At 65.0% G+C, this 109,214-nt stretch carries 119 protein-coding genes, 1 tRNA gene, 2 pseudogenes and 1 riboswitch (2 of these 123 only partly in view); of the genes and pseudogenes, 56 read left to right on the top strand and 66 right to left on the bottom strand.

The features are described from left to right. The 4 genes from dxs to GGD67_RS20485 all read left to right on the top strand — a co-directional run. Positions 1-544 carry the final stretch of a 1-deoxy-D-xylulose-5-phosphate synthase gene (dxs, locus tag GGD67_RS20500; RefSeq protein WP_026202775.1) on the top strand. The gene continues 1,385 nt to the left of window position 1, outside the view, so only the last 544 of its 1,929 coding nucleotides appear in the window; its start codon lies off the left edge, out of view; it ends in the stop codon at positions 542-544. Positions 545-729: 185 nt separating this feature from the next. Then, entirely contained in the window at positions 730-1,284 is a 555-nt protein-coding gene (locus GGD67_RS20495) for a nucleoside 2-deoxyribosyltransferase (protein WP_179735362.1), read from the top strand. Between the two features lie 63 nt (positions 1,285-1,347). Next, positions 1,348-2,082, top strand: coding sequence for a TlyA family RNA methyltransferase (locus GGD67_RS20490; RefSeq protein ID WP_179735360.1), 735 nt, complete (start codon positions 1,348-1,350; stop codon positions 2,080-2,082). Beyond that, the gene (locus GGD67_RS20485) at positions 2,075-3,322 is read left to right on the top strand and encodes a methyltransferase (RefSeq protein WP_179735358.1); all 1,248 of its coding nucleotides are present in this window, start codon (positions 2,075-2,077) and stop codon (positions 3,320-3,322) included. The genes GGD67_RS20490 and GGD67_RS20485 overlap by 8 nt, the downstream gene beginning before the upstream one ends. 10 nt (positions 3,323-3,332) lie before the next feature. On the opposite strand, the gene GGD67_RS20480 is transcribed toward GGD67_RS20485, so the two are convergent. From GGD67_RS20480 to GGD67_RS20460, 5 genes are read right to left on the bottom strand one after another with little or no spacing between them, the layout of a single operon-like run. Continuing rightward, the gene (locus tag GGD67_RS20480) at positions 3,333-4,184 is read right to left on the bottom strand and encodes an ABC transporter permease (RefSeq protein WP_179735357.1); all 852 of its coding nucleotides are present in this window, start codon (positions 4,182-4,184) and stop codon (positions 3,333-3,335) included. Positions 4,185-4,186: 2 nt separating this feature from the next. Beyond that, positions 4,187-5,035, bottom strand: coding sequence for an ABC transporter ATP-binding protein (locus GGD67_RS20475; RefSeq protein ID WP_179735355.1), 849 nt, complete (start codon positions 5,033-5,035; stop codon positions 4,187-4,189). Then, positions 5,032-6,078 (bottom strand): ABC transporter substrate-binding protein, encoded by a 1,047-nt coding sequence (locus tag GGD67_RS20470; protein ID WP_179735353.1) that lies wholly within the window; start codon positions 6,076-6,078, stop codon positions 5,032-5,034. Before GGD67_RS20470 ends, GGD67_RS20475 begins: the two co-directional genes overlap by 4 nt. 42 nt (positions 6,079-6,120) lie before the next feature. Further along, positions 6,121-7,335: a CaiB/BaiF CoA-transferase family protein gene (locus GGD67_RS20465; RefSeq protein WP_179735351.1), complete on the bottom strand. Its 1,215-nt coding sequence runs from the start codon at positions 7,333-7,335 to the stop codon at positions 6,121-6,123. Beyond that, complete coding sequence (locus GGD67_RS20460; RefSeq protein ID WP_179735349.1) at positions 7,332-8,267, bottom strand: hydroxymethylglutaryl-CoA lyase; 936 nt, start codon at positions 8,265-8,267, stop codon at positions 7,332-7,334. Before GGD67_RS20460 ends, GGD67_RS20465 begins: the two co-directional genes overlap by 4 nt. On the opposite strand from GGD67_RS20460, the gene GGD67_RS20455 reads away from it, so the two are divergent. Then, on the top strand, positions 8,261-9,265 hold the full coding sequence (locus tag GGD67_RS20455; RefSeq protein WP_244550723.1) for a GntR family transcriptional regulator: 1,005 nt from the start codon (positions 8,261-8,263) through the stop codon (positions 9,263-9,265). The two genes, GGD67_RS20460 and GGD67_RS20455, sit on opposite strands and share 7 nt — an antisense overlap. A gap of 80 nt (positions 9,266-9,345) precedes the next feature. Next, positions 9,346-10,455 carry an Acg family FMN-binding oxidoreductase gene (locus GGD67_RS20450; RefSeq protein ID WP_246784401.1) on the top strand — a complete coding sequence of 370 codons (1,110 nt, stop codon included), beginning with the start codon at positions 9,346-9,348 and terminating at the stop codon, positions 10,453-10,455. Here GGD67_RS20450 and GGD67_RS20445 read toward each other — a convergent pair. Both GGD67_RS20445 and GGD67_RS20440 read right to left on the bottom strand, forming a co-directional pair. Next, positions 10,452-11,084 (bottom strand): hypothetical protein, encoded by a 633-nt coding sequence (locus GGD67_RS20445; protein ID WP_179735347.1) that lies wholly within the window; start codon positions 11,082-11,084, stop codon positions 10,452-10,454. The two genes, GGD67_RS20450 and GGD67_RS20445, sit on opposite strands and share 4 nt — an antisense overlap. A 77-nt stretch (positions 11,085-11,161) precedes the next feature. After that, positions 11,162-11,545: a VOC family protein gene (locus GGD67_RS20440; protein ID WP_179735345.1), complete on the bottom strand. Its 384-nt coding sequence runs from the start codon at positions 11,543-11,545 to the stop codon at positions 11,162-11,164. Positions 11,546-11,649: 104 nt separating this feature from the next. On the opposite strand from GGD67_RS20440, the gene GGD67_RS20435 reads away from it, so the two are divergent. Further along, entirely contained in the window at positions 11,650-11,802 is a 153-nt protein-coding gene (locus GGD67_RS20435) for a hypothetical protein (protein WP_179735343.1), read from the top strand. Beyond that, positions 11,799-12,572, top strand: coding sequence for an enoyl-CoA hydratase/isomerase family protein (locus GGD67_RS20430; protein ID WP_312009965.1), 774 nt, complete (start codon positions 11,799-11,801; stop codon positions 12,570-12,572). The genes GGD67_RS20435 and GGD67_RS20430 overlap by 4 nt, the downstream gene beginning before the upstream one ends. A gap of 38 nt (positions 12,573-12,610) precedes the next feature. On the opposite strand, the gene GGD67_RS20425 is transcribed toward GGD67_RS20430, so the two are convergent. Together GGD67_RS20425 and GGD67_RS20420 are read right to left on the bottom strand one after the other, a co-directional pair. Next, positions 12,611-13,246, bottom strand: a complete 636-nt coding sequence (locus GGD67_RS20425; protein WP_018322583.1) for a hypothetical protein — start codon at positions 13,244-13,246, stop codon at positions 12,611-12,613. Positions 13,247-13,413: 167 nt separating this feature from the next. Further along, a complete protein-coding gene (locus GGD67_RS20420) occupies positions 13,414-14,277 on the bottom strand; it encodes a DUF1194 domain-containing protein (protein WP_091964726.1) in 864 nt (287 codons plus the stop codon). Between the two features lie 272 nt (positions 14,278-14,549). Next, positions 14,550-14,640, top strand: a riboswitch (Fluoride riboswitch). Positions 14,641-14,752: 112 nt separating this feature from the next. Here GGD67_RS20420 and GGD67_RS20415 point away from each other — a divergent pair. The 6 genes from GGD67_RS20415 to GGD67_RS20390 all read left to right on the top strand — a co-directional run bounded on the left by GGD67_RS20415 (position 14,753) and on the right by GGD67_RS20390 (position 18,333). Further along, positions 14,753-15,961 (top strand): MFS transporter, encoded by a 1,209-nt coding sequence (locus tag GGD67_RS20415; protein WP_179735339.1) that lies wholly within the window; start codon positions 14,753-14,755, stop codon positions 15,959-15,961. 19 nt (positions 15,962-15,980) lie between these two features. Beyond that, positions 15,981-16,370: a fluoride efflux transporter CrcB gene (crcB, locus tag GGD67_RS20410; protein ID WP_026202771.1), complete on the top strand. Its 390-nt coding sequence runs from the start codon at positions 15,981-15,983 to the stop codon at positions 16,368-16,370. A 6-nt stretch (positions 16,371-16,376) separates the two neighbouring features. Further along, positions 16,377-16,799, top strand: coding sequence for a fluoride efflux transporter CrcB (gene crcB, locus GGD67_RS20405; protein ID WP_179735337.1), 423 nt, complete (start codon positions 16,377-16,379; stop codon positions 16,797-16,799). A 2-nt stretch (positions 16,800-16,801) separates the two neighbouring features. Then, positions 16,802-17,143 (top strand): DUF190 domain-containing protein, encoded by a 342-nt coding sequence (locus GGD67_RS20400; RefSeq protein WP_179735335.1) that lies wholly within the window; start codon positions 16,802-16,804, stop codon positions 17,141-17,143. A gap of 44 nt (positions 17,144-17,187) precedes the next feature. Then, a complete protein-coding gene (gene clpS / locus GGD67_RS20395) occupies positions 17,188-17,493 on the top strand; it encodes an ATP-dependent Clp protease adapter ClpS (protein ID WP_018322577.1) in 306 nt (101 codons plus the stop codon). A gap of 78 nt (positions 17,494-17,571) precedes the next feature. Then, the gene (locus tag GGD67_RS20390; RefSeq protein WP_179735333.1) at positions 17,572-18,333 is read left to right on the top strand and encodes a hypothetical protein; all 762 of its coding nucleotides are present in this window, start codon (positions 17,572-17,574) and stop codon (positions 18,331-18,333) included. Between the two features lie 21 nt (positions 18,334-18,354). Here GGD67_RS20390 and GGD67_RS20385 read toward each other — a convergent pair whose 3' ends face one another. The 4 genes from GGD67_RS20385 to fabI all read right to left on the bottom strand — a co-directional run bounded on the left by GGD67_RS20385 (position 18,355) and on the right by fabI (position 22,325). Beyond that, positions 18,355-19,545, bottom strand: a complete 1,191-nt coding sequence (locus GGD67_RS20385) for an adenylate/guanylate cyclase domain-containing protein (protein WP_018322575.1) — start codon at positions 19,543-19,545, stop codon at positions 18,355-18,357. Positions 19,546-19,625: 80 nt separating this feature from the next. After that, positions 19,626-20,714: a chorismate synthase gene (aroC, locus tag GGD67_RS20380; protein WP_018322574.1), complete on the bottom strand. Its 1,089-nt coding sequence runs from the start codon at positions 20,712-20,714 to the stop codon at positions 19,626-19,628. Positions 20,715-20,897: 183 nt separating this feature from the next. After that, positions 20,898-21,497, bottom strand: a complete 600-nt coding sequence (locus GGD67_RS20375; protein ID WP_179735557.1) for a histidine phosphatase family protein — start codon at positions 21,495-21,497, stop codon at positions 20,898-20,900. Between the two features lie 12 nt (positions 21,498-21,509). Then, a complete protein-coding gene (gene fabI, locus GGD67_RS20370) occupies positions 21,510-22,325 on the bottom strand; it encodes an enoyl-ACP reductase FabI (protein WP_092259949.1) in 816 nt (271 codons plus the stop codon). A gap of 173 nt (positions 22,326-22,498) precedes the next feature. Between fabI and GGD67_RS20365 the strand changes: the two genes are divergently transcribed. Both GGD67_RS20365 and GGD67_RS20360 read left to right on the top strand, forming a co-directional pair. After that, complete coding sequence (locus GGD67_RS20365) at positions 22,499-22,987, top strand: RNA polymerase sigma factor (protein WP_018322571.1); 489 nt, start codon at positions 22,499-22,501, stop codon at positions 22,985-22,987. Positions 22,988-23,093: 106 nt separating this feature from the next. Continuing rightward, positions 23,094-23,864, top strand: coding sequence for an anti-sigma factor (locus GGD67_RS20360; RefSeq protein WP_179735331.1), 771 nt, complete (start codon positions 23,094-23,096; stop codon positions 23,862-23,864). A gap of 321 nt (positions 23,865-24,185) precedes the next feature. Here GGD67_RS20360 and GGD67_RS20355 read toward each other — a convergent pair whose 3' ends face one another. Both GGD67_RS20355 and GGD67_RS20350 read right to left on the bottom strand, forming a co-directional pair. Then, complete coding sequence (locus GGD67_RS20355) at positions 24,186-25,148, bottom strand: DnaJ C-terminal domain-containing protein (protein WP_018322569.1); 963 nt, start codon at positions 25,146-25,148, stop codon at positions 24,186-24,188. 109 nt (positions 25,149-25,257) lie between these two features. Beyond that, positions 25,258-25,665: an RT0821/Lpp0805 family surface protein gene (locus tag GGD67_RS20350; protein WP_018322568.1), complete on the bottom strand. Its 408-nt coding sequence runs from the start codon at positions 25,663-25,665 to the stop codon at positions 25,258-25,260. Between the two features lie 113 nt (positions 25,666-25,778). Between GGD67_RS20350 and pdxH the strand changes: the two genes are divergently transcribed. Together pdxH and GGD67_RS20340 are read left to right on the top strand one after the other, a co-directional pair. Beyond that, entirely contained in the window at positions 25,779-26,420 is a 642-nt protein-coding gene (gene pdxH, locus GGD67_RS20345; protein WP_018322567.1) for a pyridoxamine 5'-phosphate oxidase, read from the top strand. A 26-nt stretch (positions 26,421-26,446) separates the two neighbouring features. Further along, entirely contained in the window at positions 26,447-27,199 is a 753-nt protein-coding gene (locus GGD67_RS20340) for an SDR family NAD(P)-dependent oxidoreductase (RefSeq protein ID WP_026202769.1), read from the top strand. A gap of 1,095 nt (positions 27,200-28,294) precedes the next feature. Here GGD67_RS20340 and GGD67_RS20335 read toward each other — a convergent pair. Both GGD67_RS20335 and GGD67_RS20330 read right to left on the bottom strand, forming a co-directional pair. After that, complete coding sequence (locus tag GGD67_RS20335; protein ID WP_038972668.1) at positions 28,295-28,513, bottom strand: hypothetical protein; 219 nt, start codon at positions 28,511-28,513, stop codon at positions 28,295-28,297. Positions 28,514-28,717: 204 nt separating this feature from the next. After that, a complete protein-coding gene (locus GGD67_RS20330; RefSeq protein WP_018321705.1) occupies positions 28,718-29,695 on the bottom strand; it encodes a magnesium transporter CorA family protein in 978 nt (325 codons plus the stop codon). A gap of 337 nt (positions 29,696-30,032) precedes the next feature. On the opposite strand from GGD67_RS20330, the gene GGD67_RS20325 reads away from it, so the two are divergent. Further along, entirely contained in the window at positions 30,033-30,719 is a 687-nt protein-coding gene (locus tag GGD67_RS20325; RefSeq protein ID WP_018321707.1) for a L,D-transpeptidase, read from the top strand. 36 nt (positions 30,720-30,755) lie between these two features. Here the strand turns inward: GGD67_RS20325 and GGD67_RS20320 are convergent, their stop codons facing one another. Continuing rightward, a complete protein-coding gene (locus GGD67_RS20320; RefSeq protein ID WP_179735329.1) occupies positions 30,756-31,877 on the bottom strand; it encodes an extensin family protein in 1,122 nt (373 codons plus the stop codon). 65 nt (positions 31,878-31,942) lie between these two features. Between GGD67_RS20320 and GGD67_RS20315 the strand changes: the two genes are divergently transcribed. Further along, positions 31,943-33,571: a fatty-acid--CoA ligase gene (locus GGD67_RS20315; RefSeq protein WP_179735327.1), complete on the top strand. Its 1,629-nt coding sequence runs from the start codon at positions 31,943-31,945 to the stop codon at positions 33,569-33,571. A gap of 287 nt (positions 33,572-33,858) precedes the next feature. Then, positions 33,859-34,713 carry a DUF1499 domain-containing protein gene (locus GGD67_RS20310; RefSeq protein WP_018321710.1) on the top strand — a complete coding sequence of 285 codons (855 nt, stop codon included), beginning with the start codon at positions 33,859-33,861 and terminating at the stop codon, positions 34,711-34,713. Between the two features lie 62 nt (positions 34,714-34,775). Here GGD67_RS20310 and GGD67_RS20305 read toward each other — a convergent pair whose 3' ends face one another. From GGD67_RS20305 to GGD67_RS20290, 4 genes are all read right to left on the bottom strand, one after another. Then, positions 34,776-35,693 (bottom strand): MBL fold metallo-hydrolase, encoded by a 918-nt coding sequence (locus tag GGD67_RS20305; protein WP_092263357.1) that lies wholly within the window; start codon positions 35,691-35,693, stop codon positions 34,776-34,778. Between the two features lie 151 nt (positions 35,694-35,844). Next, positions 35,845-37,059 carry an acyl-CoA dehydrogenase gene (locus tag GGD67_RS20300; protein WP_018321712.1) on the bottom strand — a complete coding sequence of 405 codons (1,215 nt, stop codon included), beginning with the start codon at positions 37,057-37,059 and terminating at the stop codon, positions 35,845-35,847. A 127-nt stretch (positions 37,060-37,186) separates the two neighbouring features. Beyond that, complete coding sequence (gene ribB / locus GGD67_RS20295; protein WP_179735325.1) at positions 37,187-38,263, bottom strand: 3,4-dihydroxy-2-butanone-4-phosphate synthase; 1,077 nt, start codon at positions 38,261-38,263, stop codon at positions 37,187-37,189. A gap of 174 nt (positions 38,264-38,437) precedes the next feature. Beyond that, complete coding sequence (locus GGD67_RS20290; protein ID WP_179735323.1) at positions 38,438-40,168, bottom strand: cation:proton antiporter; 1,731 nt, start codon at positions 40,166-40,168, stop codon at positions 38,438-38,440. Between the two features lie 67 nt (positions 40,169-40,235). Between GGD67_RS20290 and GGD67_RS20285 the strand changes: the two genes are divergently transcribed. Next, positions 40,236-40,763 carry a DUF3124 domain-containing protein gene (locus GGD67_RS20285; protein WP_026202604.1) on the top strand — a complete coding sequence of 176 codons (528 nt, stop codon included), beginning with the start codon at positions 40,236-40,238 and terminating at the stop codon, positions 40,761-40,763. Between the two features lie 88 nt (positions 40,764-40,851). Beyond that, complete coding sequence (locus tag GGD67_RS20280) at positions 40,852-42,087, top strand: PLP-dependent aminotransferase family protein (RefSeq protein WP_179735321.1); 1,236 nt, start codon at positions 40,852-40,854, stop codon at positions 42,085-42,087. Between the two features lie 352 nt (positions 42,088-42,439). Here GGD67_RS20280 and hpaD read toward each other — a convergent pair whose 3' ends face one another. Both hpaD and GGD67_RS20270 read right to left on the bottom strand, forming a co-directional pair. After that, a complete protein-coding gene (gene hpaD / locus GGD67_RS20275; RefSeq protein ID WP_179735319.1) occupies positions 42,440-43,294 on the bottom strand; it encodes a 3,4-dihydroxyphenylacetate 2,3-dioxygenase in 855 nt (284 codons plus the stop codon). 18 nt (positions 43,295-43,312) lie between these two features. Continuing rightward, on the bottom strand, positions 43,313-43,585 hold the full coding sequence (locus GGD67_RS20270; RefSeq protein WP_026202606.1) for a helix-turn-helix domain-containing protein: 273 nt from the start codon (positions 43,583-43,585) through the stop codon (positions 43,313-43,315). A 158-nt stretch (positions 43,586-43,743) separates the two neighbouring features. Between GGD67_RS20270 and GGD67_RS20265 the strand changes: the two genes are divergently transcribed. Both GGD67_RS20265 and GGD67_RS20260 read left to right on the top strand, forming a co-directional pair. After that, the gene (locus tag GGD67_RS20265; protein WP_179735317.1) at positions 43,744-44,196 is read left to right on the top strand and encodes a hypothetical protein; all 453 of its coding nucleotides are present in this window, start codon (positions 43,744-43,746) and stop codon (positions 44,194-44,196) included. Between the two features lie 95 nt (positions 44,197-44,291). Beyond that, entirely contained in the window at positions 44,292-44,528 is a 237-nt protein-coding gene (locus GGD67_RS20260) for a hypothetical protein (protein ID WP_026202608.1), read from the top strand. A gap of 167 nt (positions 44,529-44,695) precedes the next feature. Here the strand turns inward: GGD67_RS20260 and GGD67_RS20255 are convergent, their stop codons facing one another. The 8 genes and pseudogenes from GGD67_RS20255 to GGD67_RS20220 form a co-directional block, all read right to left on the bottom strand. Beyond that, positions 44,696-45,514 carry an aldo/keto reductase gene (locus GGD67_RS20255; protein WP_179735314.1) on the bottom strand — a complete coding sequence of 273 codons (819 nt, stop codon included), beginning with the start codon at positions 45,512-45,514 and terminating at the stop codon, positions 44,696-44,698. Positions 45,515-45,711: 197 nt separating this feature from the next. After that, positions 45,712-47,286 carry an alkaline phosphatase gene (locus GGD67_RS20250; protein ID WP_179735313.1) on the bottom strand — a complete coding sequence of 525 codons (1,575 nt, stop codon included), beginning with the start codon at positions 47,284-47,286 and terminating at the stop codon, positions 45,712-45,714. Between the two features lie 154 nt (positions 47,287-47,440). After that, positions 47,441-47,860, bottom strand: a complete 420-nt coding sequence (locus GGD67_RS20245; protein ID WP_179735311.1) for a hypothetical protein — start codon at positions 47,858-47,860, stop codon at positions 47,441-47,443. 105 nt (positions 47,861-47,965) lie between these two features. Beyond that, a pseudogene (locus GGD67_RS20240) lies at positions 47,966-48,968 on the bottom strand (NAD(P)H-dependent flavin oxidoreductase). Positions 48,969-49,283: 315 nt separating this feature from the next. After that, positions 49,284-50,903: a DHA2 family efflux MFS transporter permease subunit gene (locus GGD67_RS20235; RefSeq protein WP_018321725.1), complete on the bottom strand. Its 1,620-nt coding sequence runs from the start codon at positions 50,901-50,903 to the stop codon at positions 49,284-49,286. Continuing rightward, positions 50,900-52,048: an HlyD family secretion protein gene (locus GGD67_RS20230; RefSeq protein ID WP_179735309.1), complete on the bottom strand. Its 1,149-nt coding sequence runs from the start codon at positions 52,046-52,048 to the stop codon at positions 50,900-50,902. The genes GGD67_RS20235 and GGD67_RS20230 overlap by 4 nt, the downstream gene beginning before the upstream one ends. Before the next feature lie 200 nt (positions 52,049-52,248). Next, positions 52,249-52,407, bottom strand: a complete 159-nt coding sequence (locus GGD67_RS20225) for a hypothetical protein (RefSeq protein ID WP_179735307.1) — start codon at positions 52,405-52,407, stop codon at positions 52,249-52,251. A 21-nt stretch (positions 52,408-52,428) separates the two neighbouring features. Beyond that, the gene (locus GGD67_RS20220; RefSeq protein WP_028144036.1) at positions 52,429-52,803 is read right to left on the bottom strand and encodes a PRC-barrel domain-containing protein; all 375 of its coding nucleotides are present in this window, start codon (positions 52,801-52,803) and stop codon (positions 52,429-52,431) included. A gap of 141 nt (positions 52,804-52,944) precedes the next feature. Here GGD67_RS20220 and GGD67_RS20215 point away from each other — a divergent pair, with 141 nt between their 5' ends. The 7 genes from GGD67_RS20215 to GGD67_RS20185 all read left to right on the top strand — a co-directional run bounded on the left by GGD67_RS20215 (position 52,945) and on the right by GGD67_RS20185 (position 58,214). Further along, positions 52,945-54,741, top strand: a complete 1,797-nt coding sequence (locus GGD67_RS20215) for a thiamine pyrophosphate-requiring protein (RefSeq protein WP_018321729.1) — start codon at positions 52,945-52,947, stop codon at positions 54,739-54,741. 8 nt (positions 54,742-54,749) lie between these two features. Next, complete coding sequence (locus GGD67_RS20210) at positions 54,750-54,977, top strand: hypothetical protein (RefSeq protein ID WP_018321730.1); 228 nt, start codon at positions 54,750-54,752, stop codon at positions 54,975-54,977. A gap of 88 nt (positions 54,978-55,065) precedes the next feature. Continuing rightward, positions 55,066-55,617 (top strand): DUF4142 domain-containing protein, encoded by a 552-nt coding sequence (locus GGD67_RS20205; protein ID WP_179735305.1) that lies wholly within the window; start codon positions 55,066-55,068, stop codon positions 55,615-55,617. Between the two features lie 208 nt (positions 55,618-55,825). Continuing rightward, entirely contained in the window at positions 55,826-56,716 is an 891-nt protein-coding gene (locus tag GGD67_RS20200) for an SDR family oxidoreductase (protein WP_018321732.1), read from the top strand. Between the two features lie 90 nt (positions 56,717-56,806). Continuing rightward, on the top strand, positions 56,807-57,385 hold the full coding sequence (locus tag GGD67_RS20195; RefSeq protein WP_179735303.1) for a phosphatase PAP2 family protein: 579 nt from the start codon (positions 56,807-56,809) through the stop codon (positions 57,383-57,385). Further along, entirely contained in the window at positions 57,382-57,729 is a 348-nt protein-coding gene (locus GGD67_RS20190) for a DUF3147 family protein (RefSeq protein WP_179735301.1), read from the top strand. Before GGD67_RS20195 ends, GGD67_RS20190 begins: the two co-directional genes overlap by 4 nt. Further along, positions 57,729-58,214, top strand: coding sequence for a hypothetical protein (locus GGD67_RS20185; RefSeq protein WP_179735299.1), 486 nt, complete (start codon positions 57,729-57,731; stop codon positions 58,212-58,214). Before GGD67_RS20190 ends, GGD67_RS20185 begins: the two co-directional genes overlap by 1 nt. Here GGD67_RS20185 and GGD67_RS20180 read toward each other — a convergent pair. Both GGD67_RS20180 and GGD67_RS20175 read right to left on the bottom strand, forming a co-directional pair. Next, entirely contained in the window at positions 58,185-58,379 is a 195-nt protein-coding gene (locus GGD67_RS20180; protein ID WP_179735296.1) for a hypothetical protein, read from the bottom strand. The genes GGD67_RS20185 and GGD67_RS20180 overlap by 30 nt on opposite strands. Continuing rightward, on the bottom strand, positions 58,363-58,521 hold the full coding sequence (locus GGD67_RS20175; RefSeq protein ID WP_018321736.1) for a hypothetical protein: 159 nt from the start codon (positions 58,519-58,521) through the stop codon (positions 58,363-58,365). The genes GGD67_RS20180 and GGD67_RS20175 overlap by 17 nt, the downstream gene beginning before the upstream one ends. 172 nt (positions 58,522-58,693) lie before the next feature. On the opposite strand from GGD67_RS20175, the gene GGD67_RS20170 reads away from it, so the two are divergent. Next, on the top strand, positions 58,694-58,942 hold the full coding sequence (locus tag GGD67_RS20170) for a hypothetical protein (protein ID WP_179735294.1): 249 nt from the start codon (positions 58,694-58,696) through the stop codon (positions 58,940-58,942). Between the two features lie 255 nt (positions 58,943-59,197). Here GGD67_RS20170 and GGD67_RS20165 read toward each other — a convergent pair whose 3' ends face one another. Beyond that, positions 59,198-59,419 (bottom strand): hypothetical protein, encoded by a 222-nt coding sequence (locus GGD67_RS20165; RefSeq protein ID WP_179735292.1) that lies wholly within the window; start codon positions 59,417-59,419, stop codon positions 59,198-59,200. Positions 59,420-59,737: 318 nt separating this feature from the next. After that, entirely contained in the window at positions 59,738-59,932 is a 195-nt protein-coding gene (locus GGD67_RS20160) for a hypothetical protein (protein WP_092262557.1), read from the bottom strand. A gap of 94 nt (positions 59,933-60,026) precedes the next feature. Here GGD67_RS20160 and GGD67_RS20155 point away from each other — a divergent pair, with 94 nt between their 5' ends. Then, positions 60,027-60,539, top strand: coding sequence for a DUF4142 domain-containing protein (locus GGD67_RS20155; RefSeq protein ID WP_018321740.1), 513 nt, complete (start codon positions 60,027-60,029; stop codon positions 60,537-60,539). A gap of 18 nt (positions 60,540-60,557) precedes the next feature. Here GGD67_RS20155 and GGD67_RS20150 read toward each other — a convergent pair whose 3' ends face one another. Beyond that, positions 60,558-60,851 carry a hypothetical protein gene (locus GGD67_RS20150; protein ID WP_018321741.1) on the bottom strand — a complete coding sequence of 98 codons (294 nt, stop codon included), beginning with the start codon at positions 60,849-60,851 and terminating at the stop codon, positions 60,558-60,560. Positions 60,852-61,126: 275 nt separating this feature from the next. Here GGD67_RS20150 and GGD67_RS20145 point away from each other — a divergent pair, with 275 nt between their 5' ends. Together GGD67_RS20145 and GGD67_RS20140 are read left to right on the top strand one after the other, a co-directional pair. Continuing rightward, a complete protein-coding gene (locus GGD67_RS20145) occupies positions 61,127-67,423 on the top strand; it encodes a HAMP domain-containing protein (protein ID WP_018321742.1) in 6,297 nt (2,098 codons plus the stop codon). Between the two features lie 13 nt (positions 67,424-67,436). Further along, positions 67,437-68,924 carry an HWE histidine kinase domain-containing protein gene (locus GGD67_RS20140; RefSeq protein ID WP_179735290.1) on the top strand — a complete coding sequence of 496 codons (1,488 nt, stop codon included), beginning with the start codon at positions 67,437-67,439 and terminating at the stop codon, positions 68,922-68,924. A 97-nt stretch (positions 68,925-69,021) separates the two neighbouring features. Here the strand turns inward: GGD67_RS20140 and GGD67_RS20135 are convergent, their stop codons facing one another. Next, a complete protein-coding gene (locus GGD67_RS20135) occupies positions 69,022-69,243 on the bottom strand; it encodes a hypothetical protein (protein WP_179735288.1) in 222 nt (73 codons plus the stop codon). 142 nt (positions 69,244-69,385) lie between these two features. Between GGD67_RS20135 and GGD67_RS20130 the strand changes: the two genes are divergently transcribed. Together GGD67_RS20130 and GGD67_RS20125 are read left to right on the top strand one after the other, a co-directional pair. After that, positions 69,386-69,643, top strand: a complete 258-nt coding sequence (locus tag GGD67_RS20130; protein WP_092262548.1) for a hypothetical protein — start codon at positions 69,386-69,388, stop codon at positions 69,641-69,643. A gap of 94 nt (positions 69,644-69,737) precedes the next feature. After that, positions 69,738-69,986, top strand: coding sequence for a hypothetical protein (locus GGD67_RS20125; protein ID WP_018321746.1), 249 nt, complete (start codon positions 69,738-69,740; stop codon positions 69,984-69,986). Between the two features lie 93 nt (positions 69,987-70,079). Here GGD67_RS20125 and GGD67_RS20120 read toward each other — a convergent pair whose 3' ends face one another. Then, positions 70,080-70,286 (bottom strand): hypothetical protein, encoded by a 207-nt coding sequence (locus GGD67_RS20120; RefSeq protein WP_179735286.1) that lies wholly within the window; start codon positions 70,284-70,286, stop codon positions 70,080-70,082. A 17-nt stretch (positions 70,287-70,303) separates the two neighbouring features. Beyond that, a complete protein-coding gene (locus GGD67_RS20115) occupies positions 70,304-70,525 on the bottom strand; it encodes a hypothetical protein (RefSeq protein WP_179735284.1) in 222 nt (73 codons plus the stop codon). A gap of 115 nt (positions 70,526-70,640) precedes the next feature. On the opposite strand from GGD67_RS20115, the gene GGD67_RS20110 reads away from it, so the two are divergent. Together GGD67_RS20110 and GGD67_RS20105 are read left to right on the top strand one after the other, a co-directional pair. Beyond that, positions 70,641-70,835, top strand: coding sequence for a DUF3072 domain-containing protein (locus tag GGD67_RS20110; protein WP_018321749.1), 195 nt, complete (start codon positions 70,641-70,643; stop codon positions 70,833-70,835). A gap of 80 nt (positions 70,836-70,915) precedes the next feature. Then, entirely contained in the window at positions 70,916-71,203 is a 288-nt protein-coding gene (locus GGD67_RS20105) for a DUF6496 domain-containing protein (protein WP_018321750.1), read from the top strand. 12 nt (positions 71,204-71,215) lie between these two features. Here the strand turns inward: GGD67_RS20105 and GGD67_RS20100 are convergent, their stop codons facing one another. Both GGD67_RS20100 and GGD67_RS20095 read right to left on the bottom strand, forming a co-directional pair. Beyond that, entirely contained in the window at positions 71,216-71,578 is a 363-nt protein-coding gene (locus GGD67_RS20100; protein WP_026202613.1) for a hypothetical protein, read from the bottom strand. A 271-nt stretch (positions 71,579-71,849) separates the two neighbouring features. Then, positions 71,850-73,385: a Do family serine endopeptidase gene (locus tag GGD67_RS20095; protein ID WP_026202614.1), complete on the bottom strand. Its 1,536-nt coding sequence runs from the start codon at positions 73,383-73,385 to the stop codon at positions 71,850-71,852. Between the two features lie 208 nt (positions 73,386-73,593). Here GGD67_RS20095 and GGD67_RS20090 point away from each other — a divergent pair, with 208 nt between their 5' ends. Further along, on the top strand, positions 73,594-74,430 hold the full coding sequence (locus GGD67_RS20090; protein ID WP_179735281.1) for a universal stress protein: 837 nt from the start codon (positions 73,594-73,596) through the stop codon (positions 74,428-74,430). A 20-nt stretch (positions 74,431-74,450) separates the two neighbouring features. On the opposite strand, the gene GGD67_RS20085 is transcribed toward GGD67_RS20090, so the two are convergent. From GGD67_RS20085 to GGD67_RS20040, 10 genes are all read right to left on the bottom strand, one after another. Beyond that, complete coding sequence (locus GGD67_RS20085) at positions 74,451-74,663, bottom strand: hypothetical protein (RefSeq protein ID WP_018321755.1); 213 nt, start codon at positions 74,661-74,663, stop codon at positions 74,451-74,453. 282 nt (positions 74,664-74,945) lie between these two features. Then, complete coding sequence (locus tag GGD67_RS20080) at positions 74,946-76,796, bottom strand: bifunctional diguanylate cyclase/phosphodiesterase (protein ID WP_210286576.1); 1,851 nt, start codon at positions 76,794-76,796, stop codon at positions 74,946-74,948. Positions 76,797-77,066: 270 nt separating this feature from the next. Continuing rightward, a complete protein-coding gene (rpe, locus tag GGD67_RS20075; protein ID WP_179735277.1) occupies positions 77,067-77,804 on the bottom strand; it encodes a ribulose-phosphate 3-epimerase in 738 nt (245 codons plus the stop codon). Then, positions 77,801-78,733 carry a CbbX protein gene (gene cbbX / locus GGD67_RS20070; protein WP_018321759.1) on the bottom strand — a complete coding sequence of 311 codons (933 nt, stop codon included), beginning with the start codon at positions 78,731-78,733 and terminating at the stop codon, positions 77,801-77,803. The genes rpe and cbbX overlap by 4 nt, the downstream gene beginning before the upstream one ends. Positions 78,734-78,832: 99 nt before the next feature. Further along, positions 78,833-79,237, bottom strand: coding sequence for a ribulose bisphosphate carboxylase small subunit (locus GGD67_RS20065; protein WP_018321761.1), 405 nt, complete (start codon positions 79,235-79,237; stop codon positions 78,833-78,835). Positions 79,238-79,248: 11 nt separating this feature from the next. Next, the gene (locus tag GGD67_RS20060; protein WP_018321762.1) at positions 79,249-80,709 is read right to left on the bottom strand and encodes a form I ribulose bisphosphate carboxylase large subunit; all 1,461 of its coding nucleotides are present in this window, start codon (positions 80,707-80,709) and stop codon (positions 79,249-79,251) included. A 38-nt stretch (positions 80,710-80,747) separates the two neighbouring features. After that, the gene (gene fba, locus GGD67_RS20055; protein ID WP_018321763.1) at positions 80,748-81,833 is read right to left on the bottom strand and encodes a class II fructose-bisphosphate aldolase; all 1,086 of its coding nucleotides are present in this window, start codon (positions 81,831-81,833) and stop codon (positions 80,748-80,750) included. A gap of 12 nt (positions 81,834-81,845) precedes the next feature. After that, positions 81,846-83,864, bottom strand: a complete 2,019-nt coding sequence (gene tkt / locus GGD67_RS20050) for a transketolase (RefSeq protein WP_179735275.1) — start codon at positions 83,862-83,864, stop codon at positions 81,846-81,848. 16 nt (positions 83,865-83,880) lie between these two features. After that, complete coding sequence (locus tag GGD67_RS20045; protein ID WP_018321765.1) at positions 83,881-84,756, bottom strand: phosphoribulokinase; 876 nt, start codon at positions 84,754-84,756, stop codon at positions 83,881-83,883. Positions 84,757-84,768: 12 nt separating this feature from the next. After that, the gene (locus tag GGD67_RS20040) at positions 84,769-85,806 is read right to left on the bottom strand and encodes a class 1 fructose-bisphosphatase (RefSeq protein WP_018321766.1); all 1,038 of its coding nucleotides are present in this window, start codon (positions 85,804-85,806) and stop codon (positions 84,769-84,771) included. A 118-nt stretch (positions 85,807-85,924) separates the two neighbouring features. Between GGD67_RS20040 and GGD67_RS20035 the strand changes: the two genes are divergently transcribed. Further along, entirely contained in the window at positions 85,925-86,902 is a 978-nt protein-coding gene (locus GGD67_RS20035; protein ID WP_179735273.1) for a LysR family transcriptional regulator, read from the top strand. Between the two features lie 229 nt (positions 86,903-87,131). Here the strand turns inward: GGD67_RS20035 and GGD67_RS20030 are convergent, their stop codons facing one another. Continuing rightward, complete coding sequence (locus GGD67_RS20030; protein WP_179735271.1) at positions 87,132-88,028, bottom strand: NAD(P)-dependent oxidoreductase; 897 nt, start codon at positions 88,026-88,028, stop codon at positions 87,132-87,134. After that, entirely contained in the window at positions 88,025-88,549 is a 525-nt protein-coding gene (gene rfbC, locus GGD67_RS20025) for a dTDP-4-dehydrorhamnose 3,5-epimerase (protein WP_179735270.1), read from the bottom strand. The genes GGD67_RS20030 and rfbC overlap by 4 nt, the downstream gene beginning before the upstream one ends. A 152-nt stretch (positions 88,550-88,701) precedes the next feature. On the opposite strand from rfbC, the gene GGD67_RS20020 reads away from it, so the two are divergent. Then, positions 88,702-89,934 carry a class I SAM-dependent methyltransferase gene (locus GGD67_RS20020; RefSeq protein WP_179735268.1) on the top strand — a complete coding sequence of 411 codons (1,233 nt, stop codon included), beginning with the start codon at positions 88,702-88,704 and terminating at the stop codon, positions 89,932-89,934. A 14-nt stretch (positions 89,935-89,948) separates the two neighbouring features. On the opposite strand, the gene GGD67_RS20015 is transcribed toward GGD67_RS20020, so the two are convergent. The 5 genes and pseudogenes from GGD67_RS20015 to GGD67_RS39425 all read right to left on the bottom strand — a co-directional run. Then, the gene (locus GGD67_RS20015; RefSeq protein WP_026202615.1) at positions 89,949-90,146 is read right to left on the bottom strand and encodes a hypothetical protein; all 198 of its coding nucleotides are present in this window, start codon (positions 90,144-90,146) and stop codon (positions 89,949-89,951) included. Between the two features lie 138 nt (positions 90,147-90,284). Beyond that, positions 90,285-90,704, bottom strand: a complete 420-nt coding sequence (locus tag GGD67_RS20010) for a hypothetical protein (protein ID WP_018321773.1) — start codon at positions 90,702-90,704, stop codon at positions 90,285-90,287. Positions 90,705-90,853: 149 nt separating this feature from the next. Further along, complete coding sequence (locus GGD67_RS20005; RefSeq protein WP_179735266.1) at positions 90,854-92,047, bottom strand: MFS transporter; 1,194 nt, start codon at positions 92,045-92,047, stop codon at positions 90,854-90,856. A gap of 51 nt (positions 92,048-92,098) precedes the next feature. Further along, complete coding sequence (locus GGD67_RS20000; RefSeq protein ID WP_018321775.1) at positions 92,099-92,719, bottom strand: TetR/AcrR family transcriptional regulator; 621 nt, start codon at positions 92,717-92,719, stop codon at positions 92,099-92,101. 1,253 nt (positions 92,720-93,972) lie between these two features. After that, positions 93,973-94,195, bottom strand: a pseudogene (locus GGD67_RS39425) (N-carbamoyl-D-amino-acid hydrolase); the annotation flags it as partial. On the opposite strand from GGD67_RS39425, the gene GGD67_RS39420 reads away from it, so the two are divergent. Beyond that, on the top strand, positions 94,167-94,595 hold the full coding sequence (locus tag GGD67_RS39420) for a hypothetical protein (RefSeq protein ID WP_246784400.1): 429 nt from the start codon (positions 94,167-94,169) through the stop codon (positions 94,593-94,595). The pseudogene GGD67_RS39425 and the gene GGD67_RS39420 sit on opposite strands and share 29 nt — an antisense overlap. Before the next feature lie 200 nt (positions 94,596-94,795). After that, positions 94,796-95,122: a hypothetical protein gene (locus tag GGD67_RS19990; protein ID WP_179735264.1), complete on the top strand. Its 327-nt coding sequence runs from the start codon at positions 94,796-94,798 to the stop codon at positions 95,120-95,122. A 179-nt stretch (positions 95,123-95,301) separates the two neighbouring features. Here the strand turns inward: GGD67_RS19990 and GGD67_RS19985 are convergent. Then, positions 95,302-95,378 (bottom strand) — tRNA-Pro (locus tag GGD67_RS19985). Between the two features lie 50 nt (positions 95,379-95,428). Between GGD67_RS19985 and GGD67_RS19980 the strand changes: the two genes are divergently transcribed. The 6 genes from GGD67_RS19980 to GGD67_RS19955 all read left to right on the top strand — a co-directional run bounded on the left by GGD67_RS19980 (position 95,429) and on the right by GGD67_RS19955 (position 101,478). After that, positions 95,429-96,436 carry an L-threonylcarbamoyladenylate synthase gene (locus GGD67_RS19980; RefSeq protein WP_179735262.1) on the top strand — a complete coding sequence of 336 codons (1,008 nt, stop codon included), beginning with the start codon at positions 95,429-95,431 and terminating at the stop codon, positions 96,434-96,436. Positions 96,437-96,515: 79 nt separating this feature from the next. Beyond that, positions 96,516-97,943, top strand: coding sequence for an FAD-binding oxidoreductase (locus GGD67_RS19975; protein WP_179735260.1), 1,428 nt, complete (start codon positions 96,516-96,518; stop codon positions 97,941-97,943). Then, positions 97,940-98,383 carry a GNAT family acetyltransferase gene (locus tag GGD67_RS19970; protein ID WP_179735259.1) on the top strand — a complete coding sequence of 148 codons (444 nt, stop codon included), beginning with the start codon at positions 97,940-97,942 and terminating at the stop codon, positions 98,381-98,383. Before GGD67_RS19975 ends, GGD67_RS19970 begins: the two co-directional genes overlap by 4 nt. A gap of 71 nt (positions 98,384-98,454) precedes the next feature. Further along, a complete protein-coding gene (locus tag GGD67_RS19965; protein WP_179735257.1) occupies positions 98,455-99,036 on the top strand; it encodes an NUDIX domain-containing protein in 582 nt (193 codons plus the stop codon). A gap of 283 nt (positions 99,037-99,319) precedes the next feature. Further along, positions 99,320-100,249 carry a glycine reductase gene (locus tag GGD67_RS19960; protein ID WP_092262485.1) on the top strand — a complete coding sequence of 310 codons (930 nt, stop codon included), beginning with the start codon at positions 99,320-99,322 and terminating at the stop codon, positions 100,247-100,249. A gap of 35 nt (positions 100,250-100,284) precedes the next feature. After that, positions 100,285-101,478 (top strand): CaiB/BaiF CoA-transferase family protein, encoded by a 1,194-nt coding sequence (locus GGD67_RS19955; RefSeq protein WP_018323387.1) that lies wholly within the window; start codon positions 100,285-100,287, stop codon positions 101,476-101,478. Positions 101,479-101,589: 111 nt separating this feature from the next. Here the strand turns inward: GGD67_RS19955 and GGD67_RS19950 are convergent, their stop codons facing one another. Further along, positions 101,590-102,354 (bottom strand): SOS response-associated peptidase, encoded by a 765-nt coding sequence (locus tag GGD67_RS19950; RefSeq protein ID WP_179735254.1) that lies wholly within the window; start codon positions 102,352-102,354, stop codon positions 101,590-101,592. Between the two features lie 63 nt (positions 102,355-102,417). On the opposite strand from GGD67_RS19950, the gene GGD67_RS19945 reads away from it, so the two are divergent. From GGD67_RS19945 to GGD67_RS19930, 4 genes are all read left to right on the top strand, one after another. Then, complete coding sequence (locus GGD67_RS19945) at positions 102,418-102,918, top strand: hypothetical protein (RefSeq protein ID WP_018323385.1); 501 nt, start codon at positions 102,418-102,420, stop codon at positions 102,916-102,918. 48 nt (positions 102,919-102,966) lie between these two features. Continuing rightward, entirely contained in the window at positions 102,967-103,401 is a 435-nt protein-coding gene (locus tag GGD67_RS19940; RefSeq protein WP_179735251.1) for an NUDIX hydrolase, read from the top strand. Positions 103,402-103,610: 209 nt separating this feature from the next. Beyond that, positions 103,611-103,988 carry a TIGR02301 family protein gene (locus tag GGD67_RS19935; protein ID WP_018323383.1) on the top strand — a complete coding sequence of 126 codons (378 nt, stop codon included), beginning with the start codon at positions 103,611-103,613 and terminating at the stop codon, positions 103,986-103,988. Positions 103,989-104,277: 289 nt separating this feature from the next. Continuing rightward, entirely contained in the window at positions 104,278-104,544 is a 267-nt protein-coding gene (locus GGD67_RS19930; RefSeq protein WP_018323382.1) for a hypothetical protein, read from the top strand. A 192-nt stretch (positions 104,545-104,736) separates the two neighbouring features. Here the strand turns inward: GGD67_RS19930 and GGD67_RS19925 are convergent, their stop codons facing one another. The 5 genes from GGD67_RS19925 to GGD67_RS19905 all read right to left on the bottom strand — a co-directional run bounded on the left by GGD67_RS19925 (position 104,737) and on the right by GGD67_RS19905 (position 108,993). Then, complete coding sequence (locus tag GGD67_RS19925) at positions 104,737-105,057, bottom strand: cupredoxin family copper-binding protein (RefSeq protein WP_179735249.1); 321 nt, start codon at positions 105,055-105,057, stop codon at positions 104,737-104,739. A gap of 10 nt (positions 105,058-105,067) precedes the next feature. Beyond that, positions 105,068-105,601, bottom strand: coding sequence for a DUF4142 domain-containing protein (locus GGD67_RS19920; RefSeq protein WP_179735247.1), 534 nt, complete (start codon positions 105,599-105,601; stop codon positions 105,068-105,070). An 88-nt stretch (positions 105,602-105,689) separates the two neighbouring features. Continuing rightward, positions 105,690-106,382: an RNA polymerase sigma factor gene (locus GGD67_RS19915; RefSeq protein WP_179735245.1), complete on the bottom strand. Its 693-nt coding sequence runs from the start codon at positions 106,380-106,382 to the stop codon at positions 105,690-105,692. A gap of 237 nt (positions 106,383-106,619) precedes the next feature. After that, positions 106,620-107,480 (bottom strand): sulfurtransferase, encoded by an 861-nt coding sequence (locus GGD67_RS19910; RefSeq protein ID WP_179735243.1) that lies wholly within the window; start codon positions 107,478-107,480, stop codon positions 106,620-106,622. 178 nt (positions 107,481-107,658) lie between these two features. Then, complete coding sequence (locus GGD67_RS19905; RefSeq protein ID WP_179735241.1) at positions 107,659-108,993, bottom strand: dihydroorotase; 1,335 nt, start codon at positions 108,991-108,993, stop codon at positions 107,659-107,661. A gap of 101 nt (positions 108,994-109,094) precedes the next feature. Between GGD67_RS19905 and GGD67_RS19900 the strand changes: the two genes are divergently transcribed. Next, positions 109,095-109,214 carry the beginning of a folate-binding protein YgfZ gene (locus tag GGD67_RS19900; RefSeq protein WP_179735239.1) on the top strand. The gene runs 756 nt beyond the window's last position, so only the first 120 of its 876 coding nucleotides appear in the window; its start codon is at positions 109,095-109,097; its stop codon lies off the right edge, out of view.

The following is a 109,214-nucleotide window of genomic DNA, read 5'->3' as shown; positions in this document are numbered from 1 at the left end:
GGTGGCGACGCAGGTCGCGATCGACGACCGTCCGAGCTCGCTGCGCTATCCGCGCGGCGAAGGCCGCGGCATCGAGATGCCCGAGGTCGGCATCCCGCTCGAGGTCGGCAAGGGCCGCGTGATTCGCCAGGGCAGCAAGATCGCCCTGCTCTCCTTCGGCACGCGCCTCGCCGAATGCGAGAAGGCGGCCGACGAGCTCGCAGCCCACGGCCTGTCGACCACGATCGCCGACGCGCGCTTCATGAAGCCGCTGGACACCGAGCTGGTGCTCAAGCTTGCCCGCGACCACGAGATCCTGATCACGATCGAGGAAGGCTCGGTCGGCGGCTTCGGCTCGCATGTCGCGCAGTACCTGACCGATCAGGGCGTGCTCGACACCGGCATGGTCAAGTTCCGCTCGATGGTGCTGCCCGACGTGTTCCAGGACCACGACACGCCGGCCGCGATGTACGGCCGCGCCGGTCTCGACGCCAAGGGCATCGTCGCAAAGGTGTTCGAGGCGCTCGGCAAGGACGTGAAGGCCGAGACGGTCAAGCTGGCCTGAGGTGGTACACCTCTCCCGCTTGCGGGAGAGGTCGGATCGCGAAGCGATCCGGGTGAGGGTTTTCGCCTCTTGGGGTTCTCGATTGCCGAGACACCCCCTCCCCAACCCTCCCCCGCAAGCGGGAGAGGGAGCGCAGTTTTCGTCGCGGTTCGCAGCTCGCCTGAATTTCTCCGAAGCAGTCAGCCATGAAAATCTATCTGGCAGGCCCCGACGTGTTCCTGCCGGATGCGATCGAGATCGGCCGGCGCAAGGTCGATATTTGCGCCGCGCACGGGCTCACCGGCCTCTATCCCCTCGACAACGCCATCGATCTCACCGCGCCCGATGCCGCGCGGCAGATCTTCTGCGGCAACGAGGCGATGATGGATGCGGCCGACGCCATCATTGCCAACCTCACCCCGTTCCGTGGCGCCGGCGCCGATCCCGGCACCGTCTACGAGCTCGGCTACATAGCCGGCCGCCGCAAATTCTGTCTGGCCTATTCCAACGACGGCGCCGCCTATGCTGACCGTGTCGGCCGCTTCATGGAGGTCACCTCCGAGGACGGGCGGCTGGTCGATGCGCAGGGGCTGACGGTTGAGGATTTCGGCCTCGTCGACAATCTCATGATGATCCATGCGCTGGAGCTGCACGGCTGCCCGCTGGTGACGCCGGCCGCGATGCCGATCGACGTCTGGCACGATCTGGCCGCGTTCGAGACTTGCGTCCGGATGGCAGCCGCGCGATTGATCGCTACATAAGCAGATCAATCGTCCCAAGAAGCGTCCCAAGACCCGTACCAAGAGCCGTACCGAGAGAGCGTGATGTCCCCTGCCCGCAAGCGCGCTGATGTATTGCTGGTCGAGCGCGGCCTGTTCGAGAGCCGGGCGCGGGCGCGCGCGGCGATCGAGGCCGGGCTCGTCACCGCCGACGACAAGCCGGTAGCCAAACCGTCGGAGACGATTGCCGAGGACGCCGTGATCCAGGCCGAGCCCGCGCACCCCTATGTCTCCCGCGGCGGCGTCAAGCTCGCCGGCGCGCTGGAACGGTATCCGATCGAGATCGAGGATCATGTCTGCCTCGATGTCGGCGCTTCAACGGGCGGCTTCACCGAGGTGCTGCTGGCGAACGGCGCGAGCCTGGTGTTCGCCATCGACGTCGGCACCAGCCAGCTGCATCCTTCGCTGCGCGACCATCCCAAGATCGTGTCGATGGAGGAGACCGACATCCGCAGCTATGAGGGCAAGCGGCTGCCGGCACGGCCCGATGTCGTCGTCATCGACGTCAGCTTCATCTCGCTGAAGACCGTGTTGCCGGTGGCGCTGTCGCTGGCGGCAGCGCCGATGAGCCTGCTGGCGCTGATCAAGCCGCAATTCGAGGCTGACAGGAAGCACAACAAGAAGGGCGTCGTCCGCGACGCCGCCGTGCACCGGGAAATCTGCGACGACATCGCCGCCTTTGCCGCTTCGCTCGGCTGCACCGACATCGAGATATTCCCCTCGCCGATCACCGGCGGCGACGGCAATATCGAATTCTTCCTGGGCGCGCGTCGTGGTTGAGCGCATCAGGATCGATCATGTCGGCCATCGCGGCGACGGCGTCTGCCTCGACGCCGGCGAAGCGATCTATGTGCCCTACACGCTTGGCGGCGAGACCGTCGAGGTCGATCACGTCGTGGGCCACCATCCCGATCGCCGCAAGCTGCTCGCAGTCGACGTCGCAAGCCCCGAGCGCATCGAGCCGTTCTGTCCGCATTTCGGCGTCTGTGGCGGCTGCGCCATCCAGCATTGGGCGGCCGAGACATATCACGCCTGGAAGCGCGGCATCGTGGTGGAGACGCTGGCCCAGGCCGGCATCGATTGCGAGGTGTCGCCGCTGGTCGATGCCCATGGCGCCGGCCGCCGCCGCGTCACGCTGCATGGCCGCTTCGGCACGCATGACATCCTCAAGGTTGGTTTCTCCGCGACGAGCTCACACGACGTCATCCCGATCCATCGCTGCCCGATCCTCGATCCCGCACTCGATGGCGCGCTCGATGCCGCCTGGGCGCTCGCCGAGCCTTTGACGTCCAGGATGCCGGTGACCAAGCCGCTGGACATCCAGGTCACCGCCACCGCCAACGGCCTCGATGTCGACGTGCGCGGCTCCGGCCCGCTGCCGACGGCGCTCGTCACCGCGCTCTCGCGCGTCGCCGAGCAGCACCGCCTGGCGCGGCTGACGCGGCATGGCGAACTGGTGCTGCAACGCCTGGCGCCGACAATAAAGATGGGCCGCGCCGAGGTGACGCTGCCGCCGGGCTCGTTTCTGCAGGCGACCGTGGCGGGCGAAGAGACGCTGGCAGCGCTCGTCGCCGAGCGCATCGGCAAGGCCAAGGAGGTTCTCGACCTCTTCTGCGGTGTCGGTCCGTTCGCTCTGCGGCTCGCAGAGAAGGCCCGCGTCACCGCCTATGACAACGACGCCGGCGCTGTCGCAGCGCTGGCGAAAGCCGCGCGCACGCCGGGCCTGAAGCCGATCAAGGCCGAGCCGCGCGATCTGTTCCGCCGCCCCCTGGTGCCGCCCGAGCTACGTGACTTCGACGCCGTCGTATTCGATCCGCCGCGCCAGGGCGCACAGGCGCAGGCGCTTAAGCTCGCCGCGAGCAAGGTGCCGGTCGTGATCGCGGTGTCCTGCAACGTCGCGACATTTGCCCGCGACGCGCGGCTGCTGATCGACGGCGGCTATCGGCTGGAGGCGGTGGTGCCGGTCGATCAGTTCCGGCACACGCCACATGTGGAGCTGGTGGCGCGGTTCAGCCGTTGAGGTCAGGCCGCTATGCCGATGGCTCGAATTGCGGCTGCCATCGGAGCAAATAGGACTGCAGCGAGCGCACCGCGATCGCCAGCAGGATGCCGACGAACATCATGACGAAGATGGCGACCATCATCTCGCTGGCATTGGCCCGCGCCTCCGCTTCGATGATGAGCTTGCCGAGGCCGCGCTCGGCGCCGATGAACTCGCCAACGATGACGCCGATCAGCGCAAAAGACACCGCCGGCAACAGCGAAGCGAACACCCAGGCGAGCGCGGACGGGATCACGACCGTCCGCAGCACGGTGAACTCGCTGGCGCCGAGCAGACGGGCGGCAGCGATCTGGTCGCGATCGACCGCCCGCGTTCCCTCGAAGGTGTTGAAGAACACCACGAAGAACACGACGAGCCAGGCGGTCGCGATCTTGGAGAGATCGCCAAGGCCGAAGATCAGGATGACGAGCGGTACCAGCGCAATGCGCGGTATCGAGTTGAGCGCCACGATGTAGGGTCCGAACACGCGGGCAAGGAAGTCCGAACGGCCGAGGACCAGGCCAGCCGCGATCCCGCTCGCAGAGCCGAACAGAAAGCCCCACCACGTATTCTTCAACGTGACGAGCGTGGCGAGCCAAAGATTGTTGTCGTTGCCCCTGATGCAGGCGGCAAAGCCGCCAGCGTCAGCGAAGCAGCCGAGCCGCAGAAAGCTCTGCCAGATCAGCGACGGCTTGGCGACAAAATAGGGATCGAGGATTTTGGGCACGTAAGCCCTCGGCAGCAACGCCTTGCTCCATTCAAAGCCCCACTGCCAGATGACGAGCACGGCTGCGAGAATGGCCAATTGCCAGAACAGAATCACGGCGCGGTTGTTGGACATGGTCAATCGACCCTGGTGCGGCGGAATTCTTCGCCGAGGGAGTGCCAGATGTGAGAATAGAGGCGGCCGAATTCGGCGCTCTCGCGCACGGCCACGGGGTCACGCGGCCGCGGGATAGCGACGTCGAAATCTTCCTTGAGACGCCCGGGCCGGGCCGAGAGCAGGATGATGCGGCTCGCGAGCGTCAGCGCCTCGCCGAGATCGTGCGTCACGAACAGCACCGTCTGCCGCTCGCGTTCCCAGATCTCCAGCAGCGTCTTGTGCATCTCCAGCTTGGTGTGGGTGTCGAGCGCACCGAACGGCTCGTCCATCAGCAGGATCTCGGGCTCCAGGATCAGCGTGCGCATCAAGGCGACGCGCTGGCGCATGCCGCCGGACAGCATGCGTGGAAAACTCTGACCAAAGCCCGAGAGCCCGGCCTTCTCGACCGCCGAAGCGACGCGGCTGGCGCGCTCGGTCTTCGGCAACCCGGCGATCTCCAGCCCATAGCCAATGTTCTGCTCCACGGTTCGCCAGGGAAATAGCGTATCGCGCTGGAAGACATAACCGACCCTGGGGTTGACCGTGCCGGTCTCGACCGCGTCCTCGTCGATCAGGATGCGTCCACCCGAGCGCGGCAACAACCCCGCGACCATGTTGAGAATGGTGCTCTTGCCGCAGCCGGATGGACCCAGCAGCGCAACGAACTCGCCCTGCTTGACCTCGAATGAGACGTCATCCACCGCCACGAACTCGCGGCCGGACGCGTTGAAGCGCTTGGCAAGCCCCTGCACGGCAATGCGGACGCGCGCTGCCGCTGTGTGATCGTAGTCGCGCGCGAGCGCAAGGCCCTGGCCCGTCGCGGCGATCATTTGTATTTCGCCCTGGCGGCCTGGAGGAAGCGCATGTCGACGACATCCTCGTATTTGGTCTCTGGAATATCCGTGCCCTTGCGGTACCAGGGCTTGGCGCCGCGTTCGAACGCAGTCTTGTCGATGACGCCGTCATAGGCCCAGGTCGACTTGTCGAAGCCGAGTTCGGCATTGACCGCGTCGGGATCGATGCCCGAGAAATATTTCGGCGTGACCAGCGCCTGCACCTCCGCGAGTGGCGCCGCCTTCACGAACGCCATCGCGCGGTAGATCGCATTGACGTAGGCCTGCACCAACGCCTTGTCCTGCTCCACCGTGTCCTGGAGCGTGTAGATCACGAGCACGGGCAGCGTGCCGCCGAAATCCTTCTCGAACACGCCCGGCTTGGACGTGTCGTAAATCGTCCTGCCAAACCCTTTCTTCTCGACCTCGACGATCCAGCTCGGCGGCGCCATGATCGCGTCGAACTGCTTGGTCTGGAGCGAGGGGAACATCGTGTTGGGCCCGCCGCCTGCGACCCAGTTCACCTTGTCGCCGAGCCCGCGCGCTTCGAACACATAGGTGCCGAACACCCAGGTGCCCGAGCCGATCGCGGTGGCGGCAACGATCGGCTTGGCGCCGTCGGCGCGCTTGTAGTCGGCGAGCTTCTCGACCGAATTGATCCCGCTGTCGTGGAGGTCCTGCCGGACCATGATGTTGGCGTAGGAGCACACCATCTCGGTGGCGAGCAGGATTTTGCAGGGCTTGCCGCGCGCGCCGAGCTGGAGCGGGTGACTGGCATCGCCGTGCGCGAACAGCGCCTGCCCTGCCGCCAGCGTCTGGCGTCCGAACGTGCCGGCATTGCCGGTGATGAGCTTTGAATCGAGCCCCTCGTCCTTGAAGTACCCTTTCAGCTCGGCGATCATGCCGATGGCGTAGACCGGTGACACCGGTCCGAACGCAAGGGAGACCTGCTTGCTTTGCGCAAGCAATCGCCCCGGCAACAGCGATGCTCCGGCCAATGCGGAGCCCGCGATCAGCGCCTGGCGCCTGGTAATGCTCATGTGCTCCTCCTCCCTCGTTTTTTGTTCGATTACGCCGATCGGTCAGGACGGTGCGAACTTGATCGTCCCTGCTTGTCGCAGCGCCTCGATGTCTTCCGGAGACATGCCGATCTCACGCAGGATCTCGCCACTGTGCTCACCGATCCCAGGTGGATCGTAGCGGTTGGGCAGCCGCCTTCCGTCCATGGAAATCGGCAACAGCGGTGTCTTGGCCTCACCGCCATCGGGCAGCCGAATATCGGTCAGGCCGCCCGACTGGTTGAGATGCGGATCATCGAAGAGATCGCCGGGCTTGTTGACCGGCGCGTAGGGCAGATCCAGCTGCTCGAGGCGCGCAGCGAGATCGGCCTTGTCCCATTGCCTGAAGATCTTCGCGATTTCCGGGATCAGCCAGCTGCGATGATCGACGCGGTCGTTGCTCGTGGCAAAGCGCGGATCAACGAGCCAGGCGTCACGATCGAAAGCGCGGCAGAACGCCGCCCATTGCTCTTCGCCGACGATGGTGACGAACAGCTTCGAGCCGTCCCTGGTGTCGAAGAGATCGTAGACCGGCCACGGACTGTCCTTGATGGAATACGGGATCGACGGCTGGCCGCTGACCACCTCGCACATCATGGCCTGCGCCATCAGGAACACGTTGTTTTCGTACAGCGCGCTCTGGATGTAACGGCCGCGGCCGGTCCGCTGCCGCTCGGCGAGCGCGGCCTGGATCGCGATCACGCCGAACATGCCGCCCATGACGTCGTTGACCGAGGCCCCGGCGCGCATGGGACGATCGGGCAAGCCGGTCATATAAGCGAGGCCACCCATCATCTGCACCACCTCGTCGAGCGCGAGGCGGTTCTCGTACGGGCCGGGCAGATAGCCCTTGAGCGAGCAATAGATCAGGCGGGGCGCAAACGCCGCGACGCTCTCGTAGTCGAGGCCGATCCGTTTCAAGAGGCCCGGCCGAAAATTCTCGATCAGGACATCGCTGTTCTCGATCAGCCTGCGTGCGACGTTCTGGCCGTCTGCGGTCGATGTATCCAGCGCGATGCTGCGCTTGTTGCGGCTGTAGGTGGCGAAGAAACCGGCGGCTGGGCCCTTGAAAGTGCGGGTGCGGTCGCCCTTGGGCGGCTCGACCTTGATCACGTCGGCACCGAGATCGGCGAGGATCAAGCCGCAGCTCGGCCCCATCACCATCTGACTGAACTCGATGACGCGAAGCCCGGCGAGCGGGCGAAGCTCCGATGCCGTCTCATGTGCAGCCGGGGTCATGCCGCGCTCCGCAGGACTTTGGGAATGCCCGCCTCGTGCAGATGCCCCGTCAAATGTTTTGCCGGGATATGGCGGGCGAGGATCTCGCGCGTCTGCATCAGACGGTCGAGGTCGATGCCGGTGGAGAGCCCCATGCGTTCCAGCATGAACACGAGGTCCTCGGTGACGATGTTGCCGCGCGCACCGGGAGCAAAGGGGCAGCCACCGAGGCCGGACACCGCAGCGTCGAAACGGCGGATGCCGGCTTCGAGACCGGCGACGGCATTGGCAAGGCCCGCACCGAGCGTGTCGTGCAGATGCAGCCGCAGCGTCATTTGCGACCCGTTCTCGCGCCGCACGGCTGCAACGATCTGGCCGATCAGCGTTGGGGTGGCGTAACCAACGGTGTCGGCAAGGCCGATCTCGTCGGCGCGGGCCTCGGCAAAAGCGCGCGCCACCCGGCACACGGCTGCCTCACTCACCTCGCCCTCCAGCGAGCAGCCGAAGGCGGTGGCAATCGCGCCCATCAATTGCGGCCGCTGGCCCACGGGCCGGGCGTCGATCGCGGCGCGGACCGCTCGAAATCCCTCGATCTGCTCATCGACCGTGCGGCGCACATTGGCGCGATTATGCGTCTCGCTGGCGGAGATCACGAAGTAGACGGCGTTGACACCGGCGGCGATGGCGCGCTCGGCGCCCTTCACGTTCGGCACCAGCGCACCGATGGTCGCCGATTTGTGCGTGAGCGCGTGTGTCATCACCGTATCGACGTCGGCGAATTGCGGCACGACCTTTGGCGGCACGAACGAGCCGGCATCGATCTCGCGCACGCCGGCAGCGGCGATCGTGTCGATCAACGCGCATTTGGCTTCGGTCGGAACGAAGATGTCGAGATTCTGCAGACCATCGCGGGGAGCGACCTCGCAAATATGGACATCCGGCGCGCGTGCCATCGGGCTCTCCCTGGGTCGATTGTATATTGTTGCATAAAAGAACAATCCGTGGGACAGTCTGTCAAGCCCTAAATCTCGCGTGCAGTGCAATGAGCTCATCAGACAGTTCCCGACAACGCACCGACAAGAACGGTTCCGAACGCGCCGAACACCTTGCCGGGCTCATCATGGCGCTGGCCCGGCGCGAAGGCATGAAGGCCGGCGACCGCCTGATCGAACAAAGGCTTGCCGACGCGCTGGACCTTTCGCGCGCGCCGATCCGGCTCGGCCTGAAGGCGCTGGAAGCAGCGGGGCTGGCGCGCGGCGAGCCGCATCGCGGTTTTGTGCTGGCCAAGAATCCCACCAGCGGCGCAGCCCAACCGGCGCTCGCGGCAGTGAGGCGCAACGAGCAGGTTTATGCGTCCGTCGCAGGCGACGTGCTCGCGAGCCGGCTGCCGACCGACGTTACCGAGGCGGAACTGATGCGCCGCTATGACGTCACGCGGGCCGAGCTGCAGCGGCTGCTGGACCGGATCGCTGCCGAGGGCTGGATCGCACGCCTGCCGGGCTATGGCTGGCGTTTCGCAGAGACGGTCTCAAGCCCCGAAGCTCAAGCACAGGCCAAGGCGTTTCGCGCGGTGATCGAGCCGGCGGCGATCGCGCAGCCGGGTTTTACGCTGCCGCAGGAGGTGATCACACGCCTGCGCGAGCGCCAACAGCGCGTGTTCGAAGGCGAGATCGAGAAGATGACGATCGGCGAGATATTTCACTCCGGCTGCGAATTCCACGAAGACATCATCCGCGGCGCCGGCAATCCCTTTTTTCTCGAAGCGCTCAAGCGCGTGAACTCGATCAGACGCCTGTTCGCCTATCGCAGCTTCGCCGACCGCGACGGCATGCGCCGGCACGTGCGCGAGCATTTGCGCCTGCTCGACGTCCTGGAAACGCGACGTTACACGGAGGCGGCGGAACTGATGGCCAGGCACCTGCAAAGGCCGCTGGTGGCGGGCTTGTCGTGATGCCCAAACCAGAATTGCGTGGACCGGTCATCTGATCTTGATTCCGGTCAATCGTTCTGGGGCCCGTTGCTGCTAGAGGCATGCTGCGCAAGGGCATGGAGCGGACGTTTGTGGTTGACCGGCGACAGTTCATCGCGGCCGCGCTCGGGTTTCCCGCGGCTGCGATCGGCGGCTTCCCTGCCCCGGGAGCAACGATGACCTATGACGCGACGGTGACGACGTCGCGGGCTCCGCTGCAGGCCGTGCCACGGGATCGCGAGCTCGTGCGCTTTGCCACCCTCGCCGCCAATAGCCATAACACCCAGCCGTGGGTCTTCTCCGCGCACGGCAACGAAATCACGATCGCGCCGGATTTTTCGCGCCGCTGTCCGGCTGTCGATCCGGACGATCATCACCTCTTCGTCAGCCTCGGCTGCGCCGCCGAAAACCTCATCCTCGCTGCATCCACGCTGGGCTGGCGCGCCGACCCGGTCATCGACGGCGACCGCATCGTGATCACGCTCGAGGAAACACCGCCCGCCGCATCGGCGTTGGCGGCCGCGATTCCGGTACGGCAATGCACGCGCGCGACGTTCGACGGCAGGCCGGCCCCGCCCGAGACCTTGCGCCGGCTCGAGAACGCCTGTCGCGAACCTGATGTCACGACCATTCTGCTGACCGAGCACGCCGCGATCGCGAAGGTCGCCGACTACGTGCTCGAAGGCAACGCCGCGCAGATGCGCGACGGGGCCTTCATGCGCGAGCTCGTGAACTGGATTCGCTTCAACGAGACGGAGGCGCTCGCGAGCATGGACGGGTTGTTCTCACCCGCCTCGGGAAACCCGTCCCTGCCGTCGTGGCTGGCGCGGCCGCTTATGAAACTCTTCTTCACGGAGAGCGGCGAAAACAAGAAGTACCGCGAACAGCTCGTCAGCTCTGCGGGCGTCGTCGTGCTCGCGGCCAATCGCAGCGACACACCGCACTGGATTGCAGTGGGGCGCGCCTGCCAGCGCTTCGGCTTGCAGGCGACCGCGCTGGGACTGAAGTATGCCTTCGTCAACCAGCCGGTCGAGGTGGCGGCGCTGAGGCCGCAATTCGCGGCCTCACTCGGACTCGGCGAGCGGCGCCCCGATATCGTGATGCGTTTCGGGTACGGCCCGGACCTGCCGAAATCGCTGCGGCGTCCGCCTGAACTGGTGATGCGATCCTAACGCCGAAGGCCACTCAGGGCCGGCGACTCGCCGGGCAGCATGTTCGATCTGATATCGCTGTCCATGCGACCCGAGTCCTGCTGGATGAAACCGGCGCCGAACGACAGACTGAGGTTGGAGGTCGGCTTGAACTCGACGCCCGCAAATGCGCTGGTGCCGGGCGTCGCACCGGACGTCAGCGGCGCAAGCGAGCTGCCGATGCCGTTGCCATATTTCAGCGTGTCGAAACCGGCAAAAAAGGTGACGGGCATGTCGCCCAAGGTTTTGGTGGTGTAGCCGAACTGGGTGCTGTCATACGAGAGCGCGCTGAAATTGTTGGCAAGTCCGCTCTGACTAAGTCCGGTCTGAGTAAGCCCGGTCTGACTGAGCCCGCTCCAATTGAGGTTGCCGCGCTGGCTGCCGACGAAGAAGCCGTTCGCAAAATTGGTGCGCCCGCCTGCGTCACCGGCATTGAAGCTCGGAAAATTGCCGTAAGGATCGGAGCCCTGGCCATCGCTGCCGCCAAAGCCAAACGGTCCGCCCGGTATGACATATCTCAGCGGTGCAACTTGTGCATCAACGGAGGTGCCGCTGAGGCAGAGTACGGCGCCGATAGCTGCAAGACCGCATGAAGTTGCAAGGCGGGACATTCAGGTAACCTTCGAAAACCTCGCAAATCATACCCTCCGGCGATGAGGAATGCCAGCGAGGCCGCGCCGGCATCGCCTCAGCCGGGTTCCGGGATACCCATGCCGAAAGTGAGCTGATTGCCGTCGGCATCAACGATGTCGAAATCGCGCATGCCGTAATCGCGATCCTCCGGCTGGTTGATGGGCCTGGCGCCACGGCCGGACAATTCGGCATAGAGCAGGTCGACGTCGCGGACGAAAATGCAGAGGCCGCCCTGCCCGGGCAAGCGTTTCGTCCTGGCCGCTGCCAGCAGATGCAGGGCGACCTCCTCGCGACAGAGGCAGGCGTAGGACAGCGGCTCACCATATTCGAAGGTGACCTCGAACCCGAGCACGTCGCGGTAATAGGCGAGGCTCGCGGCGATGTCGGAGACGACGAAAACGGTGGCCGAGCCGGCCAACATGGGATGTTCGTCGGTCATCTGTCCTCTCCGTCGCGAGCAATCTCCAGAGTGCAGCCTAGCATGCGCGCCCGAGGTCTTGCACGGGCCGCGCCGCAACGTAAGCTGGTCAGGAAGCCGCGCTCTTGCCGCTGACGATCCCGCATCTGGCGGAAGGGGCCGACGATGCCTGGCGGCTGATCGGCGATGGCGCCCTTGCGGCCGCCCGCGAAAGTCTTGCGCAAGGTCGAGCGGCAGTTGAAGGTGCTGTCCCGATCAAGGCATGGAGAACTCGGTGACCTCTGACAATCCCGTCGCGTACGAATGCGTTGGCAACATCGCCCGCATCACGCTGCGCCGCCCACCGGTCAATGCGCTGAGCCTCGAGATGATCCGCGCAGTTGTGGCCGCCTTCCGCCGCGCTGCGGATGACGACGGCGCACGCGTTGTCGTGCTGGCGAGCGCAATTGCAAAACGTTTTTCGGCGGGCCTCGACCTCGACATCCTGCTTGGCAGATCCGGCGCCGAGATCCGGGAATTCCTCCAGGCGCTCTATATCGACCTTTACGATGCCCAGTACGGGCTCGGAAAGCCCTCGATCGCCGCGGTCGGCGGTGCGGCGCGCGGCGGCGGCATGACCATGGCGGTGTCCTGCGACGTGGTGCTGGCAGCCGAGAGCGCGACGTTCGGCTATCCCGAGATCGACGTCGGCGTCATTCCCGCGATCCACTACGCGCATCTGCCGCGCATCGTGGGACGACACCGCGCCTTCGAGCTTCTGTTCACCGGCCGGATCTTCAGCGCCATGGAAGCACGCGAGCTCGGCGTGGTGAACCGCGTCGTCGCGGATGCGGAGCTCGAGGCCGAGGTGGCGAAGCTCGCTGCGCAGTTCACCGGCAAATCGGCCACGGTGCTGCGGATGGGCCGCGCCGCCTTCATGCGCCAGATCGATCTCGACTATCGCCGCAGCATTGCGAGCGCCGTGGACGATTTCTGCAACGTCGCGACGTCGGATGAGGCGCAGGAGGGCTTGAGGGCGTTCGTGGAGAAGCGGGCGCCGAAATGGTGAGGACAGCAGGCCCCCGCGCGTGTCGGAGCGCCGCGCGTTCAGGCGGTCCTGTCCACGGAGGACGATGAATCGGCCGGCGGATATTTCGTCACCGGCACCATGAAGGATTTGGTGCCGACCTGGTAGATGACCTTGCCGTTCTGCCCGTCATCGGTCGCGATCTGCGTCTGCCCGAACATGATGACGTTCTTGTAGACGTAGCCGGTGCCCTGGCGGGTGACGCCGTCGGTGGTGACGCTGACCTGGGCTTCCTTGCCATTGACCGCGAGCACCTTGAAGCTCGCGCTCTTGCCGTTGGCGCTGGAATAGCCACCCCAGCTTCCCATGAGACGGCTGTCGGAAGCCGGCGGGGCCTGCTTCTCGAGATTCGCGGTCTGCTTGCCAGCGCCCCCGAAGGAGAACAGCATCACCATGTTCTTGCCGTCCTTGGTGCCGACCGTCACCCCGCCAAAGGTAATGAGCGTGCCCTGGACCTCGGCAAAGCCGCGCTCGGTGTGCCCGTTATGGGTGTACTCGACCTGCGCGCGGGCCCCGCGGATGTTCACGACCTTGAAGCCGACGGGCTGGTTGTTGCCCACCCAATTGCCCTTCCAGTCACCGAGCAGCGCGCTCTGGTGATACAGCCGCTCATTGGCGGGAGAAATCTGGCTGGTGCTCGATGAGATGACGGCCATGTGATTGCTCGGAAGACGGGCCCGACCGACCCACTTCGTTTGGCTTCAGCGATATCGGGACGCCGACTGAAACGGACAGAAACCGACCGATTAGGGCCATGCACCGGTTAACGAGCCGTTAAGTTCAACTGCCGGTTGGATGGGCAAAAGGTCTCAGCCGGGGGGCTTCATCGTCCCCAACGGTCCGACCAGATCTTCTCGCCGATCAGGCAATTGACGCGCGGCTCCTTGTCGGCGACGCGCATCACGGGGCGCTCCGGCGTGCGGCCGGCGACCTCCATCAGCAGCTTGGTGCGGATCGCCTCCTTGAACTTGTCACGGTCCTTGATCGTGATGACGAAGGAGCCCGGACCGCCGATGACGCAGTCTTCGTAATAGAAATCGAGATTGTCGATATCCATGGTCGAATAAGACGGCTCCTTGACCATGATCGGCAGGCCGTTGATGACGACGCCCTTCTCCAGCGCGGCGTCGCGCGCCACCGTGACGGGGCCGCCATTGTTGTTGGGGCCGTCGCCGGAAATGTCGATCACACGGCGCAGGCCCCGATAGGGATCCTCGTCGAACAGCGGCATCGCAAACGTGATCGCGCCGGAGATCGAGGTGCGCGAGGCGCGCCGGATCGGCGTCTTCATGATCTCGGCGGCAACCGCATCGGCCGTCTCCGGTCCGTCGACCAACCGCCAGGGAATGATGATCTTCTGGTCGCTCGAGGCGGCCCACTCGAAATAGGTCACCGCGATCCGGCCGTTCGGACCGAGCTTCAGCGCCTGAAGAAATTCCTTCGACTGGATCGCCTGCGCATAGCCTTCGCGCTGGATCGCGAGCTCGTCCATGTCCATGGAGTAAGAGACATCGACGGCGAGGATCAGCTCGACGTCGACCGTCTGCGCGTCCCGGTCGGCCGCAAGCCGCTGCGGCTCGTTCTTTGGCGGTTCAAATTTTGGTCCTGGTGCCGCGATGCCCGCGACGTCCCCTCCGGCAAACATGCCGGCAACCAGCACAGCCCCGATCGAGAACAGCAAGCGCATCGCAGTCTCCCGTCGTATGACGCGATGGTGACATGCAATCGCCGAGCCGCAAAGGGCGAAGATCGCTTGCGCTTCACATTCAGGTTAGGAAGCTGCGGGTTGGGTATGTGCACGCCCTTGCGCAAAGCTGCCGCCGTGTTGCCGCGCTCGCGCCGCTGGAACGCGCCAGATTGCTGGCATCATCGGGCTCGCGATGCGCAAAGCCGGAACGACGAGCCGCGGGACAGAGCGTCCCGCCTACTTGTCCGGCACGATTTCCATGCTAGGTTGGCCAGACAGATGGGGATGGAGTCCCCCGATAACCGCCCGGCGGCCTTGAACCCGAATCCTGGACCGTAGTGGGCTGATGACTCCTGCTTGAGGAGGGGCAATCATTGAGCCTCTGCCTTCGGCGGGAGCATGGACAAACCCGCCGGTGGCGGGTTTTTTGTTGTCTGGCCTTTGGCCAGGAGAACGCGAAGGAGAAGGCGACGACGTGACGACGACGACACCGACTGCTGCACGTAGCGGGTTGCCCAGGGAGATCTGGGTGCTTGGCTTCGTCTCGATGCTGATGGACATCTCCTCCGAGATGATCCACGCGCTCCTGCCGGTCTATCTCGTCACCGTGCTCGGCGCTTCGACGCTCACCGTCGGCTTCATCGAGGGCATCGCGGAGGCGACGGCCTCGATCACGAAGATTTTCTCCGGCGCGTTGTCCGACTGGCTCGGCCGGCGCAAACTGCTCGCAGCGCTCGGCTACGGGCTCGCGGCCTTCACCAAACCGTTGTTCCCGCTTGCCCCCAGCGTCGGATGGCTGGTGGCCGCCCGCTTCATCGACCGTGTCGGCAAGGGCATACGCGGCGCCCCGCGCGATGCGCTGATCGCCGATATCGCACCTCGCGGCCTGCGCGGGGCGAGCTTTGGCCTGCGGCAGTCGCTCGACACCATCGGCGCCTTCCTCGGGCCGCTCGTGGCGATCGGCCTGATGTGGTGGACTGCTGACAATTTTGCCGCGGTGTTCTGGGTGGCGGTGCTGCCGGCCTTCCTGTCGTTCGGCTTGATCGCGTTCGCGGTGAGCGAGCCGGAGCCGGATCCGAGCCGGGAGCCTGCGGGGAATCCGCTCAATCTCGCCGCGATGCGGCAGCTCGGCACGGTCTATTGGCGCGTCGTGGCCGTCGGCGTCGTCTTCACCCTCGCCCGCTTCAGCGAGGCCTTCTTGATCCTGCGGGCTCAGAACATCGGGCTCAATGCGATGTGGGTGCCGGCGGTGCTGGTGCTGATGAACATCGCCTACGCGCTGTCGGCCTATCCGGCCGGCGTGCTCTCGGACCGGATCAACCGGACCGGCCTGCTCGCGCTCGGGCTCGTCTTCCTCGCCTGTGCCGATCTCGCGCTGGCGCTGCTGCCGAGCCTTGGCGGCCTCGCACTCGGCGTCGTGCTGTGGGGGCTGCATATGGGACTGACGCAAGGCCTGCTCTCGGCCCTCGTCGCCGACGCCGCGCCGCCCAGCCTGCGCGGCACCGCGTTCGGCTATTTCAACCTGTTCACCGGCCTTGCCTTGCTGGCCGCGAGCGTGATCGCCGGCGCGCTGTGGGACGCCTATGGTCCGGCAGGAACCTTCTTTGCGGGGCTCGGCTTCGCACTGGTCTCGCTCGTGGGACTCTTGGCCGTCGGCAACGGTCTGGCAGCGGAGGACAAATGAGGATGGGAGGTCGTTCATCGTGCTGAGCGGAGCAATCGCGATCATGGTCGGTAGCGTGCTCGGCGGCTGCGCGCGCTATTTTATTTCCGGCGTGATCGCGCGGCGGCTGGGCGAGACGTTTCCGTGGGGCACCATGACCATCAACGTCACCGGCGCCTTCCTGATCGGCATTCTCGGCGCGCTGGCGACCCATCCCGGCTCGGCCTTTGCCACGCCCAATCCGTGGCTGTTCGCGGTGACGGGATTTCTCGGCTGCTACACCACGGTGTCCTCGTTCAGCCTGCAGACGCTGACACTCGCGCGTAACGGCGAGGCGATGCATGCGCTCGGCAATGTCGTGTTCTCGGTCGGGCTCTGCCTTGCCGCCGTCAGTTGCGGTTTCCTCCTTGCGGACGGCCTGGGAGGCTAGAGGCCGATGAACGCTCCCGCCGAGCGCTGGCGCACTGCGATACTCTATGCCTGGGTTGCCGCCGGCAGCGTCGTCGGTGGCCTGACGCGCTATCTCGTCGGGCTCGCGCTCGACACCGGGCCGGGCTTTCCCTTCGCGACGCTGTTCATCAACGCGACGGGCTCGCTGATCATCGGCTTCTACGCGACGCTGACCGGCCCCGACGGCCGCATGCTGGCGCGGCCCGAGCACCGGCAATTCGTCATGACCGGGTTCTGCGGCGGCTACACCACCTTTTCGACCTTCAGCCTGGAGACCTTCCGCCTGTTCCACGGCGGCATGAAATACACCGCGCTGGCCTATATCGCGGCATCCGTCATCTGCTGGCTGGTGTCGGTATGGGCAGGGCATATGATGGCGAGCCGCTACAACCGCTTGACGAGGAGTTGACCATGCAAATCCCCAATCAGGCGGTTTCGCTCCGGATCTTCATCGGCGAGAGCGACCATTTCGACGGCAAACCGCTCTATGAAGCGATCGTGATGACCGCGCGCGAGCGGCACCTTGCCGGCGCCACCGTGCTGCGCGGCCCCATGGGCTTCGGCAAGTCGAGCCGGCTGCACACCTCGAAAATCCTGCGGCTGTCGGAAGATTTGCCGCTCTTGATCGAAATCGTCGACAGCGAGGACAACATCAACGCATTCCTGCCCATCCTGGATGGCATGATGTCGAGCGGCCTGATCACCTTGGAGAAGGTGCAGGTCCTGCAATATGGTGCGAAGGTCGCAAGCTGATCGCTGCGGCAGGGAACCCGAGCCCGCCGTATCCGGGAGGCGGAATGAACAACACTGTCACCAAGCCGAAGACGCGGACCAAGACCAAGGTCGAGCGGCCGAAGCTGCACAAGGTCATCCTGATCAACGACGACTACACGCCGCGCGAATTCGTCACCATGATCCTGAAGGCCGAATTCCGTATGACCGAGGATCAGGCCTACAAGGTGATGATCACCGCGCACAAGCTCGGCGCCTGCGTCGTCGCGGTGTTCACCAGGGACGTCGCCGAGACCAAGGCCACCCGCGCCACCGATGCCGGCCGCGCCAAGGGCTATCCACTGCTGTTCACGACCGAGCCGGAGGAATAGGGCGTCGTTTGCCCGCTTCCGGTCAATTTTACCGATCCCCGCTACCGCAGGTTCAATCTCCTGTGTCACCACGGTGAGATGACAGTTGCACTGCGCAAACAGCTCGCGCTCAAGCCGGCCCGCCCAGAAACCTCGTTCGGTCCGTTCAAGCTCCTGCACGCCCTGCCCTGGCTGATCCTGGCGGCTGCGATGCGGGTGATCGCGTTCGGCGGCGGCGCCGTGGCGCTGCCAGCCATCATCATTGCCGACATTTCGGTGCTCCTGGCCTTCTTCGCGACGGCGCAACAATCGATCGAGGCGGCCGGCGGCCAGTCCTCGCTCGGCGCGCTGACATTGGGCGAGCAGTTCAAGCTGTCCTTCTCGATCCTGTGGCGGATCGCACTCGTGATGATCGCGGCGGCGCTCAGCGCCAGATTAGCCGGCTTTGAGGCTTCGTATCATCTCTTGGCGGGGCTCGATGGCATGGCGTTCGACCAGTTCACCCATCCCGGGCGCTTCTGGAGTGCGGGGATCGCCACCATCGTGCTGCTCATGATCGTCCGTGCCGAGCGCGATGACGGCAGGGTCGCCCTGTTCGCCGCCATCGGCGAGTTCGCACGGCGCGGGCTGTGGCTCGGCGCCGCCGTGATCGCGCTCGGTGTCATCAACGTCGCCCTCGCCTACGGACAGGAAGCGGTGCGGAGCGCGATCTGGAATTTCTGGCAGACCTCGTCAGCGAGCCAGTTCAGCAAGAACCTGATCTATTTCGTCTTCATCTTCAGCTTTGCGATGCTGCGGCTGTGGATCACTCTGACGATCCTGACGCTTGGGCTGAGGCAGTCATATGTGCGCGCTGACTAGTTTCGCCGACGGTGCCGTCCGCTAGGCCATCACCACCGGCGTTTCCTCGCCAAGCCCATACACGCGCTGCGCCTTGGAAAATCCCGCGATCGGAAACTCGCCGAGCTCGCGCCAGTCGTGGCGGCAGACATTGGCAAAACCTTCCGAGGCCACGACGGTCCGCCCCAGGCGGCCCGTGATCTTCTCGAGCCTTGCGGCAAGGTTCACGGCGGGACCAATGCAGGTGAAGTCGAGGCGGTTGCCGCCGCCGATATTGCCGTAGAGGATGTTGCCGACGTGCAGCGCGACGCCGAAGCGGAAACGCTCGACGGCGTCGCCGACCGGAAAGGCCAGCGCCTCGACGCTGGCGCGGGATTCGCGCGCCGCTTCCAGCACGCGTGTGCAGACGTGGGCGGCATCGCCGACATATTCGTCGATCGGAAACACCGCGAGCAGACCGTCGCCCATGAATTTCAGCACCTCGCCGCCATGCCCGCGGATCGCGGTCACCTGACAGTCGAAATAGTGATTGAGGATCTCGACCACCGTCTCGGGTGGCAGCCGGTCCGACAGCGCGGTGAAGCCACGCAGGTCCGAGAGCCAGATCGCGGCCTGCATGGTGTCGTTGTGGCCGCGGCGGATCTGGCCGCCGAGGATGCGCGCGCCGGCACGGTTGCCGACATAGGTGTCGAGCAGCATCTCGGCGGTACGGCGCAGGGTGATGATCTCGCTGACGCGCGCCAGCGGCGTCACGATGGACCGGATCGCTGCGATATGGTCATCGCTGAAGCCGCCGGGATGCCGCGTCACCCAGCTCGTGGCGTGGACCGAGCCGTCGAGAAACGGCATCGGCACCGCGATGTAGTCGGTCGCTCCTTCGGCGTCCATGTCTTTGACGATCGGAAAGCGCGTATTGTCGGGATCGCCGACGCGCCCCCTGACCTCGATCCCCTGCTCGAACACGATGCGGAGCGGGCTCGCGGCGAATTCGGGCGTGTCCAGGATATCGAAATCGACGGTGCCGACCTCGACCTCCTCGCCCTGCCGCCAGATGAAGTTGCGGCCGAAGACTTCGGGATGCAACGTACGGATGAAGATGCCGAAACGCGTCAGCGGCAGGCCGGCCGCGACAAGACGTTCGCAGAAATCGGCAATCCCTACGGCCGACTCCTGAGCCGCCCAGGCGCCGTCGATCAGCCAGTCGCAGATGCGCTGAAGCTCGGAGCTGTTCATGGCCGCATTTGCGAACGAAGTTGCGGGATCGTCAAGCTGCGCGGTCGGCTGGTACCGCGGCATGAACGCCCGACTCGGCCCTAGCGCCCGACCTGTCCGCGGTCGCGCAAAAAGTGGTCGGCCAGCACGCAGGCCATCATGGCTTCGCCGACAGGGACGGCGCGGATGCCCACGCACGGGTCGTGGCGGCCCTTGGTGAAGATCTCGGTGTCGGCCCCCTTGCGGTCGACGGTGAGACGCGGCTGCAGGATCGAGGAGGTCGGCTTCACCGCGAAACGCACCACCACCGGCTGCCCCGTGGAGATGCCGCCCAGCACGCCGCCGGCATGGTTGGACAAAAAGCGCGTGCCGTCATTGCCGGTGCGCATCTCGTCGGCGTTTTCCTCGCCGGTGAGCTCCGCCGCGCCGAAACCGGCGCCGATCTCGACACCCTTCACTGCGTTGATGGTCATCATCGCGCCCGCCAGATCGGAATCGAGCTTGGCGTAGATCGGCGCGCCAAGGCCGGCCGGCACGCCTTCGGCGACCACCTCGATCACCGCGCCGATCGAGGAGCCGCTCTTGCGGATGCCGTCGAGATAGGTCTCGAAGAACGCGGCCTTGTCCTTGTCCGGGCAGAAGAACGGATTTTTGGCGATCTCGTCCCAGTCCCACTTCGCACGGTCGATCTTGTGCGGGCCGATCTGCACCAGCGCGCCGCGCACCTTCACGTTGGGCAGCACCTTGCGCGCGATGGCACCGGCGGCAACGCGCGTTGCGGTCTCGCGCGCCGAGGAGCGGCCGCCGCCGCGATAATCGCGCAGGCCGTATTTGGCCTCATAGGTGAAGTCGGCGTGACCGGGGCGAAACTTGTCCTTGATCTCGGAATAGTCCTTCGAGCGCTGGTCGGTGTTCTCGATCAGGAGCCCGATCGGTGTACCCGTCGTCACCTGCACGCCGGTCTCCGGATGCGCCATCACGCCGGAGAGGATCTTGACCTGGTCCGGCTCCTGGCGCTGGGTGGTGAAGCGCGACTGGCCCGGCCGGCGGCGATCGAGGTCCTGCTGGATGTCGGCCTCGGTCAGCGGGATCATGGGCGGACAACCGTCGACCACGCAGCCGATCGCCACCCCATGGCTCTCGCCGAAGGTCGTGACGCGGAACATGTGGCCGAAGGTGTTGAAGGACATCGCTTCTCGCTGGTGCGTAAGTCAGTTCTGACTTGTGGTGGTAACGCGGGGGAACACCGGGGTCAAACACACTCGGTCATTCGGGGCGCCCGAAGGGCGAACTCCGGTGCGCCCTTGCGCACCTGAGAATCTCGAGATTCCGGGTTCGTGCTTCGCACCGCTCCGGAATGACGGCGGATGGGACTAGCTAAACTTCTCCAGCCGCCCGTCGCGGAACACGTAGACGGCGCCCTGCTCGATATAGAGCTCGGCGGCAGTGAGGGGGGTCTCCAGGCCGAGTGAAACCATCAGGGCCCGGCAGGTCCCGCCATGGGCGACCGCAACGGTGTCGGTCCGCAGCTGGTCGTACCAGGCCCGTACGCGGACCTGGACATCGGCGTAGGTCTCCCCGCCGGCGGGGCCGACCGACCATTTGTCGGTGAGGCGCCGGGCATACACGTCAGGATCCCTCGCCTCGCTCTCGGCCAGGGTCAGACCTTCCCAGACTCCATAGCCGATCTCACGCAGGCGATCATCGAGCGCATATCCGGCAACTGGCAGCTCCAGCTTGCCGCGCGCAAGTTCCATGGTCTGGCGCGCGCGGCCGAGCGGGCTCGACACATAGGGTAACGACGCCTTGTCGCGACCCTCGCGCTTGAATAGGTCGGCGAGAATGCTGCCGGCCTGCACGGCCTGACCGCGTCCACGCGCGTTCAGCGGAACGTCCTTGGTGCCCTGAAGCCTCCCGAGCGCATTCCACTCGGTCTCACCATGGCGAAGATAATAGATCGTGGGCACGGGAATTCCGGATTTAAGCTAGTCCTTGCCGCCGAACGAGATGTCCGGCGCGTCCGGGCGCTTCATGCCGAGCACGTGATAGCCGGAATCGACGTGATGCACCTCGCCGGTGACACCGCGCGAGAGGTCGGAGAGGAAATACAGCGCACTGCCGCCGACGTCCTCGGTCGACACGTTGCGCCGCATCGGCGCGTTGGCCTCGTTCCACTTGAGGATATAGCGGAAGTCGCCGATGCCGGACGCCGCGAGCGTCTTGATCGGACCTGCCGAGATCGCGTTGACGCGGATGTTCTTCTCGCCGAGATCGGCGGCGAGATAGCGCACGCTGGCCTCCAGCGCCGCCTTGGCAACGCCCATCACGTTGTAATGCGGCATCCACTTCTCGGCGCCGTAATAGCTGAGCGTGATCAGCGAGCCGCCGTCGGTCATCAGCTTTTCGGCGCGCTGCGCCACCGCCGTGAACGAGTAGCAGGAGATCAGCATTGACTTGGAGAAATTCTCCTGCGTGGTGTCGACGTAGCGGCCGTCGAGCTGCTCGCCATAGGCGATCGCGTGCACCAGGAAGTCGATCTTGCCCCATTTCTCCTTGAGCACCGCGAACGCAGCATCGATGGTCGCGGCATCCGTGACATCGCAATGGCCGAGCACGAGACCACCGATCTCGGCAGCGAGCGGCTCGACGCGCTTCTTCAGCGCATCGCCCTGATAGGTGAAGGCGAGCTCGGCGCCGGCGGCGTGGCACGCCTTGGCGATGCCCCAGGCGATCGAGCGGTTGTTGGCAACGCCGAGGACCACTCCGCGCTTTCCTTGCATCAGACCCGAATTCTGCGCCATTTTTGAACGTCCCGTCGAACTCTTGGTGAGGTCTGGAGGTACACCAGCCCTCCCCTGCGGTACAGCCCTAATACGCCGCGTTAACGCTGTTTCGAGCGCCGGAATAGCCGTTCCGTTCGGGTGTTATGATCGCTATAGGCGCTCGCGCCTGATACCAGGACGTCAAGACCGCAATGAGTGCGTTTCGCCAGAGTGTGGAAGCCATGATCCCGGCGTTGCGCCGCTACGCCCGCGCGCTCACGCGCGACGCGGATGCGGCCGACGATCTGGTGCAGGACACGCTGGTGCGGGCGCTGCGTTCGGAGCGATTGTTTCTCGGAGGCGACGTCAGGAGCTGGCTCTACACGATCCTGACCAACCTCAACAAGAACCGGCGGCGCTCGCTGGCAAGGCGGCCGCAGTTCACGCAGCTGACGGAGAACAACCCGGATGCCAGCGGCACCGAAGCCGAAGGGCGCGACATCGAGAGGGCGCTGGCGACGCTCGTCGAGGAGCAACGCTCGGTGTTGCTCCTCGTGATGCTGGAAGGCATGAGCTACCGCGAGGTCGCCGACATCCAGGGCGTGCCGATCGGCACCGTGATGTCGCGCCTGGCCCGCGCCCGCGCCCACGTCAAGGCTTCGCTGGAGGGCGAGCGCCCGACGCTCAGGCGGGTGAAATGATGGCAGGGTTGATGCATCGCGTGTCGTCCGCCCGCAGCACGAAGATGAGCTACGCGACGTCGAGCTTTGAACGACATTTAAGGCCACAGAGCCAGAGACGATTGATATGAACGACCGCAATATCCCAGTGACCGAGGACGAACTGCACGCCTATGTCGATGGCGAGCTGCCGGCCGAGCGCCGCGCCGACGTCGAGGCCTGGCTCGCCGCCCATCCTGAAGAGGCCGAGCGCGTACAGTCCTGGCGCGCCATGGCTGAGATGCTGCACGCCCGCTACGATTCCGTCGCCCAGGAGCCGGTGCCGGCCCGGCTGGAGCTCGAGCGGCTGGAACGCCGCCCGCGGCAATGGCTCTACGGCGCCGCGGCGGCGGTGCTGGTCGCCTTCGTCGCCGGCGCCGCCGCCGGCTGGGTCGGGCATGGCGCCGCCAATGCCCCCTCCACCTTCCAGAGCTTTACGGCGGACGCGCTCGACGCCCACCGCCTCTATGTCGTGGAGGTCCGCCACCCCGTCGAGGTCGGCGGCAACGAGCGCGACCACCTCCAGGCCTGGCTGACCCGGCGTTGCGGCTGGACCGTGTTCGCGCCGAACCTGGAGGCGAGCGGGCTGAAGCTCGTTGGCGGCCGGCTGTTGCCGGGTCCGAACGGCCCGGCCTCGTTCCTGATGTATGAGGGCGCCTCTGGCGAGCGCTATACGATCTACACCGCCAAAACCGAGAATGGTGCGACGCAAATGCGCTACGCCAAAACGGACAAGGACGGCGCGTTGTTCTGGGCCGAGCGCGGCGTCGGCTACGTCGTCAGCGGCGGCGGTGATCGCGACCGGCTGACCCGGGTGGCGCAGGCGGTCTATGATCAGGCCGAGAAAAACGGCACCTAGACAGCTGCTTGAGGGCGGTGCCTAGATTCCGTCATTGAAAATTTGGAATGAAGACATCGGCGCGTCTCATTATCGCACCGGATGATCACGCGAAAATGAGCAGCGTTCGATCCGCCGATCGACGCGGGCGGCCTCGATTGGGGTTTTTGGTACCGCGCTGGTCCCCCTCTCGAGGCCGCACCTTTTTATCGGCTGCCCCGCCGGGCAACCGACACGTCTCGAACGTCAGCGTCGAAGCGCGAGCCGCGCTTCAGGCGTATGTTGAGCATCATCCTTTCGGGGAGAGAATGCTCCGATCGTCGGGATGCCTCGGCTAGCGCCCTAGCCGAGCCCGCTACGTGGATTGTAGGGGTGTTGGTCCCGCCACTTCTCCATCAATGCTTCAAGCTCGGCGTCGTTCCCGTCCGGTAGCATAATCCTGATCGTGACGAAGAGATCCCCGGTTCCGCCAGATTTCGGCAATCCCTTACCTTTGAGGCGGAAGGTCCGGCCGCTGGAGGTGTTCTTCGGAACCGAAAGCTCCACGGCATTGCCGAGGGTGGGCACGCGGACCTTGGCCCCGAGCACCGCCTCGTAGAGCGTCACCGGCAGATCGATCCGCAAGTCGGCGCCCTCGACCTTGAAGTGGGCGTGCGGCGCGATGCTAATGGTGATCAGGAGATCGCCGGGCGGATGGCCCTGCGCGGACTCGCCCTGCCCCCGGAGCCGGATCTGCTGGCCCTCGGTGACGCCGGCCGGAATCTTGACGTTGAGCTCCTTGCCGGTCGGCAGCCGGACGCGCTTCTCGCCGCCCTTGACCGCCTCTTCCAGCGACACGGACATGGCGACATTCACGTCGAGATCGAGCCCGACGCCGCCGGTATCGAATTCGAACTGCCCGGCGCCGCCGGCCCCAGGCCGGGCGCCACGCATCCCGCCACCGAACATGCTGTTGAGGATATCCTCGAACGCGCCGCCGCCCTGGCCGGGGCCGCCGCCGGAGCGGAACGTATAGCTTTCGAAGCCGCCGGGGCCGGCACGGCCGCGCGGCCCGCCACCGCCCGGAAAACCCTGGAAGCGCGGCTTGCCGTCGGCGTCGATCTCGCCGCGGTCGAACTGCTTGCGCTTGTCCTCGTCGCCGATGATCTCGTTCGCCGAGTTGATCTCGGAGAAGCGCTCGGCGGCTTTCGGGTCGTCCTTGTTGCTGTCGGGATGATGCTTCTTGGCAAGCTTGCGATAGGCGCTCTTGATCGCGGCAGCGCTGGCGCTCCGCGGCACCCCCAAGACCTCATAGGGGTCGCGCATCCGTCACGTCTCCTTCAAGAAATCGAATTGTTCAAAGGGCTCCCCGCCCCACCAGGGATTCATGTGGGAAGAGAGTGGCATTTTTGCAACTAGGGGCGCGCGCCGAATCCTAGCTCCGCCACGGCTTTAGCGTATGAATCTCCCAACGGCCACGGGTGCTTTGGCAGCCGGCGCCCTGGAGCCAGCTTTCGGTCGCCCCGTTGACGTAGCTCGCCAGGAAATCGCGGCATCTGCGGCCGTCCTCGGCGGCATAGGACTGCGCGATCGGCGTCACCGAACCGCGCGCGCCGGTCTCCGGATTCTCCCAATGCTGGCTGGAATCCCTGTCGCCCTTGCTGAGGACGTCGGAGGCGGCGTTGCGGGCGAAGGCGAGATCGGTCTCGGTGGGCGGCGCGTCCTTCGCCGGCCGCGCGATCGAACCGGTGAGGTCGCTGTCATCGGCCTTGGCGTAGGCGCTCTTGTCATTGCGGGAAAAGCTGCATCCTCCGGCACCGAGCCCGATGACAATGATCGTCATGACAAAGCCGGACGGCCGGATCGCCGATAGGCCAACGCGTCCCCATGCCCTATATAGGGCGGTAGCGGACGACAACGCGTTTTGGGCCGCGGGACGCAACTCGGACTCCAGACATGACCGACACGACCTCGATGAAACACCAGACACCCTTAACATCCGGTGATTTCACCGCCGCCGACGAGCCATTTGCGCTGTTCGAGGCCTGGCTGAACGAGGCGATCAAGAGCGAGCCGAACGATCCGAACGCCATGGCGCTCGCAACCGTCGACCCCGACGGGCTGCCTGACGTGCGCATGGTGCTGATGAAAGGCTTCGATACCGAGGGTTTTGTCTTCTACAGCCACATCGCCAGCCAGAAGGGCCGCGAACTCGCCGCAAATCCTAAGGCAGCGTTACTTTTTCACTGGAAGTCGCTGCGCCGTCAGGTCCGCATCCGCGGCAACGTGACGCCGGTGACCGAGGCCGAGGCCGACGCCTATTTCGCCACCCGACCCAAGCAGGCCCAGATCGGCGCCTGGGCGAGCAAGCAGTCGCAAGAGCTGGAGAGCCGCTTCGCTTTCGAACAGGCCATCGCGAAAGTCGCGGCCAGATACGTCATCGGCGAAGTGCCGCGGCCGCCGGGCTGGAGCGGCTGGCGCATCACGCCCTCGCGCATCGAGTTCTGGCACGACCGCCCGTTCCGCTTGCACGACCGCATCGAATTTCGCCGTGACGCGGCCGGCCAGAAGTGGTCCAAGACGCGGATGTATCCCTAAGCTTTAGGCCGACCTGAAAGATGTCCATGCCGCATTCGTCCAATGCGCCGCGCCGTACACTGCTCCTGACCGGAGCCAGCCGCGGCATCGGCCACGCCACCGTGATCCGCTTCTCCTCGGCGGGCTGGCGCGTCATCACCTGCTCGCGGCATCCGTTTCCGGAGGACTGTCCGTGGGACGCGGGGCCCGAGGACCACATCCAGGTCGACCTCGGCAATCCCGAGGACACCGCGCGTGCGATCAGCGAGATCCGCAGCCGGCTGGAGGGCGGCACGCTGCATGCGCTGGTCAACAACGCCGCGATCTCGCCGAAGGGCGCGGGCGGCTCCAGGCTCGGCTCGGTCGACACCGATCTCGACACCTGGACGCATGTCTTCCACGTCAACTTCTTCGCGCCGATCATGATTGCGCGCGGGCTGATCGAGGAATTGAAGGCGGCCAAGGGCTCGGTCGTGAACGTCACCTCGATCGCGGGCTCGCGCGTGCACCCCTTCGCGGGCGCCGCCTACGCGACGTCGAAGGCCGCGCTCGCGGCGCTGACGCGCGAGATGGCCTCCGATTTCGGCCGCGTCGGCGTGCGCGTCAACGCGATCGCTCCGGGCGAGATCGATACCTCGATCCTGTCGCCGGGCACCGAGAAGATCGTCGAACAGCAGATCCCGATGCACCGCCTCGGCACGCCCGACGAAGTGGCAAAAATCATCTACGTGCTGTGCACGGACACCTCGTCCTATGTCAACGGCGCCGAGATCCACATCAACGGCGGCCAGCACGTGTAGTCCGTTCGCGTCATTGCAGTGACGGAGCAAGGGGCGACAACCTCGCTCTCTCGTGTCCCGGACGCGTTGCGGCACGCAGTGACGCTGCACTGCGTCCGGGGCACGAGAGCGGATTGTGGCGCATGCTGTCTCCACATGTCATTGCGATGCTCCAGTGCATATCCCAGCGGCAGTGCCGTAGGGTGGGCAAAGGCGCATAGCGCCGTGCCCACGATCTCCGTCCATGAGCGACAAGGCGTGGGCACGCTGCGCTTTGCCCACCCTACGAGATCGAGTTTGTGGCACGTAGCTCAGCTCGCAGACACGCCTCTTCGGCCTCGCGGCGCAATTCGCCCGAGCTTTGCTTGGTCTCGCTACCCTCTCATCCAAGAGGGCGCAGGGAAGGCCGGGTGCTGGCTCGCACCCGCGGTCTGCTGCGCAATAGGCACACGCAGAAGAACCGCACAGCAGCATACAGGTGGTGCCGATCACTCGGCCTTCCCTGCGCAGTGGTTGGACGGCTTATGCCGTGATCTCCCGGGAGCCGACCATTCCTTCTGGTCTCCCTCGCCCCGCGAATTTGGATGATGCAGTCTGCCCGGTTGGGCTCGCTCGCACCTTCGCAAGGACTTGACCGTAGCAACGACGGCCAGGACCACACGGTTTTGCCGTACGCGCGTTCGCTGGTCACCACATTATCTCCCGGCCTTGTCGACGTTGCCGAAAGAATGTGGCGAGACGAACTGAACAGCGCCGTCGTCCGCACGAAGCCTCGGGCTCACAGGGACTACCCGCCCTGCCCGCGCCTCTCGTGCCGACGCTGCCGCGTCCACCGCAAGCCCGGCTCGCGACAGTGACGACCACATAGTCGCCCCTCCTGGGTGAGCCGGGATGGACGACACATACGCCGAAACCGAATTTCGGTAAAGTGGAATATTTTTAGCGAGGCGGATTGACAGAGCGCGACACAGGCCCCGTTTTGGCTGGATGGGGGTTCAGCCGGTCTCTAACGCACCCGCCAATCGGACGTCACAGCCGATTGTCCTGAACAGAAGGGAAGCAAGGCGATCCAGACAACGCCGCCGCAAGACCTGGATCGCCCTCGCCTTCCGTTCCTCAATCGATTCGAATCCGACGTGACCTGTCGCGCGGCCGTGGAGCGGCCGTGCTGAATGCGGTCGAGCAGTCGTCGTCGTTCTCACCGTCGAGCAGCGGAGCACCACAGTGCCGGCACATGCGTGCCGACATCGACGACGCCTTGCCGCTCGCCAGGACCTGACGATAGTTCGCCAGGTCGATGACGTTGCGGGGCGACGTTATGTGTTTTTCAACCATGGTTGTTCCTCGCGGCTACGCACTGCTTATCGCAGACAAGTTTCGCGCAAACGTTCAGCCCACCGCTCAAATTTTACCGGAGGAATTGCGGCACGACGCACACATCACGGCGCGGCCTCAATCCCGATCTATTCTGCGACACGATTCACCGTGTCTGTGCGACCGGCGTAAGGTCTCGGTAGCTATTTTCCGAGCGCGACGGGATCAGAGCCACTTCTTCCACTTGAAGATCCAATACGGGACGATCGCGGCGATCAGCATCATCACCAGCGCCATCGGATAGCCGTGGACCCATTTCAGTTCCGGCATCACCTCGAAGTTCATGCCGTAGATCGAGGCGATCAGCGTCGGCGGCATCAGGACAACAGCCATGACCGAAAACAGCTTGATGATGTTGTTCTGCTCGAGATTGACCACACCGAGCATGGCGTCGAGCACGAAGGTGATCTTGCTGGAGAGATAGGAGGCGTGGTCGGTCAGCGAGGAAACGTCGCGCTGCATGGTCTTGAGCTGCTCGCGCATGTCCTTCGACCATTTCACGCCCTCGACCACCGCGGACAGGAACGTCACGACGCGGCCGATCGACACCAGACTCTCGCGAACCTTCGAGGTCAGATCGCCCTTGCGGCCGATCGAGATCAGGATCTGGGAATATCTCTTTGCCTGCCCGTGGCGCTCGCTCTCGGGCTCGAAGATGTCGTGGCTGACCTGATCGATCTCGGTGCCGCAACGCTCCAGAATGTCGGCACAGCGATCGATCACGGCGTCCAGCAGCTCCATCAGCACCATCTCGCCGGTGATGGAAGGCGTGCAGGAGCGGGCCAGCTTGGCCTCGACCAGGGCGAAAGGCTTCGGCAGGTCGTAGCGCACCGTCACAAGGCGGTGGTCGGCGAGGATGAAGGTCACCGCCGTGGTCCGGGGCATGTCGGTATCGGAGTGGCACATCAGCGTCGCAGTCATGTAGCGCGCGCCGTTCTCCATATAGAGGCGGCTGGAGATCTCGATCTCCTGCATGTCCTCCCGGGTCGGGATGGCGATGCCGGCGAGCCGCTCCACTGCCTTGTCCTCGGCCGCGGTGGGGTTGACGAGGTCGATCCAGACCGCGCTTTCGGGCACCGCGGCAAGATCTTCGATGACAACCTTCTTCAGGACAGACTCGGAGGGAACAAACACCGAAAACATGCACGACTCCAGAGAACCTGCGGCAGAATGACAGCCCTTAGCGCGATTCTGACAAGTTCACGATGACAACCACATTAATGGAGCGTTTGCATTTGTGGCGCGGCCATGGCTCAACTGTGGCACGGAATCGACAGTCCGGCTCCCTTTGGCCCAAAAATCTTCACGGGGCCGCAAAACTTGCGGCAGAAAAGCCACAGCTTGGGTCTCGCAGCGCGGGATAAGGCCTTCAGTGCTGGAATTGTGGCAGATTTCAACGATAATGGGATTAACGGAGTCGAGGAACTTGGGCAGTAAGCTCAGGCCTTCCGCACGGTATTGTTTTGATTGGAACCAAATCATGTCGTCGCTGAAAGTTAAGTTGGGAATTCTGGCCGCCGGCCTGATGCTGTCGGGCTGCATGCAGGCCACGCATTTCGAGGCGACCGACACCAAAGCCTTCAAGCCGAAGGACAAGGAACTGCTCGCCAAAGTTCGGTACGAGAACACCCCGGTTGCCGAGCCGTTCCGCCGCGCCATCGTCCAATACCACCGCAAGGAATCGCCGGGCTCGATCGTGGTCGATTCCGACAATCACTATCTCTATTACGTGCTGGATGGCGGCAAGGCGATCCGTTACGGCATCACCGTTGGCGAAGAGGCCATGGCTTGGTCGGGCATCGCCAAGGTGGGCAGCAAGACCGAGTGGCCGGCCTGGCACCCCACCCCCGGCGAAATTTCGCGCCTGGGCGTGCCGACCTATGTCGCACCCGGCCCGGACAATCCGATGGGCTCTCGCGCGATTTACCTCTATTCCGGCGGGAAAGACACGTTGTTCCGCATCCACGGCACCAACCAGCCGGAATATATCGGCGCCTCGATCTCGTCTGGCTGCATCCGCCTGACCAACGAGGATGCGATCGATCTCTATGATCGCGTCAAGCTCGGCACCCTCGTCGTGGTGCTCGAGCCGAAGCACGGCGATTCGCCCTACAATTCGCGGCTTGCGCTCGGTGGCAGCCAGACCGGCCAGGCGGGCAGCTACTGATCGCCTGCTGATCCCTGAGATCCAAAAGCGCCGGTTTCACCGGCGCTTTTTTGTTGCCGGCTTGCGCGGCTGGGACTTGCTGGCATCGGCCGCCGGCTTTTTCGCAGGCGCCGGAGACTTCTCCACCGCCTCGTCGTCAGCTCCTTCCTTTTCTTCGGGCTTGGCCTCGGGCTTGGTCTCGGGCTTGGCCGCGACCTCGCGCGGTGGCGCCTCCTCGGGGCGTTCCGCCGGCAGCAGCGGGGCGACCTGCGGCAGGGGATCCCAGACGTTCCACTGGCAGATCCGGTAGTCGTTGCGCCGCTGCGCCAGGTCGAGATGGATATGGTCCTCGTGGTACCAGTCTGAGCCCGGACCGAGCACGGTGGAAAAGCGTGCGCAGACCGAATGCAGCACGCGCTCGCGCACCTCGCGCGACATGCTGCGGTCGGTGAGGCCGATCGACTGCCCATTGGCCAGCTTGATGGCCCGGACGTCGAGGGCGTTGGCCTTGCCGTGCTCCGACAGCAGCGCGCCGACGACGCGGTTGCGGCCGCGGCACTCGAAGCTGTCGAAATTGTCGAGTTCGCCAATGGTCGAGCCAAGGCTGGTGGCCAGCGGCGCCATGTCCTTGCGCAGCCAATCGGCGATCGCCGACGCCATGGTGCAGCGAAGGATCGCCGCCGGCTTGACCGTCACCTTGCGCTTGTCCGGCAGAACGACGGCTTCCAGCCGCACCAGATCCTCGCCGCCACAGGCGCCGGGGCCGCGGATATCCGGAATCGACGGCGCGATCGCGATTTCCTCGGTCAGCGCAAGACGGCAGGCCGAGACCGGCTTCTGGGCTGGTGCCGCAGCCTCGGCGGGCTTGTCGGCGCCGGGCTTGTCCGCCGAAGGCTTGCCGTCCGCCTCCGGCGGAGCCTCGTCCGATGCCTTGTCCGTTGCCTTGGGCGCCTCCTCGGGGCGCGGTCTCGGCAGCGGGATCCTGGCGGAATGAACCGCGGGGCGCGACCGTGGTGCGGCTATACCGAAGATATCCAGTGGGGATGTGTATTTTCGCGCCTCTGCCCTCTCGGCGAGGACGAGCGACAGCCCGAGCGCAGCGGTAACCATTGCCGCGCCAGCGGACATATAGCCGCGACAAGACCATTTGCGGCGAAAGTCCGGCAGGCTAAAACTCATGACAATTCTTTGGCCCAACGCTGAGAGCGACAACGCGCCCAGCGACTTCTCGGAGGAACGTCGGAATGCTTGGTTTGATGCAAGATTGGCCCCTGCTCTGCCACCGGATCATCGAACATGCCGCCAAAATTCACGGCAAGCAGGAGGTGGTTACCCGCTCGGTCGAGGGACCGATTCATCGCACCAATTACGCCGAGATCCACAAGCGCGCGCTCAAGGTCTCGCAGATGCTGGAGCGCGACGGCATCAAGCTCGGCGACCGTGTCGCGACGATCGCCTGGAACACCTGGCGCCATCTCGAGGTGTGGTACGGCATCATGGGGATCGGCGCCATCTGCCATACCGTCAATCCCCGCCTTTTCCCCGAGCAGATTGCCTGGATCATCAACCATGCGCAGGACCGCATCGTGATGACCGACATCACCTTCGTTCCGGTCCTGGAGAAGATCGCCGACAAGCTGACCAGCGTGGAACGCTACGTCGTGCTCACCGACAAGGCGCACATGCCGCAGACGACGCTGAAGAATGTGGTCGCCTACGAGGACTGGATTGCGGAGGCCGACGGCAAATTCAAATGGAAGGACTTTGACGAGAACACGGCAGCCGCGATGTGCTACACGTCGGGCACGACCGGTGACCCGAAGGGTGTGCTGTATTCGCATCGCTCCAACGTGCTGCACGCGCTAATGGCCAACAATGTCGACGCGCTCGGCACCAGTGCGTCCGAGACGATGCTGCCGGTGGTTCCGCTGTTCCATGCCAACAGCTGGGGCATCGCCTTCTCCGCGCCTTCGCAGGGCACCAAGCTGGTCATGCCCGGCGCCAAGCTCGACGGCGCCTCGGTCTACGAGCTGCTCTCGACCGAGAAGGTGACGCACACCGCCGGCGTGCCCACGGTGTGGCTGATGCTGCTCCAGCACATGACCGCCAATAATCTCAAGCTGCCGGACCTGAAGATGGTGATCTGCGGCGGCTCGGCGATGCCGCGCTCGATGATCAAGGCCTTCCTCGACATGGGCTCGAACGTGCGTCACGCCTGGGGCATGACCGAAATGAGCCCGATCGGCAGCGTCGCGGCACTGAAGCCGCCGTTCCAGAACGCCACCGGGGATGCGCGGCTCGACGTGCTGCAGATGCAGGGCTACGCGCCCTTCGCGGTCGAGATGAAGATCACCGACGATGCCGGCAAGGAGCTGCCCTGGGACGGCAAGACCTTCGGCCGCCTCAAGGTCTCCGGCCCCGCCGTCGCCAAGGCCTATTACCGCGTCGACACCGACATCCTCGACGAGGACGGCTTCTTCGACACCGGCGACGTCTCGACCATCGACGAGGACGGCTACATGCGGATCACCGACCGCTCCAAGGACGTGATCAAGTCCGGCGGCGAGTGGATCTCCTCGATCGACCTCGAAAACCTCGCGGTCGGCCATCCGGCCGTGGCGGAAGCCGCCGTGATCGGCGTGTTCCACCCCAAATGGGACGAGCGGCCGCTCCTGATCGTGCAGCTCAAGCAGGGCCAGCAGGCCACCCGCGAGGACATCCTCAAATACATGGACGGCAAGATCGCCAAATGGTGGATGCCCGACGACGTCGCCTTCGTCGAGGGCATTCCGCATACGGCCACCGGCAAGATCCTGAAGACGGCGCTGCGCGACCAGTTCAAGGATTACCGCTTCCCGAACGCGGCGGCGTAGCGGCTCGGTGCGACCCTCCCCTGGAGGGTCCGGGAGAAGCGGAGCTCGCCCGGGGGTCGGCTCACATGGAGCGAAGCGGAACGTGAGACGGGGGTGGGGTGATCTCTCCACACGGGCACCGCCTCTAGGGAAAGACTGTCACCCCGCCCCGCTCGCGCTTCGCGCGATCGACCCTCCCCCTCCAGGGGAGGGTGATCGACCCTTGAATTTGCCCCCGCGCCGTGGTCTCAACGGCCCATCGTCGCGCCGAACTGGCCGGCATCGCCAACCCCGGCAGAGCTCACTCGATGGCCCGCAGGTTTTCCGCTCCCTATCAGTCGGAGCCCGTGTCCAGCCTCGCGAGCTGGGCGCGCAATCTGGCCGTGTTCGCGGTGGTGGCGGTGGTGGTCTCGATCATCATCGTCCGCTTCGATTTCCTGGAGCCGAAGCCGGCCCTTGCGACCTTCTTCGGCGGGCTCGCGATATCAGGCCTGTCGATCCTGTTCGGGCTCGCCGGCTTTGCCGCGATCTGGCAGAACGGCTCGCGTGGCATGGCGCGCATCCTGCTCGCTTTGCTGATCGACGGGGCGATCCTCGCCTATCCCGCCTATCTGGCCCTGCAATATCGCAAGCTGCCGGCGATCTACGACATCACCACCGACCCGATCGATCCGCCGCGTTTCGACGCGCTGGCGCGCCTGCGCACCGGCGAGGGCACCAACACCGCCGTCTATGCCGGCCTCTATTCGGCGGAGCAGCAGCGCCACTTCTACCCTGATATCGAGCCCGTCGAGCTCGAGATCTCCGTCGACCGCGCCTATGCGATCGCGCTCCAGCTCGTCAACAAGCGCAAATGGATCATCATCGACGAGCGCGCACCGCAGCCGCCGCGCCGCATCGGCCGCATCGAGGCGGTGGCGCGCACGCCGATCATGGGGTTTCGCGAGGACATTTCGATAAGGTTCGTGCCGGACGGCGATGATTCCCGCGTCGACATCCGCTCGGCCTCGCGCAATTTCGACAGCGATCTCGGCAGCAATGCCGCGCGCGTCAAGAAATTCATCGACGATCTCAACACCGCCGCCGATGCCGACGCGCTCAAGCCGGTGAAGAAGACCCCGGTGGCGCCGCCGAAGGCGCCGGCAAAGACGGTGAAGAAATGAAACTGGCGAATGGCGAGTAGCGAATTGCGAATGGAACGCTACTCCCCACTCGCTATTCGCCCCTATGCCATCCGATACGTCCCGCCGATCACGGGATCGCCGTCGGTCGCCACCACCCCGCGGGCGACCAAGTCTTCCAGGTGCGCCAGCACGGAATAGCCGGCGGCCGTCGTCAGCCTGGGATCGATGCCGATATAGATCGCGCGGACCATGGTCGGGATGTCGGTCTCGCCCTTGGCGAGGCGGTGCAGGATCGAGGCCTCGCGCGCCTTGCGGTGCCGGATCAGGAAGCGCACGAAGCGCTGGCCGTCGGGGATCTCGGGGCCATGGCCGGAGAAATAGAGATCTTCCTCGCGTGCGGCGAGCCGGTCGAGCGAGTCCATGTAGTCGATCATCGAGCCGTCGGGCGGCGCCACGATCGAGGTGGACCAGCCCATCACGTGATCGCCGACGAAGTTGAACTTTCGCTCCGGCCAGGCGAATGCCAGATGATTGGCGGTGTGGCCGGGCGTCGCAACGGCCTCGAGCCGCCAGCCGTCGCCCTCGACGACATCGCCATGCGCGATCCGGATGTCGGGTACGAAGTCGCGATCGGAGCCGGATTCCGGATTGTGCTTCTCGCTCTCGAAGCGCGGGCGCGAGGCCCGGTGCGGGCCCTCGGCATAGACCGGCGCGCCGGTCGCCTGCTTGATCCGCGCGGTGTTCGGCGAATGGTCGCGATGGGTGTGGGTGACGAAGATATGGCTCACCGTCTCGCCGCGCACGGCATCGAGCAGCGCAGCCGCATGCGCCGCATCGTCGGGACCGGGATCGATGATCGCGACATTGCCCTTGCCAACGATGTAGCTGACCGTGCCGGTGAAGGTGAACGGGCTCGGATTGTTGCAGAGCACGCGGCGCACGCCGGGCCGGACTTCCTCGACGACGCCCGGCTTCAGCGGAAAGTTGCGGTTGAACGGGACGTCGTCATTGTCGGACATGGCTTGCTCATTCCTTGCTGACTTCGTCATGCCCGGCCTTGTGCCGGGCATCCACGTTCTTCGCGTGGCTTAAGACGTGGATGGCCGGGACAAGCCCGGCCATGACGCAGTTGGAGAGTTCTCGTGCCTCACGCGTTCACCGCGTAGCCGCTCAGAAAAACGCCTGAATGCCCGTGATGGCGCGCCCCAGGATCAGCGCGTGGACGTCATGCGTCCCCTCATAAGTGTTGACCGTCTCGAGGTTATGGACGTGGCGCATCACGTGGTACTCGATCGAGATGCCGTTGCCGCCGTGCATGTCGCGCGCGACGCGGGCGATGTCGAGGGCCTTGCCGCAATTGTTGCGCTTCATGATCGAGATCATCTCGGGCGCGAACTTGCCCTCGTCCATCAGGCGGCCGACGCGAAGCGAGCCCTGAAGGCCGAGCGCGATCTCGGTCTCCATGTCGGCGAGTTTTTTCTGCACGAGCTGGGTCGCGGCGAGCGGCTTGCCGAACTGCTTGCGGTCGAGCGTGTACTGGCGCGCGCGGTGCATGCAGTCCTCGGCGGCGCCGAGCGCGCCCCAGGAGATGCCGTAGCGGGCCCGGTTGAGGCAGCCGAACGGACCCTTGAGACCGGAGACGTTGGGCAGCAGGGCGTCTTCAGGAACCACGACGCCGTCCATCACGACCTCGCCGGTGATGGAGGCGCGAAGCGAGAGCTTGCCGCCAATCTTCGGCGCGGACAGGCCTTTCATGCCCTTCTCGAGCACGAAGCCGCGGATCTGGTTGTCATGCGCGGCCGACTTGGCCCAGACCACGAACACGTCGGCGATCGGCGCGTTCGATATCCACATCTTGCTGCCGGTGAGGCGATAGCCGTCCGCGACCTTCTCGGCGCGGGTCTTCATGCCGGCCGGATCGGAGCCGGCATCGGGCTCGGTCAGGCCGAAGCAGCCGACCCACTCGCCGCTGGCGAGCTTCGGCAGGTACTTCTTGCGCTGGTTCTCGTCGCCATAGGCGTAGATCGGGTACATCACCAGCGAGGACTGCACCGAGTTCATCGAGCGATAGCCGGAATCGACCCGCTCGATCTCCCGCGCGACGAGGCCATAGGCGACGTAGCTCGCATTGGCGCAGCCATATTCCTCCGGCAGCGTGATGCCGATCAGGCCGAGCTCGCCCATCTCGTTGAAGATCTCGCGGTCGGTCTTCTCTTCGAGATAGGCCTTGGAGACGCGCGGCAGCAGCTTGTCCTGGGCGTAGGCGCGGGCGGTGTCGCGCACCATGCGCTCGTCTTCGGTCAGCTGCTCGTCGAGCAGGAACGGATCGTCCCACTGGAAAGAAGCCGCAGCCGGCTTGTCCTTGGCCTGAGGGCGCACGCTCATGAAACGTCCTTTCGTCTGGTTCCGTCAAAATTTGCCCGACAAAGTAAAGCGCCGCGGCAACAAGTGCAATTGCATCCTGGTTTCGGTCGTTCCGGGGCGCAACACCGACGAACCGGAAATGCCGTTGTCAGGTTTCGAGCTGCTCGTTGGCAACGATCTCGATGCCGAAGCCGGACAGGCCCTTGTAGTCGTGCACCGAGGAGGTGAGATGCCGGATCGAGGTGACGCCGAGATCGCGCAGGATCTGCGCGCCGACGCCGACCTCGCGCCACTGGCGGTTGCGGTCGGCCTCGGTCGCGCTCTCGTCGGGCAACGGGGACACGGGGACACCGGCCGCGCCGTCGCGCAAGTAAACCAGGACGCCGCGGCCTGATTTCTTGAAATGCTCGAGCACGGCCGCCATGCGCTTGTGGCCGGTGAAGGTGTCCTTGACGATGTTCGGCTTGTGGAAGCGCGTCAGCACGTTCTTGCCGTCACCGACGCCATTGTAGACGAACGCGACGTGGGCGATGGAATCGAACGGCGAACGATAGGCATAGCCCTGCAAGGGTCCGATCGGGCTTTCGGTGACGAAGGTCGAGACCCGCTCGATCAGCTTCTCGCGCGCCTGGCGGTAGGCGATCATGTCGGCGATGGTGACGTGCTTGAGCTTGTGCCTGGCCGCGAACTGCGCGACCTGCTCGCCCTTCATCACGCTGCCGTCGTCGTTCATCAATTCGCTGATGACGCCGACCGGCGGCAGGCCGGAGAGCTTGCACAGATCGACGGCGGCCTCGGTATGGCCCGAGCGCAGCAGCACGCCGCCATCCTTGGCGATCAGCGGGAAGATGTGGCCGGGCCGGGCGAAATCATTGGCGCCGACATTGGGATTGGACAGCGCGCGGCAGCAGGAGGCGCGCTCCTCGGCGGAGATGCCGGTGCCGCCATCGGGCTTGTAGTCGATCGACACCGTGAAGGCGGTGGTGTGCGCGGAATCGTTGTGGGCCACCATCGGATCGAGCCGCAGACGGCGCGCGTCCTCGGTGGTCACCGGCGCGCAGACGATGCCTGACGTATGGCGGATGATGAACGCCATCTTCTCGGCGGTGCAGTGCGAGGCGGCGACGATCAGATCGCCCTCGCCCTCACGGTCCTCGTCGTCGGTGACGACCACGAGCTCACCCCGGGCAAAGGCCTGCAAGACTTCCTGGACGCTATCGGGCATGTCCCAATCTCTATCGGTTGTGGGCGGGAGGCTTAGCCGGACTTGGGCCGGGGCGCTAGTGTCCTGGACGCAACCGCATATGCCTGACGGCAGGCCTGCCAAGGTGGGCAGGCTTGCACCGAAGATACCAGGGATATAGGCGCGGATTGCCAAGGTGGAAGGCGGTCGGCCCCGTCAGGGCAGCACTTCGCGGCGCTCGCCGAGCCGCTGGTCGAGCTCGGCGCGCTTGTCGGTCAGAAGGCCGGCCTGCGCGGCCTCAATGACCGTGAACAGCTCATGAGCGTCGCTGAGCCGGGTTACGGTGACGTAGCTGGCGCCGGCCGCATAGAGCTCGTCCACGTCCGACAGGAGATCGGCCGTGGCCACGATCAGGGCGGTCGGATTGAGCGCGCGGACGTGGCGGACCAGCTTCTCGTTGCTGGCGCCCTTCAGCAGCGAATCCGGCACGCTGAGGATGATCATCTCGGACTTGCCGACGCCGGCATGGAGCAGCGTATCCGCGCTGCTGATGTCGCCATAGATCACGTGCAGGCCGCGCGACAGCAACGTCTGATACACATTGGGGTTGAAATCGACCACGGTGATCTGCTCGAGCAGCACCGGCGCCTGCCGTTCGATCTCGGCCAGCAGCGCGCTCGCCGCACGGAAAAAGCCGAGGATGACGATACGGCGTGCCTCGCCATGGCCGCCCTCGTGCCCCTCCTCGGCATGGCCGTTGCCGTGGTCGAGATCGCGCAGGCCGATCCGCTTCAGGGGGCCGATGGCCCAGCGGGTGATCTCGTCGCTGCGGCTCATCGCGAAGGTCGAGAGCACCGCGAGCACCACGAAGGCGAAGGAGGCGGCATTCGCCGTCTGCGCTGCGATATGGTGATCGGCAACGCCGGTCTGGATCACCACCAGCGAGAACTCGGAGATCTGCGCGAGGTTCAGCGCCGGCAACAGGCTGGCGCGCAAGCCCTGCTTCATCAGATAGAGCGGCGTGAAGGTGGTGACGAGGCGGCTCACCACCGTGAAAGCCGCGATCATCAGCGCCAGCCCGATCACGGACAGACCCGGCACGGGAATGGTCATGCCAAGCGCGACGAAGAACAGCGTGATGAAGAAGTCGCGCAGCGTGGTGACCTTGGCGGTGACGTCGAGCGCATAGGGAAAGGTCGAGAGCGAGACGCCGGCGATCAGGGCGCCCATCTCGCGCGACAGCGACAGCCGCTCGGCGGTCTCGGCGACGAGAAAGCACCAGGCCAGCGCGCCGAGCAGGATCAGCTCGGGCCGCCGGGCGATCTGGTGGAACAGCCGCGGCAGCACGTAGCGGCTGACCAGCAGAGCTGCGGCGACCAGCACCGCGACACGGCCGATCGAGAGCAGGATGACGCTGGCTTGCAGATTGGCAAGGCTCGGCTGCACCGCCAGGAACAGGATGGCGAAGATGTCCTGCAGCACCAGCACGCCGAGCGTGATGCGCCCCGGCAGCGTGTCGAGCTCGCGTTTCTCGTAGAGCACCTTGACGATGATGACGGTGCTCGACAGCGCGCAGGCGACGCAGAGATAGACCGCATCGAAGTGCCCGCCGCCGAGCGACAGGCCGATGCCGACGAAGAACAGGACCCCGAGCAGGCAGCCGCCGAGGAGCTGGCCCCCCGCCGCGAACAGGATCACCCTTCCCGCCCGCACGATCTTCTTCAGGTCGATCTCCAACCCGATCATGAACAGCATGAAGATCAGGCCGAGCTCGGAGATGACGCCGATCGATTCCTGCGAATGGACCCAGCCGGCGCCGAATGGACCTATGCAAAAGCCGGCGATAAGATAGGCCAGAATGAGCGGCTGCCGGGAGAAATGGGCGAGAAGGCCCAGCATCCAGGCAAACAGAATACAGAGAGTGATGTCGCGAATGAGCTCGTGCATGCCAAATTGGTCCGTTTTGCGGCACCCTAGAGACGGGTTGCGGCGCGGCAAGCGAGCAATTCGTCACATGCGAAAAGGGCTGTTCGCAGCAATGCTGTTATGCCCCCTCGCCTTTGCCGTGCCCGCCGCCGCACAATCCAAGGTCAATATTGAACAGAACTTTGCCGATTCCCTCGCCGCGCTGCCGAAGGAAGAACTCGCAATCTCCGGTGGATTCTACGTGCCTGCCTATTCCAGCGTCGCAATGAGCCAGGGCAAGCTGCGCGTCGACTTCTCGGTGACCTTGAGTGTTCACAACGCCTCCGAGACGCAAGCACTGGTGATCAAACGCATCGCCTATTTCGACACCGCAGGCAAGCAGGTCGAGAGTTATCTGAAGGCGCCCGTGGCCTTGAGGCCACTTGCCACCGTCTCGATCTTCATTCCGACCGACGACGTGCGTGGCGGGACCGGGGCCAATTTCCTGGTCGACTGGGCTGCGACGGGCGAGATCGCCGAGCCCGTCGTCGAGGCGCTGATGGTTGGCGGCGTCGCCAATGCGCATTACGCTTTCATCAGCCAGGGCCGTCCGACCAGGACGGCCACAAAGAAGTGAGTCCGTCCGACCCGGACGGCTGGCAAGAAGTAAGGCTGGCCGGCGCAACATCGGCTGGCTCAACAAGAACAAAACGAGGAACACCCCCATGACGTCCAGCTTCGATTTCGCACCCCTGTTTCCGGCAGGGCTGCCGGCCCCTTCTGCGCGCTGGACGGGCCTTGCCAAGTACAGTTTCGTCGGCGGCAACAACGATTCCGAGCAACTGCCGCTCGAGGGCCTGATCGAGGCGACCACCTCAGCTTTACAGCGCGAAGGCCGGTCGCTCGCGACCTACGGGCTGGCGCATGGCCCGCAGGGCTACCTGCCCTTGCGCGAATTCCTGGTGACGAAGCTCAAGCGCGATGCCGGCATCAACTGCACCGTCGACGATCTCCTGATCGTCTCCGGCTCGCTGCAAGCGCTCGACCTCGTCAACGCGACGCTGCTGACCCGCGGCGACACCGTGATCTTCGAGCAGGACAGCTATCAGGGCTCGCTGACCCGCCTGGCGCGGCTCGGCGTCAATGTGGTCGGCGTCCCCCTCGACAAGGACGGCATGCGCATGGACGTGCTGGCCGCGACACTGGCTGACCTGAAGAGCCGCGGCATCCGGCCGAAATACATCTACACCATTCCGACGGTGCAGAATCCGACCGGCAGCATCATGCCCGAGAGCCGCCGCACTGAGCTGGTACGGCTCGCGACCGAGTATGGCGTGCCGATCTTCGAAGACGATTGCTATGCCGACCTCGTCTGGTCGGGGCAGCGGCCGCCGGCGATCCATGCGATGAGCCCAAACGGCGGCGTGATCCATATCGGCTCGTTCTCCAAATCGATCGCGCCGGCGCTGCGCGTCGGCTTCATCGTGGCGCCCTGGGCGGTGATGTCGCGGATGCTGGCGCTGAAGACCGATGCCGGCTCCGGCGCGCTGGAGCAGATGGTGCTCGCCGCCTATTGCAAGCCGCATTTCGCGAGCCATGTGCCGGCCCTGACCAAGGCGTTGCGCACCAAGCTCGACACGCTGATGGAGGCGCTGAACGAACAGTTCGGGACAGCCGCCGAGTTCGAGGAGCCCAAGGGCGGCATCTTCCTCTGGGTCAAGCTGCCCGACCAGGTCGATACGCTGAAACTGTATCAGGCCGCGCTCGCCGCAGGCGTCTCGATCAATCCGGGACCGGAATGGTCGACTAGCAAGGGCCATTCCGCCTCACGGCTGAGACTGTGCTTTGCAAGTCCGACGCATCAGCAAATCCGCGAGGGCGTCGCCGTGCTGGCCGAAGTCTGCCGCAAGGAATTCGGCGTGCCGGCCCGGAGTGCCAATGTCGAGAGGGCGAAGGCGTAGATGAGACGTGTGGCACGAATCGCGCGATGGATACTCGGAATCTGTGTCGCGCTCGGTCTCGTGGTCGCCGCCTCTGAACTGCTGGACTTCGCAACGCGCACTGAAGCGAGCGCTCGTGAAGAAGCTCGGCTTGCCTTTCGACAAGAGTGTGAAAGACGCGGGATCGCTCCCGACCAGTTTGAAGGGCCACAAAGAATCAGATCGCCAGAACGGACCTATGGATTTCTTTGGAAGAATCGCTCGAATGGAGATCAGATCGTCACCATGGTCCGGTACTTCCCATCCAATTCGGAAGCTTGGTCAGTAGGCCGCGATGGAAGCTTCGAACCGTATGAGCGGCGCTGAGATGGCCTCACGCCTCGACGTGAAACTCCACGTTGACCTGGCCGCTCCCGGAGGACGGAAAATAGTCGCAGAGCTGCTCGGCGGCGCCGCGATAGTCGTACCAGCCGAGCGCGGCGAACAGCATGATCGTGTCGGCCATGCCGCCTTCGCCGTTGCACTTGGTGGCGTAATCCGGAAGCATGTCGAGGAATTCGCGGTAGCGGCGGCTCTGCCACAGCTCGAGCACGCGCAAATCGACCTGACGGTTGAACTCGCTGGCGACCGAGGTCCAGGCTTCGGGGCCCAGCTTCTTGTTCGGCCAGAGCCGGTGCGAGAGCGAACCGCTGGCGAGGATGGCGACCCGTTCACCGGATTCGTCGATCGCGCGGCGGGTCGCTTCACCGAGGATCCGGCTCTCCTCGAATGAGGTGAAGAGCGGCGAGGCGACCGAGACGACCTTCGCGAAGCCGTCCCGGTTCAGGTAGTGCATCGGCACGACGGTGCCGTATTCGAGCCCGAGGCTGGCCACCTGATGGGCGATCACGTTCAGGCCGGCGTCCCCGGCCCTATCGGCGATGGCTTCGGCCAGGCGCGTGTCACCCGGCAAATCGTAGCGCAGATCCTGGATCATATGCGGCGCCTCGTGGCTCGTGAACGAGCCGCAATGCAGCGCATTGGCATTGATGTGGTAGCCGAAATTGGAGAGCCAGTGGGTGTCGAACACCACGAAGCAGGTGACGCCGCGCTCTTTCGCCCGCCGGCCGAGCTCGCGCAGCGAATCGACGGCGGCTTTGCGCGCGTCGCGTAACGGGCTGCCTGATAGCTCCGACAGCATCAGCGATGGAACGTGGGTGACCTTGGCCGCGAGTACGAGTTGCCCCATGGCGGTCACCTCGAAGCGTCAGGCCGCCTGTGGCTGGCTGCCGTGGATCGCGGAGGCCAGCCGCAGCAAGAGGACGATCGAGACGTTGCCCTTGCCGGCTTCGATCTGGGCGATATAGCGCTCGGAAATCCCGGAACGGCGGGCCAGCTCGCGGCGCGACAGGTCGCAGCGCATGCGCGAGGACCTCAAGCGATCGCCCAGCTCGGTCAGAAACGCGGTCTCGGAATAGGGCGGCACGGCACAGCTCCCCGGCAGCACTTCGCCCGCAAAATCCATGACTTGATTCAGCATTGGTCTATCCAGGTTCGCCTTCGGGAAACGCCATCCTACCCCGGAAAAGACCGGCCTCATTGACGCGGATCAAATTCGCGAGCGATCGGCCGCAGCCATGGACGGAAGCGGGCGGGATGCTACACTTGGAATTCTTCGAGGCGGGGTTTCTTCAGGACATGACGCGTTGTTTGAGCCCCTGGATCGCGGCTGCGATGCTGTGGGCGGCGATCACCTCCACGGCAGGTGCCGAGACGTTGACCGCGACGGTCGAGCAATGGGGCCTGCTCGGCTCGTGGGCGGTCGATTGCGCCGTCCGGCCCGACCGTGACAAGGGCGCGCTCCTGACTTACGAAATCCGGAAGGACGGCCGGGTGATGTACCGGCGCAATTTCGGCGAGGCCAATGACGAGAACGAGGTGGTGTCGGCCACGGTCGGCGCCGAGGGCCTGCTCAATGTGATGGTCTACTTCCCCTCGCTGCACCAGGCGCGTGAGTTCGGGCTGCTGCTGGCGAAGGACGGCAGCCTGCGCGCGATCTACAATCGCAGCGAGCGGGGCGAGTACACGATCAGGGACGGCAAGTACGTCGCGACAGGCGCGCCGACGCCGGCGCAGCAACGCTGCGATTAGTCACCTGAACAGCTGTTCAGAATTCTCCCGCGTTTCCTCCGGAACGTTCGCGCGAATGCGCGGTTTAGATTTGCATTCGATTGGAGGAGGACATCATGAAGAAGCTTGGTTATGTGGTTGCGGCCCTGGGTGCCCTCGTGATCGCGGCGCCGACGCTGGCGAGCGCGGAGACGGTGGTGATCAAGCGCGGCGGCTACCACCACCATCATCACGGGCCGTACGGCGCTCGCGCCGAATTCCGCGGCCATCGCGACTACGGCTGGCATCGCGGCCACCATCGCGACAAGGTCGTGGTGATCAAGCGCAGCCATCGTCACCATCACTGGGACTAATGCAGTGCGCATATGGAAATGGCCCCTCACGGGGCCATTTCTTTTGCGTGTCGTCAGTCTTGTAGGGTGGGCAAAGCGAAGCGTGCCCACCGCTTCCATGGTGATTGAGAGGTGGTGGGCACGGCGCAAGTGCGCCTTTTGCCCACCCTACGATTCCTGAAACGAAGCTAATCCCAAGCCGGCGCAAAGCCCGGATTGACGCAGCGGCGGTCCTTCGGCAGCGCCGCGATCTTGTTGCGGTCGGCATCGTCGAGCGTGATCTTCAGCGCATCGAGATTGGCCTGCTGGCTCTCCCGGCGCGAGGCCTTCGGAATCGCGGCGACGCCGTCCTGATCGAGCAGCCATTTCAGCGCCACCTGCGCGGCGGTCGCGTTGTGCCTGGCGCCGATCTCCGCCAGCACCGGCTCCGAAGCGATGCGGCCTTGCGCGAGCGGGCAATAGGCCACCAGCGGGATCGACTTCGCGGCGAGATAGGCCAGCACCTTCGATTGATCGAGCATGGCGTGATATTCGATCTGGTTGCAGGCGATCGGCGCCCTGATGTCCTCGACCACGGTCTTGAGCAGTGCCGTGGTAAAATTGGCAACGCCAATCGCCCGCGTGCGCCCCTCCTGCTTCAGCTTCATCAGTGTCTCGAACACCGCACCCCAGTTCGCAGCCTTCGACGGCCAGTGCACGAGATAGAGATCGACATGATCGAGCCTGAGCTTGTTCAGGCTGGCATCGAAGGCCCGCCGGATCGCGTCGGGGCTGAGGTTCTCATGCCAGACCTTGGTCGTGACGTGCAGCTCGCCACGCGGAAGGCGAGCCGCGGCAAGGGCAGCGCCGATGGGTTCTTCGTTGGCGTACATCTCGGCGGTGTCGATGTGGCGATAGCCGATCGACAGCGCGCTCTCGACCGCGGCGCGGCAGGCATCGCCCTGCAGGCGGAAGGTGCCGAGGCCGAGCTTGGGCACGCTGATGCCCTGGGTCTTCAGATTGTCCATGAACAGGCTCCTGACGTCGTTCAACCCGCTGGAAGCACGCGACGTTGCCGCGTGGGCGGACTCTTCGGTGATGGAAAAGAGATGGCGGGAGCGAGCAGCATAGCCCGGCATGGGCAGCGCGGCCAATCAAGATCGGGTTAGCGGCGCGCCATGCCTATCCTTCGTCATGGCCGGACCCGCGCACAGAGTATCGCCCCTCACGAATGCTGCGCCACCACGGCCGGGCGGATCTGCGGTTGCGGCACGATGTCGACCGACCAGAGGTCGCGATTGTCGACGTCCTTCAAGGTCACGGTCATCACGCCGCTGGCGCCGTCGATGTCGACGCGGCCGAAGAATTGCAGTCCGAAGCACGGCGCCAAATTCTCGCCCTGCGCCGCACTGCAGCCGTTCTGGTACATCGCGACCGGACCAAAGGTGTCGTCCAGCTCACCCGGGCCCCAGGTGCCGGCGTGTAGCGGGCCGGAAACGAACTCCCAGAACGGCTCGAAGTCTTGAAACTGCGCCTTGCCGGGATCGTAATAATGCGCGGCGGTGTAGTGCATATCGGCGGTGAGCCAGACGATATTGCGCACGCCGGCGCGCTTGATGGAGGCCAGAAGGTCGGCGATCTCGTGCTCGCGCCGGTCGGGCGGACCATCGCCGAGCGCGACGGCGTCGAGACTGATCAGGCCGATCGGAAGATCAGCCGCAATCACCTTCCAGGTTGCGCGCGAGGCCGCGAGCTCGCGCTTCAGCCAGGCGAGCTGCTCGGCACCCAAGATCCAACCGCGGTGATCGCCGCCCTTGTTCCAGCTGTCGTCGCGATAGCTGCGCATGTCGATCATGAAGACGTCGAGCAGCGGGCCGTAGGCGATCTTGCGATAGACCCGGCCTTGCTGCGCGCCGATATCGCGGATCGGCATGAAGTCGAAGAAGGCGCGGCGGGCGCGCGCAATCAGGCGCGGGGTGCCGTCGTCCTCATAGCCCGCCTCGTCGTGGCTGCCGGTCGGCGACCAGTCGTTGGTGACCTCGTGGTCGTCCCACTGCGCGAACATCGGCACCTCGGCGTGGAAGGCGCGAAAGTTCTCGTCGAGATGGTTGTATTTGTAATTGCCGCGAAACTGCGCCAGCGTGTGCGCGACCTCGGACTTTTCCTCGGTCACGAGGTTGCGCCAGATCTCGCCGTTCGGCAGCTTCTGCTCGGAAGTAACCGTGCAGTCGGCGTAGATGTGATCGCCGGAATGGATGAAGAAATCCGGGCGGTTGTCGAGCATGGTGCGATAGCTGCGATAGCCGCCGCGCGAAATGTCGATGCCCCAGCCCTGTCCCGCGACATCCCCGGACCACAGGAACGAGATCGAGCGGGCAGCGGACGGCGCGGTGCGGAAATGGCCGACGCGGCTTTCGCCGGCAATGCCGGTCGCGACGTCGTCGAAGCGCACGCGGTAGAAGATATCCTGGCCGGGCGGCAGATCGTTCAGCAGCAGCTTTGCGGTGAAATCCGCATCAAGCAGAGCGTCGCGCGAAGCTGACGCAATGATGGTCTCGAAGCTCTCGACGGTCGAGCATTCCACCTGCATCCGCGCGGGCCGATCGGCGCGCGCCCAGATCACGGCGGAGTCGCCAGAGACATCGCCGGACTGAATACCGCCCGCGATCTGCGGCCGGTCGGCGGCGCGGCTGAGGTGCGGCATTGCGAGCGTGCCGAGCGAGGCGACGGCGAGGCTGGAGGTCGAGCGGACCAGGAATTGCCGCCGGGTCCATGCGCGCGAAGCGCGGAGCGTTGCCATTCAGGAAACCTTCGTCGAATCGCGACGGAAGGTGCCTGCGCTCCTTGACTCCTACCCTTACGGTTTCTTGACTCCGCGCCTACGGTTTTGCGACGCGCGGATGACGGGGCGAGATAGCCCCGCAGGCGGGGAGAGGCGTAGAGACACGAAGCCTCTAGCGCTGCCAGTTGCAGATGCCGCCGGAACGGCAGGGCCAGGTCTGGATGCGGGTATCTCTCGCCTGTGCATCCAGCGGATTGCCGCGGCGGTGCGCGAGCTTGGCGCGGGCTACACCGCGCGGCTGCGCGGGCTTGCCATGCGCGACCTTCGGCTCGGCTACACGGACGCGCTCGGCTGCGACCTTCTTCGGCACGTCGACCGGCACGGCGCGGGCCTGCGCCTCATTGCCACCCTTCGCCTCGAGTGCGACCGGCGCAAACTGCGTCTCGGGCCCGAGCCGCTTCGGCGACAGAACTGCCTTCGAAAGGTCGAGGCCGAGATATTCGTCTGGCTTGTAGTCGTCAGCGCGCGCGAAGCCGCCCCATGCGATCACGAGGGCAACGGCAACTGCAAAAGAAACGCTTTTCAGGACCACGGACGCCTCCTGAAATTGATTTTGAAGGTATTTTATCCTTATTTAGGAGGCCTCGCGCGCGATTCCAGCGTCCATTTGCCGCCGTGGTTAAGAAGTTTGGCGGTGTCAGGCGACCTTTCGCGTCGCCCCCGTCCCATCCAGGAACCCCATCAGGCGGCTGCGGATGATCTGTTCCGCCTCGCTCATGATTGCGATCGACGAGTTCCTTGCAGGAGGGGATGTCATGGATCAACCCTGCGACCATGCCGCAGCTCCAGGCGCCGGCGTCCATCTGGCCTTCCAGCATGATCCTGGGATAGACGCCCGCGACCTGGTCGTGGATGTCATCGATCTTCAGCTTGTCGCCCTTCTCGCGCTCGATCTCGATGAGGCGATCGACATTGGCGTTCCTCAGCACGCGTTCGGTGTTGCGCAGGCTCCGCATGATCAGGCGGGTGTCGAGCTCGGTCGCCGCGACCAGCGCATTCTTCACGTTCTGATGCACGGGCGCTTCCTTGGTGGCGATGAAGCGCGTGCCCATGTTCATGCCGGCGGCACCCAGCGACAATGCCGCGACGAGGCTGCGCCCGTCGGCCATGCCGCCGGAGGCGACGAACGGGATCTTCAATTCCTCCGCCGCGCGCGGCAGCAGGATCATGTTGGGAATGTCATCCTCGCCGGGATGACCGCCGCACTCGAAGCCGTCGACGCTGACAGCGTCGCAGCCGATCCGCTCGGCCTTGAGTGAGTGACGCACCGAGGTGCATTTGTGGATGACCTTGATGCCCGCCGCCTTCAGCGCCGGCATGTATTGTTCGGGGCTGCGGCCCGCCGTCTCCACCGCCTTGATGCCGCCCTCGACAATGGCCGCGATGTATTCCGGATAGGGCGGCGCCGCGAAGGTCGGCAGGAAGGTGAGGTTCACGCCGAACGGCTTGTCGGTCATGTCGCGGCAGCGCGCGATCTCCTTGGCGAGCAATTCCGGCGTCTTCTGCGTCAGGCCGGTGATGATGCCGAGCCCGCCGGCATTGGAGACGGCAGCGGCCAGTTCGGCAAAGCCGACGAAATGCATGCCGCCCTGGATGATGGGGTGCTCGATGCCGAACAGCTCGGTGATCGCGGTCTTCACTTAATTCGCCTCCCGGAATTTGCTCAGGTTGGGTTCAGTCTAGCCGGACTTTTGCGCCGCGGTCACCATTTCTCTCCGAGGGAGCGGGCCAAAGGAGCCGAGGAGGTGAGTCGAGACACCAAGTCTGGTTGCAAGTCCCGTCATCCTGAGGTGCGATCCTAGCGGCGCAGGCGCGCCGCTAGGTGAGCCTCGAAGGATGTACGGCCCAGCTGCGAGCCGGGCCGTCGCCCTTCGAGGGCCGCTGAAGAAGCGGCCACCTCAGGGTGACGGGGAGACAGCGTCAATCGCGGTAAGACCAAGCCACAGTGCATACTCTCAATGTCCCCGCGCCGGCGCGCCCAGCTTGATCGGCCGCAGCACCGCCGCCGTGGGGATCATCAGCACCGCAATGATCGCCAGCGTCCAGAACACGTCGATATAGGCGAGCAGATCAACCTGCTGCTGCAAGGTGCGGCCGACCCAGGCGAGCGCCTGTGACGCGGCATCGCTCGCATTCGACCCTTGCGCCTGGAAGTAGCGCGTCATCGCGTCGATGGTCTGCTGATAGCCGAGGTCGGACGGCGCGGCGTGCTCGATCAGTCGGCTCTGGTGGAATTGCTGGCGCTGCGCCAGAACCGTCTGCGCCAGCGCGACGCCCATGGATCCGCCGATGTTGCGGGCGACGTTGATCAGCGCGGAGGCCTGGTTGGTCTTGTCAGGCGGAACGCCGTCATATGACGCGGTCGTCACCGGCAGGAACAGGAATGGCAGGCCCAGCGCGAGGAAGATGCGCGACAGCGCCGCATAGCCATAGGTGATGTCGCCGGTGAGCCCGGTGAGATGCCACATCGAGAACGCGACGATGGCAGCGCCGAACATGATCAGATATTTCGGCTGCACCGTGCTGACGAGACGGCCGACCACCGGCATCAGCACCAGGGTCGCGATGCCGCCGGGCGACAGCGCGAGGCCGGCCAGCATCGCCGTGTAGTTCAGCTCGGTCTGGAGCAGTTGCGGCAGCAGCTGGGTGGTCGAGATCAGCACCGCGCCCGTGCCGAGCATGACCAGGAAGCAGGCGGCGAACTGGCGCCGGCCGAGCAAGCGAAGATCAACGATGGGATCTTCCCGCGTCAGCTCCCACGGGATCAGCGCGAGCAGCGAGACCGCGGCCAGCACCGCGAAGACGACGATCATGTTCGACCCGAACCAGTCGTTGCGCTGACCCTCGTCGAGGACGAATTCGAGCGAGCCGAGCCCGATCGCGACCAGCAGGAAGCCGACATAGTCGACGCGCAGGCCCTTGCTCAGCAGCTTTTCCCTCTCCTCCTCCGCGCCCGACGGCTCCTTGACCAGCGTACCGACCAGGAACAGCGAGAGCAGCCCCATCGGCACGTTGATCAGGAACACCCAGTGCCAGCTGTAGGTATCGGTGATCCAGCCGCCGAGCGTCGGACCGATCACCGGCGCGACCACGACGGCGACGCCGTAGATGGCGAAAGCCTGGCCGCGCTTGTGCGGCGGGAAGGAGTCGGCAAGGATCGCCTGCTCGCTGGTGGCCATGCCGCCGCCGCCGAGCCCCTGCAGGATGCGAAACAGCACCAGCGATTGCAGATTCCAGGCGAAACCGCACAGCAGCGATGCGATCGAGAAGATCGCGACGCATATCATGTAGAAGCGCTTGCGGCCGATCACCGTCGACAGCCAGCCCGAGATCGACAGCACGATCGCGTTGGCGACGAGATAGCTGGTGATGACATAGGTGCTCTCGTCGATGCCGACCGCGAGGCCGCCGGCGATGTGGCGAAGCGCGACATTGGCGATGGTGGTGTCGAGCACCTCCATGAAGGTCGCGATCGAGACCACGAAGGCGATCAAATAGGGATTGTGCCCGCCGGCCGCGGAGCGCTCCGGCGACCAGCCGCCTGCGGATGCGCCGCCTTGCGCAGCGTCCGTCATCGCACCCTGGTCCAGGGCACGACCGACATGCCGGGACCGACCGGCAGATCGACCGGCCAGTTGTCGACCACGATCTTCACCGGCACGCGCTGCACCACCTTGACGTAGTTGCCGGTCGCGTTCTCCGCCGGCAGCAGGCTGAACGCGGTGCCGGAGCCCGGCTGCACGGAATCGACATGGCCGGTGAGCTTGCGGCCGGGATAGGCATCGATGCGGATCTCGACCGGCTGGCCCGGACGCATGTCGTTCAGCTGCGTCTCCTTGTAGTTGGCGACGATCCAGACCTCGTCGGGCACGAACATCATCAGGCTCTGCCCCGCCGTGACGAAGGTGCCCTTGGCGCCCGAGAGCTTGACGACACGGCCCGATTGCGCCGCGACGACGTTGGTGCACTGCAAGTTCAGCTTGGCTTGATCGAGCTGCGCCTGCGACTGCTCAAGCTGCGCCTTGGCGCCTTCGAGCTGGGCTTGCAGCGTCTTGATGCCGAGTTGCGCCGAGGTCACCGCGGTCTTGGCGCGCTCGGTGTTGGCCTGCTGCGCCTGAAGGTCGGAACGGGTCTGCTGCTGGCGCTGCACGGTGCCGGCCCCCTTCTCGACGAGATCCTCGGCGCGCTTGAACTCCTCTTGCGAGAATTGCAGCTGAGCCTGCGCCTGTTCGAGCTGCGCCTGGGCCTGCTTGATCTGCTCCTGCTGCGAATCGATCTGCGCCTCGACGTTGGCGACGTTCGCCTTAGCGCTGGCGACTTGCGCATTGGCCTGATCGATGGCGATACGGTAGTCGCGCTCGTCGATCCTGGCGAGGAGATCGCCCGCACTGACGTGCTGGTTGTCCGTCACCGGGATGTCGGTCACGTAGCCGCCGACTTTCGAGGCCACCGAAAAGCTGCGTGCGGCGACGAAGGCATCGTCGGTGGATTCATAGTGGCGCGCCTCGAGCCAATAGAGCAGACCGCCAATGAGTGCGGCGATCAGCACGAAGGCGCCGGCGGTTGCCAGCAGCCAATGCTGACGAAGCCGGTCTCGCAGCGACGGCGCCTTCGCCGGCTGACTGGTCTCGCTCGTATGATCGGGAGGCGTTTTTGGAGCTTCCTTCGCCCTCTGCGGCTGCTCCGCGGACGGCCCACGCTCTCGGGTTTGAGCATCCACGGCCAACACCTTTCTCGGGACTCAACCGGCGGCAGGTGGCAACGAGCCGCCTCGCCCGCCGCGAGCCTAACCGCAGCACCGAAGCATGGTTCCGCATCGCGAGAGGCCCGCCGCCATTCGTGAATGCCTGCTCAAAAAGGAAGCGCGGCACAGTTGCGTGCCGCGCTCGTCTCTGACGTCTCACGGGAAACCCGCCTGTCTCAGTGCGTCTTCGTCTCGTGCCATTTCTCGAGATCGGGCTTCTCCTCGTCCGATGCCTGCTCCTTTTCCGGATTGCCCTTCCAGGGCTTGTCCGTCTGCCGATGCGAACCCCAGTCGTTCTGCTGCCGGGGATCGTCGTTGGGCCGTTCCTTGCTCATCGATCTCCCTTTCCGTGAACGTCAAGCGAAGGGAACACCGTAATAGGAGTTGATGCCGCGCACAGCTGCGTCATCACCCCAGTTCCAATCGCTTCGTTCGCCATATTTCGGGGCCCCTTCCAGTTCCTTGGTGGTGATGCCGGTGACGTACCCGCCAAGCTCCGTGTCGTATTTCAGCGACTGCCAGGGCAACGGGTAGTGGTCGTTGCCGAGGCCCAGGAATCCGCCGAAGCCAAGCACGGCGTAGGACACCCTGCCGCTGACCTTGTCGATCATCACGCGTTCGATCGAACCAATCCGGTTGCGGTCGGCGCCGTAGACCGACGTTCCCTCGACCTTGTCGCTGCCGATCAGCCGTCCCATCTCGCTGCGGCCCAGCTCGCCTTGATTCAGCATCTTAATCCTCCACTCAGCCAATATGAATCAACCGGATGAGCAAGCGATCGTTCCGGCGCAGATGTTCCCGGAAGCGGGCCAGGAACATCGCAGGGAAGGAGCCGTTCTCTGAACTTCACGCACAACCGAGAGCCACGCGCGATGTCCCAGACCGTCTCCGACTTCATCGTCCAGCGTCTGCATCAATGGGGCGTGCGACACATCTTCGGCTATCCCGGCGACGGCATCAACGGCGTGTTTGGCGCGATGAGCCGGGCCCAAGGCAAGGAAGAAGAGATCGGCTTCGTGCAGGCGCGGCACGAGGAGATGGCGGCATTCATGGCCAGCGCCTACGCAAAATTCTCTGGGCAACTCGGCGTCTGCATCGCGACCTCGGGCCCAGGTGCCTCGCATCTCATCACCGGGCTCTACGATGCGCTGCTCGATCACCAGCCGGTGCTGGCGATTGTCGGCCAGCAGGCCCGCAACGCTCTCGGCGGACACTATCAGCAGGAGCTCGACCTTCTCTCGATGTTCAAGGACGTCGCCGGCGCCTACGTCATGCAGGCATCCTCGCCTGCGCAAGTGCGACACCTGATCGACCGAGCCGTGCGGATCGCGCTGGCGCGGCGGACCCCGACCGTGATCATCCTGCCCAACGACCTGCAGGAAGAAGCCTTCGAGAGCCCGCCACGGGCACACGGCACGCTGCATTCCGGCATTGGCTATAGCGCGCCCAGCATCATGCCGCGTGAGGCCGATCTCGATCGCGCCGCGGAAGTGCTGAATGCCGGCAAGAAGGTCGCGATGCTCGTCGGCGCCGGCGCACTTGGCGCCACCGACGAGGTGATCGCGGTCGCTGACCGGCTCTCGGCCGGCTGCGCCAAGGCGCTGCTCGGCAAGGCAGCGCTGCCCGACGACCTGCCGTGGGTCACCGGCTCGATCGGCCTGCTCGGCACCGAGCCCAGCTACAACATGATGATGGAGTGCGACACGCTGCTGATGGTCGGCTCGGCCTTCCCCTACGCCGAGTTCCTGCCGAAGGAAGGCGCGGCGCGGGGCGTGCAGATCGACATCGACGCCGGCATGATGTCGATCCGCTTTCCCATGGAGGTCGGCCTCGTGGGCGACGCCGCCGAGACGTTGCGCGCTCTGTTGCCGCGGCTGAAACCCAAGAGCGACGGCGCCTGGCGCCAGGGTATCGAAGACGACGTCACGACATGGTGGAAGACGCTGGATGGCCGGGCACATCAGCCGGCAGCGCCGGTCAATCCGCAGCTCGTCGCCTGGGAATTGTCCCCGCGCCTGCCCGACCGTGCGATCATCACCAGCGATTCCGGCTCCTGCGCCAACTGGTTCGCCCGCGACCTGAAGATGCGGCGTGGCATGATCGCCTCGCTCTCCGGCGGCCTCGCCTCGATGGGCGCCGCGGTGCCCTATGCGCTCGCCGCGAAGTACGCCCATCCGGACCGTCCGGTGATTGCCCTCGTCGGCGACGGCGCGATGCAGATGAACAACATGGCCGAACTGATCACCGCCGCGAAATACTGGCGCTCCTGGCGCGATCCGCGCTTCATCGTCTGCGTCTTCAACAACGAGGACCTCAACCAGGTGACGTGGGAGCAGCGCATCATCAACGGCGATCCGAAATTCGAAGCCTCGCAGCGCATTCCCGACGTCTCCTATTCCCGCTTCGCCGAGCTCATCGGCCTGCGCGGCATCTTCGTCGACAGCCCACAGCTGCTCGGCTCGGCCTGGGAGCAGGCGCTGGGAAGCGAGATGCCCGTCGTGCTGGAGGTGAAGACCGATCCCGAAGTGCCGCCGCTGCCGCCGCATATCACGCTTCAGCAGGCCAAGAACTTCTCGCTCGCCCTCTTGAAGGGTGATCCGAACGAAAGCGGGATGATCAAGGGAGCAGCGCGGCAGGTGCTCGAAACGATCCTGCCCGGAAAGCAGTGAGGTCAACCATGAGCGACTTTCGCGACATCCAGCACGGCGTCAACGATCCCGTCGACGGCGTCGACGTGAAATACCATTTCAACGACAACAAGACTCCGCACGAGCGCGCGCAGCACCATGCCGATGTGCGTGCCGACGCCACGGCCGCCCCCGCCGAGCCGTTTCTGCCCGAGCGGCTTCGACGCAAACCGACCGATCCGATCAATCCGCGCACCGGGCGGAATCCGACGGATTAGTCGTTAGGAACCTCGGCGCATGCGACGTGTTGATCGGCGCAACACCGCGCGGCAAGAGGCCGCGCGCCCCACTCGGAGGGACCGAACCATGAAGCGTGCCATCATCGCCCTTGCCTGCGTGCTTGTCGCCGGGCCCGCGATCGCCCAGTCGCTGGGCGAGAAGACCGGCGTCAATTCGGCGCTCGGCGTCGCGCCAACGACTGCCGACTTCGTCAAGCAGGTCGCCATCAGCGACATGTTCGAGATCGAGTCGAGCAAGCTTGCCACGCAAAAGGGCAACGCGCAGGAGAAGAGCTTCGCGCAACAGATGGTGACCGACCACACCAAGACCAGCACCGAGCTCAAGGGCCTCGTCGGTGACGGCAAGGTGCAGGCGACCCTGCCGACGGCGCTCGACAGCTCGCACCAGAGCAAGCTCGACAAGCTCAAGAGTGCGAATGGCAAGGACTTCAGCTCGGACTACAACTCCTATCAGGTGAGCGCCCATGAGGATGCCGTGTCGCTGTTCGAGCGCTACGCCAAGGGCGGCGACAATTCCGCGCTGAAGGATTGGGCCGGCAAGACTCTGCCGGCGCTCAAGCACCATCTCGACATGGCCAAGGAGCTCGGCAAGGCGCCGAGCGTCGGCCAGACGAAGTAAACCTCGAACGCGGGCGCCGGCTTGGCCGGCGTCCTCTGCGTCCCGGCAACGATGCCTGTCTCCCGCGCGTTGCGATCACGGACGTCGCGGAGAGCATCGTGGCCCAGCAGGACAGGCCCCCAATATCCAGCCGGCACGTCGTTCGCGCCGCGAGCATGTCGCTCGCCGCGGCACGCTGGCGTCTTCGACCGCGAAAGGAGATCCGCACATGGCCGAGCAGCCGCTGATCGATCCCGTCGGCCGCTTTCCGAAGCCGCCGTTCAAAAAGCAGTCGCAGCCCTGGCCGGGCCTCGCCGGCAAGATGGAGCCGCGGCCGGACCATGGCGAGACCAGCTACAGGGGCTCCGGTCGGCTCGCCGGCCGCAAGGCGCTGATCACCGGCGGCGATTCCGGCATGGGCCGCGCCGCCGCCATTGCGTATGCGCGTGAAGGCGCCGACGTCGCCATCAATTACCTGGCGGCGGAAGAGCAGGATGCGCAGGAGGTGATCGCGCTGATCAAGAAGGAAGGTCGCACCGGGCTGGCGATCCCCGGCGATCTCCAGGAGGAAGCCTTCTGCAAAAGGCTGGTCGAGCAGACCGTGCAAGGTCTTGGCGGTCTCGACATCATCGTCAACAATGCCGCCCGGCAGCAGGCGCGCGCCTCCATCCTCGACGTCTCCTCGGAGGACTTCGACGCAACCATGAAGACCAACATCTACGCGCCATTCTGGATCATCAAGGCGGCGCTGCCGCATCTCAAGCCCGGATCCTGCATCATCGGCACGACCTCCGAGCAGGCTTACGATCCCTCGCCCGATCTCTACGATTATGCGCAGACCAAGGCAGCGACGATGAACTATGTGAAGGCACTGGCCAAGCAGCTGGCGTCGAAGGGCATCCGCGTCAACGGCGTGGCGCCCGGGCCGATCTGGACGCCGCTTCAGGTCTCCGGCGGCGCAACGATGGAGAAGCTCGAGAAATTCGGCGGCATGACGCCGCTCGGCCGCCCCGGCCAGCCGGTCGAGCTCGCCTCGATCTACGTGCAGCTTGCCGCCGCCGACGCCAGCTATGCGACCGGCCAGGTTTACGGGGCGGCGGGTGGATCGGGGCAGCCTTAGCAGAGCTGGGACGCTCGCTGGAGCTCAGGAACCATCTTTGTCTCCAAGCTTTTACAAATCTGTCATGGAGGAAATATCGCCGGCTCACCGATGGCGCTCGTAACAGTCAAACCCACCCGGATCGATACGGCGATCGCGAACGAGATCGCACACAACACCAACTCGGGGCTCGAGCATACCACCCAGATATTGACCTGGGGGGCCGACGAGCATGTGCTCATCGCGCTGGCCGCTGCGGGATGGCTCTACACCCGGCTGCGGCACCCGCAGCAGCGTCCCGTTGCAGATCACGTTCTGATGGTCTCGCTGGCGACGGCCATACTGCCGCATGTTCTGAAGTCCGTGTTCGATCAGACCAGGCCGGACCGGCTGACCGTCACCGGCCATTGGCGGGGCGTCCCCTTCTCGGGGCGATCCCGCGACGCATTTCCCTCCGGTCACGCCGTGCATATGGGCGCGCTCGCCTCGGCGGCCGGCCTGTTGCCGCCTGCCCGGCGTCGGGCGGTCCGCGTCCTTGCCGTGGTGCTATCGTTGACGCGCGTCGTGGTGCTGGCGCATTGGGCCAGCGATGTGGTGGCGGGCTTTACGCTTGGCGTCGCCGTCGAGCGACTGTTCAGGCCGTTCACGCTGGCGAAACGGCGGCCTAAAGCCTCGCGGGTCCGGTCATGACCGAATATCTCCTGCGCTTCATCGCCGGCGGCCTGATCGTCTCTGTCTTCGCGATCCTGGGCGACATGCTGCGACCGAAGAGCTTTGCCGGCCTGCTCGGCGCGGCGCCGTCGGTCGCGCTGGCCACCCTCAGCATAGCCGTCGTCCAGCACGGCCCGCGATATGTCGCCGCCGAAAGCTGGACGATGATCTATGGTGCCATCGCACTCGGCTGCTACAGCCTCGTCGTCTGCCATCTCCTGATGAGGTTTCACTTCTCCGCTCTGCCAGCCACCACCCTCGCTTTTGCCGCATGGCTCGTCGTCGCCTTCGCTCTGCTCGCGGGTTTCGGAGGTGCTGCCTGATGCTGGTCAAACTGTCTACATCGGCGCTCAAACAGACGCGGTGGTACGAGTATGGTATCCGCTTTCTGCTCGGCGGACTGGCGACCGTCCTCGCGGGGGCCGTGACCACAGGTTTCGGCGTCTCCGTCGGCGGCCTCTTCCTCGCGCTCCCCGCCATCTTCTGCGCCAGCGCAACGCTGATCGAAAGCCATCAGCGCCGCGCCAAGGAAAAGGCCGGCCTCAGCGGAGACAGGCGCGGGCAGCAGACCGCGGCGCTCGATGCCGCCGGTGCCGGCCTGGGAAGCATCGGCCTGGCGGCATTTGCTGCAGTCTTTTACGTCGTGGTTTCGACAACCGTGATCGGCGCATTCGTCGCCGCCATCCTGGTATGGGCGGCCGTGTCGGTGTCGGCGTGGTGGCTGCGGCGAAAGCTTCGCATTACCTCGCGCACCACGCAGACCGAACGCATGGGGCCATCAGCGAGGGGCCGCGGCCTCTTCCCGTAGCATCAGAAATCCATACATTTCGGCGGCCGTCTGAAGCTGATCGATGCGCGCCAGAATAACGTCACGCTGGCGGCCGTCCGGCAGGCCCGACAGTTCGTGCTCGAGCCGCAGCTTCTGCGCCCCGAGACGCTGCTCGAATGTATGTGGCTCAGATCGTCTTCGCATCTTCCGTCCTCGGTGGCTGCAGCCCCGGGCTGTTGGCCCAGCGCTCGACTTGTTCGATGACCTTCTGGTGGCTGGGACGCACCGGCTTGGGGGCTTCCGGCTCTTCGGAAAGCTTTCGGGGCAACCTGACTTCGTCCGTCATGGCTTCTCTCCCTTTCCAAGAGAATGCGCCACCGCCAAAGTCGTTTCAATAATAACCTATTGATTTTGCTATATTTTCCTACTCATTTGGCGTCTTTTTCGACTCTTGTGGAACTCCCGCCAAGTTAGTTTGTTGAGTAACCTACTCAACCTACTCAATTGCGTGATCGACCATGAACGACCTTCGCGCCGAGCGCCTTCAGGTCATGCTCTCGCCGGACGAGTTGGCCGCCGTTGACGATTTCCGGTTCAAGCATCGCATGCCGACCCGAGCGGCAGCGGTCCGCGAACTGCTCAAGTTCGGACTGGCCTCCGTCGGCGTCGACGCAGCCGCGGGTGTGAAGTCGAGCAGCTTTGGCGTGTTCGGGCGCGGACCCGACGGACATACGCAGGAAGATCCCGAGAACGGCACCGGGGGCTGACTCGCAAGAACCGTCCATAAGCGAACGACCCCGGCACGGTGGGTGCCAGGGCCGTCCTTGGAGATTGCTTCCGGCGCACCGGGGGCATGACAACCGGAAGCAACCTGTCGACGCCTCGCGCGAGTATTTGTTCCTCGCGCTAATCCGTTGCGTCTAAAGCGCGACGCGATGAGGATGAATCGTCATCGCGCTTTAGATTGTTGTTTAGGCATAATCCTTTCCGGAAGACCGCTGCGCGCTTCTCCGGATCATGCTTTAGCCGCTCGGCGCGTCGCCGGAATCGTCCGGCGTCATGCCCGAGCCCGGGGTCTTGCTGTTGTCGTTCAGCTTGGGATCGCGCGTCGCCTCTCGCGACGGTGAGCCTTTCGAACCCGCCTTTTGCGGATCCGCCTTGTGCACGGACTGAGCGCGCTCCTTGTCGCGCGGCTGCTCCTCCGCCCGTTTGTCCTTGACGATGCCGTGGTCGGAATGGGCCATGATGTGCTTCGCCTCTCCTGATGTGTCGAAGCGGTTACGCACTACGGCGTCGAATGTTCCGGCGCGGCGCTAGCTGTGTGCCGCGTGGATTGGAGCCGATGCCTTCTCCAGATGAACCTGGCGCACCGTCGTCACCGTCGCGAACGCAACCGAGACACCAAAGGCGAGAATGAGTGAAAGAAGAGCCAGACGTGGAGCCATCACAAAACCTCCTTCTGGAAGCGAAAACCAACGCGATCGACTATTCCCGGATCATCCTCGATTGGTCACTTGTGTTCCGTGAGCGGTCTCACACGCGGATTCACGAAGAGAGGGCCCTCACGCATCCTGCTTTTGAGGGAAACGGACCACGACGGGCGGAATTTCGCCATCAAGCCAATCCTGCTCGTGAGCAAGCGCCGTCCAGGCGTCCGCCATGCGCGAAAAGCGCTTATGAGCGGGTTGTCCCTCGGCGCGCTCAGCGAGCTGAAGACAGTTGTCGGCATTATCCCTGAAGATGTCAGACTGTTTCATGTTGAAGACGTGGGGACGGAACTCTCGCGTCGCAACCCGCTTTCCGGATCGTAATGTTCAGGGAACTTCGCACGCGATTCGCTGTTTGATATCGATGCGAGTTCCTGTCGCGATCGTCCTGGCATTCATCAGCACCGCCGCGCTTGCCGACAGCACCGGTGAACGAAAGTCTGGCGACCGCCCTCCGAGCGCGACCGACGTCATCAGCGGCCTCTATGATTTCAGCCGCTTCCAGCAGGGCCTCCTGGAGAGCACCGATCTGAAGGGCAACGCCGAGGTCAAGAACCTCGCCGCCTTGCGTGCCGAGGAAGCTGCCAAGCGCGACAAGGCGCTGAAGCAGATCCAGGAGGCGATCGGCGCGGAGCCGCGCGTCGGCAAGACGACGTCCGTCGGCGCCAGCCTGATCGAGCCCGAAACCTCGGACGGACCGACTTACGTCCGAAGCTTCTATGCCTCGCAGATTCCGGAATACGAATCGGCCATCAAGCTGCTCGAAAGCTACCTGAAGGCGCCCGACAATGCGGCGCTCGCAACGTTTGCGCGCGAGCAGCTCCCGATGCTGCGCGCGCAGGTCAAGAACGCCGAGCGCACCATGGCGGACAAGTAGCCTCGTTACTTGGAGTTCTTACTTGGAGTTCGGATGATGTTGCTGGCTCTGCGGCCGCACGGTGCGATCGCTCTCCGGCATCTTGTCCCGACCCGCATCGCCATTGTCATCCTTGCCGCCCGAAGATGAGGTGCCGCTTCCGCTCGGGTTCGACCGGGTCGCCGCCCCCGTGGTCGGTGAATCCGCCTTCGGGCTGGCGGAGCTCGCGGCGGGATCGCCGGTCACCGCCCCGCGGCCGCTGGGCGCTCCGCCCTGCGCCAAGGCTGACCCGGCAAACAGCATGACGACGATCGCAGCAAGTCCTGCTTTCATATTGCTTCTCCCTGTTTTGGGGCTAACCGCGAGGCTCGGCGCTCCGTTCCGAAGGGGCCTTCCGGGGATCGACAATGGGGCGGGTCGCCGATGCCGTTTCTTTTTGAACCCCAATGGAACCAATTCAGCGGATTGCGGTTATTGCCGTCGGGCTGAGCAAGACAGGTTCCATACCTCGCGTCACACGTTGGCGCTTGATTTCGAATTTGGCTGACGCTCTATTTTGACAATTGCGTCTTGCCGTGGATTCGGCCGACACCTGCGGGGGAATCAGTATGAGCGACCTCGATCCCGGATCTGCATCACGGTCCGGTCGTCGCGTCCCAAAGCCAAAACCCAACGGTGTATCGGATCCGGATTCCCGGGCCGAATTGCTGCTCGCCCTGCAGGCCATGCGCAGCGGCGATTTCTCCGTCCGGATGAGCGGCGACTATCTCGGCATCGACGGCAAGATCGCCGACACTTTTAATGAAATCATCGCCGCCAACCAGCGCATGGCGCAGCAGCTCGAGCTGGTCGGCCAGGTGGTCGGCCGCGAAGGCAAGACGCGCCAGCGCGTGAAATTCGGCCTCGCCTCCGGCTCCTGGGCCGACATGGAAGGCTCCGTCAACACGCTGATCGACGACCTGCTGTGGCCGACCCGCGAGGTGACGCGTGCGGTCGCCGCAGTGGCGCAAGGCGACCTGCTTCAGACCGTCAAGCTCGACGTCGATGGCCGTCCGCTCCGGGGCGAATTCCTGCAGTCGGCGACCATCGTCAACACCATGATCAAGCAGCTCGGCGTGTTCACCTCCGAGGTGACGCGCGTGGCGCGCGAGGTCGGCACCGAAGGCAAGCTCGGCGGCCAGGCCCAGGTGCCTGAGGTGACCGGCGTCTGGAAGGACCTTACCGAGAGCGTCAACTCGATGGCGAACAACCTGACCAACCAGGTTCGCAACATCGCCGAGGTGACGATCGCGGTCGCCAACGGCGACCTCTCCAAGAAGATCACGGTCGACGTCCGCGGCGAGATCCTCCAGCTCAAGGAAGCCATCAACACGATGGTGGACCAGCTCCGCTCCTTCGCCTCCGAAGTGACGCGCGTGGCGCGCGAGGTCGGCACCGACGGCAAGCTCGGCGGCCAGGCGATCGTGCCCGGCGTCGCCGGCACCTGGAAGGACCTGACCGACTCCGTCAACGCGATGTGCGGCAACCTGACCGCGCAGGTCCGCAACATCGCCAACGTCACCACCGCCGTGGCGCGCGGCGACCTGTCGCGCAAGATCACGGTGGACGTGCGCGGCGAGATCCTGGAGCTGAAGGACACCATCAATACCATGGTGGACCAGCTCAACTCGTTCGCCTCGGAAGTGACGCGCGTGGCGCGCGAGGTCGGCACCGAAGGCAAGCTCGGCGGCCAGGCGCAGGTGCCTGGCGTCGCCGGCACCTGGAAGGACCTCACCGACAACGTCAACTTCATGGCCTCGAACCTGACGGCGCAGGTCCGCAACATCGCCGACGTCGCCACCGCCATCGCGAGCGGCGACCTCTCGAAGAAGATCACGGTGAACGTCTCGGGCGAAATCCTTCAGCTGAAGGAGACGCTCAACACCATGGTCGACCAGCTCAACGCCTTTGCCGGCGAAGTGACGCGCGTCGCACGCGAGGTCGGCACCGAGGGCCGGCTCGGCGGCCAAGCCAACGTGCTCGGCGTCGCCGGCACCTGGAAGGACCTCACCGAAAGCGTCAACTCGATGGCGTCGAACCTGACTGCCCAGGTCCGCAACATCGCCGAAGTGACCACCGCGGTCGCCGGCGGCGACCTGTCGAAGAAGATCACGGTGGACGTGCGCGGCGAGATCCTGGAGCTGAAGGACACCATCAACACCATGGTGGACCAGCTCAACGCCTTCGCCGGCGAGGTCACGCGCGTCGCGCGCGAGGTCGGCACCGAAGGCAAGCTCGGCGGCCAGGCCGTCGTGCGCGGCGTCGGCGGCACCTGGAAGGACCTCACCGACAGCGTCAACTCGATGGCCTCGAACCTCACCGGCCAGGTCCGCAACATCGCCGAGGTCGCGACCGCGGTCGCCAAGGGCGATCTGTCGAAGAAGATCACGGTGAACGTGTCGGGCGAAATCCTTCAGCTGAAGGAAACGCTCAACACCATGGTCGACCAGCTCAACGCCTTCGCCGGCGAAGTCACGCGCGTCGCCCGCGAGGTCGGCACCGACGGCAAGCTCGGCGGCCAGGCCGGCGTGCCCGGCGTTGCCGGCACCTGGAAGGACTTGACCGACTCCGTGAACTCGATGGCGGGCAACCTCACCGCCCAGGTCCGCAACATCGCCGAAGTCGCGACCGCAATCGCCGGCGGCGACCTGTCGCGCAAGATCACCGTAGACGTGCGCGGCGAGATCCTTCAGCTCAAGGACACGCTGAACACGATGGTCGACCAGCTCAACCGCTTCGCGGGCGAGGTGACGCGCGTGGCGCGCGAGGTCGGTACCGAAGGCCGCCTCGGCGGCCAGGCCAACGTGCCGGGCGTCGCCGGCACCTGGAAGGACTTGACCGACTCCGTGAACTCGATGGCGGGTAACCTCACCGCCCAGGTCCGCAACATCGCCGAAGTGACCACCGCCGTGGCGCGCGGCGACCTGTCGCGCAAGATCACCGTCGACGTGAAGGGCGAAATCCTCGAGCTGAAGAACACCATCAACACCATGGTGGACCAGCTCAACGGCTTTGCCGGCGAAGTGACGCGCGTGGCGCGCGAGGTCGGCACCGAAGGCAAGCTCGGCGGCCAGGCCGAAGTGCCCGGCGTCGCCGGCACCTGGAAGGACCTCACCGACAACGTCAACTTCATGGCCTCGAACCTCACGGCCCAGGTCCGCAACATCGCGGAGGTCGCGACCGCGATCGCCGGCGGCGACCTGTCGAAGAAGATCACGGTGGACGTGCGCGGCGAGATCCTGCTGCTCAAGGACACCTTGAACACCATGGTCGAGCAGCTGCGCTCCTTCGCCGCCGAAGTGACGCGCGTGGCGCGCGAGGTCGGCACCGAAGGCCGGCTCGGCGGTCAGGCCGTCGTGCCCGGCGTCGGCGGCACCTGGAAGGATCTCACCGACAACGTCAACCTGCTGGCGGCGAACCTCACCACCCAGGTCCGCAACATCGCCGAAGTGACCACGGCGGTCGCGCGCGGTGACTTGTCCCGCAAGATCACCGTCGACGTGAAGGGCGAAATCCTCGAGCTGAAGAACACCATCAACACCATGGTGGACCAGCTCAACGCCTTCGCCGGCGAAGTCACGCGCGTGGCGCGCGAGGTCGGCACCGAGGGCGAGCTCGGCGGCCAGGCCCAGGTGCCCGGCGTCGCCGGCACCTGGAAGGATCTCACCGACACCGTCAACTTCATGGCGGCGAACCTGACCGAGCAGGTCCGCGGCATCGTCAAGGTTGTGACCGCGGTCGCCAACGGCGACCTCAAGCAGAACCTCACTGTGAAATCCAAGGGCGAAGTCGCCGCTCTCGCCGATACCATCAACAACATGACCGAGACGCTCGCGACCTTCGCCGACCAGGTGACGTCGGTGGCACGCGAGGTCGGCGTCGAAGGCCGGCTCGGCGGCCAGGCCGACGTGCCCCGCGCCGCCGGCACCTGGAAGGACCTCACTGGTAACGTCAACCTGCTCGCGGCCAACCTCACCTCGCAGGTGCGCGCGATCGCGGAAGTCGCGACCGCCGTGACCAAAGGCGATCTGACGCGGTCGATCCAGGTCGACGCCCGCGGCGAGCTCGCCGAGCTGAAAGACAACATCAACACGATGATCACGAACCTCCGTCTCACGACGGACGTGAACACCGAGCAGGACTGGCTGAAGACCAACCTCGCCAAATTCACCAACATGCTGCAAGGCCAGCGCGACCTCACCACGGTGGGCCGGCTGCTGCTCACCGAGCTGTCGCCGCTGGTGAACGCCCATACCGGCGTGATCTACCAGGTCGAGAGCGAGGACAATCCGCAGCTCCTGCTGCTGGCCTCCTATGCCAGTGACGGCATCTACCCGTATCAGCGCGTGCTGCAGTTCGGCGACGGCTTGATCGGCCAGTGCGCGCTCGACAAGCGGCCGCGCGTGGTCGCCGACATTCCGTCCGACGCGGTGCCGATCAACTCGGCGCTGTTCCGGGTCGCGCCGAAGAACCTCGTCGTGCTACCGGTGCTGTTCGAGGGCCAGGTCAAGGCCGTGATCGAGCTCGCCTCGCTCGTCTCCTTCACGACCTCGCAGATGACTTTCCTGGAGCAGCTCACCGACTCCATCGGCATCGTGCTCAATTCGATCGAAGCGACCATGCAGACCGAAGGCCTGCTCAAGCAGTCGCAGCAGCTTGCCGGCGAACTCCAGACTCAGCAGCGCGAATTGCAGCAGACCAACGACCAGCTCGAACAGAAGGCACAGCAGCTCGCCGAGCGCAACGTCGAGGTCGAGCGCAAGAATCAGGAGATCGAGCAGGCCCGCCGCGCCCTCGAGGAAAAGGCGACCGAGCTCGCGCTGACCTCGAAGTACAAGTCCGAATTCCTCGCCAATATGAGCCACGAGCTGCGCACGCCGCTGAACTCGATCCTGATCCTGGGACAGCAGCTCACCGACAATCCGGACGGCAACCTCTCGGCCAAGCAGGTCGAATTCGCCCGCACCATCCACGGCGCCGGCACCGACCTGCTCAATCTGATCAGCGACATTCTGGATCTGTCCAAGATCGAATCCGGCACGGTGACGGTCGACGCCGAGGAAATCCTGACCGCGAACCTGCTGGAGACCGTCGGACGGCCGTTCCGGCATGAGGCGGACAACCGCAATCTGTCATTCAAGATCGACGTCGATCCGGCCCTCCCACGCAGCATCGTCACCGACTCCAAGCGCCTGCAACAGGTGCTGAAGAACCTGCTCTCCAACGCCTTCAAGTTCACCGCCGAAGGCGAGGTGCGCCTCAATGTCGCCGCCGCGGTCGGCGGCTGGGGAACGGATCATCCGGTACTGAACTCCGCGCCGGCGGTGATCGCGTTCGAAGTGTCCGACACCGGCATCGGCATTCCCCTGGAGAAGCAGAAGCTGATCTTCGAGGCGTTCCAGCAGGCCGACGCCGGCACCAGCCGGAAATATGGCGGCACCGGCCTTGGGCTTGCGATCAGTCGCGAACTGGCAAGCCTGCTCGGCGGCGAGATTCATCTGCGCAGCTCGCCAGGCAAGGGCTCGTCGTTCACGCTGTATCTGCCGCTCAAATATTCCGGCCCGACGCTCGCGCCGCGCGCCGCACCCGCGCCGCAGCAATACAACCAGCCGCCGGCGCTGCAGCCGGCCGCGCCGGAGCAGCAGCGCGTCATCGAGCAGCTTCCCGACGACCGGCTCAACCTCGAGCCTGGCGACAGCATCCTCCTGATCGTCGAGGACGACCCGCATTATGCACGTGTGCTGGTCGACCTCGCGCGCGACAAGGGATTCAAGGTCCTGGTCGCCGGCCGCGGCGCCGAGGCGCTGGAGCTTGCCAAGCAGTACCAGCCGAGAGCAGTCTCGCTCGACGTGTTCCTGCCTGACATGCTCGGCTGGACCGTGCTGAGCCAGCTCAAGCACAACCCGCTGACCCGCCACATCCCCGTGCAGATCATCACGCTCGACGAGGACCGCCAGCATGCGCTGGCCCGTGGCGCGTTCTCCTTCGTCAACAAGCCGACGACGACCGAAGGCGTCTCGGCGGCGCTGACGCAGATCAAGGAATATGCGCGTCCCAGGCGCAAGCGGCTCCTGATCGTCGAGGACAACGAGGCCGAGCAGCTTTCGATCCGCGAGCTGCTGCACCACGACGACATCGAGATCGTGACCACCGACACCGGCGCCGGCGCGCTGTCGACGCTGCGCGAGGCGCCCTGCGACTGCGTGGTGCTCGACCTCAGGCTGCCCGACATGAGCGGCTTCGAGGTGCTGGACCAGATCCGCAACGATGAGGCGCTGTCCAACGTTCCGGTCGTGGTCTTCACCGGCCGCGAACTCTCGGCGGAGGAGGATGCGGAACTCCACACCATGGCGCGCAGCATCGTGGTCAAGGGCGTGGAATCGCCCGAGCGCCTGCTCGACGAGACCGCGCTGTTCCTGCACCGCGTGATCACGGAGCTTCCGGTCGAGAAGCAGCGCATGCTGGAGAAGCTGAACAGTTCCGACGAGGATTTGATCGGCAAGACCGCGCTTCTCGTCGACGACGACGCCCGCAACATCTTCGCGCTGTCGAGCGTGCTGGAACGGCGCGGCATGAAGGTGCTGACCGCCACGACCGGCAGTGAAGCCGTCACCCTGGTCGAATCCAATCCGGAGATCGCCATCGTTCTGATGGACATCATGATGCCGCAGATGGATGGCTACCAGACCATCGGCGTCATTCGCGAAAACCCGGCCTTCGCCCGCCTTCCGATCATCGCGCTGACCGCCAAGGCGATGAAGGGTGACCGGGAAAAGTGCCTTGAAGCCGGCGCGTCCGATTACCTCGCCAAACCCGTCAACACCGATCAATTGCTGCTTGCGATCCGCATGTGGCTGCACCGCTGAGTTGGGCCCGCGAATGGACCACGAAAAGGTCAACATCCTGCTCGTCGACGACCAGCCGGCCAAGCTGCTCGCCTATGAGGTGATCCTGAAGGAACTCGGCGAGAACCTCGTGATCGCTTCGTCTGGACGCGAGGCGCTGGAGGTGCTGCTCAAGACCGAGATCGCGGTGATCCTGGTCGACGTCTGCATGCCCGAGCTCGACGGCTTCGAGCTCGCCGCGATGATCCGCGAGCATCCGCGCTTCCAGAAGACCGCGATGATCTTCATCTCCGCCATCCAGGTCAGCGACATCGACCGGTTGCGCGGCTACGAGATGGGCGCGGTCGACTACGTGCCGGTCCCGGTCGTGCCGGAGGTGCTGCGCGCCAAGATCAAGGTGTTTGCCGAGCTGTACCGCAAGACCCGCGAGCTGGAACGGCTGAACCAGGAGCTCGAGGACCGCGTCCGCGCGCGCACCGCGGAACTGGAGAACTCCACCGCGAAGCTGCGCGAAAGCGAGCAGCGGCGCAGCATGGCGATCGCCGCCGGCAAGATGGGTTCCTGGGATTGGGACTGGATCAGCGGCGACTGGATGTGGGACGAAGGGCAGTATCGCATCTTTGGCGTCGGCCCGGAGAGCTTCGAGGTCAATCCGGCCAACGTTCAGGCGCTGTTGCATCCCGACGACGTCGATCAGTTGCGCAAGGCGATCGCCGAGTTCAACAAGGGCACGCGGGCCTATGAGACCGAGTTTCGCATTGTGCGGCCCGACGGTGAGGTGCGCTGGTGCGTCGGCACGGCGGCCGCGACGGTCGACGACAGCGGTCGTGTCGTGCGCGTGAGCGGTGTCACCGTGGACATCACCGAACGCAAGCGAGCCGAGGAACGGCAGAATCTGCTGGCGCGGGAAGTCGATCATCGCGCCAAGAATGCGCTGGCGCTGGCGCAGTCCATCGTGCGCCTCACCCGTGCCGACGAGGTCAAGGCCTATGTCAATGCCGTCGAGGGACGCATCAATGCGCTGGCGCGCGTGCACACCATCCTGTCGCTGTCGAGCTGGCAGGGCGCGGAGCTCTCCAAGCTGATCGACGAGGAGCTTGCGCCCTATTCGCTCGGCGGCCAGATCGTATTGGCGGGTCCGGAGGTCCAGTTGGTGCCGGCGACGGCTCAGACGCTGGCGCTCGCGTTGCACGAGCTCTTCACCAACTCGGCCAAGTATGGCGCACTCTCGACCAGGTCGGGACGGCTCATGATCGGCTGGCAGGTCGAGGACCAGCTGCTGACGCTGAGGTGGGAAGAGTCCGGCGGTCCGCTCGTCATGACCCCGAAATCTCGCGGCTTCGGCACGCGGAGCCTGCTTGCGAGCGTCGAGTCCCAGCTCGGTGGACAGGCGCAATTCGATTGGCGAGCCGAAGGACTGTTGTGCCGCCTCGAGGTGCCGCTGACACGCAAGACGGCGACGACCGCACCCGGAAAATTCGACGCCCCCGGCTCCGCCGAATTGCAACGCGCCTCGGGCTGAAGCGCGATGCGATCAGGATGAATCGTCATCGCGCTTTGGGTCGTTATTCGAGCATGATCTTTTCGGAAAACCGCTGCGCACTTTTCCGGATCATGCTTTAGCCCGACGCCGCCATCCTGGTTTGCCGCGCCGGCCGCGCTTCCTCGGCAAGGCGGCCTTCGAGCCAGGCTTCCGTCTGAGCGAGATCGCGTAGCGCCCTCGCGTAGCGGCGGGCCGCACTTCGCTCCGCGCCGCGCGGCAGTTTGCGGGCCTTGCTCAGCATGTCCGCAGCCGCGTTGCGATAGGCCAGCGAGCGGTAAAGAAAGACTACCTTACCCATATCGAATGTTCCCGTTTTGCCGACGCTTATCCTCGCAGGCCCGGCATGAACGTCGGATGAAGCCGGTGATGACAATTCCTTCATGCGTTTGGAACCGGTGAATATCGTCCGCGTTTGCATGTCAGTTCGGGATGCAGTTCCCATGCGCGCAAAAAAGTCGTCGGACCTGATCTCTCCCACCGGCCTCATCAAGCTGATGACGCATGCGATGATGGGCGCAGCCCTCGGCCTCGCCTTCAGTCTCGCGCTGATCCTGTCCAATCCCGCCGTCGCCAGGCTGCTCGATCACGGCGGAAGCCAGGCCGTAATCGTCTTCGCCCTCACATTGGTGACGACGTTCGCGATCGGCGCGACACTCACCGGCGTCGTGTTCATCCTCGCTGAGGACAAGCAATCTTGAAGCGCGCGTGCGCGCGGCAGATGCGTTTGTCGGGAACTCCTTCGGCAAATGGAGGTTGGCTGCCTGCGTCAATTTAACTCAGGGAGTTCCCCGCATGACAACGGCCAAGCTCGTTCTCACCGCAATGTTGGCCACCGGCCTCGCCGCCGCGCCGCTCGCCGCACAGGCCAAGTCGCACAAGGCGAAACACGGATCATCGATGTCGTCCTCGCAGACCACGGGCGCCAACACCAAGGCCTCGAAGGGCGCGGATCCTTCCGGCCAGGGCGGCTCCGGTCCCGGCTCGGACCAGGGCGGCACCATGACGAACCAGAGCAGCAAGGGCATGAGCAATACCAAGTGAGCTCAGGCCGACACGACATCAAAAGCCCCGCCGCGACGCGGGGCTTTTTTCTTGTTTCTTGAGCCAACATCGTCGAGCGCCCGCGTCAGCTCATTACGGGCGACGCGTTTCAGAGTTGAGCGCGCGGTTCGCAGCATTCGTCTTCACGAGTTGTTCGAGCTGCGCCCGCTTGCGTCCGATCAGAAGTTGGGCCGCAGCATCGTCGAGCCCCGCACGCTGCAATTGCCGGATGGCCGAGCCCAATTCGAGAATCTCGGCGCGCAACCTCAAGATCCGGTAAGTGTCCGGGTCTTCCTCCATGGCGCCCCCCAAAAGGTTCAGCGCCGCGTGCTCGCGCGCTCGGGACTAACGACTGTCTTCACGAGACGAAGGCGCACCCGGTCGCGAACGTCAGGCAGGACATCGCCGCCGCCAGCAGCCTTCCATTCGCCGATCAGCAAATTGACCTTCCGGCGCAAATCCATCTGCGCCAAGGCCTGCTGGACGCAATTGCGGTCGCCGTTGATGAGATCGCGCACGGAGGCCTCGACGCCGGCCATCTCAACCCTCAAGGCGCTGATTTTACGTCGAATTTCATTAATTCTGTTGTCCATGGCTTGTTAGAACAAAATAAGAACATATAGTCAAGTCGCGATTTCAGAGCGGAGAAGCGACATGCAGGTTCAAGGCAAATACGACGCCAGGGTTTTCCTCGCCGAGCAGATGACACGGACGCAGGGGCTCAGGCTGAAACGGCTGAGTGAAGAAGCGTATCAGCCCGCACAATATGCGCGCGATCTGTCCTTCAGCGAGGCCGCACGTCGCATCCAGGTGCTGGAAGCCGAGATCGAGCTGGCGAATTCCTTCTAGGCTGCGCCTGGAACGCTGTCCGCGTCCTTCGGGAACCATGCCCGTGTCGAATGGTTCTCCCCGGCCAAGGGAGAACATGCATGGCACGCAAGGCAAAGAAACGCCGCTACTCGCGCAGCTCCGGCAGCGATGTCGAAAGCGAGATGCGACGCTACAAGAAGGGCACGGCAAAGAGCGGTCGCAAAGGCCGAGGCGGACGCGTGAAGAGCCGCAAGCAGGCGATCGCGATCGGACTGTCGAAGGCACGCAAGAAGGGCAAGAAGGTCCCGAAGAAGGCTGCCAAGAAGACTTCCAAGAAGACGTCGAAGAAGAGGACGACGAAGAAGACAAGCAAGAAATCGTCGAAGCGCAAATCCAGCAAGCGCTGACGGTGGCCCGCGTCAGATCATGCTGCCCGGCATGAAGCAGCGGATCGAAACCCCGAACGCGGTCTTCACCGGCCACACCATGGTGCGGCCGGCCCGGTTCGGCTCGGTGATGACGGCTTCGTCCGGCACCTCGATCCACTCGCCGTCGAGACGCACGCGATAATGCCCGTTATGCGACTCCCAGTCGGGATCGGCGACGGCAAAGCCATCCGCATCCGAGCAGCACGGACCAAGGTGGCTGCGCAAACTGTCGAACCAGGGCTTCAGGGGTGAATCCGCGTAGCGGCCGTCGTCCCGCCCGAGAGCGTCTCCGCCCCACAGCACGAATGGCGCCACGAGCAGCGCACTCCTCAGCGAGAGCTTCAATCGATCCATGTCGGCACCGATCAAATGCGAACCAGCGGCCAGTTCCAGAAGCCGGCGGCAAGTTCGAAGTTCCACGCTTGCGTCCCGGTGGCATCGTTGCCACCGGCGACCTGCACGGTTCGGAACTTTGATGAGCGAACACGGCTTTTTCGGACGAACCGCGTCATCGTCGCTGCCGTTAACGAGAATGTTATCGATCGCTTCCCGGCAGTCCTGAAGCCGAACGGAAAAGGCGGCCACGAGGGCCGCCTTTCTTGATCTATGCCGATCGAGGTTCGCCTCAGGCGAGTGGGACCGCGACGAAGCGGGTCGCCTGTGCGCCTCTGACCTGCAACAGCACGCTACGCTTGCCGGACGATTTGGCCTGCGCCAGCTCGGAACGGACGTCGCCGACATTGGCGACGGCCTTGCCGCCGACATTGAGGATGACGTCGCCAGTCTGGATGCCGCGCTGCGCCGCAGGCCCTTGCGGATCGACTTCGGTGACGACAACGCCCTTCTGGCCAGCGCCCTGGACGTCACCGGCCGGAGCCAAAGCAAGACCGAGGCGCGGCGTGCCGGGGCCCGGCTGGTCCTTGCCAACATCGGCCTTGGCCTGCCTTTCGTTCGGCAGTTCGCCGAGCGCGAGCGTCACCGTCTTGCTGTCGCCTTTGTGGAAGACGTCGAGCTTCACTGAGCTGCCAGGCGCAAGGGTCGCGATCGTGCGGGCGAGGTCGCGGGAATCCCTGATCGCGGTGCCGTTGACGGCGGTGATGACGTCACCCGCCTCGATGCCGGCCTTCGCCGCCGGGCTGCCATCCTGGGGATTGTCGACGATCGCACCGCGCGCCTCCTTCAGGCCGAGGCTGTCGGCAATCTCGGCGGTAACCGGCTGCACTTGCACGCCGAGCCAGCCACGGGTCACCGCGCCCTTGTCCTTCAGCTGCGCGACGACGAGCTTTGCGGTCGAGGCCGGAATGTCGAAGCCGATGCCGACCGAACCGCCGGAGGGCGAGAAGATCGCAGTGTTCACGCCGATCACGTTGCCGTTCATGTCGAAGGCCGGGCCGCCGGAATTGCCCTTGTTGATGGGCGCATCGATCTGGATGAAGTCGTCATAGGGGCCGTTGCCGATGTCACGGCCGCTGGCCGAGACGATGCCGGCAGTCACGGTGCCGCCGAGGCCGAAGGGATTGCCGACCGCGACCACCCAGTCGCCGATGCGCGGCTTCTGGTCGGAGAATTTGACGAACGGAAAATCCTTCTTGCCGTCGACCTTGATCAGCGCGAGATCGGTCTTCGGATCGGTGCCGACGACCTTGGCGGTGTAGCTCGTGCCGTCATCCATGGTCACCTGCACCGACTCGGCATGGTCGACGACGTGGTTGTTGGTCACGGCATAGCCGTCGGCGGAGATGAAGAAGCCGGAGCCTTCGCCCGTGATCATCTGATGGCGCTGGCGCGGCATGCCGTTCATGCCGCCCGGGCCGCGGAAGCCGAACTGCCGCGAGAACTGGTCGAACGGGGTGTCCTCGTCCTGATCCATCCGGTTCTGCTGCAGCATCGCGCTCTTGTCGTTGTCCTGGTCGATCTTGACCCGCACCGAGATGACGGCAGGTTTGACCTTGCTGACCAGGTCACCGAAGCCAGGCGGCGTCGCGGCGGATTCGGCGGCCTGGGCCGGGGTAATGAAGGAGCTCGGACCGAACGGCGACGAGCCGGGAGCAGCCGCCAGCACGGCCACGCCGAGCGCGGCCACGGTGCCAAGCAGCGCAAGCCGGCGCGGCCTCAAGATCCTGCGGGACGTCGTGGTGTCGGAATTGACGCGATCGTTCATGTCGAAATGTCCATGTTGGATAAGGTGTCGCCTTGCCTCCAACATGGCCATCGTCACCTTACGACGTCCCGTCCATCCGATTAAATCTTGGCAAACAATGCGCGCGCCCCAGCGGAAGTCCTCCCGTGCGCATTTGATGCAGCTCAACGCGGGCCCTTCCGGCGGTGAAAAACTGCGGCCACCGGCTGATGTTCATCGGAGGCGCGCCATGTACAAGGACATTCTCGTTCACATCCCCACCGAACGCCCCATGCGCAGCGCGATCGAAGGCTCGATTTCGCTCGCGGCGCAGGTCAACGCCCATCTCGACGCAGTTGCGATCGGCTATGTCGCAACCAGTGCGGCTTACGTAATGGAAGGCGGCGCCGCGGTGGCGGCCGTGTTCGAACTGGAGCGCGAGCGCGCAGTCGAGCGGGCCGAGGCCGCGCTCGCGGTGTTTGGCATCGAAGCGGCGAACGCCGGCATCTCCTACGGCTGCCGCGCGCTGGGCGCGATCCCGGTGGATGCGGCCGGCTCGCTCGGCGAGATGGCGCGACTGCACGACCTCAGCGTCGTGCTGCAGCCAGATCCGGCGCAAAGCTCGTTCGACAACGACGTGCCGGGCGAGATCCTGTTTCAGGCGGGCAGCCCGGTGCTGTTCCTGCCCTACACCTTCCATGGACCTTTCAAGGCGAACCGGATCGGCATCTGCTGGGACGGCAGCCGCCTCGCGGCTCGCGCCGTGCACGACGCGGCGCCGTTCCTGGCGCGCGCCGATGCGATCGTGATCATCACCATCAACGAGGCCGCCGCGGTCTCCGACGAAGCTTCAGCGAACGGCCTGGCAAGACACCTCGGCCGGCGCGGACTGTCGACCCGCACGGTCGGCCTGTCAGCGACGCGCGCCGACATCCAGCCGACCATCCTGTCACTGGCGGCCGATGAGGGGCTAGATCTCCTGGTGATGGGCGGCTACGGCCATTCGCGGTTGCAGGAGCGCGTTCTCGGCGGCGTCACCCGCGCCATGCTGCAGGCCATGACGGTCCCGACGCTGATGTCGCATTGAGCCGGGCCGGCCCGGCGCCGTCACGCGGCGACCGGGGTCTCCCACGTCGCGGGCGCGGCAGCGCCCTCTTCGTGTTGCACATTGCACGCGTCGAAATGCGCCTTGAGCTCGACCTCAGCGAGATATTCGAAATGTTCGGCCTGGCCGAGGAGTTCCCAGTTCTGAAGCGGCCGGTAGGCCGCCTGCTGACGACAGAGGGACGCCAGCGCCCGGTAGCGACGTACGTTCTCCATGAGACCCTCCCTCGCACTCACAAGGCTTATTGCCCCGATTTGCGTCAGGCCGATGGCGATTGTGCAAAAGATTTGCTGCGCCCGTCGCGCGCCTGACCTCGGCTCGTTCTTGGGAAGCGCGTATCCGGGCCAAGGTTCCAAATGTCGATGACTGACACTCGGTAACCCGCCACCGGAGCCAGGGACTAAAGCACGATCCGGAAAAGTGCGCAGCGGTTTTCCGGATCATGCTTAAATAACAACCTAAAGCGCGATGACGATTCATTCTAATCGCATCGCGCTCTAGGCGTAGAGCCGGCTCTCCACGGTCATGCCGACCAGGTCGAGATAGCGCTCGATCAGGGCGGGTCGGCCGACCAGATAGCCCTGCATCTCCTCGCAGGCCTCCGCCGCCAGGAAGGCACGCTGCGCTTCCGTCTCCACCCCCTCGGCAATGACCGGGATATGCAGCGCGTGCGCGAGGCTCAGGACCGCGCGGACGATCTCGGCCGATTGCGGCGTCGCCTCGAGATTGGAGATGAAGCTGCGATCGATCTTGATCTTGTCGAACGGGAACGACTGGAGATAGGACAGCGAGGAATAGCCGGTGCCGAAATCGTCCATCGCGATGCGGATGCCGAGCGCCTTCAGCCGCCGCAGCAGATTGAGCGCGCGGGTGAAATCGCCGATCAGCACGCCCTCGGTGATCTCGACCTCGAGCCGCGTCGGCGTCAGCCCCGTCTCCAGCAGGATCTGGTGGATCGAACGTTCGAGATCGCCGGCCTGGAACTGGATCGGCGACAGATTGACGGCGACCTGCAGCGGCCGCGGCCAGGATGCCGCCTCGCGGCAGGCTTCGCGCAAGACCCATTCGCCGATCTGGACGATCAGCCCGTTCTCTTCGGCGAGCGGAATGAACTGGTCAGGCGGAACGAAGCCCCGGGTCGGATGGTCCCAGCGCAGCAGAGCCTCGAAGCCGATGACCTCGCCATCCACCCGCGCCTGCGGCTGGAAGTAGACCAGGAACTGGTTCTGCTCCAGCGCCTGTCGCAGATCGTGCTGCAACAGCCTGCGGTCGCGCAGCTCCTGGTCCATCTCGGATTCGAAGAAGCGCACCCGGCCCCTGCCCTCGCGCTTGGCACGATATAGCGCCGAGTCGGCGTTGGCGAGCAGCGTGGCGGCATTCACGCCGTCGTCCGGATAGAACGCGATGCCGACGCTAAGGCCGACATGGGAGAGATAGTCGTCGACCTCCAGCTCCTGGCCGATGCTCTCGACCAGGCGTTCGGCGAGCGCCAGAACGTCATCGCGGCTGATGTCGTCGGGCATCAGGATCATGAACTCATCCCCGCCGATACGGGCGACGAAGGCGCTGTCGGCTTCCTCGGCAAGCCGATCCGCCGCCGCCCGCATCAGCAGATCGCCGACGGGGTGGCCGAACACGTCGTTAACTTCCTTGAAGCGGTCGAGATCGAGGCTGAGCACGGCAAAACTGGTCGCCGCCTCCTGCGCCCGCTCCAGCCGTTCGCCGAGCACGGCGTTGAAGGCGCTGCGGTTCGGCAGGTCGGTCAACGCATCATGATGCGCAAGATGGCTGATGCGTTCGCGGGTGGTGACGCGCTCGGTGACGTCCTCGATCACACCGACCAGATATTGCGGGTCGCCGGCGCCATCCGCGATCAGCATCTTGCGTGAATTGACCACGCGGTCGTGGCCCTTGACGCCGATGTCGAGCAGATGCTCCTCGAGGAACATCGGCATGCCGCTGGCAACGACTCGACGATCCTGTTCAATGACCACGCGCGCGACGTCGGCCGGGAATATCTCTTCAGGTGTTCGGCCGAGCATCTGTTCGCGCGGCACGCCGTAATAGTCTTCCCCGGCGCGGTTGAGCAGGATATAGCGCGAACTCTTCGCGCATTTCGCGAAGACGGCGATCGGAATGTTCTCGACGATGGTGTCGAGGAATTCCTGGGTTCGCAGCAGATCAAGCTCGACCTCATCGTGCGTGTGAGCGCGTGCGTCGGTCATCCGCTGGCGGTCGCGATCGCTCGCGTCATAGGCCGCGCTGACAAGCTCGCCCAGCTTGAGGACGTCGACATGTCCGGCCGCATCGGTCGCGCAGCGAAGCTGCTCGGCGAACAAGCGATGCATGCTCACGCCATCGCCCCATGCCGCGTGCAGGCCTCATGCCTGGCAATAGCCTTGATCCGCATCCCCGCGCTCTCTTGGCATTCCTGCACGCAGGTTGCGATGCACAGCATTGCGCGGGCGTTAATCGAATTTTCGCCTCGAATGCGTTGGTTACCCCGACCTGAAAGACGCGATCGCTTTTTGCCGCAACCTCCGTGGAACCCCGGAGATATGTGCCACGCCGTGGGACAACCGGCACGGGCGGATCTTCCGGCTTGCGCCTTCCGTAGTCTACCGGATACGGCCTGCCTCGCTGACGCGCAGCGGCTGCGCAGAATTATCGTGCCGCTTCGGAACCCGGCCTGTCTCGGCAGCGACGCGGATGGCCTCGATATTCGCGGCATATTCGGCAACGCTCTTGCCGCGGAACACGGCGGAACCCGCCACCAGCGTATCGGCACCCGCTGCCGCCACGGCAGCGGCATTGTCGCGCGTGACACCGCCATCGACCTCGAGCCGGATCGGCCGGTCGCCGATCATGGCTTTGATCCGTTCGATCTTCTCGAGCTGGGATTCGAGGAAGGACTGGCCGCCAAATCCCGGATTGACCGTCATCACCAGCACGAGATCGATGCGGTCGAGCACATATTCGATCGCGCTCTCGTGAGTCGCGGGACACAGGCTGACGCCGGCTTTCTTGCCGAGGGCACGGATGGCCTGCAGCGAGCGGTCGAGATGGGCGCCGGCTTCGGCGTGAATCGTGATGACGTCAGCCCCGGCCTTTGCGAACGCCTCGAGATAGGGATCGACAGGCGCGATCATGAGATGCACGTCGAATATCTTCTTCGTCGTCGGGCGGATCGCCTTGATGACATCGGCACCGAAGCTGATGTTGGGCACGAAGTGTCCATCCATGACGTCGCAATGGATCCAATCGGCGCCGGCCGTGTCGATTGCGGCGATCTCCTCGCCGAGGCGCGCGAAATCCGCAGCCAGGATCGAGGGAGCAATCATGATCTCTCTGGTCATGGCTTTGCACTCCGCGCATCGGCGCCGCCGCTGAAGACGCGGCTCGCCAGGACGTCCATGGGATCGATAGTTTCGAGATCGTCGACATCGAGCATACGGTCGAGGTCGGACACCAGGCGATCGGCCTGCCGCAAGCGGATGCGGTCGACGGCGTTGCGGATCGAACGCGCATTGGAGAAGAACGGCTGAGTTCGACGCAATGCGATGTATTTCTCGAACGCCTCGCGGGCCGTGGCCGAAAAGCGATAGCCCCGCTCCTTCAGCATCAGCTCGGCAATGACGAGCAACTCGGCCTCCGCATAGTCAGGGAATTCGATGTGGTGGGCGATGCGCGAGCGGAAGCCGGGGTTGGAGGCGAAGAAGCTCGTCATGCGCTCGCCATAGCCGGCGAGGATCACGACGAGGTCTTCGCGCTGGTTCTCCATCACCTGGAGCAGGATCTCGATGGCCTCCTGACCGTAGTCGCGCTCGTTGTCGGGGCGATGCAGATAATAGGCTTCGTCGATGAACAGCACGCCGCCCATCGCCTTCTTCAGGATCTCCTTGGTCTTCGGCGCAGTGTGGCCGATATATTGGCCGACGAGATCGTCGCGCGTCACCGAGATCACCTGCCCGCGCCGCACGAAGCCGAGCCCGTGCAGGATCTTGGCCATGCGCAGCGCGACGGTCGTCTTGCCGGTGCCGGGATTGCCGGTGAACGACATGTGCAGCGTCGGCGGAGCCGATGCCAGGCCCGCGCGCTGCCTGATGCGCTCGATCAGCAGCAGCGAGGCGATCTGGCGCACGCGGTTCTTCACCGGCTTCAATCCGATCAGCTCCTGCTCGAGCTGCTGCAGCGTGTCGGTGATCCCGGCCGCCTCGGCTTCCTTGCGGAGATCGAATTGGGTCTCGTTGGGCTCAGTCGTGGTTGCGTGGGGAACATCGAGCATGGCTACCCTCGAAGAAAAGAGCTTCGCCGCGGGGGAGCGGCGAAGCAGTTGGTCCGCCAAGGATGCGGAGCAGGGAGAGCTCCGCGCGGAAGCGGATCGTTAAGTCGACGCGTGGGCTGGTTTCCGCACAGTGGTGTAACGGATCGCGCGGCCGCCCACCTCTTGCCGCACCAGCTCGAACTCCGCCTCATGCGGAGGCCGATTGACGAGGAAGGAGATCCGCACCGATTCCCAGCCATGACTGGAATCGAAGCCGCTGATGCGGATGTACTTGTTGCCATACACCCTGCGGCACTCCGCGAGCTCCATCATCACGCCGGCGGCGTCCTGGAGGTCGAACATCGGCAGGCCCCACATCTCCCAATAGGTGTTGCGGGGATGAGGATCGTCGGTGAATTCGATATTCACCGCCCAGCCGTTGCCAAGGCAATACTGCACCTGCTTATAGATCTGGTCGTCGGTGAGATCGGGCAGGAACGAAAAGCAACCCTGAGTGAGTTTCATGCTGCGTCTCCCTAGACGGTTTCGAGCGCGGTCGGCACGAAGTCCGGCGTGTCGGTGGATTGATAATTGAACGTCACGTCCTTCCAGACCTCGAGCGCGGCCTTCAGCGGTGTGCAGGTCTCGGCCGCCCTGGCCAGGATCTCGGGACCCTCGTGGACGTAGTCGCGGCCCTCATTGCGGGCGAGGATCATCGCTTCCAGCGCCACGCGGTTGGCGATCGCGCCGGCCGCAATGCCCATGGGATGGCCGATGGTGCCGCCGCCGAATTGCAGCACGACGTCTTCGCCGAGCAGGTCGAGCAGCTGATGCATCTGGCCGGCATGGATGCCGCCGGAGGCGACCGGCATCATCTTGTTCAGGCTCGCCCAGTTCTGGTCGAAGAACAGGCCGTGCTCGAGCTTGGTCGGATTGAAGTCCTCGCGGCAGACATCGTAATAGCCGCGCGTGGTGTTGGGGTCGCCTTCCAGCTTGCCGACCACCGTGCCGGCATGGATGTGATCGACACCCGCGAGCCGCATCCACTTGGCGATGACGCGGAACGACACGCCATGGCTCTTCTGCCGCGTATAGGTGGAGTGACCGGCGCGATGCAGATGCAGGATCATGTCGTTGCGCCGCGCCCATTTGGCCATCGACTGGATCGCGGTGTAGCCGATCACGAGGTCGATCATGACGATGCACGATCCGAGCTCCTTGGCGAACTCCGCACGCTCGTACATGTCCTCCATCGTACCCGCGGTGACGTTCAGGTAAGTGCCTTTGACCTCGCCCGAAGCCGCCTGCGCGCGGTTCACCGCCTCCATGCAGTAGAGGAAACGGTCGCGCCAGTGCATGAAGGGCTGCGAGTTGATATTCTCGTCGTCCTTGGTGAAGTCGAGTCCGCCCTTCAGCGCCTCGTACACCACGCGGCCATAGTTGCGGCCCGAAAGCCCGAGCTTCGGCTTCACCGTCGCGCCTAGCAGCGGCCGGCCGAACTTATCCAGCCGTTCGCGCTCGACCACGATGCCGGTCGCCGGCCCCTGGAAGGTCTTCACATAGGCGACAGGGAAACGCATGTCTTCCAGCCGCAGCGCCTTGAGCGGCTTGAAGCCGAACACGTTGCCGATGATCGAGGCCGAGAGGTTCGCGATCGAGCCCGGCTCGAACAGGTCGAGGTCGTAGGCGATGTAGGCGAAATACGAGCCCGGCGTGCCCGGCACGGGATCGACGCGGTAGCATTTCGCGCGATACTTCTCCGCCGCGGTCAGGCGATCGGTCCACACCACGGTCCAGGTCGCGGTCGAGGATTCACCTGCCACCGCAGCCGAGGCCTCGATCGGGTCGACGCCCTCCTGCGGTGTCACGCGGAACAGCGCGATGACGTCGGTGTCCTTTGGCGTGTAATCGGGCTCCCAATAGCCCATGCGCTTGTATTCCATCACACCGGAGCGATAGCGCTCTTTGCCGCGAACCGTGCCTGCATGTGCGTTCATGTCTCTCTCCTGTTGTTTTCTCTGTTGTTTCCGATTGACTAAGCCGCAACGGGCTCGCGGGCATCGATGCGCGGATCGAGCTCGGCGGCGCGATAGCGCCGCGCCATCTCGCTCAAGGGAATGACCTTGATCCTGCTGGCGTGGCCGGCGGTGCCGAACTGCTCGAAACGATCACGACAGAGCTCGCGCATCGCGTCCATTGCGGGCTTGAGGAATTTGCGCGGGTCGAACTCGGAGCGCGTTTGAGCGGCGACCTTGCGGAACACGGCCGTCATCGCGAGGCGGCAGTCGGTGTCGATATTGACCTTGCGCACGCCGCTCTTGATGCCACGGACGATCTCCTCGACCGGCACGCCCCAGGTCTGGGGCATCTCTCCGCCGAACTGGTTGAACATGTCCTGCAGCGGCTGCGGCACCGAGGACGAGCCGTGCATGACGAGGTGCGTATTCGGCAGGCGGCGATGGATCTCCTCGACCACGCGCATCGCCAGGATGTCGCCGTCCGGCTTGCGGCTGAACTTGTAGGCGCCGTGCGAGGTGCCCATCGCGATGGCGAGCGCATCGACCTTGGTGGCCCGAACGAAGTCGACCGCCTGGTCGGGATCGGTCAAGAGCTGATCATGGCTGACCGTGCCCTCGACGCCGTGGCCATCCTCCTGCTCGCCGCCGCCGTGCTCGAGCGAGCCGAGCACGCCGAGCTCGCCTTCGACGGAGGCGCCGACCCAGTGGGCGAGATCGACGACGCGGCGGGTGATCGCGACGTTGTAATCGTAATCGGCCGCCGTCTTGGCATCGGCCTTGAGCGAGCCGTCCATCATGACGGAGGTGAAGCCGTGCGCAATGGCGGAGGCGCAGGTCGCTTCGTCATTGCCGTGGTCCTGGTGCATGCAGAGCGGGATGTCCGGATAGGTCCGCTCCAGCGCATCGATCATGTGCGAGAGCATGAGATCGCCGGCGTAGCTGCGCGCGCCACGCGAGGCCTGGATGATGACGGGCGCATCGACCTCGGCCGCCGCCTGCATGATCGCGATGCCCTGCTCCATATTGTTGATGTTGAACGCCGGCACCGCATAGCCGTGAGAGGCGGCGTGGTCGAGCAGTTGGCGAAGGGTGATACGGGCCACGTGAAGTCCTCCTTATTGTCGCTTGCGAGCGATCGCCCGGCGGGCGGCTTCCGCAATGCTTTGCGGTGTGATGCCGAATTCGCGGTACAGCACCGGCGCCGGCGCCGAGGCGCCGAAGCCGCGCATGCCGACGAATTCGCCCTCAGTGCCGATCCAGCGCGACCAGTCGCCCTGCACGGCCGCCTCGATCCCGACGCGCGGCGCGGTGCCGAGCACGCTGGCGCGGTATTCGTCCGGCTGCTCCTCGAACAGGGCGAAGCAAGGCGCGGACACCACGGCGGCGCGGATGTGCTCGGTCGCGAGCAGGCGGGCGGCTTCCAGTGCAATCGAGACTTCCGAACCGGTTGCGATCAGCGTCACGTCGCGGCCGCCGTCCGGCGATACGACGAGATAGGCGCCGTGTGCGACACGGTTTCTGCCGCGGGCATCGCTACGGAAGGTCGGCAACGCCTGCCGCGACAGGCACAGCACGGACGGACGATTCTCGGAATTGAGCGCGCAATCCCAGGCCTCCAGCGTCTCCACCGCGTCGGCGGGACGGAACACCAGCAGGTTCGGAATCACCCGCAGCGCGGCAAGGTGTTCGACCGGCTGGTGCGTCGGGCCGTCCTCGCCGAGGCCGATGGAGTCGTGGGTCATCACATGGATGACGCGCAGCCGCATCAGCGCCGCGAGGCGGATCGCCGGCCGGCTGTAGTCGGAGAACGCGAGGAACGTGCCGCCGTATGGGATGAAGCCGCCGTGCAGCGCGAGGCCGTTCATCGCGGCGGCCATGCCGTGCTCGCGAATGCCGTAGTGGATGTAGTCGCCGGCGAACGCGCCATTCTTGACCGGAGCCTGCACCTTGGCGTGCGTCAGATTCGAATGCGTCAGGTCCGCGGAGCCGCCGACCAGGCCGGCAATCGTCCCGGCGATGCCGTCGAGCACCTTTTGCGAGGCCTGCCGCGTCGCGAGCTTCGGCCGCTCGGACGCAAAGCGTTCGCGCAATTTCGCCGCGGCCATCGCATAGGCGGCTGGCAGGGCAACCGCCTTGCCTTCGATGAACATGTCGCGCTGCTCGGCCGTCGCGCATTCATAGCGATCGAGCCAGGCGAGCCGATCGACCTGGCCGCGTTGCCCGATCATCCGCCACGCCTTCTGGACGGTAACAGGCACCACGAAGGGCTGATAGTCCCAGCCCAACGTCCGGCGCGCCGCCGCGGTCTGCTCGGTGCCGAGCGGCGCACCATGGGCTTTCTCCGTGCCCTGCCGATCAGGCGCGCCGTAGCCGATGATGGTGCGACAGGCGATCAGCGACGGCTTTGCGGTCTCGCGCTCCTCTGCGATTGCCTGCGCAATCGCTTCGGGATCGTGGCCATCGATGCTGCGCACCGACCAGCCGGAGGCGGCGAAACGCGCCAGCTGGTCGTCGGACGTTGCCAGCGAGGTCGGCCCGTCGATCGAGATGCCATTGTCGTCGAACAGCACGATCAGGCGACCGAGCCCGAGATGCCCGGCGAGCGAGAGCGCCTCCTGGCTGAGGCCCTCCATCAGGCAGCCATCACCGGCGATGACATAGGTGAAATGATCGACGAGACCGTCGCCATGTCGCGCGTTGGCCATCCGCTCGGCGAGCGCCATGCCGACCGCGGTCGCGATCCCCTGCCCCAGTGGCCCTGTCGTCATCTCGACGCCCGGCGTGTGACCATATTCCGGATGGCCCGGCGTCTTGGAGCCCCATTGCCGGAAGGCCTTGATGTCATCGAGGCTGACGTCGCCGCCGGTCAGATGCAGCAATGCGTAGAGCAGCATCGAGCCGTGGCCCGCCGACAGCACAAAGCGGTCGCGGTCCGGCCAGTTGGGGTGCGCCGAGTCGAACTTCAGGAAGCGCGAGAACAGCACGGTTGCGACATCGGCCATGCCCATGGGCAGGCCGGGATGGCCGGACTGCGACGTCTCGATGGCGTCGACCGCGAGGAAGCGGACGGCATTTGCGAGATCGTTGTGCGTGACCGCATTGAGGTCGGCTTCGGCGTGGACGGAGATGTTCATCGGGTTCTCTCCTCGTTCACTTCAAGCTGCGCTTGCGCTCGATGAGCTGCATGATCAGCGGCGTCAGGATCAGCTGCATCGCGAGATCTAGCTTCGCGCCGGGGCACACGATCGAGTTCGCGCGCGACATCCAGCTCTGCGGCAGCATCGAGAGCAGATAGGGGAAGTCGATGCCGCGCGGGTTCTTGAAGCGGATCACCACCATCGATTCGTCCGGCGTCGGGATCCAGCGCGCGATGAACGGATTGGAGGTGTCCACCGTCGGCACGCGCTGGAAGTTGATGTCGGTCTCGGTGAATTGCGGGCAGATGTAGTGGATGTAGTCGGGCATCCGCCGCAGGATGGTGTCGGTGACCGCCTCGGTCGAATAGCCCCGCGCGCTGCGATCGCGGTGCAGCTTCTGGATCCATTCGAGATTGATGACCGGCACGACGCCGATCTTGAGGTCGGCATAGCGCGCGACATTGACCTTGTCGGTGACGACGGCACCGTGCAGGCCCTCGTAGAACAACAGGTCCGAATTCTCCGGCAGTCGCTTCCAGTCGGTGAAGGTGCCGGGCGCCGCGCCATGCAGCGCGGACTCCTCGGCGTCATGCACGTAATGCCGTGTCGTCGCCGTGCCGGTCTCGCCATAGTCGCGGAACGCGCGCTCCAGCTCCTCGAACAAATTGGTCTCGGGGCTGAAATGGCTGAAATGCTTGTTGCCGCGATCGGCCTCCTTCGCCATCTGCGCGCGCATCTCGGCGCGGTCGTAGCGATGAAACGCGTCACCCTCGATGTAGGCCGCGTTGACCTTCTCGCGGAAAAATATCTGCTCGAAGGTCTTCTTGACCGAGGTGGTGCCGGCGCCGGAGGAGCCGGTGATGGAGATGATCGGATGCTTCCTGGACATCGGAGGCCCTCCTTACAGCCGGAAGAATCCGCGCCGCGCGAACAGCGGCGCTGAGACGCTGGCGACCAGCAGCGGATCGCAATGCAGCTCCTCGACCCGGCGCACCTCGTTGCTCGATCCCATGATCAACGGCACGCGCTGGTGCAGGCTCTGCGCCGAGAGATCGAGGATGCGCTCGCGCCCCGTCGTGGCGGAGCCGCCGGCCTGCTCGATGATCATGGCCATCGGATGCGCTTCGTAAGTCAGGCGCAGGCGGCCGTCGCCGTAGCCGGCACGCGCGTCCGAGGGATAGAGGAAGATGCCGCCGCGGGTGAGGATGCGATAGGCCTCGGCGACCAGCGAGCCGACCCAGCGCATGTTGAAATTGTGGTTGGCTGGCCCCTCGACGCCGGCGAGGCACTCATCGACGAAGGCACGCACCGGCGAATCCCAGTGCCGGCGGTTGGACGCGTTGATCGCGAACTCCTCGCAGGCCTCGGCAATCTGCGCGCCACTGCGCGCGAGGCGGAAGCAGCCCGCCTTGCGATCGAGCGTGAAGATGTCGACGCCTTCGCCGAGCGTCAGCACCAGGGAGGTCTGCGGCCCGTAGGTGACGAAGCCTGCCGCAAGCTGCGCCGAGCCGCGCTGATGGAAGGCGAGCGAGAGATCATCGGGCGCGGGCAGGATCGAGAAAATCGTGCCGACCGTCATGTTGATGTCGATGTTCGAGGAGCCGTCGAGCGGATCGATCGCAATGCAGATCTTCGCCTCGCGATCGCCGATCTGGGCCTCGCGCATCTCTTCCGACGCGAGCGCCGCGACCGGCAGCTTGCTGAGGCAGCGGCGCAGGATCGCATCCGCCTGCACGTCGAGATCGCGCTGGACGTCGCCGTCGCTGTTGCGGCCGGTGGTCAGGCCGGAGGCGTCCGCGAGATCTCCGGTGGCGATGAGGTCGGCGATCTCGATCGCCGCTGCCGCGATGGCATCGACCGCGGCCGCCACGGCGAGCGCGTGAGGTGCGGTCTCGGAATACCGTTGAAGGTGGTCGTCCAGCCTCAGTTGCCCGGTCATTTGCGCATCCCCTTTGCCGGCGCCGTATCCAGTTCCCTCCCCTCTGGAGGTCGGTACGGTCAGTCCCGGCATCAGGAGATTGACAGGGGCAGCTTAATAAGGAAAATTTCTATTCATAATGAGCATCAAAGAATTTTCTTATAATGGCCCTGGCCACGCGGCGGCCCAGCTCCGGCATCTGACGATCCGGCAGCTGCGTTCGCTTGCGGCGCTCTCGGCCAAGGGCAGCGTGACGGCCGCGTCCGGCCATCTCGGGCTGACCCAGCCGGCCGTGACCCAGCAACTCCGGCAGCTTCAGGACCTCGCCGGCCTGCCGCTGGTGCAGCGGACCGGCGACGGCATGCTGCTGACCGAGGCGGGCAAGGAGGTGCTGACGCTGGCCGAACGCGTCGAGGCCGCCATCATGGACTGCCAGGGCGCCCTCGACCTGCTCGCGGGACGGACCGGCGGCATAGTGCATCTCGGCGCGGTCTCGACCGCGAAATACTTCGTGCCGCATGCGATCGCGGCCTTTTCGAAGCGGTACCCCAAGATCGAGATCAAGCTCACCATCGGCAATCGCGAGGAGATCCGCGAGGCCATGCACGGCTACGACCTCGATTTCGCGGTGATGGGTCGGCCACCGGCCGACGTCACGGTCGACGTCCGCCAGCTCGGGCGCAATCCGCACATCATCGTCGCGCGCAAGGGACACTGGCTGGAGAACGATTCCGGCCTCAACCTGACCGACCTCGTGCACGAGACCTTCCTTACCCGCGAGCCCGGTTCGGGCACACGGACGCTGATGGAGGGCATGTTCCAGAAGTCCGACCTCGAGCCGATCATCGGCATGGAGATGAGCAGCAACGAGACCATCAAGCAGGCCGTCATCGCCGGGCTCGGCATCGCCTTTATCTCGGCCCACACGGTGGCGCATGAGCTCACCGAGGGCCGGCTCATCGTGCTCGACGTCGCGGGCCTGCCGATCGTGCGGCAATGGTATGTGATCCGCCGCAGCGACAAGGTGCTGCTGCCGCCGGCGCAGGCGATGTTCGATTTTCTGGGCTCGGAAGGGTCGAACTATCTGCCCGACGTGCCCGAGTTCGGCGCGCGATAACCAGCCCGCGTTCAGCTCATCAGCTTCATGGCAACGGTCGCCGCCAGAATCACGATGATCTGGAGCAGACGCTCGGTCGTGAAGATGCGGTTGAACGTGATCATTGCTTGCCCCGGCCGACGTGAGGGAGATTTCGGTCGGCCCGTTGCTAGCACAGGCACCCAGCCAGACAACTCCGTAATTGCCACGGGTGCCGCTTGCCGCCGGCCTGTTGCGAGGAGATCGCACGTCATCCCCTCCCCGGCAGACGGTCGATCCACCATGCGAGATCGCGCGCAGCGCCCGCCTCGAATCCCATGATTGGCACGCCCACAGTCACGCCGCGGAGGTGGCGGACGTCGGCGGCAATGATCGGCTCGGCGTCGACTCCCGTTGCATCGACGGCGCCGAACCTGACCAGATGCCTTGCGTCGAGCAGACCTGCGACATGCTCGATCACGCTGCGCAGGCTGCGCACTTCGCCACTGGCGAGATTGACGACGCCGGAGATTTCGCTGTCGAGCACGGCGGCGATCATCTGCGCGAGGTCATCGACATAGACGAAATCGCGCAGCTGCCCGCCATGCGAGCAATCGAAATTCGCTCCTGCGCGAAGGCTCCGGATCAGCGAAGGGATCAGGCGCGCCTCGGGCTCGTGCGGCCCGAACGGGACAAACACGCGGCCCCAGGCGGCGCCTGCCGCGATATAGGCTTCGGCCGTAGCGAGCTTGGCCTGTCCGTACAATGTCGTCGGACGGCATTGGCTGGTGCGTTCCTCACAGAGGCCGCTCTGCGGTCCGTATTCGAGGCAGCTTCCAATGCCGAGGATCCGTCCGGTGCCGCAGGCTCGCGCGCGCGACAGCAGGTCAATGCTCGCCTCGGCCCAGAGACGGTTGACTGGATCCTCGCGATAACGGCCCGGCCGGGCTTCCCAGGCGAGATGAACCAAATGGGTCGGACGCGATGCCGATAGCGCATGCACGCGCCCGGCTTCGGTGAGGAGATCAGCGACATGCCAGATCACGCCGGCCGCTGCCGGTTGAGCCGCGCGCGCGATGCCGTGGACCTCGAAGCCGCGACCAGCCAGCGCAGGCAGCAGCGCCCGGCCGACGAAGCCCGACGCGCCCGTGACCAGCACCCGCCTCATGGGAGACACGGCAGCGCGCGGTCGCGCGCGGACAGGATCGGATCGGCAAGCGGCCAATCGATCGCCAGCGATGGATCGTCCCAGCGAATGCCCGCCGCGCCTTGCGCGTCATAGGGCACATCGATGCAATACATCAGCTCGGTCCCATCGACGAGCGTCTGGAAGCCGTGCGCGCATCCAGCGGGAATGAACACGGCATTGCCACGGTCGGCGGCGAGCTCGACCGAGCACCATTGTCCGTAGGTCGGCAGCGACCGGCGCAAATCGACGATCACGTCGAAGGCACGGCCGGCCACGCACCGCACCAGCTTGGCCTCCGGCCGGCCGGCCTGATAATGCAGGCCGCGCAACGTGCCGGCGCGCTCGTTATGCGAGAGGCCGTGTTGCGCGAAATGCGTCGGCAGGCCCTGCGCCGCGAAGGCCTCAGTGTCGAACAGCCGGGCGAAGAATCCGCGCGCGTCGGTCTCCGGCTCGATCCCGATTTCAATTACGCCTGGGAGAGCCAATGCAGTGAACTTCATCCCGGGCCTCCGCGCCGCGACGTCGCCGCTGCGAACGTCGGTTCACCGAAACGCCTTTTGGGTTGCATCATGCGCAACCTTGTCGGAATTTCCGTGGCTTGAGAGAATTCACTAACAGCCGCGGCACGACGGCACAACGGGACGATCCGTTCATGGACAGGCACCGATGCCGCTTTTGCGCGCAGGAGCTCGACGAGACCTTCGTCGATCTCGGCCTGTCGCCTTTGGCGAACTCTTATCTGCCGCCGGAGCAGGCGGATGCGACCGAGCCGACCTATCCGCTGCATGCCCGTGCGTGCGGTGCCTGCGGGCTGGTGCAGCTTCCGCAATTCGAGCCTGCGGCCAACATCTTCGCGCAGTATCTCTACTACTCGTCCTATTCCGAGAGCTGGCTGCGACACGCGGAGAGTTACGCCGCCGAGATGATCACCCGCGCGAAGCTCGGCGCAGCGTCCGAGGTGATCGAGATCGCCAGCAATGACGGATATCTGCTGCAATATTTCCAGCGCGCCGGCATCCGCGCGCTCGGAATCGAGCCGGCCAGCGGCCCGGCGGCCGCTGCGATCGCCAAGGGCATCCCGACCCGGACCTGCTATTTCGGCCGCGATGTCGCGACCGCGCTGCGCGCCGAAGGCCACGGGCCCGAGCTGATCGTCGCCAACAACGTGCTGCCGCACGTCCCCGACATCAACGATTTCGTCGCGGGCCTGCGCATTCTGCTGCCCGAGACCGGGCGCGCGACGCTGGAGCTTCCGCATCTGTTGCATCTGATCGAAGCCATCCAGTTCGACACGATCTATCACGAGCATCTGTCGTACTTCTCGCTCGCGACCCTCGAGACGGTCTTTCGCGCACACGCCTTGCGCGTTTTCGACGTGGATGAATTGCCGACGCATGGCGGCTCGCTCCGTCTGCACGTCTGCAGCGAGACCGCGCCTCCGAGAGCCTCGCCTGCACTCGATAATGTGCGCCGGCGCGAGTCCATGGCGGGGCTCGACCAGCCCGCGATCTATCGGGATTTTCAGGTGAAGGTGGCGGCCAAGCGCGAGACGATCCGCGACTTCCTCGTCGCGGCGGGGCGCGCGGGCAAGACGGTGCTGGCTTACGGCGCGCCCGCGAAGGGCAACACGCTGCTCAATTATTGCGGCGTCACGCGCGAGCTGATTCCGTTCACCGTGGACCGCAATCCGCACAAGCAGGGCCTGCTGCTTCCGGGATCGCATCTGCCGATCCGCGATCCCGCCGCCCTGATCGCGGCCAGGCCTGATTACGTCTTCATCCTGCCGTGGAATCTGAAGGACGAGATCATCGGCCAGCTGGCGGAGGTTCGCGCCTGGGGCGGACAATTCGTGGTGCCCGCACCCGATCTGACGATCATATCGTGAGCGATGGTTAACAATCAGGCTGCGAGCGGAGCGGCGTAGTCCGCGCGCAACGCGAAATAGGCTTCCAGCTCCGACAACGCCCGCGCTTCCCAATCCTTCGCCTGCTCCAGCAGCGACCAGCTCTGGCCCGGGCGGAACGCAGCGGTCTGGCGATAGAGCGATGCGATACCGCGGTAGCGCCGCACATTCTCCAAGATGGCTTGACCGTTCATGTCCGAAAACTCCCTCGTCATTCCCGGGGGAGAACCTGCGGCCAAATCTTTTTCGAAAAGTTAGCGGCGCGCGGCAAGCTTGCGGATGGTTGCCGGACTGTTGCGCGCAGGCAACTCGCACCGTCGTGCAAAGGCGAATTATTGCGGATTCGTTGCCGCGCTCTCGCCCGGGGACTTCAGCCCGCCCTGGCTGACGATCCTCATGGTCTCGCGGCAGAGATCGGCAAGGCCAATCAGCAGCACCGCGAGCAGGCAGAACAGGTTGATGGAATCGGTATTTGCGCTGCTCAGCGCGTTGAACTCGAAGAAGGGCGGAATGAACGCCCACCACACCAGGGGAATGGTGAACAGCGCGGCAAATCCCGCCGCCGGCGTGCCCGCAACGATGCCGAGCATGAACAGGCCGGGCAGGAATGCTGCAAAATAGAGCTTTGCGCCGAGCGCGACGCAAATGCCCTGAAATGCAGCCGACATGGCGACAACGACGCATCCGAGCAGAAACGCCTGCCACGACCATGGCCGTACCCGCGGTACGCCAAACAGCCCCGCACGCCTCATCAGCCTCCCCCTGCCGCCCATTAACCTGGCCCGCTTGAGACCAAAGTACTACAGCGGCACCGAAATCGCGAGACGGAAATTGCGCCGCCCGCGGCTTCGTCTGCGAGCCTTGGTAAACGCCCGCATCGCACAATTGCTGCGGCCGGCGGCTATTCGGTCGCCGCATAGAGCAATCCGATGACGGGCAGAGCGAGGCCGATGGCCGATGCGAGCGTCCAGCCGCCTTGCGCGAAAGCCCAGGCGCCGACGGCGGAGCCGGCTGCACCGGCCGTGAAGAACGTCGCCATGTAGAGGCCGTTGAGGCGGCTGCGGTGCTCGTGCCCGAGCGCGAAGATGGCGCGGAAGCCGAGCACGACGTTGCCCTGGACACCGACGTCGATGGCAATCGCCGCCGCAACCAGGCAGACCAGGTTCAGCATCGAGCCGGGCGCGCCGATATAGGTCACGATGAAGCCCCCGGCCGCGAGCAACATCGCGACCAGCGTCGCGATGCGGCTATAACCGCGATCGGCGAGCCGTCCGGCGATGGGCGCCGCGAACACGCCGGCCACACCGGCCAGCGCGAACAACGCGATGCCGCGCTGGGTGAAGCCGAACGCGTCCGCAAGCTGGAGCGGTGCCACCGTCCAGAACAAAGTGAAGCAGCCGAACAGGCTCGCCTGGTAGAGCGCGCGGCGGCGCAGCAGCGGCGTCGCCCGCACCAGATGCGGCATCGACAGCAACAGCTCGCCATAGTGCATCCGCGTCACCGGCTTGCGGTTCGGCAGCGTCATCCAGAGCACGGCCGTCAGCACGATCATCAGCGCGGCGGAGGCGAAGAACACGGCGTGCCACGACAGCGCCGCGGTCACGAAGCTGGACACCGGACGCGCCAGCATGATGCCGAGCATCAGGCCGGTCGAGACGTTGCCGACGACGCGGCCGCGGATGGCTTCCGGCGCCAGATGCGCGGCATAGGGAATGATGATCTGCACCGCGACCGAACCGAGGCCGATGAACAGCGCGGCAACCAGGAACGGCAACGCATGGGTGGCGAACGCGGCGGCGAGCAGGGCCGCCGCGCCGAGCGTGATGACGGAGCAGATCAGCGCGCGGTTCTCGACGAGATCACCGAGCGGCACGATCAGCAGCAGCCCGGTGCCGTAGCCGATCTGCGTCATGGTGACGATCAGCCCGGCCGCTGCGTGCGACAGGCCGAGCGCGGCGCTGATCGGGGCGATCAGGGGCTGCGCGTAGTAGATGTTGGCCGCGATCATGCCACAGGCCGCGGCAAGCACGAAGGTCAGGCGCTGCGACACCGCATCCGGCCCGGGCGCGGTCTCGATCGTGGCATTCATCGTCATGACGTACGGTCTCCGAAATCGGGAACGATCGTTCCCTAACAAGTCAAAAGTTCAGGCGAGCAGTTTCATCGCGACGCCGACGAGGCGGGTCCCGTCGAGCGGCAGGCGCGCCTTGCCGACGACACGCAGGCCCTGCGTGATGCAGATCATCAGCCGCGCGGTGTCGTCAGCCGCAACATGACCGGGAATCGAGCCGTCGGCCTGCCCTTCGCGAATGAGGCCGGCGATGAAGTCTTCGTTGGTCTTGAGCTGCGCGCCGACGCGGGCGGCGACGACGGAATCGACTGCCGACAACTCGACCGCGCTGCCGACCACGAGGCAGCCGCGCCGTCCCTCAGTGCCCTGGGACTGCGCGACATAGGACAGCAGCAAATTGCGGACCCGATCGCGTCCGTTTGTGCCGCGCGCGGCGGCACTGCGGGTCTGCTCCTGGCGCAGCGCCGTATAACGCTCGAAGGCAGCCAGGAACACCGCATGCTTGTCGCGAAACGCCTTGTAGATGCTCCCCGTCGCCAGCCGCATCGCCGCGGCGAGGTCGCCGATGGAGGTCGCATGATAGCCGCGCTCGCGAAACACCCGCACGGCGCGGTCCAGCGCCGTATCCATGTCGAATTCCCGGGGACGACCGGGCGGACGGGCGGCAGACGGGGATCGGCGGGCGGCTTTTTGCATCGCGGGATATTAGGGAATGATTGTTTCCTAATGAAGACAATTGGTTGTGATCCCGTCATCCTGAGGCGCGAGTGATGGAGCGCGAAGCGCTCCATCGGGAGCCTCGAAGGATGCACGGCCGAGTTGGCAGCCGGGCCGTCGCCCTTCGCGGCTTGCTCCGCGGCGCGGTTGCGCCGCCGAGCGCAACTCAGGGTGACGGTCATGGAGTGAGATCTCGCTGCTTCAGCATCGTCATTGCGATGTCCCAGCGGCGGTGCCGTAGGGTGGGCAAAGGCGCATAGCGCCGTGCCCACGATCTCTGTCCATAAGCAACAAGGCGTGGGCACGCTGCGCTTTGCCCACCCTACGAGATCGAGATTGTGGCACGCAGCTCAGCTCACGGACATGCCTTCGCGTCCTCGCGGCGCAATTCGCCCGAGCTTTGCTTGGTCTCGCTACCCTCTCATCCAAGAGGGCGCAGGGAAGGCCGGGTGCTGGCTCGCACCCGCGGTCTGCTGCGCGAAAAGCACGCGCAGGAAGAACCGCACAGCAGCATACAGGTGGTGCCGATCACTCGGCCTTCCCTGCGCAGTGGCTGGACGGCTTATGCCGTGATCTCCCGGGAGCCGACCATTCCTTCTGGCCTCCCTCGCCCCGCGAATTGGATGATGCAGTCTGCCCGGTTGGGCTCGCTCGCACCTTCGCAAGGACTTGACCGTAGCAACGACGGTCAGGACCACACGGTTTTGCCGTACGCACGGCCCGCCATTTCGCCGCAGTTTTTCCAGCCCTGTCGACGAAGCCGGAAACTTACAGACGAGACGAAGCCTGGCAGCGCCGCTCGTCCGCACGAAGCCTCGGGCTCACAGGGACTACCCGCCCTGCCCGCACCTCTCGTGCCGACGCTGTCGCGTCCACCGCAAGCCCGGCTCGCGACAGTGACGACACAAGATCGCCCCTCTTGGGTGAGCCGGGATAGGCGACACATACGCCGAAACCGAATTTCGGTAAAGTGGAATATTTTTGCGCGCGTGGATTGACAGCGGCCGACACACCGACGCTCATTCCGTCATCCTGAGGTGCGAGACATGGGACGCAAGGCGTCCCATGGGGAGCCTCGAAGGATGGACGGCCACAGTCGGGCCGTCGCCCTTCGAGGCTCGCCAAAGAGGCGAGCACCTCAGGGTGACGGTGATGGAGTGCGCAATACCGGGCGAGCGGCCCCGGATTACGCTTTTCGCTCCATCCGGGCTACGGATATCCCCCTTCGGCAACACCGGCGTCCCATGCGCCGTCATCGTCACATCCTTCCGTTCCACGATCATCCCATAAGCCTGCGGCTGGCGGTGAACGTCGAAATTGAAGATGGTGCGCTTGTACGAGTTGCAGAGATCGGGATCGCAGCGCGCCAGCGCGATCTCGTCGCCCGTGGTCGTGCATCTCGCGGGTGATCTCCCCCGAGGGCCCGATGATGCAACTGCCGCCGACGCGAGGCACAATCAAATTCCATGCCTATGGGTATCATTGTGCAGCGGGTCGGCGGCCGCGCATCACCCCCGAAAATCGTTGCGAATCTGCAACGGTTCCCCACGATCTGAAGCCGGACAAAACAAACTCCCATTCCGGCCACGAACCGCTCTCACAAGGCCGTGAGACAGCTAAGGGAACGACGATGCGTGCACAGCGCGTTTGGAAAGTGAATGGAGATGCCAGCATCGGGCAGCTCCAATCGAGACTGGACGATCTGAACAAGCGTCTCGTTCAGCTCGAAAACCAGCATCCGGAGACTTGGAAACTCGAAGAACTGAGAGCGAGCGCGCTCAGCCTGTCGCGCGAGATCGACGACATCCGCTGCGCCGAGGCGACGGCGGCATTGAGCGAGTTGCTGCGGAAGTAAGTTCGCCGATTCGCTTCTTGCGCGCAGGAACCAAGATCCGTCGCCGCCATTTCCATGCAGAGCATGGAGCACGATCATGACCAGGCATCTTACACGGGCCCATCTCGCACGCGGCATCGCCGGCGCAGTTTCCACGCTGGCCCTTTGCGCGACGGCGGCCTTCGCCTTCGCGCGCCACTTAGCGCTGTGAGGGATTTGGCATGACGTCCGATCCCGAGGAGCAGGTGAGGCTGCAAGGTTTTGGCGAGATGACGTTGCGCACGGCCATCGCGACGCTGACGGCGCTCGCGCCACGCGAGCGATCGGAGGCCGCGATCTACCGCGTGCGTGACGGCGTGCGTCTGGCGCAAAGCGAGATCGCCGAACTCGCATCAAGCTGGGATATCGAGTCCGCGCCTACCGTACGATCGCCGAGACTGGTCCCCGAGCAGCACTGGCCCGACGTCGTGCGCGGCATGGTGCGCGAGGCCCCGTTGCCGGCGCTGATGGTGGCGTTCCTGGTGGGCGTGGTGGTGGCGCGGCGGTAGGCGGGACCCACACCTGCGGCGCGTCAGCGCCGACAACCAACAAGCCATGCCGCCGCAACAAGCGGCCCTGCCCGGCCAAATCGGCCGTGGACCCGATCCCGAAATCGTTGCAAAAAGGCGTTCCGAGGCGCCGGCGGCCGGTCCGCCAAGCCTTTGGAAAACGTCGACTTTTGGAAGAATGGTCGGAGTGGCAGGATTCGAACCTGCGACCCCTGCGTCCCGAACGCAGTGCTCTACCGGGCTGAGCCACACTCCGACAAGAAGGCGGCTTATAGCGTCGGGTTTGGCGCACCGCAAGCGGCCGGCATGAGGAATTTTGTCCCTGTGAAAACGGGTCTTGAAACGCTGATTTTACCGGCCGGCGCGGCCGGCGCCGAGGCTGCGGCCCGCACGCTGGCCGCCGGCGGGCTGGTCGCGTTTCCGACCGAGACCGTCTACGGGCTCGGGGCGGATGCGGCCAATGCCGCCGCGATCGCCCATCTCTACGCCGCCAAGGGGCGGCCGGCCTTCAATCCGCTGATCGCCCATGTCGCGGACATTGCGGCCGCGCGGCGGATCGGCCGGTTCGACGTGCGCGCCGTGAAGCTCGCGGAAGCGTTCTGGCCGGGACCTCTGACGCTGGTGGTGCCGAAGACGGAGGGCTGCCCGGTGGCCGATCTCGCCACTGCGGGCCTCGACACGGTTGCGATTCGCATTCCCGCGCACCCGGTGGCGCAGGCAATCCTCCGCGCTTTCGGCGGCGCCGTGGTGGCGCCGTCCGCCAACATCTCCGGCCATGTCTCGCCGACGCTGGCGGCCCATGTCGAGAGCGACCTTGCAGGGCGGATCGACCTGATCGTCGATGGCGGGCCCGTTATGGTCGGCGTGGAATCGACCATCGTCGGCTGCTTCGATGCGCCGATGCTGCTGCGGCCCGGCGGGCTGTCGCGCGAGCGGATCGAGACGGTGCTGGGCGCGCCCCTGGCGCGGCCGCCTGTGGAGGCCGAGAGCGACGACAGCCAGCCGCTGGCGCCGGGCATGCTGGCCTCGCATTACGCGCCGCGCGCCCATGTGCGGCTTCGCGCGCAGGACGTTGCGCCCGGAGAAGCGCTGCTGGCGTTCGGCTCTGAGCGCCTGCCCGGCGTCGATGCGGCCGTCGCCGTCATGAATCTGTCGCCCACCGGTGATCTCGATGAAGCCGCCGCCAATCTGTTCGGCTATCTTCGCAGCCTCGACGCGAAGAGCCCGCGGGGGATTGCGGTGATGGCGATTCCCGAGGAAGGACTTGGCGAAGCGATCAATGACCGGCTGCGCCGGGCTGCGGTGGCAAGATAGCGCATGATCCGGAAAAGTGCGCAGCGGTTTTCCGATAAGACCATGCGCAAGAGACAAGAGTGGAAGTAGAGACGAGACAATGAATATCAACAAGCCTGCGATCCCTCCACTTGCGCCCGAGCTGATCGAACAATTCCGCAAGATCGTCGGCGAGCGCCATGCGATCACCGATGCGAACGACATCGAGCCTTACGTCACCGAGGAGCGCAATCTGTTTCACGGCCGCTCGCCGCTGGTGTTGCGTCCGGGCTCGACGGCGGAGGTCTCCGAAATCTGCAAGCTTGCCTCCGCGCACAAAATCGCGCTGGTGCCGCAGGGCGGCAATACCGGGCTGGTCGGTGGCCAGACCCCGCACAATGGCGAGGTCGTGGTGTCGCTGCGACGCCTGGACAAGATCCGCGAGGTCGACACCGCCTCCAATACCATGACCTGCGAGGCCGGCGTGGTGCTGCAGATCGCGCAAGCGAAGGCGACTGAGGTGGACCGGCTGTTTCCGCTCTCGCTCGGCGCGGAAGGAAGCTGCACCATCGGCGGCAATCTCTCGACCAATGCCGGCGGCACCGCCGCGCTCGCCTATGGCGTGGCGCGCGAGATGGCGCTGGGGCTCGAGGTCGTGCTCGCCGACGGGCGCGTGCTCAACGTGCTGTCGAAGCTGAAAAAGGACAACACCGGCTACAATCTGCACAATCTCTTCATCGGCGCCGAAGGCACGCTTGGCATCATCACGGCGGCGACCCTCAAGCTGTTTCCGAAGCCGCGGGCGGTCGAGACCGCCTATGTCGGGCTGAAATCGCCGGCGGCGGCGCTGAAGCTGCTGACCATCGCGCAGAGCGAGGCCGCAAATGCGCTGACGAGTTTTGAACTATTGTCGGAGATGGCGGTCGATTTCTCGGTGCGACACGGCATCGACGTGCGCGATCCGCTCGCAGAGAAGCATCCCTGGTACGTGCTGATGGAATTGTCGTCCCCCGGCGACGACGCCCGCACGCCGCTGGAGACGATCCTCGCCCGCGCCATGGAAGAGGAGATCGTCGACGACGCCGTGATCGCGGCCAACCTTACCCAACGCAACGGCTTCTGGAAGCTGCGCGAGGAGATGTCGTCGGCACAGAAGCCGGAGGGCGGCTCGATCAAGCACGACATCTCGGTGCCGATCGCCGCCGTGCCCGATTTCATCGAGGAAGCGAATGCTGCCGTTGTGAAGCTGATCCCGGGCGCGCGTCCGGTGCCGTTCGGCCATCTCGGCGACGGCAATCTGCATTACAATGTCAGCCAGCCGATCGGCGCCGACACCGCGGATTTTCTGGCTCGCTGGCACGACATGAACGCCGTCGTGTTCGAGATCGTGCTGCGCATGGGCGGATCGATCTCGGCCGAGCACGGCATCGGCGTGCTCAAGCGCGACGAGCTGCCCGACGTCAAGGACAAGACCGCGATCGAGCTGATGCGCGCCATCAAGGCGATGCTCGATCCGCTCGGCATCATGAATCCGGGGAAGGTGCTGTGAGCGCTCTTGCGATCGACGCCATCGGGGATGCCGATGTCGAGAAGGTGGTGGCGCTGTGGCAGCGCTGCGGCCTGACGCGGCCCTGGAACGATCCGCATGCCGACATCGCGCTGGCGCGGCGGCGCGATAACTCGACCGTGCTGGTCGGGCGCGACGCCGGCGCGATCGTGGCGACCGTCATGGTCGGCCATGACGGCCATCGCGGCTGGGTCTATTACGTCGCGGTCGACCCCGACGGCCGCAAGCGCGGCCATGGCCGCGTCATCATGGCCGCGGCCGAGGACTGGCTGCGCGCGGCGGGAATTTCGAAGCTGCAGCTCCTCGTCCGCCGCGAGAACGCGCAGGCCAATGCGTTCTACGGCTCGCTGGGCTTCGAGCTATCGACATCCGTGATGTTCCAGAAGTGGCTCGACGGCCGCGCGACCACGCCAAGCAACTGAGATGCAACCCGCGAACGCTGCTGCGCCCCCTCGCCCCGCTTGCGGGGCGAGGTGAAAAACAGAGAGGCTTCATGACCATTTCCGACCGCGTCCGCATCAAGGACGTCCGCGTGCTCTCGGACGGCTGGACCACGCTGAAGAACACCACGTTCGAGTATCGGCGCGCCAGCGGCGAGTGGCAGACGCAGCACCGCGAGACCTATGAGCGCGACAACGCCGCCGCCGTGCTGCCGTATAATCGCGCCGGGCGCACCGTGATCCTGGTGCGCCAGTTCCGCCTGCCGGCTTTCATCCGCGGCTACGACGATCTCCTGATCGAGGCCGCCGCCGGCGTGCTCGACAACGCCGAGCCCGAGCTGCGCATCCGCGCCGAGGCCGAGGAAGAGACCGGCTATCGCCTGCACCACGTCCACAAGGTGTTCGAGGCCTTCATGAGCCCCGGCGCCATCACCGAAAAACTGCATTTCTTCGTCGCCGAGTACGAGCCTGAGATGCGCGTCAGCGACGGCGGCGGCCTCGAGCACGAGGGCGAGGACATCGAGGTGCTGGAGCTCTCGATCGACGAGGCGCTGGCGATGATCGCCGACGGCCGCATCATCGACGCCAAGGCGATCATGCTGCTGCAATATGCGGCATTGCACGTGTTCAGGTGACTTATCCTCCCTGGAGGGGCAGGGTCGATCGCGCGAAGCGCGAGCGGGGTGGGGTGATCTCTCCACCCGGGCACTGTTGGATGTGGTGAGACCGTCACCCCACCCCGTCTCACATTTCGCCGCGCTCAATGTGAGCCGACCTCCCCCTCCAGGGGAGGGTAAGTGGCACCGCGCGTGCCGCACCATCGTCATCTGCAATTCAGGCCTGCATCTCCCCTCCCCCCGTTGAGCAACCCCAAAACTATCTCTAATCTGTCGCCAACCAAGAACCAGGAGACGCGCCATGTCCGCGCCGCGCGACGACGAATTCGGCTTTGCGCCCGATTACGACTCCCCCGTCCCCTACATGCAGCGCACCCGCGATTATTACGCGGCGATTGGCTACACCACCGCGTATCGCTGGGCGCATTACACCGAGGCGCCGTTCCAGCCGCTGAAGAAGCCGCTGGCCAAGTCGCGCGTGACCATCATCACAACCGCTGCGCCGTATGATCCCGCCAAGGGCGACCAGGGACCGGGCGCGGCGTACAACGGCAGCGCAAAGTTCTACCAGGTCTATGACGGCGACACATCGAAAGAGCACGATCTGCGCATCTCGCATATCGGCTACGATCGCAAGCACACCTCGGCGACCGACAACGGCACCTGGTTTCCGCTGCCGCAGCTGTTGAAGGCGTCCGCCGCCGGCCGCATCGGCGAGGTCGCCCCGCGGTTCTTCGGCGCGCCGACCAACCGCAGCCATCGCGTCACGCTCGACACCGACGCGCCGGACATCCTGGCGCGCTGCCTTGCGGACAAGGTTGACGTCGCGGTGCTGGTGCCGAACTGCCCGGTCTGCCACCAGACCACGGCGCTGGTGGCGCGGCATCTCGAGGCCAACGGCATTCCGACCGTGGTGATGGGCTGCGCCAAGGACATCATCGAGCACGCCGCCGTGCCGCGCTTCCTGTTCTCCGACTTCCCGCTCGGCAATTCCGCCGGCAAGCCACACGACGTCGCCTCGCAGGCGCAGACGCTGGAACTGGCGCTCAAGCTGCTGGAGAGCGCGAGCGGCCCGCAGACGACGATGCAGTCGCCGCTGCGCTGGAGCGAGGACGCCTCCTGGAAGCTCGACTACAACAACGTCGCGCAGCTGTCGCCGGAAGAGCTGGCCCGCCGCCGCGCCGAATTCGACAAGCAGAAGGAGATCGCGCGCGGCAACCGCGCCGCCTGACGTCCTCCGACAAAAACAAACAAGGGGAGAGCGACGTGACGCGACCGTTCGAGGGCGTGAAGATCCTGGATTTCACGCAAGTGCTGGCCGGCCCCTATGCCAGCTACCAGCTCGCGCTGCTGGGCGCCGATGTCATCAAGGTTGAGCGGCGCGAGGGCGAGGACATGCGCCGCACCCCGCTCAGCCGCGAATGGGCCGACCGCGGCCTCGCGCCGGCGTTCCAGGCCGTCAACGGCAACAAGCGCAGCCTGACGCTCGATCTGCAGAAGCCGGAGGCGATCGCGATCGTGAAGAAGCTCGCGGCATCGGTCGACGTCGTCATGGAGAATTTCCGTCCGGGCGTGATGGACAAGCTCGGCATCGGCTACGAGGCACTGTCGGCGATCAATCCAAAACTGATCTATTGCGCGGTCTCCGGCTTCGGCCAGACCGGCCCGGATCGCCTGCGGCCCGGCTATGACGGCAAGATGCAGGCGCTATCAGGCATCATGGCCATCACCGGCCATCCCGAGACGGGACCGACGCGCGCGGGCTTTGCGGTGTGCGACGTGCTGTCGGGCGCCACGGCCGCGTTCGGCGTCTCGAGCGCGCTGTATCAGCGCGACCGCACCGGCAAGGGCCAGCTCATTGATGTCTCCATGCTGGAGGCGACGATGGCGTTTCTGTCGGGACAGATCGCGGACTGGTCGGTCGCCGGCCATCGCCAGACACTCTCGGGCAACCAGGCCGTGAGCCGCAGGACGACGGCGAATTTGTTCAAGTGCGGCGACGGCCACATCCTGCTCGCCGTCAACAACGAGAAGCAGTACCGCGCGCTGATGAGCGCGCTCGGTCGCGAGGACACGCTGAGCGACCCGCGCTTTGCCGACTGGTTTTCGCGCAACGAGAACGAGCCGGCGCTGCGGGCCATCATCGAAGCGGCGCTCGCGGCCAGGCCGGCGCGCGAATGGGAGACGATCCTTGAGGACGCCGGCGCGCCCTGCGCGAGCATCTGGAAGGTCGAGGAGGTGATCGACCATCCGCAGATCAAGGCGCGCGGCGCGATCCAGCAGCTGGACACGCAATACGGCCGCCTGCGCTTTGCCGGCAGCGGCTTCAAGCTCGCCCATGGCGGCGGCAGGCTGGACCGGATGGCTCCGGAGCTCGGCGCGGATACCGATGCCGTGCTGGACGAGCTCGGATTCGATGCGGCGGAGATCGCGGGGCTGAGGGCAAGGGAGGTCGTTTAAGACTCCGCTGCCGTAGGGTGGGCAAAGCGAAAGCGTGCCCACCACTGCCCGTTGAGGAGAGAGATCGTGGGCACGGCGCGTTGCGCCTTTGCCCACCCTACGGCAGCGTGGCTAGAACAACGACCCCTGCCCGTCATCCGCCGGCCCGGCCGCCGCCTTCCGCGCCGCCTTCTTTGGTTTCGCCGCCCCGGCTTCTGCCGCCATCTCCTCTGCGCTGATCGGCAGCAGCAACTGATCGTCGTCATTGGCGAAGCGGTTGACGCGGGTGGAGACTGGGTGCCAGGCAAACTCGCCGATGCGCGGCGCGGTCATCAGCGGCAGGATGGCATCGACCTCGTCGCCCCTGATGTCGAGCCAGCGCTCGAAATCGCGCTCGCTGATGGTGACGGGTACGCGGTCATGCAGCGCGGCGAGATCCTCGCCCGCCGCGGCCGTGACGATCGCGACCGTGTCGAGCTCCTCGCCGTTCGGCCCGGCCCAGGTCTCGAACAATGCGGCAAAGCCGAGCGGCGCACCGTCGGCGCGGTGGATGAAGAAGGGCTGCTTGCGGCCGTCCTCCACCTTCCATTCGTAATAGCCATCGGCCGGGATCAGGCCGCGGCGCCGGCGAATCGCGCGTTTGAAGGCGGGCTTCTCCAGCACCGTCTCGGAGCGGGCATTGATCAGGAGCGTAAAGCCCTTGGGGTCCTTGACCCAGCCCGGCAGCAATCCCCAGCGCATCAGGCGGAAATGGCGCGCGCCATTCTCCATCAACACGACCGGGATCGGTTGTGTCGGGGCGACATTGTACCGGGGCGGGAAGTTGGGCTGCTCGACATAGCCGAACAGTTGCCGCAAAGCCGCGGGGGCCGAAGTTATGACGAAGCGTCCACACATCCCAGGGTGTCTATATAGGGTCCGTTCAGGTCCTTTTAACCCCGAACGTTAACACTGCGGCAGATGAGCTCAACGGCCTCCCAACCCGCGCGGACGCATGCACAGACGGGCCCCGAGGCCGCCGACTGGGCCGAACGGCTGCGCGTGGCCAATATCAACCCGCGGACCGGGCTTGCCACCGACTATCTCAACCATTTCAATGAAGCCGTGATGCTGCTGGAAATGGTTCCGGACATGCCGGAATGCGCGGAAGATTTCTTGACCTGGTCGCCGCTGTCCTATGCCGAGCATTTCACGGCGTCGAATTTCAAGGCGCGGGATCTGGCTATCGAGGCCTATGAGAAGGCCAACCCCAACGTGCGCGCCCAGTTCGACCACATCACCGATACCATGACCTCGATCCTGACCGCGGTCGGCTCGGCCATGCGCGAGGTCGAGAAGGACACGACCCGCGTCCGCCTCGCCGAGCAGGCCACGCTCTGGGTCAAGCCGCTGATCGCCGCCTGCGGCGGCATCATCAATGGCGGGGCGGAAGCCGACGTCGACACCATCATGGCGAACTGAGCCAGGTCCTTTAGAATTAGGCCTTCAAGAACCAGGTCCTTCAAGAAAATGGCTTCGGTCGTCCAGCCCACCCATCCCCAGCTCGCCGTCAGCGCCGCGATTTTCCGCGACGGCAAGGTGCTGCTGACCCGCCGCGCCCGCTCGCCCGCCAAGGGCTTCTATTCGCTCCCGGGCGGCCGGGTCGAATTCGGCGAATCGCTGCATCAGGCCCTGAGCCGCGAGGTCGACGAGGAGACCGGGCTCGACATCGCGATCGTCGGCCTCGCCGGCTGGCGCGAGGTGCTGCCCGCCGCGCCCGGTGCCGGCCATTATCTGATCATGTCGTTTGCCGCCCGCTGGGTGGCCCGGGAGCCGATCCTGAACGACGAGCTCGACGACTACCGCTGGATCGCCCCCGACGCTCTGGCGGGCCTCGGCGACCTCAAGCTGACCGGGGGGCTGGACGAGGTCATCCAGTCCGCCGCGCGGCTCGTAATAACCTGAAGCCAGCTCCGGGCTCCGCTGCACCTCTCCCGCTTGCGGGGGAGGTCGACGCGCTTGCAAGAGCGCGGCGGGTGGGGCCTTTCTCCTCTTGGGGGGTTCTCGCCCGCGGCGACACCCCCTCCCCAGCCCTCCCCCGCAAGCGGGAGAGGGAGCGTACCGCCCTCGCGTCGCCTTGCGTCAACAGCCTCGAAGAGGCATACACCCCGCCGATGTCCACGCGATTTCTGGCCATTTTTGCCCTGATTCTCGCCTGCGCCTCCGGACCCGCGAGGGCCCAGGACGGGGCGGCGCCGTTTGACGGCGATTTGCAGCGGCTGGCGGAGATCCTCGGCGGGCTGCACTATCTGCGCGGCATCTGCGGGTCCAACGAGGGCAACAAATGGCGCAACGAGATGCAGGCGCTGATCGATGCCGAAACCCCCTCCGGGGAGCGCCGCACCCGCATGATCGCCGGCTTCAACCGCGGCTATAACGGCTTTCAGCAGACCTATCGGAGCTGCACGCCGGCGGCGACGGTGGCGATCCGCCGCTATATCGAGGAAGGCTCGAAGATCTCGCGCGATCTGACGGCGCGCTACGCAAACTGAGCTCTCGCCAACCGCACTCTCAGCCGTAACTCCTCATCCTGAGGAGCGCGGAACGCGCGTCTCGAAGGATGGAAGGCCCAGCTGCGGCAGCGGGACCTTCCATGGTTCGAGACGGCGCTGACGCGCCTCCTCACCATGAGGGTTGGGCAGCCGGTGGAACCCTGTCATCGACTTTGTTCACAGCCGTTAACCGTTCTTAAAGATGTGGCCTAGCGGTCGTTAATGCGCGTGCTACACCTTCTCGCACAGCGCATCGCCGTGGATCGCGCCCCAGCCCCGATCGAGTTTCATGAGCCAGCCGATTTCCTACGCCCCCGACCGCGCGCCGCTGCCCGATCACGAGCAGAAGCAGGCCGCACTGAGCTATCTCAACGAGGCCTGGGCCGAAGCGCGCCATGAGGGCGTCGACGGCGATTGCCTGGCGCAGGCGAGCTTGTTTGCGGCCTTCGCCGAGCTCGTCGGCACCTATGGCGAGGACGCGGTCGCAAAGTTCGTCGAGGGTTTTCCGGGTCGCATCCGCAACGGCGAGTTCTCGGTCACGCTCGCGAGGCAGTAAGCTTTCCGCGAAAATGACCCCGCCACGCGGGCGGGGCCAGTCAACGGATGAATGACTTTGCGAACGGATTTGGCGAAAGCCTTCGCGAAGTCTGCCGCGTTTATCGCACGGAAGCCGCTTGCCGCGGACAAGCATTAGTCTCGCGGCGGCCGGGAGATGTTCCCGCGGCGATCAGGAACCTGCTCCCTCCCCTCACGGCTCGACCTTGAGCGTCGCTTTCATGTTGGGATGATAGCGGCAGTAATAGTCGATCACTCCCGCCTTCTTCAGAACCGATGTCGCCGACTTGTTCGGCGGCAGCGTCACGTCAAAGTCGCCGTTCTTCGCCGTGGCGGTGTGGGCGAAGACGTCCTTGTTGATCCAGGTAATGGTATCGCCGATCTTCGCCGATACCTCGGCCGGAGCAATCACGAGATTGTCCATCGTGATCTCGATCGTCGCGGCGTGTGCCGGCGCGACCATCGCCGCAAGGACAAGTGCTATGGCGATCGAAGCCAGTCGCTCCGGCATCATTGCCACTCCCCTATTTCAGCTCGGCCGCGACGTGCTCGGCGTGCTGCTGGTGTCCCTGGAAGATCTTCAGGCCCGTCTGTAGCAGGCTCTTCAGCTCGGCATTGTTCGCGGACGGGATCAGCTGGATCTCCAGCGCGCCGTTGACCGCCTTGTGGTAGGCGACCTCGTTGGCGACGTAGGCCTTGTCGAAGGCGGCGCCGTCCAGCTTGTCGAGCTCGGCCAGCTTGTCGCTCGCCTGCTTCGACAGCGCCTTGCTGGTGTCGTTGTCCTCAGGCGTGACGTTCAGCTTCTTGACCAGCGCGAGCGCCTGCTTGTTGACGGCCTCGTGGTCGCGCAGCATGTCCTCGGCAAACGCCTTGACGTCCTTGCTCTTCGCCTTCTTCTGCGCCTGCTTGGCCGCGTTGATGTCGATCACGCCGGCGGTGTAGGCGATATGGGCGATCTGGGGATCGGTGGGCTTGTCGGCTGCGCCGGCGCTTTGCAGCAGCGCGGGACTCGACAACAGAATGGCCGCGGCGATCGCCGCGCTCCGTCGGGTGAACATGGCTCGATGCTCCTGTGGTGCCGGACGTTGGCCGGCGCGTTGCTTCACAGGGATTGGATGGGCGTTTTGCGCGAACGTTCCCGAAAAATCATGAGCCGATGCCAAGGCGCCTGAGCACCGCCTCCGTCAGGCACTCGCAGCGCTGTCCGGCGAACGGAAACGCGTCCATCACGACGGGGCCGATCTTCTTCTCGACGTTCTCGCGCAGCAGGGTGCGCGCACGGTGCAAGCGCGTCTTGACGGTCTCGGGCCTGATGCCGAGCAGCTCGGCCGTCTCCTCCATGCTCATGGCCTCCATCACCCGCGCGATGAAGACCATGCGGAAGGCATCGGGCAATTCATCGACCGCGTGTTCGACGACACGCTGGATCTCGCGTTGGGCCATGGATTTTTCCGGATCGGTTGCGGCGGACGAAAGGGGAAACTGGATGATCTGTGCTTCCAGCGTTGCCTCCGGCACCGATCCCAGCTCGACCTGCGGCTTCCGACTGCGCAAGCGCCCGAGCGCCTCGTTGATCGCAATGCGCGACAACCAGGTCGACAGCGCGGCTTCACCCAGAAAGCCATCGAGATGCGTGAAGGCGCGGACATAGGTTTCCTGAACCACGTCCTCGGCCTCGCTGTCGCTGCGCAATATCCCGCGCGCGAGGCGATAGAGCCTGCGATTGTTGGCCTGCATGATCTCGCGGAGCGCAGCCTCGTCACGGCGCCGCGCGCGCTCGATCAGCTCGACTTCCGATGTCCTGAGGCCGGCGGACAGGCCGGCTGCGGTCCCTGGCATGGCGGGCACCTTATCTCCATTGGTTCCGGACATTGGATGCAAACCAAGGAAAAAAGTTCCTGACTTTCTTACCTTCCCCTGGAGGGGGAGGGTCGATCGCGCGCAGCGCGAGCGGGGGTGACAGTCTCTCCTCAGAGCCGGTGCCCGAGTGGAGAGATCACCCCACCCCGCTTCACCTCTCGCTTCGCTCGACGTGAAGCGACCCTCCCCCTCCAGGGGAGGGTAAGAGCCGCCCACCTAATCCGTCTCGATCGGGAACGAAGGGTCCCATTCGCCCATCGAGCCGTCGTAGAGCGTCAGCTTGTCGTAGCCGAGCTGCGTCAGCAGCAAGAGGTTGATCGTCGCCGAGATGCCGCCGCCGCAATAACAGATCACGGTCTTGTCGCGCGTGACGCCCTGGGCGACGAACTTTGCTTCCGCATCCGCAAGACTCGTCAGCGTCTTGTCGGCATTGACGAGCGATGGGGCGGGAACGTTGATACTGCTGGGCACGCGGCCCGGCCGGCCGTAGCGGCTCGGCTCGAGGCCTTGGTGAAATTGCGGCAAGAGAGCGTTGACGATTGCCGTCGAGGGATCACCGATCCGTGCCTTCACGACATTCTTGTCGACGAAGAAGCCCGCGCGCGGCGTGGCCTTGAAGGTCGTGGCCGGATAGCCTTTCGGTGCGCCCGTCTCGACCGGACGTCCCTCCTCCTTCCATTTGTCGAAGCCGCCGTCGAGCACCAGCGCATCGACGCCGAGCGAACGCAGCATCCACCAGAACCGCGTCGACCACATCATCGTGCCGATGCTGTAGAGCACGATGGTCTTGCTCGCATCGAGGCCATGGCGGCCGAAGGCGGCCTCCAACTGGCCGACATCAGGCATCATGAAGAGGGGGCGCGCGGAGGTGTCGGCGAACTCGCCTTGCAGGTCGAGGAAATCGGCGCCCGGAATATGGCCGGCGGCGAAGGACTTGTCGCCGGGGACTGCGCGATACGGTACGTCACTGCCCGGCGGCACCGGCTCGTTGTAGGTCGTGCAATCGTAGAGGCGCAGGTTGGGATCGCCGAGGATGACGGCAAGTTGTTCGGTGGCGATGAGGGCACTTTGGCTCATTGGATAGTCTCCCATCATACGCATACTATCCCCGTCACCCCGAGGTGCCGGAGCGTAGCGGAGGCCTCGAAGGGCACGGCCACTAGCGGGGCCGCTCATCCTTCGAGGCTTGCCATGCAATGCAAGAGCATTGCATGGCGCACACCACAGGATGACGGATCACAACGAGCGCGGCAAGCTACTGCTTCAGCGTCTCCAGAAACCGCACCGGCTCGCCCTGCGAGGCCGTCACCAGCTCGCCCTGCCACATCACGCGGCGGCCGCGGACGAAGGTGCCGACGGGCCAACCGGTGACGCGCAACCCGTCATAGGGGGTCCAGCCAGCTTTCGACGCCACCCATTTGTTGGTGATGGTCTCGCTGCGCTTCAGATCGACGACCGTGAAATCGGCGTCGTAGCCGGCGGCGATGCGGCCCTTGCAGGCCATGTTGTAGAGGCGCGCGGGGCCGGCGCTGGTGAGATCGACGAAGCGCGCCAGAGAAAGCCGGCCCGCATTGACGTGATCGAGCATCAGGGGGACCAGCGTCTGCACGCCGGTCATGCCGGAGGGCGAAGCCGGGTAGGTCTTCTGCTTCTCCTCCAGCGTATGCGGGGCGTGGTCGGAGCCGAGCACGTCGATGATGCCCTGCTCGATGCCGCGCCAGATGCCGGCGCGGTGATCGGCGCCGCGCACGGGCGGGTTCATCTGCGCGAGCGTGCCGAGCCGCTCGTAGCATTCGGGGGCAACCAGCGTGAGGTGGTGCGGCGTCGCTTCGCAGGAGGCGACGTCCTTGTGGTCGCGCAGGAACTCGATCTCTTCCTTGGTCGAGATGTGCAGCACGTGGATGCGCTTTCCGGTCTCGTGCGCGAGCTTGACCAGGCGCTGCGTTGCCATCAGCGCCGCGGTCTCATCGCGCCACACCGGATGCGAGCGCGGGTCGCCCTCGATGCGCAGCGATTTGCGGTCGTTGAGGCGGTATTCGTCCTCGGCATGGAAGGCCGCGCGGCGGCGGATCACCTGGAAGATGCGGCGCAGGCTTTCGTCGTCCTCCACCAGCAGCGCGCCGGTCGAGGAGCCGATGAACACCTTGACGCCGGCACAGCCAGGCGCGCGTTCGAGCACCGGCAGGTCCTGCACGTTCTCGCGGGTGCCGCCGATGAAGAAGGCGAAATCGCAATGCATGCGGTGATGGGCGCGCTTCACCTTGTCGGTGAAGGTGGCTTCAGTCACGGTCAATGGAGAGGTGTTCGGCATCTCGAACACGGCGGTGACGCCGCCCATCACGGCGCTGCGCGAACCGGTCTCGAGGTCTTCCTTCTGCTCCAGCCCGGGCTCGCGGAAATGCACCTGCGTGTCCATCACGCCGGGCAGGATGTGCAGGCCCTTGCAGTCGATGACCTCCGCGGCCGAGGCCTGCGACAATGGCCCCAGCTCGGCGATGCGGCCGCCGGTGATGCCGATATCGCGAACATTCTCGCCGTCCTGGTTGACGACGGTGCCGCCTTTGAGGATCACATCGAAACGCTGGGTCATGGCTGAAGGCCCTTCTCATCCCCAAGCGCAGGGCTCGAGGTCTTGTCGTTTATGCCTCGCGGGCTTACGTTCCGGAGCAACATGTCGCAAGAGATTTTCGCATGAAATCAGCGTTTCTTCCCGACCGGGGCGTGGTCAAGGTCGCGGGCGAGGATGCGCGCAACTTCCTCAACGGCCTGGTCACGACCGACCTCGACAGGCTGAAACCGGGGCTGGGGCGA

It is taken from the genome of Bradyrhizobium sp. IAR9 (genome assembly GCF_013408065.1).
GTDB lineage: Bacteria > Pseudomonadota > Alphaproteobacteria > Rhizobiales > Xanthobacteraceae > Bradyrhizobium.
The sequence above is the reverse complement of the archived record's forward strand: the minus strand, read 5'-3'. Positions and strand labels throughout refer to the sequence as shown.

Bases quoted from the DNA above. Each gene is read 5' to 3' on its own strand.
- GGD67_RS20495 (WP_179735362.1), top strand. From the start codon at position 730: ATGAAAATCTATCTGGCAGGCCCCGACGTGTTCCTGCCGGATGCGATC.
- GGD67_RS20490 (WP_179735360.1), top strand. From the start codon at position 1,348: ATGTCCCCTGCCCGCAAGCGCGCTGATGTATTGCTGGTCGAGCGCGGC.
- GGD67_RS20480 (WP_179735357.1), bottom strand. From the start codon at position 4,184: ATGTCCAACAACCGCGCCGTGATTCTGTTCTGGCAATTGGCCATTCTC.
- GGD67_RS20475 (WP_179735355.1), bottom strand. From the start codon at position 5,035: ATGATCGCCGCGACGGGCCAGGGCCTTGCGCTCGCGCGCGACTACGAT.
- GGD67_RS20470 (WP_179735353.1), bottom strand. From the start codon at position 6,078: ATGAGCATTACCAGGCGCCAGGCGCTGATCGCGGGCTCCGCATTGGCC.
- GGD67_RS20465 (WP_179735351.1), bottom strand. From the start codon at position 7,335: ATGACCCCGGCTGCACATGAGACGGCATCGGAGCTTCGCCCGCTCGCC.
- GGD67_RS20460 (WP_179735349.1), bottom strand. From the start codon at position 8,267: ATGGCACGCGCGCCGGATGTCCATATTTGCGAGGTCGCTCCCCGCGAT.
- GGD67_RS20450 (WP_246784401.1), top strand. From the start codon at position 9,346: ATGCTGCGCAAGGGCATGGAGCGGACGTTTGTGGTTGACCGGCGACAG.
- GGD67_RS20445 (WP_179735347.1), bottom strand. From the start codon at position 11,084: ATGTCCCGCCTTGCAACTTCATGCGGTCTTGCAGCTATCGGCGCCGTA.
- GGD67_RS20440 (WP_179735345.1), bottom strand. From the start codon at position 11,545: ATGACCGACGAACATCCCATGTTGGCCGGCTCGGCCACCGTTTTCGTC.
- GGD67_RS20425 (WP_018322583.1), bottom strand. From the start codon at position 13,246: ATGGCCGTCATCTCATCGAGCACCAGCCAGATTTCTCCCGCCAATGAG.
- GGD67_RS20420 (WP_091964726.1), bottom strand. From the start codon at position 14,277: ATGCGCTTGCTGTTCTCGATCGGGGCTGTGCTGGTTGCCGGCATGTTT.
- crcB (WP_179735337.1), top strand. From the start codon at position 16,377: ATGAACGCTCCCGCCGAGCGCTGGCGCACTGCGATACTCTATGCCTGG.
- GGD67_RS20400 (WP_179735335.1), top strand. From the start codon at position 16,802: ATGCAAATCCCCAATCAGGCGGTTTCGCTCCGGATCTTCATCGGCGAG.
- clpS (WP_018322577.1), top strand. From the start codon at position 17,188: ATGAACAACACTGTCACCAAGCCGAAGACGCGGACCAAGACCAAGGTC.
- GGD67_RS20390 (WP_179735333.1), top strand. From the start codon at position 17,572: ATGACAGTTGCACTGCGCAAACAGCTCGCGCTCAAGCCGGCCCGCCCA.
- GGD67_RS20385 (WP_018322575.1), bottom strand. From the start codon at position 19,545: ATGAACAGCTCCGAGCTTCAGCGCATCTGCGACTGGCTGATCGACGGC.
- aroC (WP_018322574.1), bottom strand. From the start codon at position 20,714: ATGTCCTTCAACACCTTCGGCCACATGTTCCGCGTCACGACCTTCGGC.
- fabI (WP_092259949.1), bottom strand. From the start codon at position 22,325: ATGGCGCAGAATTCGGGTCTGATGCAAGGAAAGCGCGGAGTGGTCCTC.
- GGD67_RS20365 (WP_018322571.1), top strand. From the start codon at position 22,499: ATGAGTGCGTTTCGCCAGAGTGTGGAAGCCATGATCCCGGCGTTGCGC.
- GGD67_RS20360 (WP_179735331.1), top strand. From the start codon at position 23,094: ATGAACGACCGCAATATCCCAGTGACCGAGGACGAACTGCACGCCTAT.
- GGD67_RS20355 (WP_018322569.1), bottom strand. From the start codon at position 25,148: ATGCGCGACCCCTATGAGGTCTTGGGGGTGCCGCGGAGCGCCAGCGCT.
- GGD67_RS20350 (WP_018322568.1), bottom strand. From the start codon at position 25,665: ATGACGATCATTGTCATCGGGCTCGGTGCCGGAGGATGCAGCTTTTCC.
- pdxH (WP_018322567.1), top strand. From the start codon at position 25,779: ATGACCGACACGACCTCGATGAAACACCAGACACCCTTAACATCCGGT.
- GGD67_RS20340 (WP_026202769.1), top strand. From the start codon at position 26,447: ATGCCGCATTCGTCCAATGCGCCGCGCCGTACACTGCTCCTGACCGGA.
- GGD67_RS20335 (WP_038972668.1), bottom strand. From the start codon at position 28,513: ATGGTTGAAAAACACATAACGTCGCCCCGCAACGTCATCGACCTGGCG.
- GGD67_RS20330 (WP_018321705.1), bottom strand. From the start codon at position 29,695: ATGTTTTCGGTGTTTGTTCCCTCCGAGTCTGTCCTGAAGAAGGTTGTC.
- GGD67_RS20325 (WP_018321707.1), top strand. From the start codon at position 30,033: ATGTCGTCGCTGAAAGTTAAGTTGGGAATTCTGGCCGCCGGCCTGATG.
- GGD67_RS20320 (WP_179735329.1), bottom strand. From the start codon at position 31,877: ATGAGTTTTAGCCTGCCGGACTTTCGCCGCAAATGGTCTTGTCGCGGC.
- GGD67_RS20315 (WP_179735327.1), top strand. From the start codon at position 31,943: ATGCTTGGTTTGATGCAAGATTGGCCCCTGCTCTGCCACCGGATCATC.
- GGD67_RS20310 (WP_018321710.1), top strand. From the start codon at position 33,859: ATGGCCCGCAGGTTTTCCGCTCCCTATCAGTCGGAGCCCGTGTCCAGC.
- GGD67_RS20305 (WP_092263357.1), bottom strand. From the start codon at position 35,693: ATGTCCGACAATGACGACGTCCCGTTCAACCGCAACTTTCCGCTGAAG.
- GGD67_RS20300 (WP_018321712.1), bottom strand. From the start codon at position 37,059: ATGAGCGTGCGCCCTCAGGCCAAGGACAAGCCGGCTGCGGCTTCTTTC.
- ribB (WP_179735325.1), bottom strand. From the start codon at position 38,263: ATGCCCGATAGCGTCCAGGAAGTCTTGCAGGCCTTTGCCCGGGGTGAG.
- GGD67_RS20290 (WP_179735323.1), bottom strand. From the start codon at position 40,168: ATGCACGAGCTCATTCGCGACATCACTCTCTGTATTCTGTTTGCCTGG.
- GGD67_RS20285 (WP_026202604.1), top strand. From the start codon at position 40,236: ATGCGAAAAGGGCTGTTCGCAGCAATGCTGTTATGCCCCCTCGCCTTT.
- GGD67_RS20280 (WP_179735321.1), top strand. From the start codon at position 40,852: ATGACGTCCAGCTTCGATTTCGCACCCCTGTTTCCGGCAGGGCTGCCG.
- hpaD (WP_179735319.1), bottom strand. From the start codon at position 43,294: ATGGGGCAACTCGTACTCGCGGCCAAGGTCACCCACGTTCCATCGCTG.
- GGD67_RS20270 (WP_026202606.1), bottom strand. From the start codon at position 43,585: ATGCTGAATCAAGTCATGGATTTTGCGGGCGAAGTGCTGCCGGGGAGC.
- GGD67_RS20265 (WP_179735317.1), top strand. From the start codon at position 43,744: ATGACGCGTTGTTTGAGCCCCTGGATCGCGGCTGCGATGCTGTGGGCG.
- GGD67_RS20260 (WP_026202608.1), top strand. From the start codon at position 44,292: ATGAAGAAGCTTGGTTATGTGGTTGCGGCCCTGGGTGCCCTCGTGATC.
- GGD67_RS20255 (WP_179735314.1), bottom strand. From the start codon at position 45,514: ATGGACAATCTGAAGACCCAGGGCATCAGCGTGCCCAAGCTCGGCCTC.
- GGD67_RS20250 (WP_179735313.1), bottom strand. From the start codon at position 47,286: ATGGCAACGCTCCGCGCTTCGCGCGCATGGACCCGGCGGCAATTCCTG.
- GGD67_RS20235 (WP_018321725.1), bottom strand. From the start codon at position 50,903: ATGACGGACGCTGCGCAAGGCGGCGCATCCGCAGGCGGCTGGTCGCCG.
- GGD67_RS20225 (WP_179735307.1), bottom strand. From the start codon at position 52,407: ATGAGCAAGGAACGGCCCAACGACGATCCCCGGCAGCAGAACGACTGG.
- GGD67_RS20220 (WP_028144036.1), bottom strand. From the start codon at position 52,803: ATGCTGAATCAAGGCGAGCTGGGCCGCAGCGAGATGGGACGGCTGATC.
- GGD67_RS20215 (WP_018321729.1), top strand. From the start codon at position 52,945: ATGTCCCAGACCGTCTCCGACTTCATCGTCCAGCGTCTGCATCAATGG.
- GGD67_RS20210 (WP_018321730.1), top strand. From the start codon at position 54,750: ATGAGCGACTTTCGCGACATCCAGCACGGCGTCAACGATCCCGTCGAC.
- GGD67_RS20205 (WP_179735305.1), top strand. From the start codon at position 55,066: ATGAAGCGTGCCATCATCGCCCTTGCCTGCGTGCTTGTCGCCGGGCCC.
- GGD67_RS20200 (WP_018321732.1), top strand. From the start codon at position 55,826: ATGGCCGAGCAGCCGCTGATCGATCCCGTCGGCCGCTTTCCGAAGCCG.
- GGD67_RS20195 (WP_179735303.1), top strand. From the start codon at position 56,807: ATGGCGCTCGTAACAGTCAAACCCACCCGGATCGATACGGCGATCGCG.
- GGD67_RS20190 (WP_179735301.1), top strand. From the start codon at position 57,382: ATGACCGAATATCTCCTGCGCTTCATCGCCGGCGGCCTGATCGTCTCT.
- GGD67_RS20185 (WP_179735299.1), top strand. From the start codon at position 57,729: ATGCTGGTCAAACTGTCTACATCGGCGCTCAAACAGACGCGGTGGTAC.
- GGD67_RS20180 (WP_179735296.1), bottom strand. From the start codon at position 58,379: ATGCGAAGACGATCTGAGCCACATACATTCGAGCAGCGTCTCGGGGCG.
- GGD67_RS20175 (WP_018321736.1), bottom strand. From the start codon at position 58,521: ATGACGGACGAAGTCAGGTTGCCCCGAAAGCTTTCCGAAGAGCCGGAA.
- GGD67_RS20170 (WP_179735294.1), top strand. From the start codon at position 58,694: ATGAACGACCTTCGCGCCGAGCGCCTTCAGGTCATGCTCTCGCCGGAC.
- GGD67_RS20165 (WP_179735292.1), bottom strand. From the start codon at position 59,419: ATGGCCCATTCCGACCACGGCATCGTCAAGGACAAACGGGCGGAGGAG.
- GGD67_RS20160 (WP_092262557.1), bottom strand. From the start codon at position 59,932: ATGAAACAGTCTGACATCTTCAGGGATAATGCCGACAACTGTCTTCAG.
- GGD67_RS20155 (WP_018321740.1), top strand. From the start codon at position 60,027: ATGCGAGTTCCTGTCGCGATCGTCCTGGCATTCATCAGCACCGCCGCG.
- GGD67_RS20150 (WP_018321741.1), bottom strand. From the start codon at position 60,851: ATGAAAGCAGGACTTGCTGCGATCGTCGTCATGCTGTTTGCCGGGTCA.
- GGD67_RS20145 (WP_018321742.1), top strand. From the start codon at position 61,127: ATGAGCGACCTCGATCCCGGATCTGCATCACGGTCCGGTCGTCGCGTC.
- GGD67_RS20140 (WP_179735290.1), top strand. From the start codon at position 67,437: ATGGACCACGAAAAGGTCAACATCCTGCTCGTCGACGACCAGCCGGCC.
- GGD67_RS20135 (WP_179735288.1), bottom strand. From the start codon at position 69,243: ATGGGTAAGGTAGTCTTTCTTTACCGCTCGCTGGCCTATCGCAACGCG.
- GGD67_RS20130 (WP_092262548.1), top strand. From the start codon at position 69,386: ATGCGCGCAAAAAAGTCGTCGGACCTGATCTCTCCCACCGGCCTCATC.
- GGD67_RS20125 (WP_018321746.1), top strand. From the start codon at position 69,738: ATGACAACGGCCAAGCTCGTTCTCACCGCAATGTTGGCCACCGGCCTC.
- GGD67_RS20120 (WP_179735286.1), bottom strand. From the start codon at position 70,286: ATGGAGGAAGACCCGGACACTTACCGGATCTTGAGGTTGCGCGCCGAG.
- GGD67_RS20115 (WP_179735284.1), bottom strand. From the start codon at position 70,525: ATGGCCGGCGTCGAGGCCTCCGTGCGCGATCTCATCAACGGCGACCGC.
- GGD67_RS20110 (WP_018321749.1), top strand. From the start codon at position 70,641: ATGCAGGTTCAAGGCAAATACGACGCCAGGGTTTTCCTCGCCGAGCAG.
- GGD67_RS20105 (WP_018321750.1), top strand. From the start codon at position 70,916: ATGGCACGCAAGGCAAAGAAACGCCGCTACTCGCGCAGCTCCGGCAGC.
- GGD67_RS20100 (WP_026202613.1), bottom strand. From the start codon at position 71,578: ATGGATCGATTGAAGCTCTCGCTGAGGAGTGCGCTGCTCGTGGCGCCA.
- GGD67_RS20095 (WP_026202614.1), bottom strand. From the start codon at position 73,385: ATGAACGATCGCGTCAATTCCGACACCACGACGTCCCGCAGGATCTTG.
- GGD67_RS20090 (WP_179735281.1), top strand. From the start codon at position 73,594: ATGTACAAGGACATTCTCGTTCACATCCCCACCGAACGCCCCATGCGC.
- GGD67_RS20085 (WP_018321755.1), bottom strand. From the start codon at position 74,663: ATGGAGAACGTACGTCGCTACCGGGCGCTGGCGTCCCTCTGTCGTCAG.
- GGD67_RS20080 (WP_210286576.1), bottom strand. From the start codon at position 76,796: ATGCATCGCTTGTTCGCCGAGCAGCTTCGCTGCGCGACCGATGCGGCC.
- rpe (WP_179735277.1), bottom strand. From the start codon at position 77,804: ATGACCAGAGAGATCATGATTGCTCCCTCGATCCTGGCTGCGGATTTC.
- cbbX (WP_018321759.1), bottom strand. From the start codon at position 78,733: ATGCTCGATGTTCCCCACGCAACCACGACTGAGCCCAACGAGACCCAA.
- GGD67_RS20065 (WP_018321761.1), bottom strand. From the start codon at position 79,237: ATGAAACTCACTCAGGGTTGCTTTTCGTTCCTGCCCGATCTCACCGAC.
- GGD67_RS20060 (WP_018321762.1), bottom strand. From the start codon at position 80,709: ATGAACGCACATGCAGGCACGGTTCGCGGCAAAGAGCGCTATCGCTCC.
- tkt (WP_179735275.1), bottom strand. From the start codon at position 83,864: ATGAACATCTCCGTCCACGCCGAAGCCGACCTCAATGCGGTCACGCAC.
- GGD67_RS20045 (WP_018321765.1), bottom strand. From the start codon at position 84,756: ATGTCCAGGAAGCATCCGATCATCTCCATCACCGGCTCCTCCGGCGCC.
- GGD67_RS20040 (WP_018321766.1), bottom strand. From the start codon at position 85,806: ATGACCGGGCAACTGAGGCTGGACGACCACCTTCAACGGTATTCCGAG.
- GGD67_RS20035 (WP_179735273.1), top strand. From the start codon at position 85,925: ATGAGCATCAAAGAATTTTCTTATAATGGCCCTGGCCACGCGGCGGCC.
- GGD67_RS20030 (WP_179735271.1), bottom strand. From the start codon at position 88,028: ATGAGGCGGGTGCTGGTCACGGGCGCGTCGGGCTTCGTCGGCCGGGCG.
- rfbC (WP_179735270.1), bottom strand. From the start codon at position 88,549: ATGAAGTTCACTGCATTGGCTCTCCCAGGCGTAATTGAAATCGGGATC.
- GGD67_RS20020 (WP_179735268.1), top strand. From the start codon at position 88,702: ATGGACAGGCACCGATGCCGCTTTTGCGCGCAGGAGCTCGACGAGACC.
- GGD67_RS20015 (WP_026202615.1), bottom strand. From the start codon at position 90,146: ATGAACGGTCAAGCCATCTTGGAGAATGTGCGGCGCTACCGCGGTATC.
- GGD67_RS20010 (WP_018321773.1), bottom strand. From the start codon at position 90,704: ATGAGGCGTGCGGGGCTGTTTGGCGTACCGCGGGTACGGCCATGGTCG.
- GGD67_RS20005 (WP_179735266.1), bottom strand. From the start codon at position 92,047: ATGACGATGAATGCCACGATCGAGACCGCGCCCGGGCCGGATGCGGTG.
- GGD67_RS20000 (WP_018321775.1), bottom strand. From the start codon at position 92,719: ATGCAAAAAGCCGCCCGCCGATCCCCGTCTGCCGCCCGTCCGCCCGGT.
- GGD67_RS39420 (WP_246784400.1), top strand. From the start codon at position 94,167: ATGATGCAACTGCCGCCGACGCGAGGCACAATCAAATTCCATGCCTAT.
- GGD67_RS19990 (WP_179735264.1), top strand. From the start codon at position 94,796: ATGACGTCCGATCCCGAGGAGCAGGTGAGGCTGCAAGGTTTTGGCGAG.
- GGD67_RS19980 (WP_179735262.1), top strand. From the start codon at position 95,429: ATGAGGAATTTTGTCCCTGTGAAAACGGGTCTTGAAACGCTGATTTTA.
- GGD67_RS19975 (WP_179735260.1), top strand. From the start codon at position 96,516: ATGAATATCAACAAGCCTGCGATCCCTCCACTTGCGCCCGAGCTGATC.
- GGD67_RS19965 (WP_179735257.1), top strand. From the start codon at position 98,455: ATGACCATTTCCGACCGCGTCCGCATCAAGGACGTCCGCGTGCTCTCG.
- GGD67_RS19960 (WP_092262485.1), top strand. From the start codon at position 99,320: ATGTCCGCGCCGCGCGACGACGAATTCGGCTTTGCGCCCGATTACGAC.
- GGD67_RS19950 (WP_179735254.1), bottom strand. From the start codon at position 102,354: ATGTGTGGACGCTTCGTCATAACTTCGGCCCCCGCGGCTTTGCGGCAA.
- GGD67_RS19945 (WP_018323385.1), top strand. From the start codon at position 102,418: ATGAGCTCAACGGCCTCCCAACCCGCGCGGACGCATGCACAGACGGGC.
- GGD67_RS19940 (WP_179735251.1), top strand. From the start codon at position 102,967: ATGGCTTCGGTCGTCCAGCCCACCCATCCCCAGCTCGCCGTCAGCGCC.
- GGD67_RS19935 (WP_018323383.1), top strand. From the start codon at position 103,611: ATGTCCACGCGATTTCTGGCCATTTTTGCCCTGATTCTCGCCTGCGCC.
- GGD67_RS19930 (WP_018323382.1), top strand. From the start codon at position 104,278: ATGAGCCAGCCGATTTCCTACGCCCCCGACCGCGCGCCGCTGCCCGAT.
- GGD67_RS19925 (WP_179735249.1), bottom strand. From the start codon at position 105,057: ATGATGCCGGAGCGACTGGCTTCGATCGCCATAGCACTTGTCCTTGCG.
- GGD67_RS19920 (WP_179735247.1), bottom strand. From the start codon at position 105,601: ATGTTCACCCGACGGAGCGCGGCGATCGCCGCGGCCATTCTGTTGTCG.
- GGD67_RS19915 (WP_179735245.1), bottom strand. From the start codon at position 106,382: ATGCCAGGGACCGCAGCCGGCCTGTCCGCCGGCCTCAGGACATCGGAA.
- GGD67_RS19910 (WP_179735243.1), bottom strand. From the start codon at position 107,480: ATGAGCCAAAGTGCCCTCATCGCCACCGAACAACTTGCCGTCATCCTC.
- GGD67_RS19905 (WP_179735241.1), bottom strand. From the start codon at position 108,993: ATGACCCAGCGTTTCGATGTGATCCTCAAAGGCGGCACCGTCGTCAAC.